Origin of the sequence: Cellulomonas fimi, from assembly GCF_028527925.1 — a bacterium.
Taxonomy (GTDB): Bacteria; Actinomycetota; Actinomycetes; order Actinomycetales; family Cellulomonadaceae; genus Cellulomonas; species Cellulomonas fimi_C.
Genome location: NZ_JAPESW010000004.1, coordinates 1 through 111,812, shown reverse-complemented (window position 1 = coordinate 111,812; position 111,812 = coordinate 1). Strand labels below are relative to the sequence as shown.

General features: G+C 71.7%; 110 protein-coding genes, 1 tRNA gene, 1 pseudogene and 1 riboswitch (1 of these 113 running past the window's edge). Of the genes and pseudogenes, 42 read left to right on the top strand and 70 right to left on the bottom strand.

Annotated features, from left to right (window positions below):
- From OMK64_RS03535 to OMK64_RS03520, 4 genes are all read right to left on the bottom strand, one after another.
- Window positions 1-2,192, bottom strand: the 5' portion of a protein-coding gene (locus OMK64_RS03535) for a heavy metal translocating P-type ATPase (protein ID WP_272726589.1). The gene continues 97 nt to the left of window position 1, outside the view; 2,192 of the gene's 2,289 nt are visible here — the first part of the coding sequence; the start codon lies at window positions 2,190-2,192; its stop codon lies off the left edge, out of view.
- A 14-nt stretch (window positions 2,193-2,206) separates the two neighbouring features.
- Window positions 2,207-2,362, bottom strand: a complete 156-nt coding sequence (locus tag OMK64_RS03530; RefSeq protein ID WP_168676326.1) for a hypothetical protein — start codon at window positions 2,360-2,362, stop codon at window positions 2,207-2,209.
- On the bottom strand, window positions 2,359-2,583 hold the full coding sequence (locus OMK64_RS03525) for a heavy-metal-associated domain-containing protein (protein ID WP_130779772.1): 225 nt from the start codon (window positions 2,581-2,583) through the stop codon (window positions 2,359-2,361). The genes OMK64_RS03530 and OMK64_RS03525 overlap by 4 nt, the downstream gene beginning before the upstream one ends.
- 122 nt (window positions 2,584-2,705) lie before the next feature.
- On the bottom strand, window positions 2,706-5,177 hold the full coding sequence (locus tag OMK64_RS03520) for a heavy metal translocating P-type ATPase (RefSeq protein WP_272726588.1): 2,472 nt from the start codon (window positions 5,175-5,177) through the stop codon (window positions 2,706-2,708).
- Between the two features lie 231 nt (window positions 5,178-5,408).
- Here OMK64_RS03520 and OMK64_RS03515 point away from each other — a divergent pair, with 231 nt between their 5' ends.
- On the top strand, window positions 5,409-5,987 hold the full coding sequence (locus OMK64_RS03515; protein WP_272726587.1) for a M15 family metallopeptidase: 579 nt from the start codon (window positions 5,409-5,411) through the stop codon (window positions 5,985-5,987).
- Window positions 5,988-6,255: 268 nt separating this feature from the next.
- Here the strand turns inward: OMK64_RS03515 and OMK64_RS03510 are convergent, their stop codons facing one another.
- A complete protein-coding gene (locus OMK64_RS03510) occupies window positions 6,256-7,362 on the bottom strand; it encodes a sensor histidine kinase (RefSeq protein ID WP_272726586.1) in 1,107 nt (368 codons plus the stop codon).
- The gene (locus OMK64_RS03505) at window positions 7,359-8,081 is read right to left on the bottom strand and encodes a response regulator (protein ID WP_168676316.1); all 723 of its coding nucleotides are present in this window, start codon (window positions 8,079-8,081) and stop codon (window positions 7,359-7,361) included. The genes OMK64_RS03510 and OMK64_RS03505 overlap by 4 nt, the downstream gene beginning before the upstream one ends.
- 148 nt (window positions 8,082-8,229) lie before the next feature.
- Here OMK64_RS03505 and OMK64_RS03500 point away from each other — a divergent pair, with 148 nt between their 5' ends.
- From OMK64_RS03500 to OMK64_RS03485, 4 genes are all read left to right on the top strand, one after another.
- On the top strand, window positions 8,230-8,502 hold the full coding sequence (locus tag OMK64_RS03500; protein ID WP_272726585.1) for a thioredoxin domain-containing protein: 273 nt from the start codon (window positions 8,230-8,232) through the stop codon (window positions 8,500-8,502).
- Window positions 8,502-9,491, top strand: a complete 990-nt coding sequence (locus OMK64_RS03495) for a cytochrome c biogenesis CcdA family protein (protein WP_168676312.1) — start codon at window positions 8,502-8,504, stop codon at window positions 9,489-9,491. The genes OMK64_RS03500 and OMK64_RS03495 overlap by 1 nt, the downstream gene beginning before the upstream one ends.
- 128 nt (window positions 9,492-9,619) lie before the next feature.
- Window positions 9,620-10,114, top strand: a complete 495-nt coding sequence (locus OMK64_RS03490; protein WP_272726584.1) for a peroxiredoxin family protein — start codon at window positions 9,620-9,622, stop codon at window positions 10,112-10,114.
- Window positions 10,115-10,315: 201 nt separating this feature from the next.
- Window positions 10,316-10,936 (top strand): DUF305 domain-containing protein, encoded by a 621-nt coding sequence (locus OMK64_RS03485; protein WP_272726583.1) that lies wholly within the window; start codon window positions 10,316-10,318, stop codon window positions 10,934-10,936.
- Between the two features lie 116 nt (window positions 10,937-11,052).
- Here the strand turns inward: OMK64_RS03485 and OMK64_RS03480 are convergent, their stop codons facing one another.
- Window positions 11,053-11,844: a C40 family peptidase gene (locus OMK64_RS03480; protein WP_272726582.1), complete on the bottom strand. Its 792-nt coding sequence runs from the start codon at window positions 11,842-11,844 to the stop codon at window positions 11,053-11,055.
- 1 nt (window position 11,845) lies between these two features.
- A riboswitch (cyclic di-AMP (ydaO/yuaA leader) is annotated at window positions 11,846-12,010 on the bottom strand.
- Between the two features lie 268 nt (window positions 12,011-12,278).
- Here OMK64_RS03480 and OMK64_RS03475 point away from each other — a divergent pair.
- Together OMK64_RS03475 and OMK64_RS21180 are read left to right on the top strand one after the other, a co-directional pair.
- Window positions 12,279-13,190 (top strand): F510_1955 family glycosylhydrolase, encoded by a 912-nt coding sequence (locus OMK64_RS03475; protein ID WP_272726581.1) that lies wholly within the window; start codon window positions 12,279-12,281, stop codon window positions 13,188-13,190.
- Window positions 13,191-13,297: 107 nt separating this feature from the next.
- Window positions 13,298-14,467 carry a YVTN family beta-propeller repeat protein gene (locus tag OMK64_RS21180; RefSeq protein WP_306469213.1) on the top strand — a complete coding sequence of 390 codons (1,170 nt, stop codon included), beginning with the start codon at window positions 13,298-13,300 and terminating at the stop codon, window positions 14,465-14,467.
- An 18-nt stretch (window positions 14,468-14,485) separates the two neighbouring features.
- On the opposite strand, the gene OMK64_RS03465 is transcribed toward OMK64_RS21180, so the two are convergent.
- From OMK64_RS03465 to OMK64_RS03455, 3 genes are all read right to left on the bottom strand, one after another.
- Window positions 14,486-15,835, bottom strand: coding sequence for a phenylacetate--CoA ligase family protein (locus OMK64_RS03465; RefSeq protein WP_272726579.1), 1,350 nt, complete (start codon window positions 15,833-15,835; stop codon window positions 14,486-14,488).
- Between the two features lie 96 nt (window positions 15,836-15,931).
- Window positions 15,932-16,909 (bottom strand): electron transfer flavoprotein subunit alpha/FixB family protein, encoded by a 978-nt coding sequence (locus OMK64_RS03460; RefSeq protein WP_272726578.1) that lies wholly within the window; start codon window positions 16,907-16,909, stop codon window positions 15,932-15,934.
- A gap of 11 nt (window positions 16,910-16,920) precedes the next feature.
- Complete coding sequence (locus OMK64_RS03455) at window positions 16,921-17,709, bottom strand: electron transfer flavoprotein subunit beta/FixA family protein (protein ID WP_272726577.1); 789 nt, start codon at window positions 17,707-17,709, stop codon at window positions 16,921-16,923.
- Between the two features lie 237 nt (window positions 17,710-17,946).
- On the opposite strand from OMK64_RS03455, the gene OMK64_RS03450 reads away from it, so the two are divergent.
- Window positions 17,947-18,345 (top strand): hypothetical protein, encoded by a 399-nt coding sequence (locus tag OMK64_RS03450; RefSeq protein ID WP_272726576.1) that lies wholly within the window; start codon window positions 17,947-17,949, stop codon window positions 18,343-18,345.
- A gap of 1,047 nt (window positions 18,346-19,392) precedes the next feature.
- Here OMK64_RS03450 and OMK64_RS03445 read toward each other — a convergent pair.
- Complete coding sequence (locus OMK64_RS03445; RefSeq protein ID WP_272726575.1) at window positions 19,393-20,715, bottom strand: SMODS domain-containing nucleotidyltransferase; 1,323 nt, start codon at window positions 20,713-20,715, stop codon at window positions 19,393-19,395.
- The gene (locus tag OMK64_RS03440) at window positions 20,712-21,872 is read right to left on the bottom strand and encodes an SAVED domain-containing protein (protein ID WP_272726574.1); all 1,161 of its coding nucleotides are present in this window, start codon (window positions 21,870-21,872) and stop codon (window positions 20,712-20,714) included. The genes OMK64_RS03445 and OMK64_RS03440 overlap by 4 nt, the downstream gene beginning before the upstream one ends.
- A 288-nt stretch (window positions 21,873-22,160) precedes the next feature.
- On the opposite strand from OMK64_RS03440, the gene mobF reads away from it, so the two are divergent.
- Window positions 22,161-25,691, top strand: coding sequence for a MobF family relaxase (gene mobF, locus OMK64_RS03435; RefSeq protein ID WP_272726573.1), 3,531 nt, complete (start codon window positions 22,161-22,163; stop codon window positions 25,689-25,691).
- A gap of 5 nt (window positions 25,692-25,696) precedes the next feature.
- Window positions 25,697-26,083 carry a hypothetical protein gene (locus OMK64_RS03430; RefSeq protein ID WP_272726572.1) on the top strand — a complete coding sequence of 129 codons (387 nt, stop codon included), beginning with the start codon at window positions 25,697-25,699 and terminating at the stop codon, window positions 26,081-26,083.
- A 396-nt stretch (window positions 26,084-26,479) separates the two neighbouring features.
- Here the strand turns inward: OMK64_RS03430 and OMK64_RS03425 are convergent, their stop codons facing one another.
- The 8 genes from OMK64_RS03425 to OMK64_RS03390 all read right to left on the bottom strand — a co-directional run bounded on the left by OMK64_RS03425 (window position 26,480) and on the right by OMK64_RS03390 (window position 31,560).
- Complete coding sequence (locus OMK64_RS03425; RefSeq protein ID WP_272726571.1) at window positions 26,480-27,190, bottom strand: SOS response-associated peptidase; 711 nt, start codon at window positions 27,188-27,190, stop codon at window positions 26,480-26,482.
- An 11-nt stretch (window positions 27,191-27,201) separates the two neighbouring features.
- Window positions 27,202-27,426: a DUF2188 domain-containing protein gene (locus OMK64_RS03420; RefSeq protein ID WP_272726570.1), complete on the bottom strand. Its 225-nt coding sequence runs from the start codon at window positions 27,424-27,426 to the stop codon at window positions 27,202-27,204.
- Window positions 27,427-27,498: 72 nt separating this feature from the next.
- Entirely contained in the window at window positions 27,499-27,939 is a 441-nt protein-coding gene (locus tag OMK64_RS03415) for a hypothetical protein (RefSeq protein ID WP_272726569.1), read from the bottom strand.
- A 62-nt stretch (window positions 27,940-28,001) separates the two neighbouring features.
- On the bottom strand, window positions 28,002-28,727 hold the full coding sequence (locus tag OMK64_RS03410) for a hypothetical protein (protein ID WP_272726568.1): 726 nt from the start codon (window positions 28,725-28,727) through the stop codon (window positions 28,002-28,004).
- 203 nt (window positions 28,728-28,930) lie between these two features.
- On the bottom strand, window positions 28,931-29,848 hold the full coding sequence (locus OMK64_RS03405; RefSeq protein WP_272726567.1) for a cation diffusion facilitator family transporter: 918 nt from the start codon (window positions 29,846-29,848) through the stop codon (window positions 28,931-28,933).
- Window positions 29,849-29,882: 34 nt separating this feature from the next.
- Entirely contained in the window at window positions 29,883-30,521 is a 639-nt protein-coding gene (locus tag OMK64_RS03400) for a methyltransferase family protein (RefSeq protein ID WP_272726566.1), read from the bottom strand.
- The gene (locus OMK64_RS03395) at window positions 30,518-31,234 is read right to left on the bottom strand and encodes a cation diffusion facilitator family transporter (RefSeq protein WP_272726565.1); all 717 of its coding nucleotides are present in this window, start codon (window positions 31,232-31,234) and stop codon (window positions 30,518-30,520) included. The genes OMK64_RS03400 and OMK64_RS03395 overlap by 4 nt, the downstream gene beginning before the upstream one ends.
- Window positions 31,231-31,560, bottom strand: a complete 330-nt coding sequence (locus tag OMK64_RS03390) for an ArsR/SmtB family transcription factor (RefSeq protein WP_272726564.1) — start codon at window positions 31,558-31,560, stop codon at window positions 31,231-31,233. Before OMK64_RS03390 ends, OMK64_RS03395 begins: the two co-directional genes overlap by 4 nt.
- 125 nt (window positions 31,561-31,685) lie before the next feature.
- Here OMK64_RS03390 and OMK64_RS03385 point away from each other — a divergent pair, with 125 nt between their 5' ends.
- Entirely contained in the window at window positions 31,686-32,018 is a 333-nt protein-coding gene (locus tag OMK64_RS03385) for a sulfurtransferase TusA family protein (RefSeq protein WP_272726563.1), read from the top strand.
- Here OMK64_RS03385 and OMK64_RS03380 read toward each other — a convergent pair.
- The 4 genes from OMK64_RS03380 to OMK64_RS03365 form a co-directional block, all read right to left on the bottom strand.
- A complete protein-coding gene (locus tag OMK64_RS03380; RefSeq protein ID WP_272726562.1) occupies window positions 32,008-32,595 on the bottom strand; it encodes a class I SAM-dependent methyltransferase in 588 nt (195 codons plus the stop codon). The genes OMK64_RS03385 and OMK64_RS03380 overlap by 11 nt on opposite strands.
- 25 nt (window positions 32,596-32,620) lie before the next feature.
- On the bottom strand, window positions 32,621-33,265 hold the full coding sequence (locus OMK64_RS03375; RefSeq protein ID WP_272726561.1) for a TetR/AcrR family transcriptional regulator: 645 nt from the start codon (window positions 33,263-33,265) through the stop codon (window positions 32,621-32,623).
- Window positions 33,266-33,368: 103 nt separating this feature from the next.
- Window positions 33,369-34,628, bottom strand: a complete 1,260-nt coding sequence (locus OMK64_RS03370; RefSeq protein ID WP_272726560.1) for an MFS transporter — start codon at window positions 34,626-34,628, stop codon at window positions 33,369-33,371.
- On the bottom strand, window positions 34,615-35,310 hold the full coding sequence (locus OMK64_RS03365) for a metalloregulator ArsR/SmtB family transcription factor (protein WP_272726559.1): 696 nt from the start codon (window positions 35,308-35,310) through the stop codon (window positions 34,615-34,617). Before OMK64_RS03365 ends, OMK64_RS03370 begins: the two co-directional genes overlap by 14 nt.
- Window positions 35,311-35,330: 20 nt before the next feature.
- Here OMK64_RS03365 and OMK64_RS03360 point away from each other — a divergent pair, with 20 nt between their 5' ends.
- Entirely contained in the window at window positions 35,331-36,635 is a 1,305-nt protein-coding gene (locus tag OMK64_RS03360; RefSeq protein ID WP_272726558.1) for a cysteine desulfurase family protein, read from the top strand.
- A gap of 234 nt (window positions 36,636-36,869) precedes the next feature.
- On the opposite strand, the gene OMK64_RS03355 is transcribed toward OMK64_RS03360, so the two are convergent.
- The 9 genes from OMK64_RS03355 to OMK64_RS21000 form a co-directional block, all read right to left on the bottom strand.
- Window positions 36,870-37,838, bottom strand: a complete 969-nt coding sequence (locus tag OMK64_RS03355; protein ID WP_272726557.1) for an ArdC-like ssDNA-binding domain-containing protein — start codon at window positions 37,836-37,838, stop codon at window positions 36,870-36,872.
- A complete protein-coding gene (locus OMK64_RS03350; RefSeq protein WP_272726556.1) occupies window positions 37,835-39,055 on the bottom strand; it encodes a transglycosylase SLT domain-containing protein in 1,221 nt (406 codons plus the stop codon). The genes OMK64_RS03355 and OMK64_RS03350 overlap by 4 nt, the downstream gene beginning before the upstream one ends.
- Window positions 39,052-40,479 carry a type IV secretory system conjugative DNA transfer family protein gene (locus OMK64_RS03345; RefSeq protein ID WP_306469212.1) on the bottom strand — a complete coding sequence of 476 codons (1,428 nt, stop codon included), beginning with the start codon at window positions 40,477-40,479 and terminating at the stop codon, window positions 39,052-39,054. The genes OMK64_RS03350 and OMK64_RS03345 overlap by 4 nt, the downstream gene beginning before the upstream one ends.
- A gap of 377 nt (window positions 40,480-40,856) precedes the next feature.
- A complete protein-coding gene (locus tag OMK64_RS03340; protein ID WP_272726555.1) occupies window positions 40,857-41,993 on the bottom strand; it encodes a DnaB-like helicase N-terminal domain-containing protein in 1,137 nt (378 codons plus the stop codon).
- A complete protein-coding gene (locus tag OMK64_RS03335) occupies window positions 41,953-43,149 on the bottom strand; it encodes a putative type IV secretion/conjugal transfer ATPase (protein ID WP_272726554.1) in 1,197 nt (398 codons plus the stop codon). Before OMK64_RS03335 ends, OMK64_RS03340 begins: the two co-directional genes overlap by 41 nt.
- Before the next feature lie 116 nt (window positions 43,150-43,265).
- Window positions 43,266-44,678 (bottom strand): SCO6880 family protein, encoded by a 1,413-nt coding sequence (locus OMK64_RS03330; protein WP_272726553.1) that lies wholly within the window; start codon window positions 44,676-44,678, stop codon window positions 43,266-43,268.
- Complete coding sequence (locus OMK64_RS03325; RefSeq protein WP_272726552.1) at window positions 44,675-45,787, bottom strand: hypothetical protein; 1,113 nt, start codon at window positions 45,785-45,787, stop codon at window positions 44,675-44,677. The genes OMK64_RS03330 and OMK64_RS03325 overlap by 4 nt, the downstream gene beginning before the upstream one ends.
- Window positions 45,788-46,048 (bottom strand): DUF6112 family protein, encoded by a 261-nt coding sequence (locus OMK64_RS03320; RefSeq protein WP_272726551.1) that lies wholly within the window; start codon window positions 46,046-46,048, stop codon window positions 45,788-45,790. It lies immediately after the preceding gene.
- A gap of 158 nt (window positions 46,049-46,206) precedes the next feature.
- On the bottom strand, window positions 46,207-46,512 hold the full coding sequence (locus tag OMK64_RS21000) for a M15 family metallopeptidase (RefSeq protein WP_272726550.1): 306 nt from the start codon (window positions 46,510-46,512) through the stop codon (window positions 46,207-46,209).
- Window positions 46,513-47,846: 1,334 nt separating this feature from the next.
- On the opposite strand from OMK64_RS21000, the gene OMK64_RS03310 reads away from it, so the two are divergent.
- Entirely contained in the window at window positions 47,847-48,650 is an 804-nt protein-coding gene (locus OMK64_RS03310; RefSeq protein ID WP_272726549.1) for a prolipoprotein diacylglyceryl transferase, read from the top strand.
- Window positions 48,651-48,709: 59 nt separating this feature from the next.
- Here the strand turns inward: OMK64_RS03310 and OMK64_RS03305 are convergent, their stop codons facing one another.
- From OMK64_RS03305 to OMK64_RS03240, 14 genes are all read right to left on the bottom strand, one after another.
- Window positions 48,710-51,667, bottom strand: a complete 2,958-nt coding sequence (locus tag OMK64_RS03305; protein ID WP_272726548.1) for an AfsR/SARP family transcriptional regulator — start codon at window positions 51,665-51,667, stop codon at window positions 48,710-48,712.
- A complete protein-coding gene (locus OMK64_RS03300; protein WP_272726547.1) occupies window positions 51,664-52,107 on the bottom strand; it encodes a pilus assembly protein TadG-related protein in 444 nt (147 codons plus the stop codon). The genes OMK64_RS03305 and OMK64_RS03300 overlap by 4 nt, the downstream gene beginning before the upstream one ends.
- A complete protein-coding gene (locus tag OMK64_RS03295) occupies window positions 52,104-52,529 on the bottom strand; it encodes a TadE/TadG family type IV pilus assembly protein (RefSeq protein ID WP_272726546.1) in 426 nt (141 codons plus the stop codon). The genes OMK64_RS03300 and OMK64_RS03295 overlap by 4 nt, the downstream gene beginning before the upstream one ends.
- Window positions 52,526-52,924, bottom strand: a complete 399-nt coding sequence (locus tag OMK64_RS03290) for a TadE/TadG family type IV pilus assembly protein (protein ID WP_272726545.1) — start codon at window positions 52,922-52,924, stop codon at window positions 52,526-52,528. The genes OMK64_RS03295 and OMK64_RS03290 overlap by 4 nt, the downstream gene beginning before the upstream one ends.
- 9 nt (window positions 52,925-52,933) lie before the next feature.
- Window positions 52,934-53,134, bottom strand: a complete 201-nt coding sequence (locus OMK64_RS03285) for a hypothetical protein (RefSeq protein WP_272726544.1) — start codon at window positions 53,132-53,134, stop codon at window positions 52,934-52,936.
- A 12-nt stretch (window positions 53,135-53,146) separates the two neighbouring features.
- Entirely contained in the window at window positions 53,147-53,797 is a 651-nt protein-coding gene (locus OMK64_RS03280) for a type II secretion system F family protein (RefSeq protein ID WP_272726543.1), read from the bottom strand.
- 233 nt (window positions 53,798-54,030) lie between these two features.
- On the bottom strand, window positions 54,031-54,678 hold the full coding sequence (locus OMK64_RS03275; RefSeq protein WP_272726542.1) for a type II secretion system F family protein: 648 nt from the start codon (window positions 54,676-54,678) through the stop codon (window positions 54,031-54,033).
- 206 nt (window positions 54,679-54,884) lie between these two features.
- Window positions 54,885-56,333 carry a TadA family conjugal transfer-associated ATPase gene (locus OMK64_RS03270; RefSeq protein ID WP_272726541.1) on the bottom strand — a complete coding sequence of 483 codons (1,449 nt, stop codon included), beginning with the start codon at window positions 56,331-56,333 and terminating at the stop codon, window positions 54,885-54,887.
- Window positions 56,330-56,908: a hypothetical protein gene (locus OMK64_RS03265; RefSeq protein ID WP_272726540.1), complete on the bottom strand. Its 579-nt coding sequence runs from the start codon at window positions 56,906-56,908 to the stop codon at window positions 56,330-56,332. The genes OMK64_RS03270 and OMK64_RS03265 overlap by 4 nt, the downstream gene beginning before the upstream one ends.
- 188 nt (window positions 56,909-57,096) lie before the next feature.
- Window positions 57,097-57,777, bottom strand: coding sequence for an SAF domain-containing protein (locus OMK64_RS03260; RefSeq protein ID WP_272726539.1), 681 nt, complete (start codon window positions 57,775-57,777; stop codon window positions 57,097-57,099).
- An 18-nt stretch (window positions 57,778-57,795) separates the two neighbouring features.
- Window positions 57,796-58,692, bottom strand: coding sequence for a hypothetical protein (locus OMK64_RS03255; RefSeq protein ID WP_272726538.1), 897 nt, complete (start codon window positions 58,690-58,692; stop codon window positions 57,796-57,798).
- Window positions 58,686-59,045, bottom strand: a complete 360-nt coding sequence (locus OMK64_RS03250; RefSeq protein ID WP_272726537.1) for a hypothetical protein — start codon at window positions 59,043-59,045, stop codon at window positions 58,686-58,688. The genes OMK64_RS03255 and OMK64_RS03250 overlap by 7 nt, the downstream gene beginning before the upstream one ends.
- 428 nt (window positions 59,046-59,473) lie before the next feature.
- Window positions 59,474-60,319 (bottom strand): hypothetical protein, encoded by an 846-nt coding sequence (locus tag OMK64_RS03245; protein ID WP_272726536.1) that lies wholly within the window; start codon window positions 60,317-60,319, stop codon window positions 59,474-59,476.
- A 330-nt stretch (window positions 60,320-60,649) separates the two neighbouring features.
- A complete protein-coding gene (locus OMK64_RS03240; protein WP_272726535.1) occupies window positions 60,650-61,972 on the bottom strand; it encodes an alpha/beta fold hydrolase in 1,323 nt (440 codons plus the stop codon).
- 134 nt (window positions 61,973-62,106) lie between these two features.
- Between OMK64_RS03240 and OMK64_RS03235 the strand changes: the two genes are divergently transcribed.
- Complete coding sequence (locus OMK64_RS03235; RefSeq protein WP_272726534.1) at window positions 62,107-63,165, top strand: GlxA family transcriptional regulator; 1,059 nt, start codon at window positions 62,107-62,109, stop codon at window positions 63,163-63,165.
- Window positions 63,166-63,223: 58 nt separating this feature from the next.
- Here OMK64_RS03235 and OMK64_RS03230 read toward each other — a convergent pair whose 3' ends face one another.
- Window positions 63,224-63,799, bottom strand: coding sequence for a TetR/AcrR family transcriptional regulator (locus OMK64_RS03230; protein WP_272726533.1), 576 nt, complete (start codon window positions 63,797-63,799; stop codon window positions 63,224-63,226).
- An 80-nt stretch (window positions 63,800-63,879) separates the two neighbouring features.
- Between OMK64_RS03230 and OMK64_RS03225 the strand changes: the two genes are divergently transcribed.
- Window positions 63,880-64,200: a hypothetical protein gene (locus OMK64_RS03225; RefSeq protein ID WP_272726532.1), complete on the top strand. Its 321-nt coding sequence runs from the start codon at window positions 63,880-63,882 to the stop codon at window positions 64,198-64,200.
- Between the two features lie 149 nt (window positions 64,201-64,349).
- The gene (locus OMK64_RS03220) at window positions 64,350-64,793 is read left to right on the top strand and encodes a nuclear transport factor 2 family protein (protein WP_272726531.1); all 444 of its coding nucleotides are present in this window, start codon (window positions 64,350-64,352) and stop codon (window positions 64,791-64,793) included.
- Window positions 64,794-64,841: 48 nt separating this feature from the next.
- Here the strand turns inward: OMK64_RS03220 and OMK64_RS03215 are convergent, their stop codons facing one another.
- From OMK64_RS03215 to OMK64_RS03195, 5 genes are all read right to left on the bottom strand, one after another.
- A complete protein-coding gene (locus tag OMK64_RS03215; RefSeq protein WP_272726530.1) occupies window positions 64,842-66,671 on the bottom strand; it encodes a hypothetical protein in 1,830 nt (609 codons plus the stop codon).
- A gap of 211 nt (window positions 66,672-66,882) precedes the next feature.
- Window positions 66,883-67,710, bottom strand: coding sequence for a site-specific integrase (locus tag OMK64_RS03210; protein WP_272726529.1), 828 nt, complete (start codon window positions 67,708-67,710; stop codon window positions 66,883-66,885).
- 382 nt (window positions 67,711-68,092) lie between these two features.
- Window positions 68,093-68,353, bottom strand: coding sequence for a helix-turn-helix transcriptional regulator (locus tag OMK64_RS03205; protein WP_272726528.1), 261 nt, complete (start codon window positions 68,351-68,353; stop codon window positions 68,093-68,095).
- A gap of 182 nt (window positions 68,354-68,535) precedes the next feature.
- Window positions 68,536-68,609: transfer RNA gene (locus OMK64_RS03200), tRNA-Pro, on the bottom strand.
- An 85-nt stretch (window positions 68,610-68,694) separates the two neighbouring features.
- Window positions 68,695-69,108 (bottom strand): YciI family protein, encoded by a 414-nt coding sequence (locus OMK64_RS03195; RefSeq protein ID WP_306469211.1) that lies wholly within the window; start codon window positions 69,106-69,108, stop codon window positions 68,695-68,697.
- Window positions 69,109-69,207: 99 nt separating this feature from the next.
- Here OMK64_RS03195 and OMK64_RS03190 point away from each other — a divergent pair, with 99 nt between their 5' ends.
- A complete protein-coding gene (locus OMK64_RS03190; protein WP_272726527.1) occupies window positions 69,208-69,594 on the top strand; it encodes a VOC family protein in 387 nt (128 codons plus the stop codon).
- Between the two features lie 3 nt (window positions 69,595-69,597).
- Here OMK64_RS03190 and OMK64_RS03185 read toward each other — a convergent pair whose 3' ends face one another.
- Window positions 69,598-70,107: a COG4315 family predicted lipoprotein gene (locus OMK64_RS03185; protein WP_272726526.1), complete on the bottom strand. Its 510-nt coding sequence runs from the start codon at window positions 70,105-70,107 to the stop codon at window positions 69,598-69,600.
- A 156-nt stretch (window positions 70,108-70,263) separates the two neighbouring features.
- Between OMK64_RS03185 and OMK64_RS03180 the strand changes: the two genes are divergently transcribed.
- Window positions 70,264-70,770 carry a sigma-70 family RNA polymerase sigma factor gene (locus tag OMK64_RS03180; RefSeq protein ID WP_272726525.1) on the top strand — a complete coding sequence of 169 codons (507 nt, stop codon included), beginning with the start codon at window positions 70,264-70,266 and terminating at the stop codon, window positions 70,768-70,770.
- Entirely contained in the window at window positions 70,767-71,489 is a 723-nt protein-coding gene (locus OMK64_RS03175) for an anti-sigma factor family protein (RefSeq protein ID WP_272726524.1), read from the top strand. Before OMK64_RS03180 ends, OMK64_RS03175 begins: the two co-directional genes overlap by 4 nt.
- Before the next feature lie 6 nt (window positions 71,490-71,495).
- Here the strand turns inward: OMK64_RS03175 and OMK64_RS03170 are convergent, their stop codons facing one another.
- Both OMK64_RS03170 and OMK64_RS03165 read right to left on the bottom strand, forming a co-directional pair.
- A complete protein-coding gene (locus tag OMK64_RS03170; RefSeq protein WP_272726523.1) occupies window positions 71,496-71,993 on the bottom strand; it encodes a YbaK/EbsC family protein in 498 nt (165 codons plus the stop codon).
- Complete coding sequence (locus tag OMK64_RS03165; RefSeq protein WP_272726522.1) at window positions 71,990-72,967, bottom strand: pirin family protein; 978 nt, start codon at window positions 72,965-72,967, stop codon at window positions 71,990-71,992. Before OMK64_RS03165 ends, OMK64_RS03170 begins: the two co-directional genes overlap by 4 nt.
- A 79-nt stretch (window positions 72,968-73,046) precedes the next feature.
- Here OMK64_RS03165 and OMK64_RS03160 point away from each other — a divergent pair, with 79 nt between their 5' ends.
- Genes OMK64_RS03160 through OMK64_RS03150 form a run of 3 tightly spaced genes read left to right on the top strand, consistent with a single transcriptional unit; the run spans window position 73,047 to window position 74,507 of the window.
- The gene (locus OMK64_RS03160) at window positions 73,047-73,529 is read left to right on the top strand and encodes an RNA polymerase sigma factor (RefSeq protein ID WP_272726521.1); all 483 of its coding nucleotides are present in this window, start codon (window positions 73,047-73,049) and stop codon (window positions 73,527-73,529) included.
- On the top strand, window positions 73,526-74,125 hold the full coding sequence (locus OMK64_RS03155; RefSeq protein WP_272726520.1) for a methylated-DNA--[protein]-cysteine S-methyltransferase: 600 nt from the start codon (window positions 73,526-73,528) through the stop codon (window positions 74,123-74,125). The genes OMK64_RS03160 and OMK64_RS03155 overlap by 4 nt, the downstream gene beginning before the upstream one ends.
- A gap of 10 nt (window positions 74,126-74,135) precedes the next feature.
- Window positions 74,136-74,507 (top strand): DUF2277 domain-containing protein, encoded by a 372-nt coding sequence (locus OMK64_RS03150; RefSeq protein WP_272726519.1) that lies wholly within the window; start codon window positions 74,136-74,138, stop codon window positions 74,505-74,507.
- Between the two features lie 118 nt (window positions 74,508-74,625).
- On the opposite strand, the gene OMK64_RS03145 is transcribed toward OMK64_RS03150, so the two are convergent.
- The 3 genes and pseudogenes from OMK64_RS03145 to OMK64_RS03135 all read right to left on the bottom strand — a co-directional run bounded on the left by OMK64_RS03145 (window position 74,626) and on the right by OMK64_RS03135 (window position 79,369).
- On the bottom strand, window positions 74,626-74,934 hold the full coding sequence (locus OMK64_RS03145) for a hypothetical protein (RefSeq protein ID WP_272726518.1): 309 nt from the start codon (window positions 74,932-74,934) through the stop codon (window positions 74,626-74,628).
- Between the two features lie 8 nt (window positions 74,935-74,942).
- Window positions 74,943-76,430, bottom strand: a pseudogene (mqo, locus tag OMK64_RS03140) (malate dehydrogenase (quinone)); the annotation flags it as partial.
- 173 nt (window positions 76,431-76,603) lie between these two features.
- Window positions 76,604-79,369 carry a cellulose binding domain-containing protein gene (locus OMK64_RS03135; RefSeq protein WP_272726517.1) on the bottom strand — a complete coding sequence of 922 codons (2,766 nt, stop codon included), beginning with the start codon at window positions 79,367-79,369 and terminating at the stop codon, window positions 76,604-76,606.
- A 266-nt stretch (window positions 79,370-79,635) separates the two neighbouring features.
- Between OMK64_RS03135 and OMK64_RS03130 the strand changes: the two genes are divergently transcribed.
- Window positions 79,636-79,836, top strand: coding sequence for a hypothetical protein (locus OMK64_RS03130; protein WP_272726516.1), 201 nt, complete (start codon window positions 79,636-79,638; stop codon window positions 79,834-79,836).
- A 71-nt stretch (window positions 79,837-79,907) separates the two neighbouring features.
- Here OMK64_RS03130 and OMK64_RS03125 read toward each other — a convergent pair whose 3' ends face one another.
- From OMK64_RS03125 to OMK64_RS03110, 4 genes are all read right to left on the bottom strand, one after another.
- Window positions 79,908-81,077, bottom strand: coding sequence for an App1 family protein phosphatidate phosphatase (locus tag OMK64_RS03125; RefSeq protein WP_272726515.1), 1,170 nt, complete (start codon window positions 81,075-81,077; stop codon window positions 79,908-79,910).
- On the bottom strand, window positions 81,074-81,646 hold the full coding sequence (locus OMK64_RS03120) for a Dps family protein (RefSeq protein WP_272726514.1): 573 nt from the start codon (window positions 81,644-81,646) through the stop codon (window positions 81,074-81,076). Before OMK64_RS03120 ends, OMK64_RS03125 begins: the two co-directional genes overlap by 4 nt.
- A 101-nt stretch (window positions 81,647-81,747) precedes the next feature.
- A complete protein-coding gene (gene ligD / locus OMK64_RS03115; RefSeq protein ID WP_272726513.1) occupies window positions 81,748-82,629 on the bottom strand; it encodes a non-homologous end-joining DNA ligase in 882 nt (293 codons plus the stop codon).
- Window positions 82,626-83,552, bottom strand: coding sequence for an ATP-dependent DNA ligase (locus tag OMK64_RS03110; RefSeq protein WP_276595521.1), 927 nt, complete (start codon window positions 83,550-83,552; stop codon window positions 82,626-82,628). The genes ligD and OMK64_RS03110 overlap by 4 nt, the downstream gene beginning before the upstream one ends.
- A 102-nt stretch (window positions 83,553-83,654) precedes the next feature.
- On the opposite strand from OMK64_RS03110, the gene ku reads away from it, so the two are divergent.
- The 4 genes from ku (at window position 83,655) to OMK64_RS03090 (ending at window position 86,760) form a co-directional block, all read left to right on the top strand.
- Window positions 83,655-84,800 (top strand): non-homologous end joining protein Ku, encoded by a 1,146-nt coding sequence (gene ku / locus OMK64_RS03105; RefSeq protein ID WP_272726511.1) that lies wholly within the window; start codon window positions 83,655-83,657, stop codon window positions 84,798-84,800.
- Complete coding sequence (locus OMK64_RS03100) at window positions 84,797-85,831, top strand: PHP domain-containing protein (RefSeq protein ID WP_272726510.1); 1,035 nt, start codon at window positions 84,797-84,799, stop codon at window positions 85,829-85,831. The genes ku and OMK64_RS03100 overlap by 4 nt, the downstream gene beginning before the upstream one ends.
- A gap of 144 nt (window positions 85,832-85,975) precedes the next feature.
- A complete protein-coding gene (locus OMK64_RS03095) occupies window positions 85,976-86,257 on the top strand; it encodes an HU family DNA-binding protein (RefSeq protein ID WP_124341208.1) in 282 nt (93 codons plus the stop codon).
- An 83-nt stretch (window positions 86,258-86,340) separates the two neighbouring features.
- Complete coding sequence (locus OMK64_RS03090) at window positions 86,341-86,760, top strand: Fur family transcriptional regulator (protein ID WP_272726509.1); 420 nt, start codon at window positions 86,341-86,343, stop codon at window positions 86,758-86,760.
- 12 nt (window positions 86,761-86,772) lie between these two features.
- Here OMK64_RS03090 and OMK64_RS03085 read toward each other — a convergent pair whose 3' ends face one another.
- Window positions 86,773-87,258 (bottom strand): DUF6328 family protein, encoded by a 486-nt coding sequence (locus OMK64_RS03085; protein WP_272726508.1) that lies wholly within the window; start codon window positions 87,256-87,258, stop codon window positions 86,773-86,775.
- A gap of 100 nt (window positions 87,259-87,358) precedes the next feature.
- Between OMK64_RS03085 and OMK64_RS03080 the strand changes: the two genes are divergently transcribed.
- Entirely contained in the window at window positions 87,359-88,417 is a 1,059-nt protein-coding gene (locus tag OMK64_RS03080) for a threonine aldolase family protein (RefSeq protein ID WP_272726507.1), read from the top strand.
- Window positions 88,418-88,510: 93 nt separating this feature from the next.
- Here the strand turns inward: OMK64_RS03080 and OMK64_RS03075 are convergent, their stop codons facing one another.
- The 3 genes from OMK64_RS03075 to OMK64_RS03065 all read right to left on the bottom strand — a co-directional run bounded on the left by OMK64_RS03075 (window position 88,511) and on the right by OMK64_RS03065 (window position 94,793).
- Window positions 88,511-90,739 carry a cellulase family glycosylhydrolase gene (locus OMK64_RS03075; RefSeq protein ID WP_272726506.1) on the bottom strand — a complete coding sequence of 743 codons (2,229 nt, stop codon included), beginning with the start codon at window positions 90,737-90,739 and terminating at the stop codon, window positions 88,511-88,513.
- A 151-nt stretch (window positions 90,740-90,890) separates the two neighbouring features.
- The gene (locus OMK64_RS03070; RefSeq protein ID WP_272726505.1) at window positions 90,891-93,494 is read right to left on the bottom strand and encodes a glycoside hydrolase family 6 protein; all 2,604 of its coding nucleotides are present in this window, start codon (window positions 93,492-93,494) and stop codon (window positions 90,891-90,893) included.
- 198 nt (window positions 93,495-93,692) lie between these two features.
- Window positions 93,693-94,793, bottom strand: coding sequence for a LacI family DNA-binding transcriptional regulator (locus OMK64_RS03065; protein ID WP_272726504.1), 1,101 nt, complete (start codon window positions 94,791-94,793; stop codon window positions 93,693-93,695).
- Between the two features lie 127 nt (window positions 94,794-94,920).
- Between OMK64_RS03065 and OMK64_RS03060 the strand changes: the two genes are divergently transcribed.
- Window positions 94,921-97,566 (top strand): substrate-binding domain-containing protein, encoded by a 2,646-nt coding sequence (locus tag OMK64_RS03060; protein ID WP_272726617.1) that lies wholly within the window; start codon window positions 94,921-94,923, stop codon window positions 97,564-97,566.
- A 175-nt stretch (window positions 97,567-97,741) separates the two neighbouring features.
- Here OMK64_RS03060 and OMK64_RS03055 read toward each other — a convergent pair whose 3' ends face one another.
- Window positions 97,742-99,517, bottom strand: a complete 1,776-nt coding sequence (locus OMK64_RS03055) for a DEAD/DEAH box helicase (protein ID WP_272726503.1) — start codon at window positions 99,515-99,517, stop codon at window positions 97,742-97,744.
- A 262-nt stretch (window positions 99,518-99,779) separates the two neighbouring features.
- Window positions 99,780-100,196, bottom strand: coding sequence for a CoA-binding protein (locus tag OMK64_RS03050; protein WP_272726502.1), 417 nt, complete (start codon window positions 100,194-100,196; stop codon window positions 99,780-99,782).
- Between the two features lie 179 nt (window positions 100,197-100,375).
- Here OMK64_RS03050 and clsA point away from each other — a divergent pair, with 179 nt between their 5' ends.
- From clsA to OMK64_RS03010, 8 genes are all read left to right on the top strand, one after another.
- Window positions 100,376-100,960 carry a cardiolipin synthase ClsA gene (clsA, locus tag OMK64_RS03045; protein ID WP_272726501.1) on the top strand — a complete coding sequence of 195 codons (585 nt, stop codon included), beginning with the start codon at window positions 100,376-100,378 and terminating at the stop codon, window positions 100,958-100,960.
- Window positions 100,957-101,946 carry a DUF881 domain-containing protein gene (locus OMK64_RS03040; protein ID WP_272726500.1) on the top strand — a complete coding sequence of 330 codons (990 nt, stop codon included), beginning with the start codon at window positions 100,957-100,959 and terminating at the stop codon, window positions 101,944-101,946. Before clsA ends, OMK64_RS03040 begins: the two co-directional genes overlap by 4 nt.
- Window positions 101,943-102,275: a small basic family protein gene (locus OMK64_RS03035; protein WP_124343430.1), complete on the top strand. Its 333-nt coding sequence runs from the start codon at window positions 101,943-101,945 to the stop codon at window positions 102,273-102,275. Before OMK64_RS03040 ends, OMK64_RS03035 begins: the two co-directional genes overlap by 4 nt.
- Window positions 102,272-104,005: a DUF881 domain-containing protein gene (locus tag OMK64_RS03030; protein ID WP_272726499.1), complete on the top strand. Its 1,734-nt coding sequence runs from the start codon at window positions 102,272-102,274 to the stop codon at window positions 104,003-104,005. Before OMK64_RS03035 ends, OMK64_RS03030 begins: the two co-directional genes overlap by 4 nt.
- A 115-nt stretch (window positions 104,006-104,120) precedes the next feature.
- Window positions 104,121-104,606 (top strand): FHA domain-containing protein, encoded by a 486-nt coding sequence (locus tag OMK64_RS03025; protein ID WP_272726498.1) that lies wholly within the window; start codon window positions 104,121-104,123, stop codon window positions 104,604-104,606.
- Between the two features lie 40 nt (window positions 104,607-104,646).
- On the top strand, window positions 104,647-105,414 hold the full coding sequence (gene ftsR / locus OMK64_RS03020) for a transcriptional regulator FtsR (protein WP_272726497.1): 768 nt from the start codon (window positions 104,647-104,649) through the stop codon (window positions 105,412-105,414).
- A gap of 83 nt (window positions 105,415-105,497) precedes the next feature.
- Entirely contained in the window at window positions 105,498-105,992 is a 495-nt protein-coding gene (locus OMK64_RS03015) for a bifunctional nuclease family protein (protein WP_272726616.1), read from the top strand.
- Window positions 105,993-106,160: 168 nt separating this feature from the next.
- On the top strand, window positions 106,161-106,754 hold the full coding sequence (locus OMK64_RS03010) for a MerR family transcriptional regulator (RefSeq protein ID WP_272726496.1): 594 nt from the start codon (window positions 106,161-106,163) through the stop codon (window positions 106,752-106,754).
- Window positions 106,755-106,844: 90 nt separating this feature from the next.
- Here the strand turns inward: OMK64_RS03010 and OMK64_RS03005 are convergent, their stop codons facing one another.
- Window positions 106,845-107,612, bottom strand: coding sequence for a ParA family protein (locus tag OMK64_RS03005; RefSeq protein ID WP_272726495.1), 768 nt, complete (start codon window positions 107,610-107,612; stop codon window positions 106,845-106,847).
- A 184-nt stretch (window positions 107,613-107,796) separates the two neighbouring features.
- On the opposite strand from OMK64_RS03005, the gene OMK64_RS03000 reads away from it, so the two are divergent.
- The 5 genes from OMK64_RS03000 (at window position 107,797) to OMK64_RS02980 (ending at window position 111,715) form a co-directional block, all read left to right on the top strand.
- Window positions 107,797-108,441 carry an MBL fold metallo-hydrolase gene (locus OMK64_RS03000; RefSeq protein ID WP_272726494.1) on the top strand — a complete coding sequence of 215 codons (645 nt, stop codon included), beginning with the start codon at window positions 107,797-107,799 and terminating at the stop codon, window positions 108,439-108,441.
- 80 nt (window positions 108,442-108,521) lie between these two features.
- Window positions 108,522-108,662, top strand: a complete 141-nt coding sequence (locus OMK64_RS02995) for a hypothetical protein (RefSeq protein WP_272726493.1) — start codon at window positions 108,522-108,524, stop codon at window positions 108,660-108,662.
- A gap of 94 nt (window positions 108,663-108,756) precedes the next feature.
- On the top strand, window positions 108,757-109,257 hold the full coding sequence (locus OMK64_RS02990; RefSeq protein WP_272726492.1) for a GNAT family N-acetyltransferase: 501 nt from the start codon (window positions 108,757-108,759) through the stop codon (window positions 109,255-109,257).
- Window positions 109,258-110,158: 901 nt separating this feature from the next.
- Window positions 110,159-111,181 (top strand): tyrosine-type recombinase/integrase, encoded by a 1,023-nt coding sequence (locus OMK64_RS02985; protein ID WP_272726491.1) that lies wholly within the window; start codon window positions 110,159-110,161, stop codon window positions 111,179-111,181.
- Between the two features lie 60 nt (window positions 111,182-111,241).
- Complete coding sequence (locus OMK64_RS02980; protein ID WP_272726490.1) at window positions 111,242-111,715, top strand: heme-degrading domain-containing protein; 474 nt, start codon at window positions 111,242-111,244, stop codon at window positions 111,713-111,715.
- Window positions 111,716-111,812 lie beyond the last annotated feature (97 nt).

The following is a 111,812-nucleotide window of genomic DNA, read 5'->3' as shown; positions in this document are numbered from 1 at the left end:
ACGACGAAGACCGACGAGAACGCCATGGCCGCGCCCGCGATCAACGGGTCAAGGAAGCCCGCCACGGCCAGCGGGACAGCGGCGACGTTGTAGGCGAATGCCCAGAACAGGTTGCCCTTGATCGTCGACAGCGTCTTGCGCGACAGGCGCACGGCGTCGACAGCGACCCTGAGGTCGCCGCGCACGAGCGTGAGGTCGCTCGCTTCAATGGCGACGTCGGTGCCGGTCCCCATCGCGATGCCGAGGTCCGACTGCGCGAGGGCTGCGGCGTCGTTGACGCCGTCACCGACCATCGCCACGACGCGTCCACGCGCCTGCAGGTCTCGGACGACCCGCACCTTGTCCTCGGGCATGACTTCCGCGACGACCTCGTCGATCCCGACTTCACGCGCGATCGCACGCGCGGCCCGCTCGTTGTCGCCGGTCAGCAGGACCGGCGTCAGGCCGAGCCCTCGCAGTTCCTGGACGGCGCTGGCGGACGTCGGCTTGAGGGTGTCCGCGACGACCAGGAGGCCGCGCAGCTGACCGTCCCAGCCGACGCCGATCACCGTTCGTCCCGCCGACTCGGCAGCATCGACCGCGCGTTGCAGCTCCGCGTCCGCCGGTTGCGCCCACTGGTCCGCCAACCACCCGACGCGCCCTGCGGCGACGGCATGGTCGTCCGCCACGCCGTACACGCCCAGGCCTTGGCTGTTGACGAAGCCGTCGACCGCGGGAAGGTCGCCGAGTCGATTGCGCGCCCCGGCGGCGATGGCCCGGGCGATCGGGTGCTCGGAGGCGTCCTCGAGCGCCCCTGCCAGACGGAGCAGCAACTCCTCGCTCGTACCGGCGGCGGGGACGACTTCCAGCAGCTCCATCCGCCCTGTCGTGACCGTTCCCGTCTTGTCGAGGACGACCGTGTCGACGCGCCGGGTCGACTCGAGCACCTGCGGGCCCTTGATGAGGATCCCGAGCTGTGCCCCCCGCCCCGTACCCACCATGAGGGCGGTCGGAGTGGCGAGCCCCAGCGCGCACGGGCAGGCGATGATCAGGACGGCGACGGCCGCGGTGAACGCCATCTCCGGACCGGCGCCGATCCCCAGCCAGAACCCGAGCGTCGCGACGGCGAGCGCGATGATGACCGGGACGAACACGGACGACACACGGTCGGCCAGGCGCTGGACCGGCGCCTTGCCGGTCTGAGCCTCTTCGACGAGCCGCGCCATCTGTGCCAGCTGCGTGTCCGAGCCGACGCGCGTCGCCTCCACGTAGAGGCGACCACCGGCGTTCACGGTCGCCCCGACGACGGAGTCGCCGGGACCGACCTCCACGGGTACCGGTTCGCCCGTGAGCATCGACGCGTCGACCGCCGACGTCCCGTCGACCACCAGTCCGTCCGTGGCGATCTTCTCGCCGGGGCGGACGACGAAGACGTCTCCGACCTTCAGCTCGCCGATCGGGATGCGGATCTCCGCTCCCTCGCGGCGCACCGCGACGTCCTTCGCGCCCATCTCCAGGAGTGCACGGAGGGCTGCCCCGGACCGTCGCTTGGCGCGTGCCTCGAAGTACCGTCCGAGCAGGATGAAGACGGTCACCGCCGCGGCGACCTCGAGGTAGATCTCGTGCGCCCCTCCGCCGCGGGCGGCCACGAGGCTGAAGCTCATGCGCATGCCAGGCGCGCCGGCCGCGCCGAAGAACAGCGCGTACAGCGACCAGGCGAATGCGGCGAGGACGCCGACGCTGATGAGGGTGTCCATCGTCGCTGCGGCGTGGCGCGCGTTGGTCCAGGCGGCTCGGTGGAACGGCAGCGCACCCCAGACGACCACCGGGGCGGCGAGCGTGAGCGACAACCACTGCCAGTTGTCGAACTGCAACGGCTCGACCATCGCGAGCGCGACGACGGGCACGGTGAGGATCGCGGAGACGAGCAGGCGGCGGCGGAGCGCGGCGGTCTCGTCCGGCTCGGCGTCGGCCTCGCCCTCGGCAGGCGGTGCGGGTTGCGCGACCTTCTGCCGAGCCGAGTACCCGGCTGCCTCGACGACTGCCACGGCGTCCTCGACGGACGTGCCGTCCGGCAGCGACACCTTGGCTTTCTCGGTGGCGTAGTTCACCGACGCCTCGACGCCGGGCATGCGGTTGAGCTTCTTCTCGATGCGAGCTGCGCAGGACGAGCAGGTCATGCCGCCGATCTCGAGCTCGAGGGACTGAGTCATGCGTGAGCCTCCAGTCAGCGGTGCTCGGCCGGCATGTCGCCGGTCGGCTCGACGGTGGGCGCCGTGGCACCGGGCTCGAGCGGTCCGAGGACCGCGCCGAGCCCGAGGCCGAGGCCGAGTGACGCGGCCAGCAGGGCGCCGAACCCAGCGAGCCGACCGGCGGTGCTCACGCCGTCGCGCCGGTCAGGGCGTAGCCGGCCTCGTCGACCGCCGCGCGGACGGCGTCGACGTCGAGCGGCTCGTCGCTGGCGACCGTCAGCTTGGACTCGCCACCGGTGACGAGCTCGATCGTCACGTCCTTGACCCCGGCGAGCTTGCTCACCTCGTCGGTGACCGAGGACACGCAGTGCCCGCACGTCATCCCGGTGACCCCGTAGGTGGTGGTGCTCATCTCGACTCCTTCTGGTGGGACGGTGCGTCGACCGGTCGGACGACGCGGGGCGGCGGGGTGCGCCGCACGATGGGGGAGCCCCTAGAGGACCCTTGACCGGCTTCCATCAACGGCTGGAGCATTCACGTGTCTCCCCGCCCTGCCGATGCCGGCTGCACCGGCACCCGGGCGTCGGGCGCGGACACCTCCGGCACGACGGCCGTGCCCGGCAGGCGCAGGCGCCGCAGGAGCAACGCGTTCACCGCGACGATGACGGATGAGCCGGACATGGAGAGCGCGGCGATCTCCGGGCTCAGAGACAGACCGAGCGAGGGGTAGAACACGCCTGCCGCGATCGGCAGAGCGACAGCGTTGTAGCCGATCGCCCAACCGAGGTTCTGCCGCATCTTGCGCACCGTGCCCCGGCCGAGGCGCAACGCCACCGGGACGTCCAGCGGGTCGGACCGCATGAGGACGACGTCGGCCGTCTCGATGGCCACGTCGGTCCCCGCACCGATCGCGATGCCGAGGTCGGCGGTCGCGAGGGCAGGCGCGTCGTTGACCCCGTCGCCCACCATGGCCACTCTGCGGCCATCGCGCTGGAGCTCGGCGACCTTCTCCGCCTTGTCGCCGGGGAGGACCTCCGCGATGACCGTGTCGATCCCGAGCTCGTCTGCGATACGCCGTGCGGTCGACTCGTTGTCGCCCGTGAGCATCACGACGCGCGCCCCCGCATCGTGCAGCGCGGCGACGGCGGCGGGAGCGGTGGGCCGCGGTTCGTCGGCGAGGGCGAAGACGGCGACGGCCCGGCCGTCGACAGCCACGACGATCGCTGTGCGCCCGGCCGCCGCGAGGCGGTCCCGCTCGGTGTCGAGTGACCCGAGCGTGACGCTCTCGGCGACCATCAGGCGGTCGTTCCCGACGACGACGCGTCGGCCGCCGACCTGCGCGGTCGCACCGTGGCCGGGCACGTTGACGAAGCCCGTCGCGTCCACCGCGGTCGCCCCCTCGGCCTCCCCGTAGCGGGCGATGGCCCGAGCGAGGGGGTGCTCCGACTCCCGCTCGACGGAGTGCACGAGCGCGAGCAGCTCCTCCTTGTCGATGCCGTCGATGACGACGTCGGTGACTTCGGGCTGGCCGACGGTGAGAGTCCCCGTCTTGTCGAGCACCACCGTGTCGATGCTCGCAGCGGCCTCCAGCGCGGACGCGTTCTTGAACAAGATGCCGCGCTTGGCGCCCAGCCCGGTGCCGACCATGATCGCGGTCGGTGTCGCGAGGCCGAGCGCGTCGGGGCAGGTGATGACGACGACTGTGATGGCGAAGAGCATCGCCGTGGGCGCGCTCGCGCCCGCCAGGATCCACACGAGGAAGGTCGCCGCCCCACCGGCCAGCGCGACCAGCACCAGCCAGGACGCGGCCCGGTCGGCCAGCCGCTGCCCGGGCGCCTTGGAGTTCTGCGCCTGCTGCACGAGGGCGACGACCCGAGCCAGCGCGGTGTCGGCCCCGACCTTGGTCGCCCGGGCGCGCATGACGCCGGTCGTGTTGATCGACGCACCGATCAGCTCGTCACCGACCTGCTTCGCCACCGGCAGGCTCTCCCCGGTGACCATCGACTCGTCCACCTCGGACTCGCCGGACTCGACCACGCCGTCGACCGGGATCTTGGAGCCCGGCCGGATCAGCAGCAGGTCTCCGACCTGCACGTCGCTCGTCGGCACCTCGACCTCGACGCCGTCCCGCACGACGACGGCGGTCGCAGGCGCCAGCTCGAGCAGCGTGCGGACCGCGTCGTTCGCCCCGCCTCGGGCGCGCATCTCCACCCAGTGACCCAGCAGGACGAAGGTGGCCAGGACGCTCGCGGCCTCGTAGAAGACCTCTCCGCCGCCGGTGAGCGTCACGCCCAGGCTGTAGAGCCACCCGGTCCCGACGCCCACTGCGACCAGCACCATCATGTCGAGCGTGCGCGCACGCAGAGCTCGGTAGGCGCCGTCGAAGAAGATCCAGGCGGAGTAGAAGATGACCGGCAGCGACAGGAGCAGTGCGAAGACGTCGTCGCGGAGCCCGAACGGAGCAGGCGCCGTGAACCCGATCAGCTCCCGGCCGATCGGTGACCACAGCGTGATCGGGACCGAGAGCACGAGCGCGACGAGGAAGCGGTTCCGCATGTCCCGCGCCATCTCGGCGATCGAGCCGCCGCCATGGTGCCCGCCGTGCCCCATGGCGTCGTGCGGGGACGGCGTCACCTGCGTGCCCTGGCCGTGACCGTGTCCGTGGGAGTGGTCGATCGCAGTCGTTCCGTGGGCCGCACCGTGGTGGTGGTCGGACGTCTGGACGGTCACAGCCTCGGGAGGGGCTCCGGCGGCGCTCGACATCGGCTCGCACACGTGCGCCGGCACGGACTCACCCCTGCAGTGGTACCCGCACTCACGGACCCAGTCGGTCAGCTGCGGCACGGAGGTGCGCCTCGGGTCGAAGGTCACGCTGGCGGTCTGCGCCGCAGCGTTAGCGTCGACCGCGATCACACCGGGCCGGCGCGACAGCGCCCGCTCGACCGATGCTGCCGACGTCGCCCAGTGGAGCCCTCCGACCTCGAGGACGGTCGTCTGGTGGTCCATGGCCGTGTCCCTTCAGTCGTCGATCCGGTCCGCATGCCACGGCGTCCCGTCATCCGGGACACCGAGCGCGGATACCCCCAGGGGGTATGTCGACGTTAACGCGGCGCCCCAGCCGCTTACTCCCGCCCTTCCATGAAGATTCGATTGAGCCTCACGCGCGGTCCGCCTCGGCGGCGACCTTCCTCAGGTAGCGCTGATCCCTGCCGATCGACGAGACCGAGGAGGTGTCTCGTGGACGCGATCGTGGGTATCGCCCAGCGCATGGCGGAGATCCGCAGCAGTCTGCAGGCCGTCACTCCGACTACCGCGGTAGCCAGCCATCGGGCAACCAGCGGCTCCAGCAGCGCGACGGCCTTCGCTGCGGCGCTCGAATCCGCCGTGACGGCGTCGTCGCCTGCCTCGTCCGCACGGAACGCTGACGGGGTTCCCGCCGACCTCGCGCGCTTCGGCAACGGGAGGATCCCCGCGGATGCCCTTGCACCTGTCGGCTCGTCGGGCCACCGTCTCTGGGCCCCTGCAGCGCAGGCGTTCGGCGAGCTGAGTGCTGCGGCGGCACGAGACGGCGTGCGCATCGGCGTCACCGACTCCTATCGCTCCTACGACGCGCAGGTCGACGTCGCCGCGCGCAAGGGCCTGTACTCGCAGGGCGGACTCGCCGCCGCGCCCGGGACGAGCCCGCACGGCTGGGGGCTCGCCCTCGACCTCGACCTCGACGCCCGCGCCCAGGCCTGGATGCGTGCCAACGCCAGCACGTACGGCTTCGAGGAGGACACGCCGCGCGAGCCGTGGCACTGGGTCTACTCACGCTGAGGCGGTCCGCTCGCCTTGAGCGAGTCTTCATCTGTCGTCGCCCGTGCCTTGATCTCGGCCCGGCAGCATCGAGGAGTGCGACCGTCCGGTCGCGGCTCTGGAGGTGCCCACCATGCCCGACGTCGTGTCGTCACTCGGTGTGTGGGTGGTCGTGCCGGTCGTCCTCGTGGCGGTCGCAATCGCGGTGTGGGCGATCGCCCGCCTCTTCCCGACGCGGCCACGGGGGGCCTCCGAGCGCCCGTGGTCGGCACACCGCCGCTGACGTCCGTCAGGCCGCCGGCAGTCTCACGGTGAAGGTGGCGCCGCGACCGGGCCCTGCGCTCGCCGCGCGGATCGAGCCGCCGTGGGCCTCGACGAGCGCCTTGCTGATGGCCAGGCCGATGCCCGAACCGCCGCTCGCACGGTCCCGCGCCGTCCCGACCCGGTAGAAGCGGTCGAAGACGTGCGTGAGGTGCTCAGGCGGGATGCCCTCACCGGTGTCCGTGACGACGACGCGGACACCGTCGCCCTCACGTTCGGCGCGGATGACGATCTCGCCGCCGCTCGGCGTGTGGCGCAGTGCGTTCGTCACAAGGTTGTCCATGACCTGGGACATGCGGTGACGGTCGGCGAGCACCGCCGGCAGTCCGGGCGTCGCAGTGCCGCTGAGCGTGACGCCCCGAGCCGCTGCCCGTTCCTGTGCGGCGTTCACGGCGGCGTCCACCAGATCCCGTGGCGGCGTCGGCTCGGCCTCGAGGACGACGTCACCCGCCTCCGCGTGCGTCACGGCGGCGAGGTCGGCGGCGAGCCGGGTCAGCCGGTCGGCCTGCTCGTGAAGGACGGCGATCGTGGTCGCGTCGAGCGGTTGCACACCGTCCTCGACCGCTTCCAGGTAGCCCTTGATCGTGGCGACCGGCGTCCGTACCTCGTGCGCGAGGTCGGCGAGCAGCCGTCCGCGCAGCCGTTGCGCCTCCTCCAGCCGGTCCGCCAGGCGGTTGAACGACTCGGAGAGGTCGTCGAACTCCGTCCCCAGCCCGGGTGACGGAACGCGGACGTCGTAGTGGCCGGCGCCAAGCGAGGTGGCGGCCGTCGACACCGCCGCCAGCGACCCGCCGATCCGCCTCGTGAGGACGAGGCTCACCGCGGCCGCCGCTGCGCCCGCGGCCACGAGGGCGATGGCGGACGCGACCGTCGTGGCGGACGTGAAGGCCTCCTCGACGTGCATGTCCGCCATCGCGTGGTCGGAGATGCCCGCGCGCATCAGGTGCTCGTGGAACACGGTGGGACCCACCGCCGCGACGACGATCCAGGCCGTCGCGGCAGCTGTCGCCAGGACGATCCCGATCGCCACCAGGAGCCGCGACGCCAGGCCGAACCGGCGCGCCGAGCGCGTCACTCGCCAGTGCCGATCCGGTAGCCGACGCCACGCACAGTGCGGACGAACCGCTGTTCCTTCGCGGTGTCACCGAGCTTCTGCCGGACATGGAGGACGTGCACGTCGACGAGGTGATCGTCGCCGACCCACCCCGCACCCCACACCACGTCGATCAGGGCTCGGCGCGAGAGGACGATGCCGGGCCGCGACGCGAGCGCGGTCAGGATGTCGAACTCGGTCCGCGTCAGCTCGATGCGGCGCCCGTCGAGGTGCGTCTCGCGGGCGTCGACGTCGACGCAGAGCGGGCCGATCTGCAGGGCGAGCGCGGCAGGTGCCGGTGTCGACGTCGACTGCCGCGGGCGCCGCAGGAGCACGTTCACGCGCGCCATCAGCTCACGCGGGCTGAACGGCTTGGTGACGTAGTCGTCGGCACCGACGGAGAGCCCGATCAGAGTGTCCACCTCTTCCGCTCGCGCGGTGAGCATGACGACGTAGCAGTCGGTGAAGGTCCGGAGCTGGCGGCACACCTCGATGCCGTCGACGCCCGGCAGCCCGAGGTCGAGCACCACGACATCCGGATCGACCTGGCGGACGACCTCCACGGCCTGCGCGCCGTCGTGACAGACGGTCACCTCGAACCCGTCGCGCTCGAGGTATCCACCGACGAGCGTGGCGAGGGCGACCTCGTCGTCGACGACGACGGCACGTCGCGCGGCGACGGGTGCGGGTGTGGACGTCATTGCTCCATCTTCGGGGACCGTCGACCGGTGTCCCGGGACTTCACGAAACCTTGATCGAACGGCGAGCGGTCCTTCGAGGCGCCCGGGCGAGGCTGGGTCCGTCAGAACGACCCGAGGAGCCCCTGTGCCGGTCCACGCCCGTCCACCCGTGCGGATCACTGTCGTCCAGGCGCAGGCGTGCCACCTGTGCGACGACGCGAAGGCCGTGCTCGCCGAGCTGGCGAAGGACCATCCGATCGTCGTCGACACCGTCGAGGCCGAGTCCGACGCGGGCCGCGAGCTCGTGGCGCGGCACCGGCCGCCGCTCGCGCCTCTCGTCCTGGTCGACGGGGTGTACTTCTCCGCCGGGCGGCTGCCCCGCCGCAAGCTGGAGCGCACGCTCACCGCACGCCGCCACGCGTTGCAAGGGGCACAGGCCTGATGGGTACCGAGCTCCTCGCGACCGGCAGCATCCTGGCCGCGTTCTTCGCCGGCGGCGTCGCACTCTTCGCGCCGTGCTGCATCGTCTTCCTTGCACCGTCCTACCTCGCAGGGGCGGTCAAGAACGCTCGCTGGCGCCTGCTGCCGCTGACGTTCGTCTTCGCCGCCGGGCTCGCCGTGGTGCTCGTGCCGATCACGCTGGGCGTGAGCGCGCTCGCCGGTGCGATCGCGCGCTACCACGCGCCTTTGTACTGGGCCGGGGGAGTGCTCATGCTGGCGCTGGCGGCGCTCGCCTTGTCCGGGCGCATGTGGTCGTTGCCGTCGTTCGTCCGGGCACCCGACACCGCCCGGGGAGACACGGCCAGCTTCTTCGCCCTGGGGGTCTTCTCGGGCATCGCCTCCTCGTGCTGCGCGCCGGTCCTCGCGGGCGTCATGACGCTGTCCGCCCTCTCCGGCTCGTTGGCCGGTGGGTTCGCGCTCGGCCTCGCGTACGTCTTCGGGATGGTGTTCCCGCTCTTCGTCATGGCGCTCCTGTGGGACCGCGCGCGGCTGGGGGAGCGGCGGCTGCTGCGCGCGCGTGTCGTCCGGCTGCACGCTGGCCGGTTCACGCTCGTGACGAACACGATCAACGTCGCCGTGGCGATCGCCTTCGCGATCATGGGGCTGCTCGTCATCGCGCTCGCTGCGAGCGAGGACATGACTGGTGGGACGTCGGCACAGGACGCCGCCAGCCGCGTCCTGACACGGACGTTCGGCGCCGTGCAGAGCTGGCTCGCTCCCGTCCCCGAGGTCGTGCTCGGCATCGGGCTCCTCGCGCTCGCCGGGGCGTTCGCCTGGGGCGCGTTGGTGGGCCGCCGTACCGGGACTTCGAGCGCGGGTGCGGCGACCCCCAAGGCGGAGCGGTCAACGGCTCCCGACGCGGACACGGTCCTGCACGAGCCGACCTGCCATGAGTCGGCGGCACCTACGACGGAAGGGCCCACACGATGACGTCCGGAACCGCCGCACGACGGCGTGAGGAGCGCGAGCTCGCAGCTGCGCGAGCCCGTGCGGCAGAGCAGCGAGCCGAACGGCGCGCCAGGCTGCGGACCTGGGTGCTGTGGGGCGTGGGAGCGGTCGTGGTCGGTGTCCTGGTCGCGGCCGGGCTGCTGTCGTCCCGGCCGACAGCCTCGAGCGAGGTTCGTGAGGCCCCGCCGTTCACGCTGCCCACGTCCGACGGCTCCGAGGTTTCCCTGGCCGACTACCGTGGCGAGCCCGTGGTGCTGTACTTCAACGAGGGGGCCGGCTGCGACTCGTGCCTGCAGCAGATGGCCGAGATCGAGGAGGACGCCGACTTCGCCGACGCCGGGATCACCGTCCTGCCGATCGTCATGAACACCGCCGACCAGATCAACGCAGACCGCGAGCGTCTGGGGGTGGAGTCACCGTTCCTCCTCGACGACGGCACCGTCTCCGAGGCGTACGGCACGCTCGGCACCGGCATGCACGAGGGCCTTCCGGGGCACGGCTTCGTCCTCGTCGACGCCGAGGGCCAGCAGGTGTGGCAGGGCGACTACCCGTCGATGTGGCTCGCACCCGACGACCTGCTCACCGAGGTCCGACGCCACCTCTGACCCGTTCCGATCCATCACCACCATCAAGGAGAAGCGCATGTCCTGCTGCCAGCAGAACGACCTCACCGAACCGGAGAGCACCACCACCGAGCCTCAGCGGTGCTGCAGCTCGTCCGAAGCCGCCGCGAGCGGATGCTGTTCGCAGACGCCTGCCGCCTAGGTCCGCACCGACCGCACCGTCCCGACGTTCAGGAGATCCCCATGACCACGACCGCACGCCGCCGCCTGGTAGCCGCAGCGGCCGCCACGACCCTCGCCCTCACGCTCGCCGCATGTTCCGGGGGCGACGCGTCCGAGGGCACCGGCGCCGGCGAGTCGCCGACCACCGCCGAGACCTCCCAGACCGAGGCGCACAACGCCGCCGATGCCCAGTTCGCGCAGATGATGATCGTCCACCACGAGGGCGCGATCGAGATGGCGGAGCTCGCCATCGAGCGCGGCGAACGACCCGAGGTCGTCGCCCTCGGGGAGCGGATCTCCGCGGCCCAGGGCCCCGAGATCGAGCAGATGACCGGGTGGCTCGAGACGTGGGGCGAGCCCGGTCCGGACGAGATGGGGCACGGCGGCATGGACCATGGCGGCATCGACATGGACGGCATGGACCAGGAGGGCGCGATGGCGGACCTCGAAGCCCTCTCCGGAGCGGACTTCGACCGGCGCTTCCTCGAGCTCATGATCGAGCACCACAAGGGCGCCATCGAGATGTCCGAGCAGCAGCTCGAGGACGGCGAGAACGCCGACGCACTCGCGCTCGCCCGCACGATCATCGACGCGCAGACTGCGGAGATCACGGAGATGACGAACCTGCTGAGCGACATCTAGTCAGCGCACGAAGAGGGCCGGCTACCGCGGGTGCGGTGGCCGGCCCTCTCGTCGTCTCAGCCGTCCTGGCAGACGGTCGCGCCGGTCGGTGCCGCTGGTCGCCCGCCGGGCGGTCGTCAGCCCAAGCGGATGAAGGTGGGGCTGGACTGCCAAATCTCGCGCAGCTGGATGGTCTTGCCAGGTCGCGGGGAGTCCACCTGCATGTCGCCGCCCGCGTAGATCGCGACGTGCCCCGGAGACCAGATCAGGTCGCCCGGCTGCGCGTCGGCACGGGACACGACCGTCCCTGCGTAGCGCTGCTGGCTCGACGTCCGCGGAAGGTTGATGCCGACCTGCGCATAGACGTACGACGTGAAACCCGAGCAGTCGAAGCCGGCGGGAGTCGTGCCGCCCGACACGTACGGCACGCCGATGTACCGCATGGCGATCTCGACCACCGCACTTCCGGAGGCGCTCGCCGGCACCTCCACGGCAGGGGCCGCGGCCGCCGGTGCGGCAGCGGGGGTGGCGGCGCGGCGCTCCTGGGAACGGCTGGACGCCGTCGCCCGGGTCTCGGCCGGAGCCGGGGCTGGAGGGGGAGGCGGGGCGACCGCGGTGACGACGGGAGCGTCGAACGTCCATGTCGCCTCGGCCGGCGCCGTGACGACCCGCGCACCGATGAGGGCGCGGGCGGCCGCCGTGGCGGCGTCCGTGTCGACTCCGCCGATCGACTGGGCAGACTCGCGCGGGTGGTTGGCGTAGGTCGGTGCGGCAGCGAGCCCGAGGGCGAGGCCGGAGGCGGCAGCGACGGCGACGGAGCGTCGACCGGCTTCGTTCATGCTGTCGGTGGAACGGACCACCAGGTCATCGAGGGCCGTGCGTGGACGACGGGCCGCGCGGTGGCGGGAACTCGCGGAGCGAGCGGGCATGGAAGAACCTCCCGAACGCCTGCGAGGTTAGCTGTCGGGTTCGGGCGGAAGTCTCCCGGCCACGTCGTGGCTTCACCCCGAGGGCACCGTGGTGCCCGCACTCCTGGGTCCCCCGTCCCTGCCTCTCGTGCTCGATGTGCGGCCTCGGGGTCGGCAGGGTTCGGCGCCCACCGAGGACGTGCCGGCGGTGCACCGGCAAGTCGAGGCTAGACGAGCGTCCGCGTTCGCCGACCCCGCCGACACGAAACTCAACGGGATCTTCATAGAAGGAGACCAAGGGCCCAGACGGCGTTCGCTGCGCACGCTGGGGGAGGTGACTTCATCAAACCTTGAGCAAATCGCGGCGCCGCTCGGCACGGCTCGGGTGAGGCTGGTCATGCGCGGGCCGCGACCTCGCCAGCGCACCTCCTCCCGCCATCGATCAGGACGACCTCATGAACCGCATGCCCCGCCGCGCCGTGGCGGCTCTGACCACGCTCGTCGCTGCGGCCCTCCTGACCGCCTGCTCTGACGCCGGCGGTCAGCCGACGCCAGCGGCGCCGGTGACCACGGCGAGCGACGGGCACGCCCATTCACATGACGACGTGAGCTCGGGATCGCCACTGCCCGGTGAGCACGTGCACGGTGTCGCGATCGACCCGGGCGACGGTCGCGTCTACCTCGCGACACACGAAGGACTGTTCCTGCGCGACGGCTCGGGGTGGACCAGCGTCGGCCCGGTCATCGACCTCATGGGCTTCACCGCGGCCGGTCCCGGGCACTTCTACGCTTCCGGCCACCCGGGCGCGGGAGTCGACCTCCCGAACCCGGTGGGGCTCATCGAGTCGACCGACGCAGGGGAGACGTGGCAGCCGCTCTCACGCCAGGGGGTGTCCGACTTCCACGCCATGACCGCGTCGCAAGAGGGCGTGGTCGCGTTCGACGGCTCACGCCTGGAGAGCACGGGAGACGGCACGACGTGGCGTCCGCTCCCCGTCCCGGTCCCGCCCTTCGCGATGGGCGTCTCGCCCGACGGCGCAACCCTCGTGGTCACCAGCGAGTCCGGCCCTGTGCGGTCCACGGACGGCGGGGCACAGTGGGAGAAGATCGCCGACGTGCCGCTGCTGCAGGTGGTCGCGTGGGCCGATGACGACACGGTGGTCGGGGTGACCCCGGACGGGGTCGTAGCGGTGAGCGAGGACCGCGGGGCCACGTGGGAGCAGAAGGCGGAGGTCGAGGGTCCGCCCCAGGCTCTCGCCGCAGTGCGAGCGTGGGACGGCTCGCTCCGCGTCGTCGTGATCACCCAGGGTGGCGCCCTCGAGTCGCGCGACCTCGACGCAGGGTTCGCGCCGCTCAGCGACGGCTGAGCCGTCGAGCGGATATCCACGGATTCTTCATGGGATAACCGGGGTGCGTGCGGGGTCGGTCACCAACAGTGGTGCGGAACCCGACACCCGACCGTGGGAGAGCACTCATGTGGACCTGGACCCGTCGACGCAAGACCGCGCTGCTCGCCGTGAGCCCTCTCCTCCTGGCGGCGTGCGGCGCGGCGACCGCGAGCCCTGCCGGCCTGGACTCACCCTTCCCTACCCTTTCGCGGACAGCGGACGCTGGGGTGTCGGGCACGGTCTGGGTCGCGAACGAGGGTGCCGACAGCCTCTCGGCGATCGACGCTGCGACCGGGAGGGTCCTGACCACGGTCACCGGAATCCCGAGCCCGCACAACGTCCAGGCCAGCCCCGACGGGGCGACCGTGTGGGCGGTCAGCGGTCACAACAACGCGCTCGTCGCACTCGACGGTGTGACCTCGCGGCTCCTGATGACCGCCGCTACAGGCGCGAGCCCTGCACACGTGGTCGTCGGTCCGGACGGATCGTCGGTCTATGTGACCAACTCGGGCGAGGACACTCTCGCTCGGTACGACGCCACCACCGCGAGCTCGATGGGCACGGTCGCCCTCAGTGCGGGACCACACGGTCTGCGGCCGAGTCGTGACGGGGCAGCGCTCGTCGTGGCCGGAACGACGGCGGGCGCGATCGACGTCGTCGACCCGCAGAATCTGACTCGCACGACGAGCATCGCCGTGGGCAGCTCGCCCGTGCAGGTCGCCGTCTCCGACGACGGCAACTTCGCGTACGTCAGTCTCGCGGGCGAGAGCGCTGTGGCGAAGGTCGACCTCGTCCGCCACGAGGTCGTCCAGAAGGTCACCGTCCCGACGCCTCCAGTGCAGCTCTACCTCACGCCGGACGGAGCCCGGCTCCTCTCTGCCGACCAGGGCACCGCCGACGCGCCAGGCGACACGGTGTCGATCATCGACGTGGCGACCATGTCGGTGACCGCGACGGTGACAACGGGAGCCGGGCCGCACGGGGTCGTCGTCGACCCGAGCGGGCGTCTCGCCTGGGTGACCAACCTCTACGCCGACACGGTCTCGGTGCTGGACCTCACGAACCTTGCCGTGACCGCGACGATCACGGTCGGGGACATGCCGAACGGGATCTCGTTCTCCCCGGTGACGGCCACGGGGGCCTCTGCCGACACCGCGGTAGACGTGCCGGACTACTCGACCGACGCGGCGGGCGACGAGGGTGACGGGGGTGACGACGCCGGGCACGGACACGGCGAAGGCGATCACCACGGCTGAGCGGTGCGTGCCAGGCGGTCACCGCCCGGGAGGTGAGCGGCGCAGCGGGGCCTTCCCGAGCGGTGTTCGCGGCAGTGTCGCGACCTCGTCGACCCGAATCCGATGGCCGTGCAGCTCCGGGCGTGCCTCGAGGCGTCGTCGGATCGCGTCGACGGAGAGCGCGTCGCCGCCATGGGGCACGACGAGGACACGGATCTCGTCCGGTGCCGTCTCCGCGAGCTGCCACATGTCGACGGCAAACTGCTCCACCACGTTCCTCAGCAGCGCCGTCAGGTCGCCGGCGTGGGTTCGTCCGGCCGCGCTCAACGTGTCCTCGGCGCGGCCTTCGAGGGTCTCGAGCAGCCGGTACGGCCGCCCGCACGGGCAGTCACCGGAGCCGATCGCCACGCGGTCGGACAGCTCGTACCTGATCAGCGGCACGGTGCGTGAGAAGAGCACCGTCACTAGAAGGCGCGCTCCGGTGGTTCCCACGGGAACCGGCGCCCCTGCGGCATCGACCGGCTCGACGATGACGAGGTCGTCGTACAGGTGGCGCCGGCCGTGCTCGCACGTCGAGGCGATGCCGGCTGTCTCCGTGGCGGCGTAGACGTCGAACGGCGCCGTGTTCCACGCGGTCGTCATGACCCGCGCCGCGCTCTCGCTGAGGACTTCGGAGGCAGACATGACCGCCCGAGGCCGGATGCGCAAGGACCCGTCGATCTGCGCCAATGCAAGCGGCCGCAGCGCTGAGGAATAGCCGACCAGCACCTCGGGTGCAAAGGCGTTGAGAGCGCTGACGGTCTCGCTCAACGGTGCCGTCGCGTCAAGCCGCAGCGAGCGGATCAAGGGCGAGCGGGCCGACGCTGCGACCACCGCGCTCTGGTGGGTGGGGTTGCGCGAGCTCACCACCGCCATGCGAACCGGTCGCATGCCTGTGGGGGTACCCGCCCAGACGGTCGCCCGTGCGTAGGACGCCAGCACAGTCGCCCACTCCTGCTCGTCCCAGACGAGGACTGCGCGCACACCTGTCGTCCCCGCGGTAGCGGCTGTGCGCCAGCGGCGGCGCCAGCGCGCGCCGGGGTCGCCGCTCGAGTCGCTCAGCTGCCGGAGGTGCTCCTCGATGGCTGCGAGCGTCATGTCCCGCGTGGTGAGGACGTCGTCGAACGCGTCCATCAGCACGGGCTTCGTGACGGGAGGCAACGCCGACAGCGGTGCATCGAGGAGCCCTGCGTGGTGGCGCTCGTAGAACCTCGACCGGGTCACCGCCCACCGGCGCAGCTCCGCCAACCGCTCTTGGCGGTAGGCGTGGACCTGCTCACGCGACCACCGATCCCGGTGCGCGAGCCGGCGTCGTTCGGCGAGTGCCCGCACGACGACTTCGACGTCCATGGGGCCTCCTCCGTCGATCCGCCCCGTTCGATCCTGCTCTCGCCGGGTTGAGGACTGATCACGGTGCTCGTGAGGTCGGGTCAAGGCTGCGACGCCTCACGATCGGCGGCGCAGCACCTCCGCCGTCAGCTGCGGGACGACCTCGAACAGGTCGCCCACGACCCCGAAGTCGGCGATCTCGAAGATCGGTGCGTCGGGATCGTTGTTGATGGCGACCACGACGCCCGCCGACTGCATGCCACCGCGGTGGTGGACGGCTCCCGAGACGCCGGCACCGACGTAGAGCGCCGGGCTCACGGTCGCACCGGTCTGCCCGATCTGGGTGTCGGCGGCGATCCACCCTTCATCCGTGGCGACACGAGTCGAGCCCACCGCACCGCCGAGTGCGGCGGCGAGCTCCCGCAGCGGCCCGAAGTCTCCGCCGGTACCACGGCCGCCCGCGACGACGACCCGGGCGCTGGAGAGCTTCGGACCCTCCGCCGCGACGCTCGAGGTCCGAGAGATCAGGCGCAGCCCACGCAGTTCATCGCCCTCGGGCAGCCGATGCCGATGAACCGACGGCTCTGTAGGAGCGTCGTGCGCAAGCACGTGTGACGACTCCGGACGCAGCGTGACGACGCAGCGCTCAGCGATCGACTCCGCGACGACGGACCACATGGACGCGAACGCGAGCTGTCCGGCCACCAGGCGACCGTCGGCGCCGCGGCCAAGGGACCGCGCATCGAGGAGGAGTCCGGCACCGAGCTCACGGGCGGCGAGCGCGGCGATCTCGGCGTTCCGCGGACTCGCCGCCAGTACGACTGCCGTCGCGTCCGCGGATGCGGCGACCCCGGTCAGCGAGCGCGCGACGGTTGGTGCGAGAAGCGCCACGTCAGCTGGCGCCTCGACAAGGTGCGCGGCCGCGACGCCGTAAGCGGCGAGCTCCTCGAGCGCCCCTTCAGGGCCGGCACCGACGAGAACAGCGTGGACCGGCCCGAGGTGACGAGCCACGGCCAGGATCTCCCAGGCAGACGGCGCGACCCCTCTGTGGTCGTGGTCAACGAGAACGAGGACCGGGTCAGGCTGCGTGGTCATGGTCGTGCCCCTCAGATGAGTTGGTTGGCGGCGAGGAAGTCGGCGATGCGCACCCCGGCATCGCCCGTGTCGGTCAGCAGCACGCGGCCGTCCCGCGGCGGGCGGAGCGCGCTGGTCGCAACGCGCGTCCGGGCGCCGGACCGCCCGACCTCGTTCGGAGCGATCGCGAGGTCGGCGAGCGTCCAGAGCTCGACGGACTTCTCTCGCGCGGCCTGGATTCCCTTGAAGTTCGGGTACCTCGGCTCGTTCGCCCGGTCCGTCACGCTGACGACGGCGGGAAGCGGTGCCACCAGCGTCTCCTCGGCGTCCTCGAGGTGACGACGAACCTCGAGGCTCGCGCCTGCGACGTCGATCCGCGCCGCGTGGGGCGCCGTCGGCCAGCCGAGCTCGGCGCCGAGCAGCGCCGGCAGCACGGCCATCTGACCGTCCAACGACGACGTTCCCGTGAGGACGAGGTCGACGGGCGCTCGTTCACCGACGCGGCGTACAGCCGACGCGAGTACGCGTGCGGTCGCGAAGACGTCCGATCCCTCGAGTGCCTCGTCGCGAACATGGACGCCGTGGTCGGCACCGACCTGCAGGCCCCGACGAACCGCGTCCTCGGCCGCAGCTGGTCCCATCGTCAGGACGGTGACCTCTCCGCCGTTCGCCTCGACCAGGACGAGCGCTGCCTCGAGCGCGTACTCGTCGAGCTCGTTCAGCGTGCCGGCATCCTGCTCGCGGTCGACGCGGCCGTCCTCCGTGAACCTCCTGTCCGACTGGACGTCGGGGACGTGCTTGACGCACACCACGATGTGCACCTACTGCTCCTCTCGGTCACCGCTCGCGCGGTCGCGACCTGCTCGACCGCCCGCCCTCCGGATCGAGGTCGGACCCGGGCGCGACGACCGTACGAGGAGCGGTCCTGCCAGGAACCACACCGAAGGTCCCGGATCGGCCCGGCTCAAGCGGATCTCCCGTGGACCTTGATCGAACCTTCACGCGGATCGGACCGCTCACCGATCGAGACCCTCGAGAACGTCGGTACCGTTGATCAAGTGCCCGATCGCTCGACCACTCCTCCGCGCCCTGCAACGCGTCCAGGTCTGACCGCCTGCAGCTTGTGCGCCGGCGAGACCCTGGGTGACGACGACCCGCTGGAAGGTGGGCAGCTCGCGCGGCTCAAGGCGCTGCGCAGTCGCGGGCTTGCCGACCTCACGTTGTCGGAGTGCCTCGACGAGTGCGAGCGCGGCGACGTCGTCGTCGCGCGACCGAGCGTCGTGGGCCGACGCTCTGCGGGCCGGCCGGTGTGGTTCGAGCGTCTTGCAGGCGACGGCCTTACCCGTGAGCTCGAGCGATGGCTCGAGCAGGGCGGTCCGGGCGTCGCCGAGCAACCCGCGGCGCTGCTGGCGTTGCAGATCGACCGATCGCAGCCGGAGTATCCGCCGGCCGAGTGATCCGCCTGTCGGCGGAGTCGCGGCGCTATCCGCATGGCCGGTAGCCGTCAGTCTCGCGTATAGCGATCGACCCACGCCGTGGACGAGCGCCGAACGTCGGGCGCCGGCCAATGAAGCAACCCGGCGCAGCGAGCACCGTGCGCCAGGTCGCGGCCCGCCGCACAGTCGGCGCAAGCTGACCGGCGTTCCTGGCCGGGCGCGGACGAACGTGGAGTGTCAGCCCGACGGCCTAGCCTGCCGTCCATGAGATCTGACGAGAGCGGCGCCACGCTTCATGACTGCCACCGTTGAGACGCCTGCCGGCGCTGCGTCGCCAGCAATCGATGCGGCGGGGCCCGGTCGGGCTTCATCCGACGAAGTCGCCGTGCCGGTGGCCCGAGGTAGGCGTCGGGGCTTGACGAAACTTGGGTTCACGGCTGAGGAGCTCGCCCGCCTCACCGACAACGAGATCGCCCTGCTGGCTCAGTGGCTCAGCCGCGTTGACCTGTTGACGGTCTATTTGTGGGCCGCAGGCCCGACGTGCATCGTTGTCGTACTCAGAGGAGACGCAGCGTTTGTCAATCGCGTGGCGTTCGCAGCTGTGCTGAGTGTCGTCCTGTACTCGGGTCTCGCCCTGACCGCTCTTCTACGTGCCCGCTGGGGTAGCCCCGAGTGGCGCCTCGGACGAACCGCGCGGCGCCTTCTGCGCGCGAGCCAGTCGAGCGCGGGCTACACGAGACGTCGGCGCGAACTCCTAGGCAAGCGAGCCGTGCGTCGCGATCTAGAGAAGTCGACGGGGTACCGCCTGACGATCACCGACGTCTCGGGCGAGGACTTCAAGGCTCGAGTTCGTGACGTCATGCTCAACCAGGTTCAGGGCGCGTACTTGGGCGAAGGACGCGGGGGTGCGGGGCGCGGGAGCATTCCGTGGGCGACCGCGTTGCCTGCGCTAGCCGCAATCGCGACCGCAATCACGACGATCGTGAAGTCTGTCTGGTCATAGCGGGTGGGCGGTGCCGATGCGCCGTCGGACGGCGGGCAGCGCCTGACTGTGTGTGGATGGGCCTGTCAATCGATCACCACGTCGTGGCGGTCTCTGGCGACGACGAGCCCGTTCTTGACCACGTACACCTCGACGTAGTGACGGCCGCGGTAGAGCGTCGTCTCCGTCCGCGACATCGTCCCGTCGTCCGGGATGAGCCCTCCGCGGAGATTGCCAGCGGCCTCGGGCCCTGTGTTGCGGACCTTCCAATAGACGTCGAAAGGGCCCGGCACGTCGGTTCTTGCGGTGAACGTCAACGAGCGCTGCTTGCCGATCGATCGAAACAGGCGCAACGGGCCCGCGCGGAATCCGTTCTTCTTCCCGACGACTGCGTCGATCCGCACTGAGTACCCGGTACGCACCGCTATGAACAGTTCGTCGATGTACTGCTCCTCGGGCGCGCGAGGGATTGCCTCGGCAATGACGGGTGGCGCCGATGCAACGAGCGTCGTGGTCGTGGGTGCCTTGAAGCTCGTACCGAACACGCGCTGCCACGCCGTGATGCTCTTCTGCTTGTCGACCTCTCTATAGGCTTCGGTCACCCAGGCTGAGTACTGCGAGATCCGTTCGCGAAAGTTCTCGTACTTGCCCTGGTCCCAGCGGTGGTTGAAGTAGGTCCCAGGGCAGCTGGGGTCCTCGAGGACCGGCATCGTCTGGTGCACCTGTAGCCAAGCGTCGAGGTCGGCCAGCATGTGCATCAGAGCCGTGGGGACGTCCCCGTACCGTGCGTCGGCGTCCCACGCGCTCACGCGCTCGGCGACGAGGAGGGTGAGGATGACTGAGGGCACGCTGAACGTCTGCTTGTAGTCGCGCAAGTACTTCAGCAGACGGATCACCTTGCGCAGGTTCCCGTGCGCCAGGGTGTCGCGTTCCTTCATCCAGGCGGTGTAGCCGGCGGGGTTGGTGTCCTCAAACTTCGCCTCGGCGTAGTTCACGATCACCTGGCGCCCGTCGGCAAGGTGGATGTACGGCACGACATCGACGTGGCAGTCGTTCGCGTACATGATCCGAACGCACCGGTTCTTCTTTCGGACCTTCTCCTTGTAAGTGGTGGAAGCTCGCAGAGCAGCCCGCACTTCACGGAGGTACTGCTGCTGCGTCCACTCGGGGACTTCCTCCAGACGGACGAGGACGTCGGCGTCGAACTCGTGATCATTGAGGGGCCGGATGATGGTCCTGTGAGCCCAAGATCCTTGCGGTACATGTTCGAGAATCTTCTTCCCGATGGCGGAGTCGCTCTCGAGCACGCTCACGATGGCAGCAACGCGCTCATCAAGGAGATCCAAACGTGACTGATTGAGGTCGACCGTGTCTTCGAGGAACGCCTTGAAGTACTGAGTCAGCTTCACGAGATCTCCAGCACCGGGGTGTACCCCGAGTCGGTGCGGTCGTAGATGAGGAAGGGTGGGTGGACGTGCGGATCGCGAGCGCGTCCAAGCGCGACTCCCGCGGAGAGGGGCATGGCGGCGAAGACATGGAGAACCGACAAGTGCTTGTCCGTGACCTCGAGCCGCGAGAGTAGGGCGCGAACAGTCTCGGTGAACGCGTCCAGGGCGGCCGGGGAACTGATGGTCTCGACCCCTGGAGTCTGACCGACCGGCGTCATGACATGGCGCGGCAGATCGGCAACCTCTTGCGGCAACTCGTCGGGCTGGATGGTCCCGGAAACGTTCAGAACCAGCGCCGCGCCGACCGGCTCGCCCGCATCGGCAGATTCGTCGATCGGGGGCGACTCAACCGCGAACGCTGGAACGGACGTGACCTCGGGCCAGGCCCAGCCGTTGGTGGAGCGGTGCCGCTGGTAGATGGCGACCTCGTAGGTGTCGTCAAGGCGGCTCCCCAGGTAGACCAGAAGAGGGAGCCGGGCGAACGCGAACAGACTCAAGTGGCGAACGTGCTCCCCGCGAACAGCTTGATTGAGTTTGTGCTCGATGACCTCGTCGATGGCTGCCGTCGCAGCGGTCCAGTAGATCTCGGTGCCCTCCGCGGGGAGGTGGCGGAGGTCGATCTCAAAGCCGTACTGCTCGTAGCTGAGCGGGAACTCCGGGAACCGGTCGTCCGAGTGAAGCACCGCAGCAGAGGCGGTCGGCTTGGACAGCTCGACGACGTTCCCACGAACCGCGCCGATCATCCGGACGACCGCGGTGCCCCTACTGCGGTCCAAGCCGGTCATCCGCCGGACCCAGTCCTCGTGGCTGTGCTTGATCTTGCGGAGGCGGTCGACGGTCAGGGTGTCCAGGGCGCCGTTGCGGTCGATCTCGTCATGATCGTCTGCGCACACGAGCATCAGGTTCTCGGCGAGGTCACGTTCGGCCACAGGGAGGTCGTAATCGCCGCGCGGCGAACCCTTGGTGGTCTGCTGACCGACGATGTGGGCAAGCTCGCCGAGCGAGAACTCCTCGTGAGTGAGCTTCCCCTCGAGCAGGTAGCGGCCGCAGACGGCGCAGCGGCCGCCCGAGCGAACCCACACCCGCATCCGTTCGGGGGTAGGGATCTTGCGCCTCACCAACGAGCTCACCGTCCTCGCCCTCTCGTCCGGTCTTCGCCAGGGACGCTATCGGCCGGCACCGACACTTCTGCACGAGGTGGTGTCGCCGAGCCGCGTGCGGACGAGGGGGCGAGGGCTCTCGTCCGCCCCCGATAGTCAGCCGGCATCGCGCCTGGAGAGGGCACTGACTCGTCTGGCACTAGGGCTGGCCGCGTGAGTCCCGTCGGGTGTTCAGCCGCCGACCCGCACTCCCAGGAGTGTGGGCGATCGGATCCGGACCGTGAGCGCGGCGGCGCTGTTGTGGTCATGACGCTGCACCGGCTCACCGCAGGGGCGGGTTACCGCTACCTGCTCCGGCACATTGCCACGGGTGACTGCGAGCGGCGCGGACCGTCGCCCATGACTACGTACTACGCCGCCTCGGGCAACCCACCGGGCCGTTGGCTGGGGCGTGGGCTAGGTGCGCTAGGCCGCCGCACCGGGACCGCCGTGGCCGTCGGGGTGGAGCAGGGCACAGTGGTAGCGGAGGAGGGGATGGCGCGGCTCTTCAGCCATGGTCTGGACCCGTCGACTGGCGTGCCGCTCGGTCGGCGCTACTCTCCGGCGGCACCACCGGCCGATCGCGTCGCGGCCCAGGTGCGCGCTCTTCCCGGCGATCTCATCGCGGAGGCGAGACAGCGGGCGGTCGACGCGATCACGAGGGTTGAGCTGGCGAGGGAGTCGTCGCCCTGCATCGCAGGCTTCGATCTCACGTTCACGGTGATGAAGTCGGTGTCGACTCTCTGGGCCGTCGCTGACGAAAAGACGCAGGCCGCGGTGTACTCGGCGCACCGGCGAGCCGTGGGGGCATCGCTCCGGTTCCTCGAGGACCGTGCGCTCTTTACGAGGACCGGCGCCGCGGGATGCCGGCAGGAGTCGACCGGCGGTGCTGTGGCGGCGGCGTTCGACCACTGGGACTCCCGGGCCGGTGACCCGAACCTCCATACGCACCTGGTAGTGGCCAACAAGGTGCAGGGGCGCGATGGCGCGTGGAGGTCACTCGACTCGCGGGCGCTGCACCACGCGGTCGTCACGATCAGCGAGCTGTACGAAGCCCTACTCGTCGACGAGCTAGCGCGCAGCCTGCCGGTGCGGTGGAGCTGGCGTTCCCGTGGGCCGAGGCGCACGCCCGCGTTCGAGCTCGACGGCGTCGGTGACGAGCTCATGGCGGCGTTCTCGCAGCGTTCGACCCAGATCGACGCGGCGATGACGACGGAGGTCGCGGACTTCACGGCGAGGCATGGGCGAGCGCCGAACCGGATCGAGATCGTCCGACTGCGTCAGCAGGTCGCTCGTGCTACGCGGCCAGCGAAGAAGGTCCGCGCGCTGGGGCGGCTCGTCGAGCGATGGAGGCACCGGGCAGCCACGGTGACGGGGGAGTCGCCCGAGCAGCTCACCTCCCGCGTCATCGGCGCGTCATTGATGCGACCCGTCCAGCGATTCGAGGTCGCCCCGGCTGTGCTGGATGTCCTTGCGGCGCGCGTGCTCGACGGCGTGCGCGAGCGGCGATCGACTTGGACCCGTTGGAACGTGATGGCTGAGGCACTGCGCGTCACCAAGCCGCTCATCGCCGCGAGCGTGGCAGACCGGCTGCGGATTGTCGACGACGTGTGCGACGCCGCCTTGCGACGTTGCGTCAGCCTCGAGGCCGCGCCAGCGTTCCCGTCGTCGGGACGCTACGCGCGTGAGGACGGGTCGAGCGTGTTCGAGCGTCCAGGCGAGCACACCTTCACCGACATCGTCATCCTCGATGCTGAGCACACGCTCCTCGCCGCAGCCGCCGACACGTCGGCGCCGACGTCACGCATGATGCGCGCTGACGACGCCCTCGAGCTGGCGTCAGACCAGCTCGCCGCAGTCGCTTCGATCTCCTCCTCGGGGAGGTTGGTGGACGCCCTGGTCGGGCCGGCGGGTTCGGGCAAGACGACCGCGCTCGCCGCCCTTCGCCACGTGTGGGAACGGCAGCACGGGCACGGATCGGTGATCGGCCTCGCGCCCTCCGCCTCTGCGGCAGCAAACCTCGCGGGAGCGCTCGGCATCGCATGCGAGAACACCGCCAAATGGCGTCACGAGACGAATGGCTTGGGCGGCGAGCAGCGCCGCGCCGTCATCCAGCGACTGATCGACGAGAGGTCGGCGATTGGCGGCGACGTACGCCGGCTACGGCTGCTCGACACTGCACTGATGAGCCTCACGCGCGAGGCGCGACGGTGGCAGATCAGGGATGGTCAGCTGGTCATCGTCGACGAGGCGTCGCTCGCCGGGACGCTCATGCTGCGCGAGCTCGTCGACCAGGTCGCCCGGGCACGCGGCAAGGTGCTGCTTGTCGGCGATCACCAGCAGCTGTCCGCTGTCGATGCCGGTGGTGCCTTTGGACTAATCGTCGACAGGACCGGGGGAGCGCACCTACGCACGCTGTGGCGGTTCGCGGAGGGGTGGGAGGCGCGCGCGACCATCCGGCTGCGAGCCGGCGACGTGCGCGTGCTGGACGAGTACGAGGACGCCGGGCGGCTGCGCGCCGGACCGGCCGAGTCGATGCTCGAGGAGGCGTACGCCGCGTGGTCCGCGGACGTGGCGTCGGGCGCGACGACGATCCTGCTGGCGCCCGACGCGGCGACGGTCGCGGCGCTGAACACGCGCGCCCACAACGACCGGGTGCAGGATGGCCTGGTCGCGCGGGACGGTGTGACCACCAAGAGCGGCACGATGATCTGCGTCGGAGACCGGGTGGTGACTCGCCTCAACGACCGCGGGCTCCGCGCCGCACACGGCCACGTCAGGAACGGCGACCTCTGGGACGTGAAGGGCGTGGGGGCCGACGGCCACCTCGTCGTCGTCGCGGCGAGGACTGCGCTGGCGAGGCGAGGCGTCGTCGGCACGGCGGGCTCCGATGAGGCGCGGTCAGTGACGTTGCCGCCGGCCTACGTGACGGACAGCGTCGACCTCGCCTACGCGACCACGACACATCGCGCGCAGGGGGTCACGGTCGACCTCGCCCACGTCCTCGTCCACCCCGGCATGACGCGCGAGAACCTGTACGTCGCCATGACGCGGGGAAGGCGCAGCAATCGCCTCTACGTCTCGGTCGATCCCGTCAACCCCGAGTGCGACGAGCTGCCGGATCCCCATGCCGCCGGTGACGCTCACGAGATTCTCGAGGGCATCCTCGCGACCAGCGGCGCGGAACTGTCGGCGACGGCCACGATCGCCCGACGTGAGTCGGAGTCGACGTCGGTGCGTCGACTCGAACCGATCATCCGCACCATCTACGCCGACGCCGCGCGCGCCAGGTGGACGGAACGGCTGCACGCCTGCGGCCTCAGCGAGGGAACCGTTCGGCACATCGCGGCGTCGCCCGAGGGCGGCGGGATCTTCATCGCTCTCGACCGCATCGCGGCTCTGACATCGCGCCCGACGGACGTCGTCCGAGGCCTGGTGAAAGGGATCCAGGGCGCTGACGCGTCCACGCGCCTGCTGGCAAGAGCTCGGGCATGGATCGAGCGAGTCGTTGAAGAGCAGGACGCGACGCCGGCTCCCCGATCACGCGCTGGGCTCGACGCAGACGGCATCGAGATTCTCGATCGCGTCGAGGGCCTCATGGCGGAGCACGACGCGGTCCGGAGAACCGCAGACGAGGTGAACGACGAGTCTTGGCTAGGGCTGTGCGCCGATGCAGCCGAACCGGGCATGCCCGACAACGATTGGAGTTTCACTCTTGAGCACCACGTCAACGCCGCGCCGCCAGCCGAGGTTGTGCGCCGTGCCGCCGTTGCGGGGTCGAACGTCATGGGGAGGTGACTCTCGTGAACCGCGATGACGGCCGAGGCGATCTCTTCTACCCGCCGCTACAGATGAACCAGCCGACCGCACTACCCGTGCCGATCGTGTGGTCTGCCCACGCACCGGAGGACCAGGAACTCCTGCTCGAGGAGCTCGATCTCTGGATTGGCTGGCTCGTCGAACGCTTCCAGCTCGACCGCCGCGTCGTCCCGGCATGCTGGCACGACCACACCGAACTCATCGAAGAGTTGTCAGCACTCCACCTCGCGTGGCAAGGGGCTTACGCCACCACCGCCAACGCCGACGCCCCGCTCAGGTGGCTCGAGCAGTTCGCCGCGGCGCGCACGAGGCTGTCAGACTGCGTGGCACGCAGCGGTTGCCGCCCGGCTGAGCACCGGACTCGGGGCTGATTTTCCGCCGCCGCGGGCGTTCTTTCAGGAGCGCACGGCGTGGGGAGGCACTGCCGGGGTCGAGGACCTCGCTGCCCCGCCCCTCGACGGCGACGATGAGCACTCGAGTGACCTTGGCTGCTCGCTCGCTGGCACCAGTCCCAATCAACGCCGCGCTGCTCAGGCCGGGGGCGGTCTGGTCGCTCTTTCCCGAGCGTCCGGCGGTCGACGTACCGCCTGCGCCTACATGGCACGACATGCGCGGGCACCGCTTCACGTGCAGGGTCCAGCCCACGCCCGGTCGAAGGAGACGCTCCTCCGACCGGGCAGGTCAAGTTCGCTGACATCGCCATGAGGGTGAGCATCGCACCCACGCCGCCTGTCGGCCGGGCCGAAGAAGCGTCGAGGTCCGCCGTTCTATGCCACCGGGTCGACCAGGTGGGGGCCGTCGTTGCGGACGTTGCCGACGTCGTATCCCACCTGCCGTGGAACCAGGTGGGGCTCCGGGACCGCCGCGAGCAGGTCGCGCACGGCGTCGAGCTCGGTCACCGTGGGGTTCAGCCACGCGTCAACGAGGTCGGCCGGCAGCAGCAGCGGTGAGCGGTCGTGGATGTGCCCGGTGGAGTCGGTCGCGGTGGTGGTGATGACCGTGAAGGTCCACATCCACCGCTCGGGGTCGTCCTTGTCCTTCGCCGGGTCGGGCCACAACTCGTACAGGCCGGCCGCCGCCAGCGGCGCCTCGTCGGGGGAGTGCAGGTAGTACGGCGTCTTGCGCTTGGAGCCGGCCAGCGGGGCGCCCCACTCGTAGTAGCCGTCCATCGGCACCACCGCCCGCCGGGCGAGGGCGGCGCGGCGGAAGCTCGGCTTGTCGGTGATCGTCTCGGCGCGCGCGTTGATGAGCCTGCTGCCGATGGCGGGGTCCTTCGCCCAGGACGGCACCAGGCCCCAGCGCACCGCCCGCAGCTGGCGCACGATCTCGTCGTCCTCGACGCGCTCGAGCACGACCGGGACGACGTTGGTGGGGGCGACGTTCCACGACGGCCCGCCGGCCTCGACGAGCATCTGCTCGACGTCGAGGTCACGGGCGATCTCGTCTGCCGCCCGGGTCTGGGCGTACCTGCCGCACATCGCGCGGCCCGCTAGCCGGGGATGTTCCGCGGGTCGTTGCCGTAGGAGTTCTTCTCGCCGATCGTGCCGTCGAGGTTGTGGATGTGGTGCTCGGTTTGCCGACGCTTGGCTTCCTCGCGCCCGGCCTTCACGGCCTCGTCTTTGCTCGCGTACGCCGCGCCGACCTTGGTGCCGTCGACCTCGTTGACCCAGCCGGAGCCACCCGCCGGCACCGTGTGCACGCCGTTCCCTGCCATCAGTTCCTCCCAACGTCGCGGACGCCCGTCATCGTTGCCTGAGCGGCGGGGAGCCGCCACCCCGCGCGGCCGTCATTCCAACTCTGAGTTCGTCGTCAGCAGGGTGAGCGTCTTGGCGAGGTCGGCGGCAATGCTCTGAGACATCTCGAGATGAAGATCCTGGGTGTGAGCGCCATCGGCGCCCCCGACCTCGACATACAGGTGGATCGGGCGGCTGCCCAGCGTCGTGTCGGTCTCGAAGGTGCGGACCTCGAACCGATATCCCGACACCATGTGAGCGCCGCTGGCGACGCGGTCCGCGCCCATCAGAAAAACGTTCTGTTCATCGTCCCAGCGCCAAGCTTCACCGGCGCGAACTGCGTCGACGTGAGCAGCGCACATCAGCCGCTCAATCCGACGGCCAGTCCCCTCGGCCTCGTACCGGACGACGAATGCGCCCTGGGCGTCGCACCGCAGCACGCTGCACAGCGGGAGGTCGCTGCCAGGAATCGGTCCATCAAACGTCAAGGTCATGTGCGCAGTCTGCCGGGTGGTGGTGACAGCGAGTAGTGCGATCGATTCGGGGGGCGCCGGTGTCAGACCCCGAACGAGCCTGTCGGCCGGTCGTCCCGAGGCAGCGTGACCACGGGCCAGCGCTCCCGCACCAGGTCATTGAGAGCTTGCACAAGGCGCTCGAGTTTGGCGCCCACCTCCTCGAGCGCGCGGAGGTCCACGTTGGTGATGTAACCCTCGGATCTTCGTGGCCACCGGGATACTCGCCCGGCCATGCCGTCGAATGGCCACCACGCACCGTGGACTGCGTCGTTGCGGCGCTCCCTCAAGCGGTTGCGCGCAGCCAGGTCAAGCAGGCGCACAACGCGACGGCCAAGGACGGACTCGGCGGAGTCGACAGCCTCACGTATCGCCGCTTCGAGGCGAAACCACTCCAAGTCGACGTCCACGAACGCGGCACCACGCTCAGGGGAGAGAAGGATCAAGCTCCGCTTGAGCGAGGCCTCAACCTGTCCGCCGGCGACCGTGATGCGACCCACGGCTGCGTAGAGCCGCTCGCGATATTGAGCGTCGGCAGCGCTCGCTCCGCCCTGGCGCTCGACGATCGGTGCGGTCAGCTCCACCGCTGCCTTCCCCGGTGGAAGGGTCAGCTCATAGACCAGGCGGGGTCCGTCGCCAATACGCTCTTCCGCGGAGTACGTGATCGATTCGTCCGTCGGCACCGGGAGGTCAAGCGTGATGCGGCCACGCTCGTCGAGCGTGGCCAAGAAGGTGTCTCCGGGCCTCGGCTCTGGGTTCGACATCGGCACGTTCCCATCATTCCGTTGAGCAGGTCGTAACTCACCGGAAACGATCGGTTTCGGCGGGCTCAGTGGCGGCCGACGTAGACGTCCCCGGAAACGGCGGCCGGTTGCTGCGGGGTATCGGCTGGTTTCGGTTCCGGTGCTGGGTTTCGGTGAAGCCGGCACCTCTGTCGAGACCAGCAACTCGCGATGCGTGTCGGACTGTGGGGTCAGACGTGGCTGGGGTGCTCGTGGCGGCGGTGGCTCGCGGACTCGATCTGGAAGGTGGAGTGCTCGACGGAGACGGGGAAGTGTTCGGCTACGCACTGCTGCAGGTCGTCGAGGATGCGGGCGGCGTGCCCGTCGTTGAAGCAGGTGTCGGTGACGACGACGTGTGCGCTCAGGACCGGCAGGCCGGTCGAGATGAGCGAGGCATGCAGGTCGTGGACTTCCTTGACGTGCTCGAGCTCGAGCAGGTGTCGTCGCACGTCGTCGAGGTCGAGGCCGGCCGGGGCCGACTCGAGTAGGACGCCGCTGGTCTCGCGCAGGAGCTTGAACGCTCGGGGCACGATGAGCACGCCGATGAAGAGACCGGCGACGGCGTCGGCCTGCTGCCACCCTGTGGTGGCGATGACGATGGCGGCGACGATGACGGCGACCGAGCCGAGTGCGTCGTTGAGGACTTCGAGGAACGCGGCGCGCAGGTTGAAGTTCGCGGTGCGGTGCCCGGCGAGCACCAGAAGCGAGGCGATGTTCCCGACGAGTCCGATGACACCGAAGATGACCAGCTCGGTGGAGGGGATCTCGGGTGGGGTGAGCAGGCGCTGGACGCCTTCAATGAGGACGTAGATGCCGACGGCGAGCAGGATCGCGGATTGAGCGAGTGCTGCCAGGACCTCGGCTCGGCGGAAGCCCCAGGTCCGCTGCGGGGTAGGAGGCCGCAGCGAGAGCGACGCGGCGAACAGGGCGAGCAGGAGGCCGCCAGCGTCGGTGAGCATGTGTGCGGTGTCGACGAGCAGCGCGAGGCTTCCGGTCAGCCATGCACCGACGGCCTGGGCGAGCAGAATCGATGTGGTGATGCCGAACGCGATCGCGAGGCGGCCGCGGTGGTCGGGTGCGCCGGCGGTGTGGGCGTGGTCGTGTCCCATCAGATGCCTTCCTTCTGGGCGCTGCCGGTGCCGCTCACGCCGCGCGCACCTTGAGGCGGTGCGGGCGAAGTCGTCCGACGGCGGGGATGAAGCGTCCGACGCGGGCGGCGTAGTCGGCGTAGGTCGGCCCGTGCACGGTGAGCAGGTAGGGCTCCTCGACCACACGGACCTGCAGCTGGACGGCCGCGATCAACGCGGCGAGCGCGAGAGCAGACATCAGTGAGGGCACCATCAGCGTGAGCCCGACCACGGCGGTGACCATCGCGGTGAAGATCGGGTTGCGCACGAGCGCGAACACTCCCGCGGTCACGAGGTCGGTCCGTTCGGCCGCGTCGACGCCGATCCGCCACGACCGGCCCATCGCGACCTGCGCGAGCAGGACGCCAGCGAAGCCGGCGACGGCGACGGCGACGCCGACGAGTGCGACCCACCTCGGCACGGTCACCGTCACATCACCGACGAGCGCGAGGACCGGCGCGAGTGCTACGAGCACGAGCGCGACCACGAACAGCACCCCGCCCCACCAACCGGCGGAGCCCGGCGCGCCGCTGATCCCGCGGAACCCGGCAGAGCCGGTGTCGAGTCGCTGGCGCCAACTGCGCCAGCCGAAGATCACGGCGCAGCCCACGACATAGAGGCCGATCGCGGCGAACGCTCCGGTGTCGGCGGTCATCGGGTGCCCCCGTCGGTCACGTCCGGTTTGCAGCAATCGTCGGCGCAGCGCTCGTCGTCGTCGCCGACGAGCTGGGCGACCGGTGTGCAGCAGGCGTCGCCCTTCCATGCCTCCAGGCCCTCGCACACGGCGAAGCCGGCGATCACGACGGCAGCGAGCGGGTCGGCCCACCACCAGCCGAGTGTGCTGTTCAGGACGAGCCCCACGAGAAGGACGCCGGAGAGGTAGGAGCAGATCAGGGTCTGCTTGGAGTCCGCGATCGCGGAGGCTGATCCGAGCTCGCGGCCCGTGCGACGCTCGAACCACGACAGCGCCGGCATGACCGCCAGGCTCACGGCGGCGAGCACGATGCCGACCGTCGAGTGGTCGGGCTCGGCACCGCCCACGACGGTGCGGACGGCGTCGAGCGTGACGAACAGCGCGAGGCCGAAGAATGAGACCGCGATCGCGAGCATCGCGACCTTCTCCCGGGCCTCGGGGTCGGGTGCGGCGAACTGCCAGGCGACGGCGGCCGCGGAGAGGACCTCGACGACGGAGTCCAGGCCGAAGCCGATCAGCGCCGAGGAGGAGGCCGCACGGCCCGCGGCGATCGCGATGACTGCCTCGACGACGTTGTAGGAGATGGTCGCGGTGACCACCCAGCGGATGCGGCGTTGCAGCACGGCCCGGCGCGCGGCGTCCAGGGGCCGGGGCCCGATCGACAGGGTGCTCATGCGCAGGTGCAGTCCGGGCCGCAGCACTCGGGGTCGACGGCGAGCACCAGGGCGAGCAGGTCACCGAGCGCCGGCGCGAGGTGGGTGTCCGCCAGCCGGTACCAGGTCCGTCGACCGTCCGGGATCGACTCGACCAGCCCGCAGCCGCGCAAGCACGCGAGCTGGTTCGACATCACTTGCCGGGACACGCCCAACGAGTCCGCGAGGTCCGACGGGTAGGCCGGGGCCTCACGCAGCGCGAGCAGGATGCGCGTGCGTGTCTCGTCCGAGAGCGCGTGGCCGAGCCGGGCGAGCGCGGCCGTGTGCGTCAGGGTCACCGTCTCCATGAGCGCGACAGTACACGCCGCGCTGAATTCAGCACGAGTGCAACCGTCCCGGGAACACCTCATCGGATTGGGCCGGCGCCCGCACCTCCGTAGACAGCGGGTGCGAGCCAACTACGGTCTGCACTGTGATCGCGGAGGAGCGCATTGGACGCCCGCCCGGCGGGGTCTCGGATGAGCCGGTCGTCGTTGACGGCGGGGATCTTCGGTGTGCGCGGTTGCTGGTGCTGCTCCGTAACCGGGTAGCGGGCCTTCCTGTGGGAACGGTGGTGCATCTCGTGACGAGCGACCCCGTCGCGCCGATTGACCTGCCTGCGTGGTGTCACATGACCGGCCACGAGTATGTCGGTCGGGTCCGCGGGCAGGAGGTGCCGACGTTCGCCGTGCGAGTGGCCGCCACCGGTGTGCGGACGATGCCGGGGCGGCCGTGGCACGTGGAGGGCGGCTCCGTCAGGGCTTGATGGCGCGGAGCCGCTCGACGGTCCCCGCCTTGAGTCGGTCGGCCTCGGCGATGGTGAAGCCGGTGGCTTCGACGAGCGGGCGTTGCCGGCGCGTCTGGAACTCGCCGGCGAGGCGGCGGGTCGCCTGCTCGACGACCCACTGGGCGCCGTGCAGCGGAGGCCAGGTGCTCGCGACGTGGTCGAGCAGGAGCAGGGTGCCGCCGGGCACGAGCACGCGATGCATCTCTGAGATCGCGCGTTGCGGGTCCGGGATGCTGCACAGCGAGAGCGCGCAGACGGCGGTGTCGAAGGTGGCGCCGTCGAAGGGCAGGTGCGCGGCGTCGCCTTCGTGCAGGTCGATGACACGCCCGAGCTCGCTGGCCCTGCGTGCGGCCAGGGCGAGCATCGCAGGGCTCAGGTCCAGACCGGTGATCGTGGTCTCGCGCGGGTAGAACGACAGGTTGCGGCCTGTCCCGACGGCGACCTCGAGGACCCGTCCGCGCGAGCGGGCGCCGATCCACTGGCGGCCGCCGGTGAACCAGATCCGCTCGTAGAACGCGATCTGCTTGTCGTAGGCGGGCGCCGCCTTGTCCCACACGCGTCGTTGGCGTGCGGTCGGTGTCTCACATGCTTGTGCAGCCGTTCCAGTCATGGTCAGGTCCCTCGTGCGGTGCAGGGAAGGAGGCGGCCGGGTGCAGGGAGGCTGCTGCCTCGACGACTCCCATGGTCGCTTGGCGGATCCTCGCGGATGCGTGTGCCGGATCCGGTTGCCCGGCGTCGAGCCAGGCGATGGTCGCCTCGATGGCGACGGTGGGTGCCAGCTGTGCGGCCCAGCGGGCCAGCGCGGGGTCGGGGATGAGGCGTGAGGTCTGCACCAGAGCTGCTTGGCTGATGGCGGCGCGGAACTGCTCTATCCGCTGCTTGAACTCGACCTCGCGCATTGCGTGCTGGAACAGGAGTCGGAAGCCGGAGGGCGACTCGGTGGCGGCGGCGATCAGGCCGTCGATGCTGGCGTCGGTGAACCCGTGGGCGGGCTCCTCGACATGCGCCTCCAGGCGCGCGCACATCCGGTCGAGGACCGCCTGGTACAGGTCGGCCTTGGACTCGAAGTGCCGGTAGAGGATGACGCGCGTCACCCCGGCGGCGGCGGCGGCGTCGTCCAGGCTCGTCGCGGCGAACCCAGTAGCCGCGAACGCCTCCGTGGCGGCGGCGAGGATCTGCTCGCGGCGCGCTGCGCGTCCCAGTCTCGCGACAGGCGGAGGGTTCACGAGGTCACTTCCGGCGCATGTCAACTTTCGGATGTATCTCTCAAAGTAGACATGCGACGTCGACCCGTCAACACCGCGGTGCCACGACGCGTCGGGGTGGGCCTCAGCCGCGGGAGCGGCGCGTCCAGACCAGGACGGGCAGGAGCAGCAGCGACAGGGCGCCGCCGAGCAGCGACAAGGTGGCGTAGCTGGTCGCCGCCATGACGACTCCCGACATCGCGCCGCCACCGGCGCCGCCGAGCGCGATCAGGACGTCGATTGAGCCCTGGGTCCGCGCACGGTTGGCCGGGACGGTCGCGTCCACGACCAGCGCCGTCCCGGAGATGAGCCCGAAGTTCCAGCCCAGGCCGAGCAGGGCGAGTGCGACGATCAGCCACGGCATGGAGTCGGCGGGGGCGAGCGCGGCGGTCGCGCCGGCGAGAAGCAGCGTGATCGCGGCGGCCACCGCCATGGGGACGCGCCCGACCCGGTCGACCAACCGGCCTGTGACCAGCGACGGCAGGTACATCGCGCCGACGTGGATGCCGATGACGAGCCCGATGGCGCTCATGCCGTGGTGGTGGGCGCGCATGTGGACCGGCGTCATCGTCATGACCGCGATCATCGCGACCTGCGTGAGGACCATGACGACGGCACCGACGGTGGCGCCGATCCCGGGTCGCTGCGGTGGAGCTGCCTCTGCCGCATCCGGCATGGGCTGGTCGGCGAGGTCGCGTGCGACGAGGAAGGGGTCAGGGCGCAGCAGGGCGAGCAGCACACCGCCCGCGGCGACATAGGCCACGCCCGCCAGAAGGAACGGCCCGGCCAGGGCAGGCAGGCCGAGCGCGGTCGCCGTCGCCCCGAGGGGGGTGACGAGGTTGGGTCCGGCGACCGCGCCGACCGTCGTGGAGACCATCGCGACGGACACGGCGGTTCCCCGCCGGTGCGCGGGCGCCAGGTCGGTGCCGGCGTAGCGGGCCTGGAGGTTTGTCGCAGTGCCCGCCCCGTAGACGAACAGCGCCACGAACAGCAGCGGCACGTTGCCGAGCGCGGCAGCGAGGACCACGGCGAGCGCACCGACACCTCCGGCCCCGAAGCCCAGTGCGAGCCCGATGCGGCGGCCACGACGCTGCGTCACGCGCCCGACGAGGAACGCCGCCACTGCCGCACCGAGCGTGAACAGCGCCGCCGGCAGCCCCGACATGCTTTGCGCACCGAGCATCTGCTCTGCGAGCAGCGCGCCGACGGTGATCCCCGCAGCCAAGCCGGCACCGCCGAGGACCTGGCTGGCGACCACGACCCACAGGGTGCGGCGCTGGAGGGCCTCGCGGGCAGTCGCGTCGCGGTAGCCGGGGGCGACCTCGGTCAGCTCAGGCGACACCATCGAGGGCCACCGCCTTGCTCGCGCGCCACTCGACGACTCCTTCGTCCATGGCGACCGCGTCGAGGCCGTGCTCGCGCATGAGATGCGCGGCCTCGCGGGCGAGGCGGCAGAACTCGCCGCGGCAGTAGACGACGACGGACCGGTCGGCGGGCAGCTCGTGCACCCGGGCCGGCAGGTCGGCCAGCGGGATGGAGATGGCGCCGGGGAAGTGACCGGTGTCGAACTCCGAGCGCGGGCGCACGTCGACGACCGTCATGGACTCGGTCACGGCACCGGGGTCGATGGTTCCGCCGGCGGCGCTCGGCGCGCCGAGGTAGTCGTCGAGCGTGTCGCGCAGCGCTGGCGAACGGCGCAGGGCGACTCGCTTGGCGGCCACGTAGAGCTCGGCGACGTCGTCGCCAGCGAGCTGGTAATAGATGGTGGTGCGCTCACGTCGGGTCCGCACGAGGCCGGCCTGCTTCAGGTTCTGCAGGTGGGCCGACGTCGTGGTCACGGCCATGCCGGACATGCGGGCGAGTTCCTCGACCGAGTGCTCGCCCTGGGCCATCAGCTCGACGAGCTCGAGACGGTGGCCGTTGGCGATGGCCTTGACGACCACGGCGAGCGCGTCGAAGACGTCACCCTTCGCAGTGTTCCTGAAATCCATGGAATAGAAGATACAGTGTTGGGAGAGGTGGGGCATCAAGCGTGGGGAGGCGTCGGATGAGGCAGGTGCCGAGGGTCGAGGGCGAGGCCGAGGCCGAGGCCGAACACGTCGTGCAGCGCCGGTCCGCTGAGCGGGGACCAGGTGTCGGCGTTCTGATGCGCGACCTGGAACCGCTTAGTGCCCGTCCGGCGGCTCTCGTGGGGGCACCGGTATACGCGGATTACAACGCCACCACACCGGTCGACCCCGCCGTCCTCGAGGCGATGCTGCCGTTCCTGTCCGTGGGATTCGGCAACCCCTCGAGCACCCACTCCTTTGGACGCGCTGCGCGCGATGCGCTGACCGGCGCGCGCAGCCAGATCGCCGCCCTGCTCGATGCTGACGACCCCAGCACGATCGTCCTGACCGGCAGCGGGTCCGAGGCCGACGCCCTCGCCATCCGCGGTGCGGTGCTCGCCTCGCCACGCCTCCACACCGGTGCACACGTCATCACCCAGGCCACGGAGCACCCCGCCGTCCTGGCCGCGGTCGACTACCTGCGCGAGCTGCACGACGTCCGCGTGACCGTCATACCCGTCGACGAGACCGGTCGCGTCGAACCCGAGGCAGTCGCGTCCGCCATCACCGAGCAGACCGTCCTGGTCTCCGTCATGCATGCCAACAACGAGACCGGCACGGTGCAACCCATCGCCCAGATCGCCGAGATCGCGCACCGCCACGGCGCACTGATGCACACTGACGCCGCCCAGTCCGTCGGCAAGCTCCCCGTCAGCGTCAAGGAGCTCGGGGTCGACCTGCTCACGGTGGTCGGGCACAAGATGTACGCGCCCAAGGGGGTCGGCGCCCTGTACGTCGCGCCGGGAACGCCCCTGCGACCCGTCGTCGACGGCGGTGGCCAGGAAGCAGGACGGCGCGCCGGCACCGAGAACGTCGCCTACGCAGTCGGTCTCGGCGTCGCGGCCGACCTTGCCGCGCAGGCCCTGGCCGCCGGGGAGAGCGAGCGGCTTCGCCGCCTCCGCGACCGCCTGCACCAGCTTCTCGAGGCGTCTCTACCCGGGCGGGTCCACCTCAACGGGCACCCCGAGCACCGGCTGCCGAACACGTTGAACGTCAGCATCACCGACGCCCGCGCCCTCACCGTGCTGAACGACCTACACGACGTGGCCGCCTCGGCGGGCTCCGCATGCCACGCCGGAACAGACCGGCCCTCGGACGTACTCACCGCCATGGGCATGTCACGCGAGCGCGCCCTCTCGGCGCTGCGGCTATCGCTGGGCCGATGGACGAGCCCTGCCGACGTTGCGTGCGTTGCCGACCGCATCGCAGCGGAAGCCAGACCGGTCGAGAGGTTGCCCCGTTGACGGATGGCGCCCGACTACGGGAGTTGTCGATACCCACAACTCGCCGAATCTGATCGTTTCCGGTGTGGCTGTGGTCACCGCAGTCGCCGGTCGCGGACAGGCCTCGAACGGCCCGACCGAAACTCAGAACCGTAACCACAGCCACCGAAACGCCCTAACGGACCGTTTGGGGGTGGCCCCAGCGGGCCGTCGGTGCTTCATCTGACGGGCCGGCTAGCAGTCGCCACCGTCAGTTCACGATCGACCGAGCCATGGCGGTTCCGCGCCCGCCGTCGAATGCGGCATCAACGCGCTCCCTGGTCCCACTTCGGGTGACGGCCGCTCATCCACTGCTCCGCCGAGCAGCAGCCGTCGGGCCGTGGTCACCACCGTGGCGACGGAAGCCTTCGCCGCGTCGGGCTCTCCAAAGGACCAGCCGGCGACATACGCCGCGGAGTACGCCTCGGCGGGGACGCCTGCGTGAGTCATGACGATGTAGGCGATCGACTCGGCCTCGATCTCAGCCTGACCTCTGCAGGCTAAGTCGGTGGCGTAGGCGGGGAACCGAGTGGGGTGATCGGCGCGAATGTGGCCGAGCTCATGAGCGAGTGTCTTTGCGGCGTGCGCCCGGTCGAGATCGGCGCGCACCCTGATGCGGTGGCCTTCTGGGTCTGTGAACCCGTTGACCCCGAGCGGGCAGGGACCGCGTTCGAGGGCGTAGCCGTCGTCCGCAGCGAGCCGTGCGAGGTGGTCCCACAACCCCGCCGGAGCCTCACCGCGCAGGAGGGTCGGCTCGGTGTCGGGCAGGTCGTCGCCGGTGGTCTGTGCGACGTCGAAGACGTGGACGACCTTGAACCCGTGCAGCACCCTCGTAGGTTCGTCCGCTTCGGGCGAGGGTGATGCGCTGGGCAGCGCCTGGGCACTGTCATCCCGCTGCCGATACAAGCACGGCGCCAGGATCGCAATGCCGTGCTCACCCTTCACGACGCGCCTTCCCAACGCGTTCCACGTGCGGATGCCGGCGACCTGAGTCGCGTCGGGCCGCTGAGCGGCGATGAGCAGGATGTTCGACGGAGAGTAGGTCGTGAACCGAGCGGCGACGCGAAGCATGGCAATCCACGCGTCGGAGCTCATGAGGTCCTCGACCGCCTGCACGAGCTGGGCGTGGATGGCGAGCAACTTGTCGTCGCTCGACGGGGCCTGTCGTGAACGCATCATGCTCATCGCCCGGGTGGTGCCGGGTGGGACGTACCGGTTGGGAGCAGGGCACCGCGGCACACAGGATCCGACCAACCGAGGTAGCCACTGCCACGGAGGTAGAAGCTGTTGAGGCGGCCGAGGCTCAGCAGGTAGACGCCGCCGTGGTTGCCTGTCGCCGCGTCGAAGGCGCTGTTCGACGTCACGAGGATCTGCTCGGGGTCGCACCGCCCGGGATCCGCTCGCACGACGATCGAGACGTGTCCGAACGGGCGGCCGGTCTCGAAGAAGACGAAGGAGCCGAGCGGCGGGCAGCGGTCGCCTGGATGCGCGTGCCCATCGGCGACCATCGTCTGCCAGTGCACCTTCGCCGAGGTGAATCCAGAACCGACGTACCCGTACGCGCGACACGCGAGCCTGTCGCAGAGCTGGTCCCACCCTGACTTCACACCGACGTAGGCGAGCGCGTTGCTCACGGCGGTCGCGACGTCGTCGGAGGTGCCGGGTGGAACGTTCACGGTTCCGTCGCCGAGCTCGGGCACGCATCCATCGCTGGTCGGGGGATCGGACGACGTCGCCGCCGGCTCGGCCGCGCTCGGCGAGGGGTTCTCCTCGCGGCTGTCCGGCGGGTCGCTCCCCGACCAGGCGCGAACGCGCTCGTCGACGTTCGAGATGAACCTCGCCGTGACGGTCGGGATCGCGGGGTAGCTGCGCAGCCTCGACTCGCCGGCGTTGTGCGCGACGATCAGTGCGTCAAGCTCCGGGATCGACGCCGACGGCCAGTCCGGGTGCTCGGTGCGGATGCCCCGGACGCCTGCGAGGCGGGCGCAGAGGTAACGGCCGGCGACGGAGGCGTGGATCTCCGGCTGGGTGACGTCCCAGCGACCGTCGTGGTCGAGATCCGCAGACCACGGGTGGCCGTAGTGCGCGCGCCAGATGCTCTGGTTGAGCTGAAAGAGGCCCCAGGTGCCGCCGTTGCTGTCGTCGGCGTACGCGTCCGGCCGGAATCCGGACTCCTGCGCCATGACGGCCGCGATCCACACCTCCGGGAGGTCCGGGCACCCTGCGCGCACCTCGCGGATCCATGGCCGCGCCTCCGGCGGGACGGGGGCGCGGTCATTGAGTGGCCCCAGTGCGGACGTGCTGATGCATGCGCCTGCCTGGAGGCCGACTCCGATGGCCGTCACGACGGCGAGCGCAGGGACGGCCACGACACCGAGGGCGCCGAGGAGCTTGCCGATCACGCTCGCACCGCCGTCCCGGTCGCCGTCGCGTGCTCGACCGCACGTTGGTCGACTCGAAGTGCGGTCGCGTCGGGTCGGGCGGTCCACGGGGAGAGGTCGATGACCGTGGGCGCCGTCTGTCGCAGGAGGAGGATCGCGGTCCCGAACGGCAGTGTGCGCAGCACCGACGCCGGCATCACCGGCACGGTACGCACGGATGTCGATGAGGACCGCTCGCCGCCGCGGCCGGACGACCGGGTCTCGGTGAGCTCGTCGATCTCGCCGAGGAGGCGCGCGACGTCGTCGAGGTCGCGGTACTTCGCGAGCCCGCCCAGGACGACCTTGACCGTGGCGGCGTCCCAGATCGCATCCGCAGCGTGCTCGCCCCAGCGCGCCCGAGCCTGTGCGAGCGACTGCAGGACGGCCAGGGTCGTGATCCCTGATCCGCCGCCCTCCGCCATGAGCGAAGGAAGAGAGGGGAGCGGTGTGAGGTTCGCGATCTCGTCCAGCGCCAGCAGGAGCGGGGGGTCGAGGCGCGCGCCGGAGGAGCGGGCGGCGACGGCTCGCGCGGTCTCGGTGATGTCCTCGACGAACGCCGCGATCAGCGGGGCACACGATCCGGACGTGACGGCCGACGCCAGCATGTACAGCGTTCCGGCCTCCGCCAGGAACGTGTGCGGGTCGAACTCTGCGCCGGCCGCCGGGTCGACGGCCTCGAGGACGTCGGGGTCGGCGAGCGCTGCGAGCGACTGCCGGACGCCGAGCCAGATCGAGTCCCGCGTCCGCGGGTCGGAGTGGATCGCCGCGTCCAGTGCGTCTGCCCAGCCGTCGGCGGACGACGTTCGATTGAGGATGGTGACGGCGTCCTCGGCGAGCGCTGGGTTCAGCGACCAGCGGTAGAGGTCCACCGCTCGGCGCCCGTCGAGTGCTGCGGCATGCAGCAGGCACCGGAGCGCGGTCTCCGTCTGGCCCGCCCAGAAGTCGGAGTCCGACACGGTGTGACCGAAGCCCGCGCCCGCCGCGAGTCCGCGCGCGCGGACCAGCGCGGTCCGTGGCGTCTCGCACCCGCGCACGGGCGACCACGCGAGGCCCCCAGGAAGTCCTGCGAGTCGCTGCGGGTCGAAGACGGCGACTGGACCGTTCCGACGCCGGTGGCGCAGCGTCACGGCGAGGGTGTCAGGGCGTGTCGACGTCGCGACCACCGCGCCCGGTGCGTCGAGGACCCACGGCACGACGACGTGCAGTCCCTTCCCCATGCGAGGCGGGCCGACCACGAGCGACGAGTCCTCGACCGAGCACCACAGGTCGTGCCCCCGGAGCGAGCCGAGCCGGTACCCGACCTGGTCGGCCGGTACCAGACCGGCGAGCGATGGGCGGACGACGCTTGCCTGTCGACGCACAGCCCGCGCGCCGGCGACCGCGATGACCTGGCCGGGTGCGGCCATGCCGGGGAGTGTGCGGAGCGCCTGGACGGCTCCGGACGTGCTGATGATGCGGCGCCTCCAGCGCGACACCGCGACGCCGCCGGCCGCGAGTGAGACGACGACCAGCGCTGTCCCGAGCCAGTAGGGGCCGGCGCCCGGCAGGTCGGCCGGAAACGGCCACGCGGTCGACGGCGAGGAGGCGTGCCGCAGGGCGACCAGCGGCGGTACCAGCCCGCCACGTGGGAGACCACGCCCCGTGAGGAAGCATCCGACAGCAGCTCCCACCCACAGGACACTGGCGACGACCAGAACTCCGCTGAGAGCAGCAGTCGCCAATGACGTCAGGTCTGGTCCGCCGGAGCGTGCTGGGCCGGGGCGAACAGGCGGCCGCGGCGACATCATCGTGCGGCGCCGTGCGCCGCGATCGACGGCGGTTCGACGATGCGAACCGTGGTCGGCTCGGTCGCCGGGCGGGGCTCGAGCGCGCGCGCGATCGTCCGGAGCGTCGTGGTCACCGCCCGTCCCGCGTCGACGAGGTCGCCGATCTCCAGCGAGACGTTCGAGGCGGCGGCCTGCAGATGCTCGGCTCCGACGTCGGCGATCTGGCGCGCCTGGTCCGCGGCGACGAGTCGCACGATCTCCCGCGGGTGCACATACCAGGAGTCGTCGACGGTCTGCCGCAGCAACGCCAGGCTCGGCAGCTCTGGGCCGTGACGTGCGTGGGCGGTGGCGGCCCAGGCGACGGTCACCACGTCGACGTGACGCCCGAGCTCCGCGAGCTCGAGCGTCGTGCCGTACAGCACGCGCCACCCAACGTCCTCGATCCGCGTCGGGGGCAGCCAGCGCGAGACGTCGGAGATGCGCCCCGGGTGTGCGATCAACGACCCGACGAGGAGTGCGACATGCAGGCGCTCCGACTCGCGGTCGCGCGGCGGGTGCGCCGTCAGGTACTTGTCGGCCGCAAGACGAGCAGCTCGTCCGGTGTTCCGTGCCGCCGCGCGGAGCTGGAGCGGGACAACGACGTCGTCGTGCGGTGTACCGGTCGCGAGCGACCACCTGACGTCGACTCGGTCGAGGCCGGCGTCGACGAGCGAGCACGTCGCGATGAGGGGACCGGCGCTGAGGTCGTTGGCGCTGGCGAGAGCCGCCGCCTGGAGCAGGACGCCCAGGCCGGCAACTTCTCTGCGAAGTCCGTTGCCGGCGACCATGCGCGCGTACTCGGACGGTTCGGGCGCCGGGGGAGTCACGTGGATGAGCTCGGCGAACCGCGGGAGGTTCGCTCGTCGAGTCCCCAGCCTGTCCACCAGCACTGCGGCCATCGAGTGTGGATCGCGGCCGCCGACCGGCTCACGCTCGAGGAGCGAGGTGTAGACCTGGCCGTGCCACATGTCGGCGAAGTCGTCGGCTCGCAGCCACGGCCGGACCGAGCCGAGGGTTTCCGGTCGCAGCATCAGGCCGCCGAGCGTCGCCTGCTCGGCGAGGCGCACGAGCTCGTCATGCCGCATCGCGATCATCTCCAGCGGTGGGTTCGTCACGCATCGCTCGGTCCGTGTCGATGAGGTCGAGCTCCACGGGATGAAGTACGTGGTGCACGACCGTGGCTCGGCTTGGTGTCCGCCAGAGGCCGGTCCCGCGAGGAAGCAGCGGAAGAAGGTCCCGCTCCGACCGGGTGAGGGCGAGCGCGGTTTGTGTCGCGGCGAGCTGGTCCGACTCCTGGCGGTAGACGATCCGGGTCGAGCAGTCGGCGAGCAGTCCTTTCGCGAGCGCGCGGGCCTCAGAGCCGCGCTTCCCGACGGCGTCGAGATCGGTGAGGCGGTGCAGAACGAGCAGGTTCGCGATCCCGTGGGCCCGCGACAGCTTGCAGTGGGCCTGGAGGCGGCGGACCAGCGCCACGTCGCGCATCAGGCGCCACGCCTCGTCGTAGATGACCCAGCGCCTGGCGGAGGTGCCCTCGAACGTCGACTCGAGCCATGCCGCCGAGCACGTCATCGCGATCGCGATCGCGTCGTCGTCCGTGCCCAGCGCCGACAGGTCGAGCACGACCATGGGACAGGTGGGGGAGATGCGCGCGGTCGACGGTCCGTCGAACATGCCGGCTAGGTCGCCCCGGACGAGGCGGCGCAGCGCGTGGGCGACGTCGCGGCCGTCGAGCGTCCTGTCGGCGACGGCGATGCCGTCCTGCTGAGCTACCGTGCGATCGGGCGTCATCAGGCTTTCGACGACGTCGGCAACAGTCGGGCACCCCGCCCGCGCAGCGGCGGTCTTCAGGGCGGCGTCGAGCGCGCCGCGTTCGCTCGCCGACACGTCGCGTCGCAGGCTGCTCCCGGCGCAGGCCGCGAGCAGCCGACCCCGTGCGCCGTCATCGCCTGCGACGGACACGTCAAGCGGGTTGATCCTCGAGGGCTGCCCGGGCCCCAGGCGGATCACCGTCCCGCCGACGGCTTCGGCGACCGCTGCCCACTCGCCCTTCGGGTCACCCGGGACGTAAACCCGACGGCCGGCAGCGATGGACCGGAGGGCGAGCGACTTCGCGAGGGCTGACTTCCCTTGCCCGATCACCCCCGCCAGGTCGACGTTCGGGTTGGTCAGCTCGTCGCGGGCGTAGAGCGCCCACGGGTCGAAGCAGTAGAGCGAGCCCGTGAAGGCGTCGACGCCGACGGGGACGCCGACGTCGCTCGGGACGGTGCCCAAGAAGGGGTAGGCGCCGGCAAGGACAGCCGTCGACGCGCGGTGCGGCGGCAGTCGAAGGGTCCCAGGGCGGTACCGCCTCGGCGTCGTGCGGAACATCCGGCGACGCGGCTGCCCGGTCACAGGACACCTCGCGCGAGCGGTAGGCACGCGGCGAGATGAGCCGCGCCCTGCTGGCCCACGAGTCGTCGCACATCGCACAGCGACTGCGCCGCAGCTGTCTCGAGCGCTGCGCACCGTCGGGCCAGCTCGGGCTCGTCGTCCGCGGAGACCGAGACGAGCCCCGTGAACCGGACGTCGCCGTGGCCGGCGACGAGCTCCGCCTCTCGTCGTGCCAGCTCCGCGACCTCTGCGCGCGTCACCTCGCTCTCAACCTGACCGAGTCGCGCCCGCTGCACGGCGTCAGCGGCGTGCTCTGCCTTGGCGCGCCGGATCTCCCTGAGCGCCTTCGCGATCGGCAGCGGCTCTGCGGTCAGGGAGAACGTCCGCCGAGCAGCGCTCTCGAGCAGCATCGGCTGGAGGAAGCACGGATGCACGTCGCTCCGCGGCCACTCGGCGATCCAGTACGTCGCGTGCACGGCCTCACCGGTCACGAGGTGCGTCCAGTGCTCGTCGACGCCCGTCGCTACCGACGTCGTCACGACGCCCTCAGCCCGGCCGCTGGGTCCGGGTTCGTAGGACGCTCGGATCGCGTCCAGCAGGTGCTCACGGTCGAGCCACCCTGACGACCTGACTTCAGCGGCCTCCAGGGCGGCTTCGACGTTGCTGAGGGTCGTGGCAGTCGCCTCGACGTCGGTGGAGGACATGCCACGCTGCCTCCCTCTAGCCAGCTTCATCGAGACGGCGACGAAAGCCTCGTGCACCCACGGGTCGACGAACGAGGTGTCGAGAAGCCGTACGAGCTCCGTTGTGACGGTGTCGCCGCGCTGGACGCAGTGCTCCGCCCACCAGGCGCGCGGCCGTGACATCCCACCCGGGCGCGTCCGGACGAGCACCTGGACGCGCACGACCTCCCGCTGCTGGCAGAGCGCCGCCAGGACGCGCCCCCACGCGCTCACCCGGTGGTCCTGGGTGGCGCCGTCCGCGAGCAGGAATCCGGTGCCGTCGACACGCAGTGCGGCGCAGACGGTGCCCGCTGCTCGATCGATCGCGAGCACCGCGCCGGCCGACGAGCAGTCGACGAGGTCGATGCGGCGAGCCAGCCCCGGAACGAAAACACCGTCCGAGTCGCGGCCACGCGTCGACAGCGCCGCGGTCGTGCGCCCGAGCGCCTTCCGGATGCACCACTCGGCGGCGACAGGCGTCCAGTCCACCAGGGGTCGGTCGCTGACGCTGACGGTGCCGACCGCGAGCAGGAGCCCCCAGGCTGGTGATGCCGATACGAGTCCGGCAGCGCCCGACGAGTAGACCGCCCCCACGGCGACGGCGAGCGCAACTGTCACGACGCCGAGCTGAGCCGCGGTGAGCCCGAGCAGGATGCCTCGACTTTCCCGGCGCCCGAAGCGCGTCGGCGCCGCGGTGCTCGAGGTCATGGTTGCTCACCGGCTGACGAGGGAGTGGGGTGCGGGGGAGGGCTCGGCCGCTGCGGCACCGCGACTCGTGCCCCGTTCCCTGCAGCGCGTGCACCGCGAGCGGCGGCGTTGACGCCAGACGTCGCAGCGCTCATCGCCAGCTGCTGCGTCACGTGCCGGCTCGTCGTCGCTGCGGACCGCGCCGCCCGACTGATCGGGTTGGCGGCGACGGCGCTGTGCATGACACCCGCCGCTTCCATCCCCGACCAGTGCACGAAACGCCACGTCAGCCATGGCGCCCAGACGGCGATGGCCAGCAGGAGGATGCCGACGAGCATGTCCGAGAGCCCGGTTGCACCGACGTCGGTGACGCGGATCGGCGCGCCGGCGCCGGCATCGCCGGCGAGTGCCGACGAGCCGACGACGAACGTCACGACGATGACGATCTTCGAGAACACCAGTGCGGCGACGACCTCGATCCACCGTCGCGTCCAGGCGCGCGTCTGGTCCCAGACGGAACCAGCGAAGGCGATCGGAGCGAAGACGGCGACGAGCACGAGCGCCGCCTTGCGGAACAGCAGGACTCCCCACAGGAGGAAGAAGCCCACGATCAGCGCGAATCCGAGGAGCAGCTGCAGCCCAGGTGCGAACGTGAGCATCGCCGCGAAGTCGAAGAACCGCGCCGCCGCCTCTGCCACTGTCGTCCCCGCGCTACGGGCGATGTACTCGCAGACACCGTCCACCGCCGTCAGCGCGAGCTGCGTCACCGCCAGCGCCAGCACTGACCCGACGAGCGCCTTCGCGACACCGACGACCGCGCGCACGAGCCCGCCGGGCTCGCGCCGCACCACCGACGCCATGACCTGGACGACGAACAAACCGACGATCATGGGGAGGGCGACCGCCGAGATGACCACGACGTTGTCCCGGAACCACGACACCCCGAGGTCGATGGACGTGGTGGAGTCGAGCGCGGCGACAGCCAGCTCACCGACCTGTGCGGCACTCTCGACGAAGCCGGCGCCGAGGCTGCCCAGCACGTAGTCGGCCGCCGCCTCTTGGGTCGCGTTGGCGACGTCGCAGACGAAGGCGATGGGGCCGACGCACGGATCGACAGTCGCGAGGGACATCTAGATCTGCCCGCCCAGCCCAGAGAAGAAAGCGACGATCGCGTTCGCGCCGCCGATCAGCAGCGCCCCCGCCGCGCACACGAGTACACCGGTCTTGCCGCCCGACGCGTACGAGTAGTTGCCGTTGCCTCTCGCGACCGCCCACACGATCACCGACACGATGACGCCCGCGACGCACGCGACGAGGCCCCACGTCATGAGCGCGCCGACGACCTCCCGTGCCACCCCGAGCCCGGGAAGTCCGCTCTCGTTCGGCGTCACGCCGGGGTCTCCCAGGCGGCAGCAGACGGATTGCGCGCTCATTCGACTGACCTCCACATCGCCTCAGCCGTGGGCACGGCCTCTGTCGGGAGGTGCGCGGCCGGTCACCCAACGTGCGACGCAGCCGGGTCCATCGCGTGCGCGACCTTCCCGCCAAGTCAGCGCTGGGCGACTTCTATGGCGTCTCGTCCGGGCACGTACTCCCAGTGCCACGGCTCGTAGAAGCCGGAACCGCCCTTCCGGGCCCACGCGGGGTTCTCCCAGCCGAAGGCCCCGGCGTTCTTCGCGAGCCAGCGACCACGCGCACCCGCGTACGCATCGCTGCAGAGGTCCACGGCGAGCCCCCAGCCGTGGTTGGACAGGCCCGCCGGAGCCGCGACGGCCCCCTTCGTGCGACGCAGGGCGGCCTGCTCTTCATACGTCCGGTAGCCCGACGAGAGACAGATCGGCTCGCCGAACACCACGGCGTATTCGTCGTTGAGCGCGAACAGGGCAACGACAGCATCCGCCCTGTCCTCGAACGGACGCTGCCATAGCGCGCACAGCTCCGACCGAGGTACCCGACCGTTCGTGCCAGGGTCGGTCACGACGCCGTCACACGCGTCGGGACCGTCGTCGGCCTCCGGTTCCGGCCGAGCCGAGGAGCGGGACGCTCGTCCCACTGCGAGACGCCTCGTGTCCCCGCTGCTGCTCGCTACAAGCGATGCAGGAGGTACGAGGTCGGGAAGCTCGGAGGTGAGCGCCTCGACCGTGCTGGGGCCGGCCGAGGACGTGGACGGGCGAGCGGACGCCCCAGTGCCCGCGAGCGCCGACGCGGTTGCGCCTAGCGACGTCGCCAGAGTGACCGCCACGGCGACCTTGGCCGGCGCTACGAGGCGGGACGGTGTTCTGCGTCGTGGCGTGCTGTGCCGCTCGTCTAGTCCGTCCCGCCCGTGCACCGCCGTCGGCCGTCCTGCGCTGTGTCGTCCCATTCCGTGTCTCGGGCTTCGCGGGGACCGGGGGCAACGAACGCCCGCATCTGACCGGCCTGCCGCGGTGCCGAATGCTCCTTCGCTCGTGCTTTCTGCTCGGACACGGGCGCCAGCGGGCGAGACCCTGCCGATCGGACGCGGCTCGGGGACTCGATGCGCCGTTCTCCGCTTGCGGCCACCGCTAGTGATGCTGGGCGTGCTCCGCGGGGGTTGTGGGAGCCGACGGCTGTTCGCTGATCAGCGGCCCTATCACCACGGTCGACAGAGCGAAGGCGATTCCGGACACGGCCAGAGCGACTCCGGGAGCCCACCAGGAGCGGAAGCGCCGACGTAGGCGGAGCAGGGAGGGGATGCACGCGGCCAGCCCGATGACGGCGAACACCACGGTTCCTCCAGCACCCGCGACGAGAGCCGTACCGATCAGTGGCCCGACGTGGTGGAGGACGTGCGGAGCCAGACCCGCGACGAAGCCCATGGCTCCCGAGACTGCGGTCCACACCGCGCGCAGCCGGCCGGCCGTCGCTGGCGGGCGCTCGGGGGCCGAGTCGGCTCGAACGCGGGCTTCGACATCGGTCATGGCGCCCATCGTGGAGCGGTTCCACATCTCGCTCGGTCGAGGCTTGGTGAAGTTCCGACTAAGCCGTCAACGACCCGGCGGCCTGTGAAGCGCTGTTTGGTCGCGTCAACGCGTCCGGTCCTCCCGTTGACCAAATCTTGACGGCAAGAAGATCGGGACGGCGGTGCTGCAGCTCGAGGATCGGCAGTGCTCACGGACGCCGTGGGCGTCGCGCGGAGCCCTCCTCTGCCGACGACGAAAGGACTCTGAGGTGCAGCCAGTTCTCTTCTCGATCTTCGGCGTCGACGTCCAGTCGTACGGGGTGAGCAAGGCGGTCGCGGCGCTCCTCGCCGCGTATGTGCTCGGCCGGGCTTTCACCCAACGCGGGCTTCGTCGGGACGATGCTCACGCGCTCGTGACGTGGGCGACGATCTGGGGTTTCGTCGGTGCGAAGGTCTACTTCCTGCTCGAGCACGCCGACGAGGTGACGTGGCACCATCTCGGGGGCTCTGGCTTCACGTGGTACGGCGGACTGGTGGGTGGGGTCGCATCCTTCTTGGTCGTCGCCCGCCGCAGGCACCTGCCGACCGCGGTAGTCGTCGATGCCGCGGTGATACCGCTGACGCTTGCATACGGCGTCGGCCGTGTGGGGTGCTGGCTGTCGGGGGACGGCACCTACGGCAAGCCGACGACGCTGCCGTGGGGCGCTGCGCTGCCTGACGCGACCGTGGCAACCGACGTGCCAGTGCATCCCACACCGCTCTACGAGGCGCTCGCCGCGGTGGCGATCGCCGCAGTGCTCTGGGCGCTCCAGCGACGATGGCGGCCAGAGCTCGAGCTCCTCGGTGCGTACCTGGTCCTGTCGGGTGTCGCGCGGTTCCTGGTTGAGCTTCTGCGCCTCAACGAGCACGTCCTGCTCGGGCTGACGCAGCCCCAGATCTGGGCCGCCTTCAGCATCCTGGCGGGCGTCGCTGTCATCAGCCACGGCCGCGCACGGACGCGCGCACGATCACCTCTGCAGCGGCCCGCGATCGACGAAGCGATGGCCGGCCGTGAGCCCGCTCGACGCCGCTGACGTGCCGCTCGAGGAGGTACAGCTCGCCCGCAAGAGGTGAGGCGAACGCCGCCGGTCCGCTAGAGCTGTTCAGGATCGAGGTCCGAGTTCCGAGCCACGAACTGCCTCTGGCGCGCCCGGGCTTGCTCCACGCCGCTCGTCGCGGCGGTCGTCTGCACCACGAGATCCTGCAGGGGGCGCGAAAACGGCTCGGCCATGAGTCCTCGCAACGCGACGTCGAGGGCCTCGCGGTCCCGGTGCTCGCCCGTGAGCGCCTGAGCAAGGGCGAGCGATGCGTCGGCAATCGTGCTCGACATCCGTTCGATGTCCGGGTCAGCCCAGGCGAACTGTGTTCCGGCGACGCCCTTGAATGGCGTGTCGCGGACGAGGTCGAGCGCACCGCGCAAGAGGTCGACGCGGGCATCGCCCGAAGCGCCGGCGGCTTCGTTGGCGAAGCGTTGGAACCTCCGCCAATCACTGTCCACCTCGTGGCCCAGCCGGTACATCCCGTCCGGTCCCACGAGCGGGAGCACTTCTTCGCCGACCTTCTGCCTCGTCCTGTAGACGAGTGCGTTTCGAGTTCCGGCGCTGATCCTCGCGCCGTCCCACAGCACGTCGTCCAGCTCGGCGCCGGTCGCAGGTCCGTGAAGGGCGAGGTAGACGATGAGTTCGGTCATCCTCGGGCTGAGACTGTCTGTTGGCCTCCGCAGGCCTTCGATCTCCACGTGGCCGAGCACGCGGACGAGTACCGGATCGGCGTTCTCATCAGAGCTCCGGGCGACCGCCGTTTCTGGCGGCTCCCTCAGGAGGTCGAGCGGGTCCCCGCCCGGACCTGGTGCTACCTCCGCCGGTGCCGGCGGTACGGACGTCAGAAGCAGTTCATGGAGGCGCTCGGTCGTGGCAGCGTCGAGTCGCTGAGGGCGGAACCGGATCTCCCAGGGCACGAGTGTTGCCTCGCCCTCAGGCGAGATGTCGAGCCGCCATCCGGCGGCTGCGCTGTCTGTCGTGACCAGCGCGGTACCGCTCCACGGCGCGCACTCCGTGCCCACTGCCTCGTGCTCCGCAAACACGATCGGCATGCTGGAGTCGCCCGCATGGCGATCTCCCCGTGCTTGGAGGACGTCGTCGACGCCGGTCGCCGTGAGGTGGTGCGCGACGCGTCGCGCGAGGGTCTGCCGTTCGGCGTCGTCGTGTCGCCCGCGCATCCGATGTGCCTCGAAGACCTCGGCCAGCCGCGACCACTCGGAGTCCACGACGACGGTCACGTCGCTGGAGAGCGGAGACGTCGCAAGCTCGACGAGCAGCGCTCGCACGACGTCCTGGACGTGAGTCTGCCCGGTGACGACGAGCGTGCCCGCTGCCTCGAGGTTCACGAGCAGCGTCTGCGACTCCGTATGACCAAGGACGACGACGAGAGGGTGCGGGACGGACTGCTCGCTGTCCTCCATCGGACGCTCCGCGGCGATGTCCGCGGTCGCCGCCCGCCACGTGCGGCTGTCGACCGCGACGAACGGGGTAACGGGCTGCACGAAGTCTTCCGTCAGGAGCACGGTCAGGGAGTGCTCGTCGAGGAGCATCGCGCCGATCCGTGGGAGGTCGAGTCCGGCGTCGAAGCACCGACATCCGAGGTTCGCGAGCGCGACCTTGAGGGCTGCCGGGCTCACCGGCGCCGGTGCCGCCCGGAGCGAGCGCTCGGCGGCAGCCGCTCCGGAATCCGGAGTCGGCATCGGGATGAGCTCACCTGGCCGGCGCGCACGGTGCTGGAGGCGGCGGCGCCGGACGATCTCTGCCACGACACCGGCTGCACCGAGCGCGGTCAGCCCGAGGTACCAGAGCTGCTGGTTCGCCTCTCCAGGTTGGTCAGTGGTGCCCTGATCCCGACCTGCGCCTGCCGCGAGGTCCGCCAGAGCGGGTGCTGTTGCGGCATCGCTCAGCTCGGCGTGTGGCGTGGCAGTCTCCTCGAGAGGCGACCCAACGGCCGGCGTCTGACTCCCAGTGGCCGCGCTCGGGCGCACCGGTTCTGACGTCGCGGCCGGCGAGGTGATCTCGGCTTCGGCTGCCGGGAGGGCAGCGTCCATGCCGGGCATCTGCAGGACCCACCCGGGCGTGATCAGGTCGGGGTCCGTCAACGTGGTGCCGTCGCGCTGAGTGGTCCCGCGGTTCGCGTCGAGGATCTCGCCGTAGCGCCCACCGTCGCCAAGGTGCTCGGCCGCGAGGTCCCAGAGAGTGTCGCCCTGTTCGACGGTGACGGTCGCTGCCGCCTCGTGTGCGGGAGCCCCGGGTGCGGGCTGCACGCCCACCGCATCGCTCGGGAGCTCAAGCGTCCAGCCGGGCAGGATCCAGTCAGCGTCCTCGAACGTCCGACCATCGGCCTGCAGGCGGCCTGCGTTGAGGTCCCGGATCTCGACGTACCGCGCACCGTTGCCCAGGTGGCGTTCGGCCAGGCTCCACAGGGTGTCGCCCCTCTCGACGCGGACGATCGGTCCGGTGGTGGGCGTGACCACAGCGTCGACCGCGGGCTCAGGCACAGACTCAGCCTCGGGACTCAGCGGCGGTCGCTCACCATCGGCTGGCCCGTGCGGTACCACCGGCGCGGACGCCAGCGTCGCCGGCGACGCGAGGGCCGGCGTTCCAAGCGCGGCCACTCCGGAGCCGACCGAGCCCAGCAGCCACACCGACGCGACGAGCCTCGCGGCCACGCGTTGCACCCCTGGCAGGCCGGGCAACCGCGGTGATGCCGCCCGCTTGAGGCTCGCGACGACCTCGACGACGACCGATGCAGTGAAGGCGAGCCACGCGAGCCACGCCGCGGCGGCGAGCACGAGCAGGAGGAGCGCGCCGTCGTCCGGACGCGTGACGAGGTCGGCCGGGCTCGCGGACGCTGCGAAGGCCCCGCCCGGTACGTAGGAGGGGGCCAGGACGACGAGCGCAAACGGCACTCCGAAGACGAACGCCGCCAGGGTCGCTACGGCAGCGAGCGCGTGGACGACGTCGTGGCTGTCCCGAGCCGTCTCCGATCGCGCAGATGACGCGGTCATGGCGCACCTCCTCCTGTGCTGTCGACCAGCGTGGCCGAGGCGCTCCCTGTCACCGTGAGCTGCTCGATCCCGAGGAGGCCGAGGAAGGCGGTGGGCGCGGTGTCGGTGACGGTGACCTCGACGTGCGTCCGGTCGCCGCTGACCGTGACGGAACCGGTCGCGCCCACGGTTGCCAGGTACGCCTCCGCAGCACGCACGGCGACCGCTCGGTCGACCCGGTCGTGCTGGCCGGTGACGGCGGCGGGGAGGTCGAGTGCCTGGCCGCCGGCACGAGCCGCCTCTGCGGCCACAGCATCGGCGCGCTGCGTCGCCCGCAGCTTCGCTCCGCCGTCGGCGACAAGCCCGACCAGCACGAGCAGTCCGAGCATGCTGATGGCGACGAACACCGAGACCGATCCCCGGTCGGAGTCCGCGACGAGAGCCTGCAGGCGGGCGTTCATCGCGACCGGTACCTGTCGAGCGGTGACGTCGACGACGCGGTGATCGAGCGGGAACCGGGGATCCCGGGCGCCACGAGGTCGCCGAAGGTGACCAGGCAGACGATGGAGACCGAGACGCTGCCGTCGCTGCCCAGTCGCGCGGCAAAGCCGCTGGTGTCAACGCTGATGCTCGAAGAGGTGCAGCGCGCTTCGTCGAGGCCCGCCCGGGCTGCAGCTGTCGCCGCGTCTCGGGCACCCTCCGGAGACCGAGCGAGCGACGCCTCCCGAGCGGCCGCGCGCGCTGCCTGCTCGACAGCAGCTGCCGCGGTGGTGACCCGTCCGGCCACGACGACGAGGGCCAGGAGCAGCAGCAGCGCAGGCGCGATGATCGCGAGCTCGAGAGTGACCGAGCCGCGGTCGTCGTGAGGTGGCAGGCGCATCATCCGGCGTCCTCCCTGACGAAGCGCTCGACGGGCGCGTGCGCGGAGGCCTGGACTGCCAGGCCTCCGACGCCGGGAACGACTGACAACGAGCGGCCCGCCACCACCACCGTGATCTCTCCGACGCGCCCTGCCGAGGTGGCAGTGGCATCGACGAGCGTGTCGGACCCGTGGGCAGCGATGAAGGACAGTGCGCTCGCCTGTGCGACGCCCGGCCCAGCGTCGAGCGCGCGGCCGGCGGCGACGCCCTCCTGCGCGGCCGCGGTCGCGACCGACTGCGCGTGGAACCACAGCCCGTACTGGATGAGCGCGGTCACGATCAGTAGCAGGGCGGGGAATAGGATGACCAGCTCGACGCTGGCCGACCCCTCGTCCCGCGGGCGCTTGGCCGACGACATCAGTCGCCGTCACGTGATCTGGTCGACCCGCCGCTGGACGGCGGCGGTGATGGCGACGACGAGCACGCCGGCCACGGCGATCAGGCCGAGGATGATGATCACGAGCTCGAGGGTCGAGGCGCCGGCGTCCGACCCCGCTCGCGAGCGCACCCTCGCTTGAGCGGACGTCATGAGGCTGTCGAGGTAGGCGAGGGCAAGGAGCGGGAGCATGAGGTCCTCCGGTCAGGCGAGCAGGATGCGCACGAACGCGGGATAGCCCAGGAGGGCCATGAAGCACAGGCCGAGCAGGGAGACCGGCACGACCATGTGCTCGGAGGCGGCGTTTGCCTTGGCGACGGACGTCGCGAGCAGCTGGGTTCGGAGGGAGGCGGCGCGGGCGCGGAGCGTCGCGTAGACGGCGGCGCCGTCGCGCCCGGCGAGTCGCATGATGTCGGCGACGTCGGCGAGCTCGGGGACGCGTGTCGCTGCCGCGAGCTCGGTGAGGCCGTGCCACGACGGCAGGCCCGCGAGCTCGGCTCGGAGGAGGGCGTCCCGGATGCGCGCGAACTCGCGCGACCCTCCGACGCCCGCCGCGCGGTCCAGCGCCTCCGTAGGTCCTGCGTCGCCGAGCCGCTCCATCGCGACCAGCTCGAGGAACACGCATGTCGCCGCCCGCATCGATGCTCGCGCGGTGACCGCCTGCTGGCGGACGTTCACGTCGGGAAGCAGGAAGAAGACCGCGCCCAGCGCGACGCTTGCCCCGACCGGCACACCAGCGGGAAGGCTGACCCCCGCGACGAGCATCAGCCCGGACATCACCGGGGGAGCGGCGACACCGACGAGGCCGTACAGGATCTTCCGCGCTGCGAGGTCCTCCGGCGACATCTCGACCATCCGCAGGTCGCTGGCGTACCGCGTCAGTCTGAAGACATGAGCGGCCGGAGGGAGCGCGCGGTCCTGCAGCGCGCCCCATCGCGTCGTCCTCGGCGCACGGCGCGATGGGGACGACTCCGTGAGCGAGCGGACAGCTTGGACCACGTCGGGCCGCGCTGGTCTGAGGCCCGCCGTGACGACGACCATCCCGGCGCCCAAGAGCCCGCCGGCGATCAGGATGACGAGGTTCGCCGTCATCGTGCACCGTCCGGGGCCGCCAGGAAGCGAGGGGAGGGCGGGCTGAGAGTCAGCGCACGCACCCACAGCAGGCAACCCGTGAACGCGCCGGCGATCGCCAGCAGCACCAGCTGCCCGAGTCCATCGCCGTACGGCGCCAGGTAGGAACCGTTCAGCATGAGCACCGCGGAGACACCGAGCGTGATGAGCGTGACGAGGCGAGCGGTCGACCGAGGCCGGGCTCGCTCGGCCTCCACCTTGCGGCGAGAGGCCACCTCGTCGGCGACCGAACCGGCAGCGGCGGTGAGCACGGAGGAGAGCCCAGGCCCGCGCCGCCGTGACGCGAGCAGGAGGGATGCCACGACGAAGTCGCCGGCCGCGTCGTCCAGGTCGTCGGCGAACGATCGCAGCGCCTGTTCCGTCGTCCAACGCGCCGAGAGTAGCGCGGAGAGCGCGCCGACCTCGCGCGAGATCGGCGCAGGGGACGTCGCCACTGACGCCTGTAGCGACTGCTCGAGGCCGACACCCGTGGCGAGCACGTCAGCAAGACGGCGGGTCCACTCCTCGATGGCCTCGACGCGCAAGATCGCCCGTGCCGCGACCTTCTCGGACCCGAGCAAGTAGGGAAGGCCGACGACCGCGGCGGCGACGATGACACCGGCCACCGGCCACGACGACGCCGCCCACGCCGCGACCCCGCTGGCGCCGGCGGCGAGCCATCGCCAGCGGTGCCAGCCCGCCGCAGAAGCCCGTCGCCGCAGGATCCGTCGTGCGCGGGGCGCGTCCGCACCTGGACGTCGCAGCAGCCCGATGCCGACGAGCACGAGCCCACCCGCCAGCGTTGCGCCCGCTACGGAGGCCAGGACGCCGGTCATGAGCCCGCCCCCGCCTCGTGCACTGCCCAGGTGCCCATGGGGTGGTCGAGCAGTCGCTCGTCGAAGCCCGCCCGGACGAGGTCCGCCAGGCACGCGGGTCGGTGGAGCGGGACGGCACGTCCGTCCGGACCGGGCCCGAAGACCGTTGTCATCGTAGGCCGGTTGCGCTCGCCGAGTCCGTCGATCTCCACGACCTGGGAGACGAAGCGCTCACGTTTCGCGGGCGGTGGCTCGTCGACGAGCTCGATGTGCACGAGAAAGTCGACCGACCCGGCGAGGAGGCGGTACGCGAACGTGTCGGTCATGTGCACGCCCGCCGAGAGGCACAGCGTGACGATCCGGTCGACCGCGTGATGCGCCGACCGCGCGTGCAGGGTGCACAGCGAACCGTCACCGGTCGACATCGCCTCGAGCATCGGCAGGATCTCGGCCCCCCGAACCTCGCCCACGATGATCCGGCGCAGGTTCAGCCGCAGGGCCGTGGTGACGAGCTCGGTCAAGGTCACCTCGCCTGCACGACGGCCGAGCGCATCGAGCTCGGCCGAGCCCTCGCGGGCCTCCATCGCGACGACGCGTGGATGCCGGTCTGGGAGATCGTGCAGGTGCAGCTCGTACTCCTTCTCGATCGTGGCAAACCGCTCCATCGGGTCGAACTCGTTCGCCAGCGCCCGGACCAGCGTCGTCTTGCCCGCGTTCTGGAGACCTGTAACGACGACGTTCTTGCCGGCTCGGACGGCAGCCCGCAGGAAGGCTGCGAGGACGGTGTCGAGCGAGCCGAGCGTCACCATGTCGTCGAGGTCGACGTCACGGACCCGGTGCCGGCGGATGACGACGTGCGGCCGCGGCGTCGTCCATGCGACCGCGGCGAGACGTGAGCCGTCGTCGAGCCGGAGGTGGAGCGCCGGGTGCGCGGACGAAAACGTGCGCTCTGCGGTGCCGGTGCGCGCCGCGAGCAGCTGCAGCACCTCGATCAGCTCGTCGTTCGAGTCGGCCACCGGGGCATGGCGGACGATGCGACCGTCCGCGTACGACACCCAGACGCGGTCGTGCCCATCCACCTCGATGTTCTCGACCGCCGGGTCGTCGATCAGGGGCTGGAGGCGCCCGAGGCCGAACAGCGCGGCCATGACAGCCCGCCCGGTCGCCAGCTCGGTCTCGAGCGGCCACGGGTCCTCGCCACGGCGGACGCGGTCTCGCGCTCGTTCGCCGAGCTCAGCGGCGACCAGCGACCGCGCGAGCTCCCGACGAGCCTCTGGGGAGTCGATCCGCTGGGTCTGCAAGCGCTCGGCGAGCCGTGCCGCGACAACCGCTCGCACGTCTCGGACCAGCGAAAGGTCGGCGGCGACCGAGCCCGCGGGGGACTGGATGGCGACCGACGTCGCGGCGAAGGGCGACCCTGCGGCGTGGCCGTTCCTGTGGTCCATGCCCACGTCACGCCCGGTCATGGCGCCACCGCCATGGGGTCCGGCGCGAGCTCAGTGAGCCGCTCCACGACGGCGCGAGACGACCGCACGAGTCGCGAGGCGGCGAGACGGTGCGAGTCGAGCGACGTCGGCGCGGAGAGCGTCGTTGCCGCCGAGCGGTCGTACGCCAGGGCAAAGACATCGGTTGTGCCGATCGCGTCTGCCATCTCGGGTGGTCTGTATCCACCGGCGTCCACGACGATGCCGAGCGGCGGGGTGCGACCGTCGCGGTCCGCTGCGATCGCCCTGATCGCGCTTGCGGCTCGAACGGCTGACCCGACCGTGGGCCGGACCACGAGAGCAACGACGTCGGAACCGGAGATCCAGGGCGTCGGCTCCCACCGATGGCCGATCCGACCGACGTCCACCACGACGTCGATCCCGTCGTCGGAGAGATCTCGTGCGACGTCGAGGAGCGCGGGCCAGAGCGTGAGGAGCGGGCGTGCCTGTCGGGGTTCGCTGACGCCCGGCAGCACCATCCGGCTCGCCTCGAGGTCGAGCGCGGCCGTCCGCTCGATGACCGAGCTGGGCGACACCGACCCCCGGTCCGCCGCCACCAGCGAGACCCCGACCGACTCCGTCGGCGTCCCCAGGAGCGCGCCTGCCAGAACTCCGGAACCTGCCGGGTCCGCGTCGACGAGGAGAACCCGCCGCCCCGGCCGTCCGGACGGCCACGCGGCGAGGAAAGCGAGCGCGGTCGTCGTGACGCCCGGCGCACCTCCTGCAGAGCACAGCGCGACGACCGTCATGGCGAGACCTCAGCCGGGAGGACCACGATCGCGAAGCGACCCGTCGCGGCTCGTGTCGCGAGGTCGGGTCCATCGTCCGTTCTCGTCACGACGTCGACGACGACCGTTCCGTTGACGTCGGGGGAACCGACTCGGACGACGCGAGCCTCATGCGTCGAGGGAGCGCCGGCGACGGGGTCCGCGCCGGGTGGTGGAGCGTCGACCACGAGGAGTCGGTCGCCCGCAGTGAGTCCGCCCGCCGGAACGCGCTCCGGCACGAGGAGAAGAGGTACGAGCGCCTCGTCGGCTCCGACGATGCCGCCCGTCACGACATCGTCCGGGGAGACGAGGCTGCCCCGCGTGAGCTCGGTCGAGGCGACGAGACCGACAAGGTCGTCGGCGTCGCCCGCCGGCACCGCCCGCACGGTGGGATCAAGCGAGGCCGCGGTCGTCGTGAGGTCGGCCGCCGTGATCGTCGCGCCGTACGGCACGTCGCGGGCCATGACGACGACCTCCTCGCGGTCTCCGGCCGAGGACACCAGCCACGCCACCGCCAGGGCGCCGACAGCAACCATGGCAACGCCGGCGATGACCAGCGACGGTCGCCGCCGCCCTCGTGGCGCGATGGTCAGCGGTGGCCGAAGGTCCGGCCGAGCCGGGGATCCGTCATGCGTCTGCTTCTCGCTGGTGGCCGTCATGGCCCCTCCTGCTTGAGCTCACTGCTGGGTGACGAGCACCTGCACCTCGTCGATGCGGACACTGGCCGTGGATTGGCGCGTGACGGTGAGGGAGCCCGACGCGCCGCCTCCGCTCCAGGTCACGTCCCACGTCGTGATGGCGCTGATCGGGAAGACGCCGTTCGCTTCGGCCGTCGACGGACGGTCGTAGATGTGCTGGCAGGTCGGGGAGGTGACTCCGCCCTCGACGTACGGGGTGCCGGGCGAGGCACAGGTCTCGGATCTCCCGTCACCCATCGACCAGACGATCTGTCGCGCCTGGGCGGTGGCCGTCACCGAGAGCCCGGGCACGCTTGCCGTCGCCGAAGCGGGCCCCCACGTCGACGGTGTGACGTCTGTCCACAGCCAGACAGGGACACCGACGACACCCGTCTCGTCCGAGCCGATGGTCAGCCGGATCGTTGGCCCGGCGAGCTCGAGCAGGGACACCGCACGCTGGGCGAGCTGCTGCGGCGTGATCGACGTCCCGCCGTAGCCGGGTGGCTCGGCCGCCGACCAGACCCAGCCCTGGCGCCCCCCGGGCTGGGTACCGACGCACGACACGGAGTAGATCGCACCCTCGGGGTGGTGGCCGGCCCAGATCACGTCGGTGGCAGGTGGCTGGACCTCGAGCTTGCGCCAGTAGCAGTCGTCGCGATCGTTGAACCACCCGAGCGGGCTCTGGCACGGGACCTCGACGCCGGTGGCGGAGACGATGCACCGACGCTCCGCGCCGCTCCCGCTGTCCCCACCCGCGGGCGGTGCGGGCTGGGCGGGCGTGCCCGGGGTGCCGACGTCGATGACGCAGAACGTCGAGTGCGGCGAGCAGACGACCTCGCCGCTCGTACCGATGACAGAGCCGAGCGCGAGTGCCACTGCGACAACAGCGATCAGCATGGCGCTTCGTGGTCGACGACTGACGACCGGATGGTCCAACGGTCGACGTAGTAGTACGCGGTGCTCGTCGTCGTCAGCTTCGGCGCCTGGCCCGGCTGCGCCGCGGACTCTCCGGTCGCGGCGTACACCGGCGTCCAGTTGGTGCCGTCGACGCAGTCGACGATCGTGGCCGTGCCCTGCTCGCCCACGACGATGTCCGAGACGTGGGGGGAGAGCGTCGGTTCGCCGAGGACCTTGATGCCGTTGCGGCGGAACGTGTAGACGCCAGAGATGACCTCCGCGAACGCCGTGTCGACGGCGAACCGCTCGAGCTCCGCACCCGGCTCTACGGTGGGGTCGCTGAACGCCGTCACCTTCGCCGCCCAGTAGCCACGGTAGGCATCGAGGATCGCGGCCTCTGCCGAGGCGGTGGCGGGGTCCTGCGTCGGCGTCGGGCTCGCCGACGGTGTCGGAGATGCCGGCGAGGCAGTCGTCGTAGCGGTCGCGTCCGGTCCTGGCTGAGTGCAGCCAGCGAGGAGGACCGCGCCGGCGACGAGAAGCCCGCCCAACGCGGAGCGCGTGGAGATGTGTCGATGCCTCATCGGACACCCGCCCCCTGCGCGGTCCGCGCGCGCCCGCGAACCGGCTCGACGACTGCGTCGGAGCGCCCATTGCACACCCTTCGGCGCGACGCGCGCATCTTGGGCGCGTGTCCCAGAGCATCGTGGACGTCGTCATAGGTGCAGGTGTGCCACGAGTCTGCCAAGGTGCGCCGCTGGTCGGCTCGGATCTGTGGACAGCCTTACCGCGAAGGCAGTTGTGGACCGTCGACCGCCGCGGTGCTGCGCTCCGCAGCGAGCACGGGAGACCGATGCCGGCGCACCCGCGTCGAACGAAGGGCGGCACGCATCGGAGGAGTGGTGGCTGCCGCTGGACCATCACGCAGGATCCTCGCGATCAGACCGGACCAGGTCGCCGTCCCGCGCAAGGCCACGCACAGACGACGCGCCTGCCACGGCGGGAGATCGAGGTCGCGAGCCATGTGCCGCCAGCCGAGCGCTCCAGAGCGTGGATCGTCCGAGGCGTCGGGAAGGTCGACGACCGCGCGGACGATCCGCCGGGCCTCCTCGTCGGGCCACCCGTTCTCGACGAGCGCCAAGACGACGCAGTCGATCGCCGGGAGGAGCTCGCCGGCCGCGGGCTCGGGCGCCGCAGCCTCCCAGCCGTTCTCAAGGAGGACGTCGAGGCTGAGTGGTAGCCGGACGGGCGCCGAGCCGTCCGCCGGGGGCAGCAGCTCCCATGCTCGACGCTCGACCTTGCCGTACCGGGCCGCGATCACCTCACCCAGCGCTGCTCTCTTAGCCGCGCGCCAGACGACGCCCCACGGCGACTCGGCCCGCCGGAGCGCCGGCTTCGTCATCGCGACCCACGCCGCCTGCCACGCCGACGCCTCTGCCTGCGACGCGGCGAGCCCGCGCAGACCCACGTCGATAGCGAGCGGGCGAGCGATCTGGACACGGACGAACGTCAGCAGCTCCGTCGCGCTCGGCCCCTCCCAGCCCTCGACGTCGACGCGTTCGAGCGCCTCCAGCAGCGACGCGTTGTCTCTCGTGATGTGCGGCCGCTGGCCGCGCAGGCTCGTGCTCATTGTCGCCTCCGAACTGTCGTCGGCAGCGACCCTCCTCACGCTCACTAGACACAGCGGTGACGGCATGCGCGCATCCGTCAGCGTTTGAGCCCGTCATCGACGCGTCATCGGGACGTCTACGAAGCTCCGCGGCGTCACCCTCAGGGCCAAGGCGTTGCGATGAACGTGCCGTGCTACCTGCTCGAGTGCGTCATCCGCGGCGGAGCGATGACTTGACGGCGACGCCGACTCGCCCGAGGTTCCGCGCCGACGCGCCCCACGCCCTGCGATCGCGCAAGACGGTCCGTGCGTCGACTTCTGGTCGGACGGTCCGGCGTCCGGCTGCCCGGACTAGCCGACCAGGCGCTGCGAGGTCTGCACCGAGGACACGACGTCGAGGATCGCTCGGCTCGTGGCGGATGCACCGTCCTGGTCGAGAATCATCCCGGGGTGGTCGACGCGGTCGACCACGCGATGGACGCTGTTGGTGGACAGGGTGGCCAGTGCGTCTTGAGCCGCCGACTTGTCGGCGTCGTGACCGATGCCCGCCGTCAGGACGATCAGCGGCTTTTCGGCGAAGTCGCTCATCTCGGCCGCTTGCCGGGCGGACGCGCCGCCCAAGGAGTACTCCTCGATGGTGCTGCGGACATCGCTCGGCGTCGGCTGATCGATCAGACGCGTCAGGCCGAGCCGCGCTGAGGTCGACACGAGGATGGCAACACGGTCCATGAGGCCCGACGAGCGCTCGTCTCCCCTCTCTGCCGCACCTTCGTCCAGCGGGGAGGCCGGGGCCGTGGAGTCGATCAGGACCATTCCAGCGACGTCATCCGGGTAGCGATCGGCGAACGTGAGCACGTAGAGCCCGCCGAAGGAGTGCCCGGCCAACACGTACGGTCCAGGGACCCCGCCGCGCTCGAGCAGCGCGTGCAGGTCGGTCGCGATCTGCGCGGCGTCCTGATTGGTCGGGGCGGGGTCGCTCCAGCCGCGCCCTGCACGGTCGTACCCGCAGACCCTGGCGCCGTCGGCCACGGTGGGCGTGATCAGGTTCAGCTGAGCGGACACCATGCCGGCTCCGGGTTCAACGACGACCGTCGGGCTGCCCGAGCCCGTGCAGCTCAGGTGCAGACGATGCGAACCGATGTCGACGAGCTGACCAGGCATGGAATCAGCCCGCGTCGCCGCTTCGCGCACCGTCTGCAAGCCGCCGCCGAGCGAGGCGAGCGCCAGCAGGGCGAGCACGGGGGAGAGGAGCCACCGCCGGATCGGGTGGTGCAGGTCGCGACGGGCGCGAACGATCGCCCAGACCGCCAGCACCAGCATGACAGGCGGCCACACCCAACTGAGCGGCTCGAGCACCGACGCATCGAACGCCACGAGGAGAACGCCGCTTACCCCCATGACCGCGGCCGGAGCAAAGGCCCATTGCTGAGGCTGAGCGGTGAACCGCGCGGAGAGCATGCCGAGCATCGCCCAGCCCAGCGCCAGTCCGCACAGGACCGCCCCGGTGATCCCTGCTTCTGTCGGGGGGACGAACGGAGCGGCCGCGAGCAGCACAGCCGCGAGGAGCCCTCCGGCGAGCGCGCCGAGCACGACCCACCCGATGGGCCCTCCCGAGGCCACGGGCATCGGCGACAGAGAAGGTGGGGGATCGGCCAGGGTGGCGGTGCGGTTCATGACTGCCTTCTGCGAACGCGGGCGGTGACGGGGACGACTCCAGCGTGGAGGGCACGGCCGCACGGCCGCCAGGACACGTCGTTGACGATTCCGGCCATCGCCTCGGCGGCGTACGGTCACTCCATGAGGTCGCGATGACCGAGTCACGGGACATCGACTCGAGCGGGTCGACGTCGGCCCCGGTGGTCGAGCACGGCGTCGTGATCGTCACCTTCGACGGAGCCCAGATCCTCGACGTCACCGGACCGCTCGAGGTCTTCTCGACCGCGTCCCGCATCGTGCCGACCGTGCGGTACGTCACCCAGGTCGTGACCCCGCTCGGTGGACCGGTGCGTCCCAGCTGCGGGCTGGAGTTCGCGTCCACCGCGGTCGCTGACGTCGGCGGTCCGGTCGACACCCTCGTCGTCGCCGGCGGTTCCGACATGGACACCGCTGTCGCCGACACCGAACTCCTCGACGCCGTTCGGCACCTCGCCACCGACGCCCGCCGGATCACCTCGGTCTGCTCCGGCGCCTTCGTCCTCGCGGCCGCCGGACTGCTGACCGGACGCCGTGCGACCACGCACTGGGCAGAGTGCGCAGCCCTCAGCGACACCTACCCCGACGTTACGGTCGAGCCCGACGCCATCTACGTCAACGACGGCAACGTGTGGACGTCCGCGGGTGTCACGGCCGGCATCGACCTCGCGCTCGCGCTCGTCGGTGACGACCACGGTCACCAGGCCGCCGCCGCCGTCGCACGCCAGTTGGTCGTCTACCTGCAGCGCGCCGGCGGGCAGACCCAGTTCTCGGCACTGCTCGCCGGGCAGGCAGCCGACAGCGAACCGATCCGCGACCTCCTGTCGTGGATCCGCGACCATCTGACCGACGACCTGTCCGTGCCCGCGCTCGCCCAGCAGGTCAACCTCTCTGAGCGACAGTTCACGCGCGTCTTCAAGGCGGAGGTGGGCACCACCGCCGGAGCGCACGTCGAGGGCGTCCGTCTCGATGCCGCGTGCCGGCTACTGGAGACGACGAACCGGACGGTCGCGCAGGTCGCTAAGGCGTGCGGCTTCGGCACACCCGAGTCCATGAACCGGGCGTTCCAGCGGCGGCTCGGAACGACGCCCGGGGCGCACCGCCAGCACTTCCGCGAGAGGCCTTCTCAGCAGCAGGGCGGCGCGGACGCGACTCCCCATCTCTCGGCGTCGTGAATGCGGGCGGAGTGAAGGCTCGACGCACACCTGCATGTCGGCCCTGAACCGCGTGAGGCTACGGCGCGAGCGCGGCGCACGTCGTGTCGACGAGGCGGAGGGCCGCTGCCTTCGAGGCTGCGCGCGGAGATCCCGACACCGCACTGACCGCGAACAGGGCGAGCTCGTCCGCATCGAGGTCGTCACGCAACTGATGGTCGGCCTGAGCAGTCCTGATCAGACCGGCCACCAGACGCTGCAGGGCAACTCCGTGCTCCTCGAACCGGTCGCCCGTGTGCAGCGATGCGACCGCGTCCGCCGCACCGGCGTGGATGCGTGACTCGAACAGGTTTGTCCCATGCGCGCGGAGCACACGACGGAGGCGCTCGACGACGCCGCCGTCGTCGGCTGCAATCGCGTGCAGTTGCTCCAGATGCGTGTGGACCTGCTCGGCGTGCCACTCCTGGAGTACGGACTCCACGTCAGGAAAGTACTTGTACAGCGTGGCCCGCCCGATGCCGGCCTCCTTCGCGATCCCCGTCATCGTGACCCCCAGCAGCCCGCGCTCCGACACCACGGTTGACGTGGCGCGCAGAACGGCGGCCCTCACCTCGTGGCGGTGCGACTCGATCGTGCTGTCCCAGAGCTTCGGCATCGTGCCTCAGACGATACAGGGTGATACGCCCGCGACAGCGCGTATCGACATCGACACCCTGTCTCGATAAATTGGCGTTCATGACCGAACAGCAACCAACCGGCCCGCTCAAGGCGTCCCAGTCGTCACGCCTCGAGGCGGCCGGAGACCTCGCCCGCGACCAGCTCGAGAAGTTGCGCTCTGACGACTCCACCGCTCAACGGGAGGTGCTCTTGAGCGTCCGCGCCCAGCACGTCCAAGAACGCCTCCTCCCGGCGAGGCAGGCCGGCTTGATCAGCGAGGAGGAGGCGACCGAGCTCGTGCGACGCGTCGAGTCCGGCGACCACGACCCGGCCCTCCGGCACTACATCAACGAGCTCGCACGGCGCGCGCGTAAGGGGGAAGACACGACGACGGCGTAGGCCCGGTGCGAAGCGCATGCTCGTTCCGCGAAGATTCCGCGAGCTGCCTCGCTCATGCCGCTTGATCGACTTGGTCTCGGGGATCGTCGCGACGACCTCGATCCCGCCAGTCTCGTGAGCCGTCGTGCATGGCGCGGCACCATGGCCCCATGGCTTTCGACATCGAAGGACTGCTCGATCTCTGGAGCACGCCGCATCAGGACCGCGCCGCGGCCGAGGCCGCGTTCGGCGCCTGGTACGCCGACCCAGTCGTCATCAACGGCACGCCGATGACCGTCGCCGACCTGGTCTCGCGCGCCGAACAGGTGCGCAACACCTTCACCGACCTCGAGCGCGAGGTGCTCGACGTGTGCGAGCAGGCAAACGAGCGAGGCTCGAAGGTCGCCGTCGCCTTCCGGATGTCGGGCCGACAGACCGGCGCGCTCGGCACGGCGGCCGGGGTGCTGCCACCCACCGAGCGTGAGCTGCAGATCCGGGTGATCGACGTGCTCACCATCGAGGGAGGCTTGATCGCGAGCCTGTGGATGACAGCCGACGAGCTCGGCGCCCTCGCGGCGATCGGCGCCGCCAGGCTCACGGTGCCGCCTGGCTAACGTTCATGGGTGGCACACCGCTGGACAGCCATTTGACACTTGTCGGTCCTAGACGCTGCTCCAGACTTCCAGATCCGCGCCGATGCCTACCGCCGAAGCTCGTGCCGAGTGGAGTAGCGAGTCGAGAAGCCTAACCTTGTGCTTGTTGGCCACATCCGCGTAGGCGGCCTGCGTCACTTGTGGCTGGAGCACTACGACTCGAACTGGCGCCGTGAGATTGCGGGCGCGAAGGTAATCCAGAAAGTCAGTTCGGTCACGTTCCCGATTGCCATCTAGCCATGTAGCACTGTTCTTACGCGTCTCGGCGCCAAGGGCGTTCACGAGACGTCCGCCGGTGAGATGAGAAAGGTTCTTTACGGCTTGACCCACGACGCCCTCGTAGCGCTGGACCGCAACTCCTCGTGTGGGCCGTCGCTGACTGGCGGACTTGACGTGGATGAGAGTGAGCTCGTCCTTATGCGACAGGTGCACAAAGTCTCCGACCTCGCCCGCTCCATCATCGCAAGTCAAATAGCCCGAGGATAGGCGAGTGACGACCCAGCCAAACAGCGAGTCGTCTCCCGCCACGCCGATTAGATCATGGACCCTCGACCCCTCCGGCACGCGCGGCTTCTCTTTCGAGATGTCGCAATTTAGGAATGCTTCCCACTTCCAGTGCTTGAACGGTTCAATGTCGGTGTTGCTAAACCAAATACCCTTGTGATCGACAGCGTGCCCCGATGCATAGTGCACGCGGACGTGGCGCTGTGCGGTCGTAAGCGCATTCAAGACGGTCCTGGCGCTCACGGGATCCGTCGGCGCCCCTTCCCAGCCGAACACCATCCGGGGCTGGGACCTAGATGCAGTCACGGCGACGGCCAGTTTGCCGCCAATTGTGCCGTTCAGACCCACCTCGAGGGTCAACGATGCACCAGACGCCGCATGGACATTCAGCTCCGCGTCTTCGAGCAGGTTCAACGCATCGATCAAGTCGGGGTCAAGTTCGTCGGAAGGCACGTCGGAGACAGTCGGGAGTGTGACGTGGAATGCACCAGACACTTGGTCGAGACTATTTTCACGAGTCGCGAGCCATGGAAAGACGGAACTTGGTGCGTCAGGCTCTGATTCGATCGCGGCGATCGCGCTCTTGAGTACCCACACCGTCGACCTTATGAAGTCACCGATATTTTTCGACGAGTGAAACCACACCGTTGAGTTCTTTGGTGTGACGCCGAACTTCGCGGTGGAGGCACCGTTCAATCCCAAAGTCGGTATTTCGGCCCGCGCAGCGCTCAGCGAGAACGTCGGATCATCGAACGGATTAAGTGCCTGCTGCAGTTGGGGGCCGCTCAGGTGCTTTGAACTTGCCTTCGTCGATCTCGGTGCATGTACGCCATCTAACCAAAGCGACTTCGCGTCGCCAGTTAAAAATGCCCTTTCCAATGCCGCTGACTCAAGCCGACGGTAAGGCGGTGTGGGGGTCTTGTCAAGCCAGGACTGGAAGCTCTCTAGGCCGTGATCGCAGACAATCGCGACGTATTTATTGAACGATATGAAGGCCGTGAGACTGTGTTTGACATCGACGTAGGGGCCGTCGATTTGCCATGGTGGACTACTGGTAAATCGTGAGATGTACGCGCCGACCGTGACGGCGCCTCGGTCGTCGGCGCTCAGACCGGCGGCTTCAAGCGCGCGGTCCAGGTTATCAACCGCGGCGGCCACGATCGTTCGCTCGGAGCCCGACCGCGTGCGATACACGTTCTGCAAACGAGTAAGCAGGCGAGGAATCTCCACGGCGTGGTCCGTGGCGGTGCACTCCAGGAGCAGGAGGGAGATGTACGGCTTGAGCATTAGTAGGTCGATGGGTGTTGTCGAGGTGTCCTGCACCTGGACCTCCATCGGTCACCTAAGTGGGAGCGCACGGCTCAGTGCCGAGCACGGACCTTTGCGAATTCAACCTAATGACTAGCGGGCGCCTCGAGCGCCACACAAGTGGCGTAGCCCGTCTCCGGAGGAGTTCACCCGGGTGAGAGGCAGTGACATCGCCAAGGCACGACAGTGGAGGAGTCCACATGTTCGCTCTCCGCGTGTCCGGTGCGGGCTGGTGTCATCAGGTTGCGGCTCCATCTGCACGACCACTCCCCGGCGCCAGGTGCTCGAGAATCTCGGCAGTTCTTGCGTCTACCTGCTCGTCAGGCTGGATGTAGTGGAGCCGGGTGATCGCGGTCGACGTGTGTCCGAGGAGTTCAGCGGCGAGGTCGAGCCCGCCATGCCTGTCAACGACCGTTGCGGCCGTGCGACGAAATGCGTGCGGCGTCACCGCTGCAACTCCCGCGGACTGCAGAGCATCGCGGAGTCGACGTCGAACGTTCGCAGTCGTGAGGGGCGTGCCGTTGCGGCTGAAGAAGACGAGGTGGTCCTGCGGCAGTTGGCCCGTGACAGACAGGCGCTTGCGCAAAGCCTCGAAGGTGAAAGACGGAACGGCGACCCGGCGCACAGACTTCGCGGACTTCGGGTGGTCCTGTCGGTACGTTGGCCTGCTCTTGGCGGAGACGATCGTGCCCTCGATCCGGATTGTCGGCGGCTCGGCGTCGAGGTCGAGGTCACACACGCGAAGAGCGAGTGCCTCCCCGATGCGCGCGGAGGTGCCCACCATGACCTCGATGATGGCCTCGAGCTGACCATCCGGTCTGGGGCCCATCGACGTTCCGTTCCGTCGCCATGACGCGACGGCGTCGCGGATGACGTCGAGCTCGACCGCTTCGAGGGCCATGGGAGGGCGGGCAGGCCGCTTGAGACGTCGCGTGCCCTGGACAGGGTTGCGGTCGACCGCCTCGAGCCGCACCGCGAGGCCCATCACCAGGCTGAGGATCTTCTTCGAGTGCACGGCACGGGCGTAGCTGAACGCGCGCTGCTGCGTGAGCCACGCGTTCCACACGGGCCACGGTGATCTCGCGGACGGTGAAGTCCCGGAACGCCGGCAGCAGGAGGTGCTCGGCCTCCCACGCGTAGCGTTCACGCGTACTGATCGCCAACTCGCCTTCGGCCTCCAGGGTCCCGAGCCAATACGCCACGAGGTCCGCGAACGAAGTGCCGCCCGTGATCTCGCTCGTCGGCGCGAGCTCGTCGGATACCGTCGTCATCTTGAGCTGCAACCGCCGCCGCGCGTCGGCCCGGCTGCCACCGGTCGACTCGAGCTGGCGGTAGCGGCCATGAACGTCCCGGTAGCGCACCCGCGCTCGGAACCGGCCGCTGGGTGTTTGCTGCATCGAGATCTCGCCAAACGCGCCCACGCCCAGCCGTGACCTAGGCACGTCCGCTCACCGCTCGGTGCGATACGTCCCCGGCGTGGTTTCCCGCACGGTGTCGAGCCAGGACTGCACAGACGACAAGGGGAACTTCAGGTGCCGGCCGATACGCAGGGCGCACGGCCCCTTGCCCTCCGTGCGCCAGCGGTAGATCGTGACCACCGGCACGCCGACGTACTCGGCCAGTGCATCGATGCTCAGCAGCGGTTCGAGGCCTGGGAGCTTCGAGCTCGGGCCGGCGACGTCGTCCGGGAGATGGGTCTGCGTGGTCATGCGGCCAGGTGTGCGCAGGGCGCTCAGATGTCGCGACGCAGTGCGAGGCGCTGCTCGCCCTGCTCGACGTTGACGCTCCCGCGACGCTGCTCGTGAGTCGAAAACGCGGGATAAACGCGGGATGGACCATGTCCAGAAACTCCTCAGGCCTGGTGAGACACCGTCTCACCAGGCCTGATGCGTCGGGCTGACAGGATTTGAACCTGCGACCCCTTGACCCCCAGTCAAGTGCGCTACCAAGCTGCGCCACAGCCCGATGGCCCCCGCAGGGGCCTCGGAAACTCTACCTCACCGGGGCGGGGTGCCCGTCCACCCGTTTCAGGTCTGTGCGTCGGCGCGCCTCAGTCCTCGAATGGCCAGAACGGCCGCACCTCGACGCGCCCGAAGCGGGCCATCGGGTGCCCGGCGGCGATCCGCAGCGCGTCGTCCAGCGACTCGCACTCGACGACGTCGTACCCGGCGATGTGCTCGGCGGTCTCGGCGAAGGGCCCGTCGGAGACGAGCGTCTCGGAGCCGCGCACCCGGACGGTGCGGGCGTCGGACACGGGCCGCAGGCGGTCCCCGTGCAGACGGGCGGAGCCGGTCTCGGCGACCCAGGTCTCGATGTGGTCGCCCTCGGGGGTGTAAGGCTCGCCGGTCGGGTCGGTGCAGATGAGCAGCATGTAGCGCATGGTCTTCTCCGTCGCTCGCAGGTACCGGGCGGCGGTGGCCCGGCGGACGACCTCGTGACGGGCGAGCCGTGCCGGGATCGACAACGTGCACGTCCGTGCACGGCGATTGACCCTGCCACGGCCCGGTCCTAGCGTCGAGCCGCCGGCCAGCCGAGGGTCGTCTGGCCCGCGCAGGAGGCCGTCATGCTCTCCGACTTCGACGCCATCCCCGTCCTCGCGGTCACGGACCTCGAGAAGGCGCGCGCGTTCTACGAGTCCACGCTGGGGTTCGCCAGCGTCGGGGACGCCGCCGAGGGCGTGATGTACCGGTCGGGCAGCGGTGAGTTCCTCGTGTACCCGTCGTCGTTCGCGGGGACGAACCAGGCGACCGCGATCTCCTTCCAGATCTCGGCGGACCGGTTCGACGCCGAGGTCGCGGACCTGCGCGACCGGGGCGTCGACTTCCAGACCTTCGACGTGCCCGAGGGCACGTGGCAGGACGGCGTGCTGGTCGCGGGGGAGATGAAGGCGGCCTGGTTCGCGGACCCGGACGGCAACATCCTCAACGTCGAGACCGGCGCAGAGGGGTGAGCGTCACGGGCCGACCTGCGACCCGTCCGGCGCGACCGCGTACCAGACCTCGTTCACGCCCTGACCCTTGACGTCCCCGGGCGCCATGTCCTGCGCGAACAGGTAGACGGGACGTCCGTCGATCGTCACCTGGTACTCGCCGTCGGGCGTCTCGATCGTCCCGAGCTCGCCGGTGACGCCGTCGGCCACGACGTTCTCGGACGCCGCGTAGACGGGCGGCCAGGCCGTGAGGCAGTCGCCCGTGCACGCGCTCGTGCCGGAGCCCGGCGTGTCCTTGAGGAAGTAGTAGACGGTCATTCCGTCCTTGTCGACGACGACCGACCCGAGGCTCGTGTCGGCCGTCATGAGGTCGGCTGCGCCCGCCGAGGCGTCGTCGGACGGTGTCGACTCGGTCATCTCGTCGGTGGTCGCCTCGGTCTGCGCGCCGGCGTCGTCGTCGCCGGAGCCCGAGCAGCCGACCAGCGTGGCGGTCGCGACGAGGCCGAGCGTCGTGAGCAGGATGGAGCGTCGCACGGTGGTCCCCTCTCCCCGGGGGAGCGGGTCCGCGCCGGGCGGTGCGGTGTCGCGGGCTCCCCGTGGAGTCCACGGGCGGGTGACGTCTGCGGTTCACCTGAACCCGGAGCCGGTGCGGTCCGTGGTGTGGATGACTGGACGGGAGGTGGGACGCGCGTGGACGACGACGCGGACGAGCTGCTGCGCGCCCTGCACGCGACCTACGCCCGCCCGCTGCACCACTACGTCGTGCGGCTCACGGGTGATCACGAGCTCGCGCAGGACGTCGTGCAGGAGGCGATGGTGCGCGCGTGGCGGCACCCCGAGGTCATGGCGCGCGACGACGACGCCGCCCGGGCCTGGCTGTACCGGGTGACGCGGAACCTCGTGATCGACGACCGGCGCAGCGCCCGGCACGTGCGCGAGCACGTCACGGAGCAGACGCCCGACGTCCCGACGCCCGACGGGACGCAGGCCGTGCTCGACGCGTGGCTCGTCGCCGACGCCCTCACGGGCCTGTCGGCGGAGCACCGGGCCGTGGTGGTCGGGGCGTACTACGGGGGGCGGTCGGTCGCGGAGCTCGCCCGCGAGAACCAGATCCCGGAGGGCACCGTGAAGTCGCGGCTGCACTACGGGCTGCGCGCGCTGCGGCTCGCGCTGCAGGAGAGAGGGGTGACGTCATGACCGGCCGCGACAGCGCCGACCGGCCGGACCTGCCCGCGGACGACCCGTTCCGCGAGTGGGACGCGGCGTACGTGCTGGGGGCGCTCGGACCGTCGGACCGTCGACGGTTCGAGGAGCACCTCGCGGGCTGCGACGCGTGCCAGGACCGTGTCGCCGAGCTCGCGGGGATGCCCGGCATCCTGCGCGCCCTGCCGCCCGACCAGGCCGCGGTGCTCCTGAGCGCGGAGCCGTCCGACGTCCCGGAGGCGGAGGTCGTCGACCTCGCGGCCGTCGCCGGACGTGCTCGGGCGACGCGCCGTCGTCGCCGGCTCGGGACCATCGCCGTGGCCGCCGCGGTGGCCCTCGTCGCGGCCGTCGGAGGTGCGTGGATCGCCCGGACCGTCGCCCCCGCGCCGGTCACGGCGCAGGCGTCGCACCTCGCGCTGCGACCGGTCGGCAGCGTCGACGTGACCGCGAACCTCACGATGCAGCAGAAGAACTGGGGCACGCGCCTCGACTGGTCGTGCGAGTACCCGGCACCGCCGGCGGACTACACGCTCGTGTACGAGCTCGTGCTCGTCCAGGCCGACGGGACGGCGACCGTCGTGGCGACGTGGTCGTCGCACAGCGGCCAGGCGCGCGGGCTGGGCGCGTCGTCGAGCATCCCGGCGGACGACATCGCGCGCGTCGAGATCCGGCTGCAGGGCGCGGAGGACCCGCTGGCCGCCGCGATGACCTGACGAGGCTCAGCCTGCGGCGACCTCGTCGTCGGCGACGACCAGCGGCGTGCCGCCGGTGATCGCGACGAGCTCGTCGAACGTCGTGGGGAAGATCGAGTGCGGCGTCCCACCGGCGGCCCACACCTGGGCGTGCTCGTCGAGCGCTACGTCGACGACCGTCTCGAGCAGTGCGGGGTGCCCGACGGGCGCGACGCCGCCGATCGCCTGACCTGTCGCGGCGCGCACCTGGTCGGGTGTCGCACGCACGATCCGCTCGCGCCCGAGCCGGCGCGCCAGCCCGAGGGTGTCGACGCGGTGCCGACCGCTGGTCAGCACCAGCAGCGGCACACCGTCGGCGAGGAACACGAGGCTGTTCGCGATCGCGCCGACCGGGCAGCCGAGCGCGGCGGCGGCCTCGGCGGCCGTGCGTGCCGAGTCGGGCAGCACGGTCACCTGCCCGGCGACGCCGGCGTCGCGGAGGGCGTCGGCGACCCGGCGGGCGGACGGGGGCAGGGTCTCGGTCACGGGCTCTCCGGTCGGGGACGGCGGCGGCGCGGCTGGAGCCGCACGTTGGGCAGGGCGGGCGCGGGGATGCGTTCGGGCCCGTGGCCGACGACCGACCCGAACCGGTCGGCGGCGTCGGGCGACTCCCAGGCGGCGCGGGCGGCGGCGATGTCGGCGTGCGACCGGCCGACGAAGTTCCACCACATGACGAGGTCGTGGTCGAACGGCTCGCCGCCGAGCAGCATGAGGCGGGCCCCATCAGCCCCGGCGCGCACGACGACCTGGTCGCGGCCGTCCCCGAGGTAGAGCAGCGGCCCGGGCGCGACCTCGACGTCCGCGACCGTCGCCCGGCCGGCCAGCACCAGGACGGCGTGCTCGAACCCGCGCTCGAGCGGCAGCACGACGTCGTGGCCGGGGCCGACGACCACGTCGGCCCCCAGCAGCGGGGTGTGCACGCGCGCCGGCGACCGGGCGTCGTCGATCCCGCCGATGAACACCGACGCGCGCGCTCCGCGCGCCTCCCACACCGGCACGTCCGTGACCTGCTCGAAGGACCGCGCGCCGTCCGCGACGTCGTCGGGCAGCGCGACCCACAGCTGGACCCCGTGCAGCGGCGCGGCGTCGCCGAGCGTGAACTCGGAGTGCGCGACGCCGTGCCCGGCGGTCATGAGGTTGAGCTGTCCCGGCCGGACGACGACCTCGGACCCCACGGAGTCGCGGTGCAGGATCTCGCCGACGAGCGGCCATGTCACCGTCTGCAGCGCGGTGTGCGGGTGGGGGAGCACGCGCATGTCGACGGACTGCGGGCCCATCTCGTCGAGGAAGCACCACGCGCCGACCAGGGGGAGCGCGCGCTGCGGCAGCGTCCGGCGCACCTGCATCGCGCGCACGCCCCCGAGCGGGACCTCGCGCGCCTCGTGCAGCTCGGCGACGGGGCCACGCATCCCGAGCGCCTCGCACAGCGCCTCCTCCGGGCGCACGTCCAGGTTCGTCATGGCTCCACTGTGCCTGACACGCCGACCTGTCGGGGACACCTCACACCCGGCGCGGCTCGGGCGTCTGCACACTGTGGGCGTGAAGCAACCGTTCGAGCGGGTCGTCGTCGAGCACGGCGCGACGGTGCTACGCGTCTGCCGGTCGGTCCTGGGACCGATCGACGCCGACGACGCGTGGTCCGAGACGTTCCTGTCGGCGCTGCGTGCCTACCCGGACCTGCCGGCGGACGCGAACGTCGAGGCGTGGCTCGTCACCATCGCCCGGCGGCGCGCGGTCGACGTCACCCGGCGCGCCGCCCGCCAGGCGGTCCCGGTCGCCGAGCTGCCCGAACGCACCGCGCCGACCGACGGGCGCGACCTGGACCTATGGGCGGCGCTGGCGGCGCTGCCCGACAAGCAGCGCCGTTCCGTCACGTACCACCACCTCGGCGGGCTGCCGTACGAGGAGGTCGCGGCGGTGCTGGGCGGGACGGTGGCCGCGGCACGACGGGCGGCCGCCGATGGCATCGCCGTCCTGCGCCGGACGTACCCGCGCTTCGCGGAGGAGGGAGAGTCACGATGACGACCACACCGGCCCCGGTGACGGGGGAGCAGCTCACGCGGCTGCACGCCGACCTCGTCGCGCGCGCGACCGCGGACGGGCTGCTCGACGTCGCGTACCGCACGGTCGACAGCCCGGTCGGTCCGTTGCTGCTCGCCCGCACGCCCGCGGGTGTCGTCCGCGTGGCGTTCGCCGTCCAGGACCACGAGCGGGTGCTGCAGGACCTCGCGGAGCGGGTCAGCCCGCGCGTCCTCGAGGCCCCGCGCGCGCTCGACGACGTGGCACGCGAGCTCGACGAGTACTTCGCCGGGGCCCGGCTGACGTTCGACGTCCCGGTCGACCTGCGCCTGACCGCGGGCTTCCGGCGGTCCGTCGTCGAGCACCTGCCGGACATCCCGTACGGACGCACCGCGTCCTACGCGCAGGTCGCCGCGTCGGCGGGCAGCCCCCGTGCCGTGCGGGCGGTCGGGACCGCGTGCGCGCTCAACCCCGTGCCGCTCGTCGTGCCGTGCCACCGGGTGGTCCGTTCCGACGGGACCCCCGGCCGGTACGCGGGTGGCGACGCGGCGAAGCAGGCGCTGCTCGAGCTGGAGGCGCGCGTCGGACGCGCGGCGTAGCGTCGGCCGCATGTGCCGGAACATCACGACGCTGCGCGGGCTCGAGCCGCCCGCGACGACCGAGGAGATCGAGGCGGCCGCCCGCCAGTACGTGCGGAAGGTGACGGGCGTCCAGTCGCTCAGCGACTCGACGCGCGAACCCTTCGAGGCCGCGGTGGCCGAGATCGCGGCGATCACCGCGCGGCTGCTGGACGAGCTGCCCGCGCGCCGCCAGCCGCCCACGACGGTGCCGCCCCTGCGCCGCCCCGAGGTGCAGGCGCGCATCGCCGCACGGATCGCGGCACGCGAGGAGCACGAGCGCGCCCACGAGCTGGGGCTGCCGCACACGCACGAGGACGACGACCTGCACGACGACCTCGACGAGGTCGCGGCCGCGCGCTGAGCCCCGCACGAGCCGTCCCCGACGGGGTCGGGGCGCTGACGGTTGGTCGGGCCGTGCGGCACGGCCCTTGCGCACGACAGGCGGCGCGCGCGAGGAGCGTCGCCCGCGACGGGGACGGTCAGGCCAGGGGGTCGGTCGCGTCGCCCGCGACGACGTGCGTGCTCACGAGTCGCGGGATGCCCGGGGGCGCGACGGCCGACAGCGCGAGGAAGCGCGCCTCGGCGCGGTGCAGCCGGATGTGCTCGTCGAGCGTCCAGGTGGGGCCGTTGGTGAGCTGCATGCCGCACGCGCACGCGATGGTGACGTGCCCGTCGGGCGTGGTGTCGACGAGCCCGACGGTGGTGTGGTCGGTCGCGGCGCGCACCTTGGCGCGGCGCATCTCGGCGCTCACCGGCACGACCGGCGTCGCCGCGTCGTGGACGGTCATGGCGTTCCTCAGTGGTCGGTGGCGACCCGCTCGTCGACGAGCTGGTCGAGCTCGAACGACTCGTCCCAGTGCGCGCCGCCGAGCGACGGCATCATCGCACGCAGCTGCGGGCGCCAGCCCTCGACGCGCTCGGGGAAGCAGCGGTCCAGCAGGTCGAGCATCGTCGCGACGGCCGTCGACGCGCCGGGGGAGGCGCCGAGCAGGCCGGCGATCGAGCCGTCCGCGGAGGTGACGAGCTCGGTGCCGAACTCGAGCACCCCGCCCTTCTTCCGGTCGCGCTTGATGACCTGCACGCGCTGGCCCGCGGTGATGAGCTCCCAGTCGCGCGGGTGCGCGGTGGGCATGAACGCACGCAGCGTGCGCAGCCGGTCGGTGTCCGTCGCGGTGACCTCGCTGATGAGGTACTTCAGCAGGTCGAGGTTCCGGACGCCCACCGCGAGCATGGGGATGAGGTTGTCCGGGCGGATCGACTTCAGCAGGTCGAGCCACGATCCGTGCTTGAGGAACTTCATGCTCCAGCCGGCGTACGGGCCGAAGAGCAGCGCGGTGCCGCCGTCGACGACGCGGGTGTCGAGGTGCGGGACGGACATCGGCGGCGCGCCGATGTCGGCCTTGCCGTACACCTTCGCCTGGTGCCGGGCGACGATCTCGGGGTTCGTGGTGCGCAGGAACTGCCCGCTGATCGGGAAGCCCGCGAAGCCCTTCGCCTCGGGGATGCCCGACTTCTGCAGCAGGGGCAGCGCACCGCCGCCGGCACCGATGAACACGAAGCGGGCCCGCACCCGGCGGGTCTTGCGGTTGCCGTTCCAGCGGCGGTCCTTGATGCGCAGCGTCCAGGCGCCGTCGCGGCCCTGACGCAGGCGCGTGACCTCGCTCTCGACGTGCAGGCGCGCGCCGCGGCTCTGGGCGTCGTCGAGCATCGAGCGCGTGAGGGCGCCGAAGTCGACGTCCGTGCCGGAGCTCGCGCGCGTCGCGGCGACGGGCTCGGCCGGGTCGCGGTCGTCGATGAGCAGCGGCGCCCACGCGGCGATCGTCGTGGGGTCGTCGCTGAACTCGAGGTCCGAGAAGAGCGGGTGCGCGCGCAGGGTCTCCCACCGGCGGCGCAGGTAGTCGACGTTCGCCTCGCCGCGCACGAAGGTCATGTGCGGGGTCGAGGAGAGGAACCCGGTCCCGCCGGGGAGGCGGCCGTTCGTCGCGAGGTGGTTCCAGAGCTCGCGCGAGAGCTCGAACTGCTCGTTGATCGTGACGGCCTTGGCGATGTCGATCGTGCCGTCGGCGCGCTGCGGCGTGTAGTTGAGCTCGCAGAGCGCGGCGTGGCCGGTGCCCGCGTTGTTCCACGGGTTCGACGACTCCGTCGCGACCTCCGCGCGGCGCTCGTGGATCTCGACGGTCCACGTCGGCTCGAGCGTCGTGATGAGGGCGGCCAGGGTCGCGCTCATGATCCCGCCGCCGACGAGGACGACGTCCACTGTCTCTTCGCGATGCGCCACGATTCGAGCGTATGTCGACGTCGAGAATCTCTACAGCGAGGGACGTGTGACGTTCGTCTCTCTCGTCCCATGACTTCGGACGGGTCGTGGGACGACCGACCGGGGTGGCGAGCCGCGCGTGTCGCGCGGCCCGCCACCCCGTCACGCGGTGCGTCGGACGTCGGTGCTGGGCGCGGGCGTCAGCCCGCGGCGCACGCCGTCCCGTTGAGCGTGAACGTGGACGGCTTCGGGTTGCTGCCCGCGTGCGAGCCGTTGAACCCGATGTCGACGCTGCCCTTCGCGGGGATCGCGCCGTTCCAGGGCGCGTTCGTCACGACGACGGACTGCCCGGTCTGCGCGAAGCTGCCCGACCACCCGTTCGTCACCTGCTGCGACGACGGGAAGGTGAACGCGAGCGTCCAGCCGTTCATCGTCGCGGACCCGGTGTTGGTGATCCGGACCGACGCGGTGAAGCCCGTGTTCCAGTCGTTCGTCGTGTAGCGCACGGAGCAGCCGGTGGGCTGGACCGTGGGCGTGACGGTGGGTGTCGGGGTCACCGTCGGCGTCGGTGTCACCGTCGGCGTGGGCGTGACGGTGGGCGTCCCGGTCGGGGTGACCGTGGGCGTGGGTGTGACCGTCGGCTCGCTGCCCGAGGTGTTCCCGACGACGATCCCACGCCCGTTGGTCCCGACGTAGACCCGCCCGAACACGTCCGGGTCGCCCGTGATCGCGGCGCCCGTCCACGCGTACTGGTGCTCGTCGTCGTTGATCCGCACCCACGTCGCGCCCGCGTCCGTCGAGCGGAAGAACCCGCGCACGCCGTCCAGCTTCGACGTCGTGTAGATCGCGGGGTACGTCGCGCCCGGGGCCGCCTTGCCGAAGCCGACCGCGCCGCCGTCCTCGAACCCGGGAACCTTCGTGAACGTCGCCCCGGAGTCGGTCGACCGCCACAGACCCGTCTCGCCGGCGAGCCAGACGTGGCCCTGGTGACCGGGAACGGCCCCGAACCGGACGTTGCCCGTGGTCGGGAAGCCCGTCGCGGCCGAGGCCGTGAACGTCGCCCCGCCGTCGGTGGACCGGTAGAACGTCCCGTCGGCGAACGCGTAGAACGTCGAGGCGTTCACGCGGTCGGCCTCGACGCGGGCACCCGCGGGCACCCCCGTCGACGGGGTCCACGACGAGCCGAGCGTCGTCGAGCGGTGCACGCCGGTCCCGGCGGGGCTCCACACGATCGTGCCGCCGTCGGCGGACATCGCGACGGTCCCGCCGCCCGTCACGCCGGCCGGCTGCTGACTCGCCCACCACGACGACCCGGACGAGGTCGAGACGCCGATGTGCGACTCGACGGTCCCGTCGACGGCCTGCCCGACGCGGACCATCGTCGCGGGCTTCGCCTCGGCGAAGTCCACGCCCGTGACCGAGCCGTGGGTCGGCTGCGTGTACATCTGCGACGGGACCTTCGTGATGTCGGTGTGCACGAACCCGCCGACGTCGCCGAGCCCGGAGACCAGCTCGACGGCTCCGGGGGGAGCCGCCAGGTCGAGCACCGCGGTCTCCTCGATGCCCTGCGCCTTCACGCCGATCTTGACCGTGCCGCCGGTGTCCCACGCGGTGAGGTTGCTGCCGCCGTAGACCGTCGCGCCGGTGCCGTAGAGGAACCTGTCGGAGTCGAACGGGTCGATCTCGAAGGACTCCGTCATCCAGCCGAGCTTGACGAGCGGTTCCGGCGGCGTCGCCGACGTCTTGCCGAACGTGAGCCACGGTGCGCCGGAGTGGTCGAGCTCGTACCGCAGCGAGCGGTCCGGGTAGCCGGCCCAGTCCCAGATCCGGCTCCACGTCGCGCCGCGGTCGGTCGACCGGAACACCACGATGTCCGGCCACCAGGAGATCTGCGTCACGACCATGAGCGTGTCGGGGTCCTGCCGGTCGATCGTGAGGCCGGAGTACCCGAAGTACTGGTCGCTGCTCGACGAGGGGACGGGGGAGACGTTCGTCCACGTGCCGGTCGCGGCGTCGAGTCGCCACACGTCGCCGTGGCCGCCGTCGTACGGGCCCCCCGTGTCGCTGGTCGCGAGGTAGAGCTGCTTGCCCTTCGCGTCGTAGACGCCCTTGTGCGCGATGTACCCGGTCGGCTGGCCGGGGATCCGCTGCCACGTCGCGCCCGCGTCGGTGGACCGGTAGACGGTGTTCTCCTTGTCCGCGACGCCGACGTAGATCGTCCTCGAGGGGGAGCCCTTGGTGCCGCTCGCCGGGTCGAACGTCACCCACACGACGCCCTGGATGCTCGTCAGGTAGTCGTTGGTCGACGTCGGGTCCTGCACGTAGTTCCCGGGGTTGGTGAACGAGCTGACCTTGGCCCACGTGACGCCCGCGTCGGTGCTCCGCCACAGCCCGTTGCCGCTCTCGGTGCCGAGGTAGAGGACCCGGTTGTCGTTCGGGTCGACCTGCAGCCGCTCACCCATGCCGCGCCCCGGCATGTTGCCGCCGACCTTGAACGGCAGCATCGTCTTCCGCCAGGTCTCGCCGCGGTCGCTGGAGCGCAGGACCGCGCCGTTCTGCGGGTCCCAGCTGTTCGTGTACGTGCCGACGGCCGCGTAGACGTTGTCGGGGTCCACCGGGTCGGTCGCCAGGCTGAGGACGCCCGTGTGGCTCCACTCGTCCCAGCCGACGTGGTCGAGCAGCGGGACCCAGCGCTGCGTGCGCTGGTCGAGGCGGTAGGCGCCGCCGATGTCGGTGCGGGCGTAGACGAGGCCCTTCTCCGACTGGTTGTAGACGATGCCGGGGACGAAGCCGCCCCCGACGATCTCGACGTTGCCCCACGTGTATGCGGGGTCGGCGGCGGTCGCGGGGGAGCCGAGGGCGACGGCCGTCCCGGCGCCGGCGACGAGGGCGGCCGCGAGGACGGCGCCCGCGAGGCGCCGAGGCCGGCCAGGCCGGTCGGGAGAGCTCTGAGCAGGGACGCGCATCCGCTGCACTCCTTCGTGAAGGCGGTGGTGTGCCCGCCGGGCGTGGGTCGCCCGGCCGGTCGTCCCCGTCGCCGGACGGGCTCACGGCGAGCCTCGGGCGACGGGTGGCGGCACGGTATCGAAGCGCTTCGAGAGCAGGTCAGGGGCCGAAACCTTTCGCCGGTATGCCGGGGTCAGGGCGCAGCCGGCGTCCGACCCGCGACGACTCGCCGGCCATCCCGTGGTCCGCGGGTGCGACCGGGCAGGACCAGGGGTAGAAACCTCCCATGAGCCGCGACCTGACCTCCGACCCCGCCGCCGAGCACCTCGCCGAGCCGCCGCTCCCCGAGGCGGAGCTGGCCGCCGCCGACGCACGCTCGGGCGGCGACCCGACCCGCGCGCCGCGGTCGCTGCACGCCGTCGAGATCGAGGCCGACGACGAGGCCATCGCGAGCGGCGAGGACTGGGACGACCCGCAGCGCCTCTGACCGAGCCGGGACGACGCAGCGGCCCGCGCCACCGGGGAGGGTGACGCGGGCCGCTGCGTGCGTGCGCGCGGTCAGTCCGTCAGGCGCTCCTCGGCCTGGACCGCCCGGCGCAGCGCGAAGCCGTCGGGCCCCTGGAGCACGGGGATGCCCTCGTCCTGCGCACCCTGCTCCGCGTCCAGGGACTCGGGCGTGGGGGTGGGCAGGCCGTGCGCCAGGACGTGCTCGCTGAACGTCAGCTGCCGGAGCAGGATCGCCTCGACGTGGTCGGGGTGGTGCTTGGCCGCCCCGGCGTAGATCTCGGGGTCCCGCTGGCCGTCGTCGCCGACGAGCACCCAGCGGACGTCGGGCAGCTCGTGGAACAGACGCCGCAGCTGCGCGACCTTGTGGGCCCGGCCGGAGCGGAACCAGCCCGTGTTCGTCGGGCCCCAGTCCGTCAGGAGCAGGGGGCCGGCCGGATAACCGTGGCGACGCAGGAACCGCGCGATGGCCGGGGCCGCGTTCCACGCGCCCGTGGACAGGTACACGACCGGCATCCCGGGGTGGCGTCGCCGCAGGTCGGCGTACAGGTCGTTCATGCCCGGCACGGGCTCGCGGGCGTTCTCGTGGCGGACCAGCACGTTCCACGCCGCCACCAGCGGACGCGGCAGGCGCGTCACCATGACGGTGTCGTCGATGTCGCTCACCAGACCGACACGCGTCTGCGGGTCGACGATCATCACGGGCGCCTGGGCGGTCGCGCCGTCCTCGCTCGTGAGCGTCACGTGGTGCCAGCCGGGGGAGAGGTCCGCGTCGAGCACGACGTCGAGGTAGCCGCCGCGGTCCGTGACGACCTCGTGCTCGAGGTCGCCGACCTGCACGCGCAGCGGCGCGCCCGCGACCTCGGCGGTCGCGAACGAGCGCCATCCGCGCACGGGTGCCGCGGGACTCGCCTCGACGTGCGCCTCCGCGCCCGCACCCGGCAGGTCATCGGCACCGACCTGCGGCGGTGCGAGCAGCGAGCGTGCCATCACGCGCACCCAGCCGGGCGCCCCGTACCCCGCGAACGCCTCGATGCGGACGGTCCACCCGCGGCGCTCGAGGACGCCGGCGACGGCGCGGTCGAACGAGTCCTCGAGCCGCGCCGCGACGTGCAGACGCCGCGTGGGGCTCGGCGGCTGCGACGAGCCGGAGGTGCGACTTCCCGGGCGTGCGGCACGGAGCACCGCGCGGGTGACCGCCCGGTGCTCCGTGCCGGTGCTCACGCCGATGCCTTGTCCTTCGCCCGGGCGGCGTCCGCGGAGGCCTTCTCGCCGTCCGCCGAGCCGGTGCTCAGCGCGCCGCCCGCCGACTCGAGGTGCGCGCGCACGAACCAGTGGAACAGCTCGAGCTCGTGCAGGTGGCCGATGAGCAGGTCGTTGGTGACGTCGTCGAGCTCCTCGGTGTCCTTCGCCGCCTGGCGGTGGTCGGTGATGACGCCGACGTAGACCTCGTCGAGCGCGCCGAGGTGGGCGATCGCGCTGTCCCGGCCGATCGAGTAGTCGTCCCAGGTGCGGGCCTTGACGAGCGCGCCCGGCGTCCCGACCGGCGCGACGCCGAGGGTCGCGATGCGCTCGGCGATCGCGTCGACCATGAGGCGGACGGCGTCGACCTGCGGGTCGATCATCTCGTGCACCGCGATGAAGTGCGGGCCCACCACGTTCCAGTGGATGTGCTTGAGCGTCAGGGCGAGGTCGTTGAGCGCGTTGAGCCGCTGCTGGAGGATCTCGGCGAGCTTCGCGCCCTCCTCGGGCGAGAGCGACGGGACGGTGTACTTCGGCAGCGAACGTGCCATGAGGGGACTCCTCCTTCAGCTCGTGGGCACCGGGCGAGGCCTTGCCCGGGCGTCCTTCCACGCTGCCGCAGGACCGGTCCGCCCGCCAGCGGAGCGCGAGGTCAGTCGAACGGGTCCCCGTCACGCTCGAGCCGGTCGGCGACCTCGTCGGGACCGAGCTGCGTGAGCCCGGGACCGATCTCGTCCCACCACCGCGGCGCCGCGACCCGCGGCTCGTCGCGGCCCCGCAACGAGTACGGGGTGATCGTCGTCTTGGCCGGGTGGTTCTGCGACCAGTCGATGAGCACCTTGCCGCCGCGCACGTCCTTGCGCATGACGGCGACGACGAGCGTCGGGTGCTGCTTCGCCACCGCGAACGCGAGGTCGCGCGCGTACTGCCGGACCTCGGGCGCGGTCCGCCGCCCGGGCAGGCGCGCGTACAGCTGCATCCCCTTGCTCCCCGACGTCACCGGCACCGTCTCGTCCAGCCCGTCGTCGCGCAGCCGGTCCGCGACGAGGTGGGCGACCTGCGCGCACTCGTCCAGGCCCGCCGGCGCGCCCGGGTCGAGGTCGATGACGAGCCGGTCGGGGTTCCGCACGCCGCCGCGCGGCCCGACCGTCCACTGCGGCGTGTGCAGCTCGAGCGCGCCCTGGTTCGCGCACCACACGAGCCCGGCGAGGTCGTCGACGAACGGCAGGTCGAGCATCGTGCCCTCGTCGTCGTCGTTGTTCGGTGCCGCGGGGAGCGTCTGGCGGCGCAGCCAGTCGGGCGCGCCACGCGGCACGTTCTTCTCGAAGAACTTCTCGCCCGCCACGCCGTCGGGCCAGCGGATCCGGGTCACGGGCCGCTCGTGGAGCTGCGGGAGCAGCGCGGGTGCGACGCGCACGAGGTAGTTCATGACCTCGGCCTTGGTCGTGCCCGTCTCGGGGTACATCACCTTCTCGAGGTGGGTGACGCGGACCTGGCGCCCGTCCACCTCGACCATCTGCCGCTCCGGCGTCACTGCTGCTCCCAGGGGTCGGGGTCGGTGTCCGTCCGCACGCCCCGGACGACGGGCTGGCGCAGCCGGCCGGTCGGGGTGCGGTTGAGGTAGCGCGTGTCGACGACCACCACGGGAGCGCACCAGCGCGTGCCACGCACGTCGAGCGGTGGCACGTCGTCGTCGAACGGGCACGCGTCGAGGGGCTGCGCCTGGACCGCCCGCTGGAGCGTGGTCGCGAGCGCGCCCGTGAGCCCGCTCCCGGCGCGGCCCAGGTACCGCAGTCGCCCGTCCGCGTCGTGCGCGCCCAGCAGCACCGCACCGAGCCGTCCGCTCCCGGACGTCTCCTCGCGCCAGCCGACGACGAGCGCCGTGCGGTGGTGCTGGTGCGCCGACTTCACCCAGTCGGCCGAGCGCACGCCCGGCCGGTACACCGACGACCGCCGCTTCGCGACGACGCCCTCGAGCCCGTGCTCGGCGGTCACGGCCCACAGCTCGTCGCCGTCCGGGTACACCGGGGACGTCTGGACGCGGTCGGGCAGCGCGAGCGCGTCGAGCAGCGCCCGGCGCTCGTCGTAGGGCTGTGCCGTGACGTCGGCGCCTGCGACGCGGAGCACGTCGAACACGAGGTACGTGACAGGCCTCGACCGCGCGAGCGCCGCGGCACGGCGAGCGTCCCGCACGTGCATGCGCTCCGCGAGCGCCGCGAACGACGGCCGCCCGCCGTCGAGCAGGACGACCTCGCCGTCCAGCACCGTGCCCGGCAGGTCGGCGAGCCCGCCGAGCTCGGGGTACGCCGGGGTGACCTCCCGACCGCCACGGCTCCACAGCCGCAGGACGCCCGTGGTGGTGTCCGCGAGCGCCCGCACGCCGTCCCACTTGACCTCGTAGGCCCACTGCGGCCCGCGCGGCAGTGCGCCCGTCCGGGCTGCTGGGGTGGCGAGCATGGGCTCCACGGGTCCATCCTGCCCAGGTGGTCCGCGTCCGTCGCGGGCTCGCCGGGGCGTGCCCGGACCTGCGGTGCCCCCACACCACGGAGGTGGCTGACGATGCGAGCGATCTGGAAGGGCGCGGTCGCCTTCGGGCTGGTCAACGTGCCCGTGCGGCTGTACGCGGCCACGGGCGAGCACGAGGTGACGCTGCACCAGGTGCACAAGGCCGACGGCGGCCGGATCCGGTACCGGAAGGTGTGCAGCATCGACGGCGAGGAGGTCGAGTACCGGGAGATCGCCAAGGGGTTCGAGACCGACGACGGCGAGCTCGTGGTGCTGACGGACGAGGACTTCTCGCGGCTGCCGCTGTCGACGGAGCGCGAGATCGAGGTCATGGAGTTCGTCCCGGCGGAGCAGGTCGACCCGATCCTGCTGGGCAAGACGTACTACCTGGAGCCGGAGAAGACGGCGGCGAAGCCGTACGCGCTGCTGCGCGGGGCCCTCGAGCAGGCGGATCGGATGGCGGTCGTGAAGGTCGCGATCCGGCAGCGGGAGTCGATGGCGGTCCTGCGGGTGCGGGACAAGGTGATCTGCATGCAGATCTTGCTGTGGCCGGACGAGGTGCGGGCGGCGGACTTCCCGATCCTCGACTCGGACGTGTCGGTGCGTCCGCAGGAGCTCGCGATGGCGTCGTCCCTGGTCGACTCGCTCGCGGCGGACTTCGACCCGTCGCAGTACGAGGACCGGTACTCGGCGGCGCTGGAGTCGCTGATCGAGACGAAGATCCAGACGGGCGACACGCGTGCGGTGCCGGCGCCGGCGGGCGAGGAGGGCGAGACCGGGGGCGGCGAGGTCGTCGACCTGCTCGCGGCGCTGCAGCGCAGCGTCGAGAAGGCGCGGGGCTCGCGGGGCGGTGCCGAGGAGCCGGCGGCGGAGGAGAAGCCCCGGTCCCGGGCGCGCACGGGGACGGACGACGTCGACGAGGGTGACGAGGACGCGTCGGGCGGTGGGGCGAAGCGGTCGAGCGGGTCGCGGTCGTCGAGCAGCGCGGGCTCGTCGAGGGCCTCCGGCACGAAGGCGTCGACGTCGAAGACATCGAGCGGGACGAAGGCGTCGAGCGGGTCGAAGGCGTCCAGCAGCACGAAGTCGTCGAGCAGCACCAAGGCGTCGACGAGCAAGGCGAAGCCGGCGGCGAAGTCGTCGTCGGCGAAGGCCGAGGACGACGCGCCGACGCCGCGACGGACGCGCCGCAAGGCGTCGTGACGGCTGCGGGGCTGCGGGACGACGCGGTCGCGGCGCTGCGCCGGATCGCGTTCCTGCTGGAGCGGGCGCAGGCGAGCGGGTACCGCAGCGAGGCGTTCCGCGCGGCGGCGACGTCGGTCGAGCGGACGGAGCCCGACCGGGTGGTGGCGCTCGCGAAGGCGGGTGCCCTCACGGACCTGCCGTCGGTGGGTGCGCGCACGGCGGAGGTCGTGTCGCTGGTCGTGCGCGGCGAGCCGGTCGAGTACCTGGAGCGGCTGGAGGCGGAGGCGGCGGCTGCCCAGGCACCGGAGCCCGCGGTCGCGGCGCTGCGCGCACGGCTGCGCGGCGACCTGCACTCGCACAGCGAGGCGAGCGACGGGAAGACGCCGATCCAGGAGATGGTCCTCGCGGCGCTCGACCTCGGGCACGAGTACCTGGCGATCACGGACCACTCGCCGCGGCTGACGGTCGCGAACGGTCTGTCGGCGCCCCGCCTGCGGGCGCAGCTGCAGCAGGTCGCGGCGCTCAACAGGGCCGTCGCGCCGTTCACGGTCCTCACGGGCATCGAGTGCGACATCCTCGACGACGGCGCGCTCGACCAGGACCCGGACCTGCTCGACGAGCTCGACGTGGTGGTCGCGTCGGTGCACTCGAAGCTGCGGATGGACTCGCGGTCGATGACGGAGCGGATGGTCGCGGCGGTGCGCAACCCGCGCACGGACGTCCTCGGGCACTGCACGGGGCGCCGGCTGACGGGCCGGCAGCGCCCGCAGAGCGAGTTCGACGCGCGCCGGGTGTTCGAGGAGTGCGCGGAGCACGGTGTGGCGGTGGAGATCAACTGTCGGCCCGACCGGCTGGACCCGCCGCACGACCTGCTGGCGGTGGCGGTCGAGGTCGGGTGCCTGTTCAGCATCGACACCGACGCGCACGCCCCGGGTCAGCTCGACTGGCTGACGGCGGGCTGCGAGCGCGCCGCGCAGCACGCGATCGACCCCGACCGCGTGGTGACGACGTGGCCCGTCGAGCGCCTGCGTGAGCGGTCGCACCGCTGACACGCCCGGTCGGACGTGCGGAACCGCACGGGTGGACGCGTTAGGGTCTGCGCAGCCCCCGGTCACGCGGTGTCGCCGCGCGCCCGACGGGTCCAGGCCCGTCCAGGGTCCGCAGGAACCGAGTCAACAAGGAGCACACATCTCGTGAGCGTCAACCGCACCGAGCTCGTCCAGGCCGTGGCCGCGAAGGCGGGCACCGCCAACGCCGAGGCCGACAAGGTCCTCAAGGCCTTCCAGGAGGTCCTCGTGGAGCAGCTCGCCGCTGGGGAGTCCGTGACGATCCCCGGCTTCCTCGCCGTCGCGCGCGCCGAGCGCTCGGCCCGCACGGGCATCAACCCGCAGACGGGCGAGAAGCTCGAGATCCCCGCGGGCTACCGCGTGAAGCTCACGGCGGGCAGCGCCCTCAAGCGCGCCGTCCAGGGCTGACACCCGACTCAGGGCCGGGTCCGACCGTCGAGGTCGGGCCCGGCCCTGTCTCGTGCGCGTCGACTATGATGCGAACGAGTCTCATGAAGGAGCGGCACGTGATGGCGGTGGTACGGCAGACGCGGCAGCGTGCGGAGATCCTCGACCTGCTCGCGGGGCTGGACGAGTTCCGCAGCGCCCAGCAGCTGCACGAGCTCCTGCGCTCGCGCGGCTCGTCGGTCGGGCTCGCGACGGTCTACCGGGCGGTGCAGAGCCTCACCGAGACGGGCGAGGTCGACGTGCTGCGCACCGAGGACGGCGAGTCGGTGTACCGCCGCTGCGCGCAGCGCACGCACCACCATCACCTGGTGTGCCGGTCGTGCGGCCGGACGGTCGAGATCGACGCAGCCCAGGCCGAGGCGTGGGCCGCGCAGGTCGCCACCGCGCACGGCTTCGACGACGTCGACCACACGATCGAGCTCGTCGGCACGTGCGCCGCGTGCCGCGCGGCCGCCGCGTCCTGACCCCGCCGGGCGTCAGCCCGCCGCGCGCCGCATGAGGTGCGGCACGAGCCACCACGCCGCGCTGAGCACCGCGAGCGAGACGCCGCCGACCACCCACCCCGCCTCGCGCCCGACGACGACGTCGAACAGCAGCATCGCCGCGCCCGCGAGCACGAGCGCCAGGACGACGAGCCCGAGGCGGGCGAAGATGTTCGCGGCCGCGACGAGCTCGGGCTTGAGCCGCTTGCGGAACAGCACCCGGTGCAGGCTCACCGGTGCCACGAGGAGCGCCGTCGCGAGGACCGCGAGCACGACCAGCACGAGGTAGAGGTCCTTCTGGTACGCGTCGAGGTCCGCGAACCGCTGCTGGAAGGGGATCGTGAAGAGGAACCCCGTGAGGATCTGCGTGCCGGTCTGGGTCACGCGCAGCTCCTGCAGGAGCTCGTTCCAGTTCCGGTCCATCCGCTCGGTGTACGTCTCGTTGCGGTCCTCGTCGTGCAGCTGGTCCTGCGCGGGCACGGTGCCTCCTTCGGTCGTGTCGCACGGATCATGCCGCAGCGGCGCCCGGGCCGCGCGACAGGTGTCCCGGGCACTCGTCGGCCCGGGGGAGACTGGGGGAGTGACACGACTCCACGACGCCGACCACCGTGACTTCGCCTCCGACAACTACGCGGGCGCGCACCCCGAGGTGCTCGCGGCGCTCGTCGACGCGAACGGCGGCCACCAGACCGCGTACGGCGCCGACGCGTACACCGCACGGCTCCAGGAGGTCGTCGCGGCGCACTTCGGGGACGGCGCGACGACGTACCCCGTGTTCAACGGGACGGGCGCGAACGTCCTGTCGCTCCAGGCGCTGCTGCCCCGCTGGGGCGCGGTGGTGTGCGCCGAGTCGGCGCACATCCAGACCGACGAGAACGGCGCTCCCGAGCGCGTCGGCGGGCTCAAGCTCCTCACCGTCCCGACGCCCGACGGCAAGCTCACGCCCGAGCTCGTCGCCCGGCAGGCGTGGGGCTTCGGGGACGAGCACCGCGCGCAGCCCGGCGTCGTGTCGATCACGCAGAGCACCGAGCTCGGGACGCTGTACACGCCCGACGAGATCCGCGCCCTCGCGGACCAGGCGCACGACCTGGGTCTGCGGCTGCACGTCGACGGCGCGCGGATCGCCAACGCGGCCGCCGCGCTCGACCTGCCGCTGCGCGCGTTCACGACCGACGTCGGCGTCGACGTCGTGTCGCTCGGCGGGACGAAGAACGGGCTCCTGTTCGGCGAGGCGGTCGTCGTGCTCGACGAGGCGGCCGCGCCCGGCCTGGCGTACCTCCGCAAGATGAACATGCAGCTCGCGTCGAAGATGCGGTTCGTGTCCGCGCAGCTCGTGGCGCTGTTCGAGGACGACCTGTGGCTGCGGTCCGCCCGGCACGCCAACGCGATGGCGGCACGCCTGCGCGCGGGTCTCGACGCGCTCGGCGACCGCGTGCACGTGACGCTGCCGACCCAGGCCAACGGCATCTTCGTGACGCTCCCGCGCGCGGTGTCCGCGGAGCTGCGCCGCACGTGGAAGTTCTACGACTGGCACCCCGAGAGCGGTGAGGTGCGGCTCATGTGCGCGTTCGACACGACCGAGGCCGACGTCGACGCGTTCCTCGCCGAGCTGCGCCGGCTGCTCGACGCGCAGGGCTGACACGACGGCGCCGGTGGCACAGGGCTGAGCCCGTCCCACCGGCGCCGGGGGTGGGTGCGCCGGCCTCCACGTCCGACGCACCCACCGGAGAGGTCAGCGGGTGCAGCTCGCCCCGTTGACCGTGAAGGCGGTCGGCGCGGTGTTCGTGCCGGTGTGCGTCCCGCTGAACCCGATCTCGACGCTCGCACCGGGCGCGAGCACGCGGTTCCAGTCCGCGTTGGTCGCCGTGACCTTGGCACCGGACTGCGCCCACGTCGCACTCCAGCCCTGCGTCAGCGTCTGGCCGGTGGGGAAGTCGAACGCCAGCGTCCAGCCGTTGAGCGCGGTCGTCCCGGTGTTCGTGACCTTGACCGCAGCCGTGAACCCGTTGGACCAGCCGTTGGCCGTGTACGCCACGGAGCACGACCCGGTCGCGACGTCCGGAGCGGTCGACGCCGTGAGCGCCGCCGACGCGGCCGACACGTTGCCCGCCGAGTCCTTCGCCCGGACGGTGAAGGAGTACGACGTGCCCGCCGTCAGGCCCGTCACGGTGTACGACGGCGTGGTCGTCGTCCCGACGAGGGTCGTGCCGCGGTAGACGTCGTAGCCCGCGACGCCCGAGCCGCCGGTGTCGGTCGACGCGGTCCACGTCAGCGGGATCGACGTCTTCGTGACCGTGCCCGCCGTGAGGCCGGTCGGCACGCTGGGCGCGGTCGTGTCACCCGTGCCGGCCGCCGTGCGCACCGACACCGCGGTGGACGCCGCCGACACGTTGCCCGCGCCGTCCTTGGCGCGCACCGAGAACGAGTACGCCGTGTCGGCCGTCAGGCCCGTGACGGTGTACGACGTCGAGGTCGTCGTGCCGACGAGCGTCGACCCGCGGTAGACCTCGTACCCCGCGACGCCCGAGCCGCCGGTGTCGGTCGACGCGGTCCACGACAGCGGGACCGACGACGCCGTGGGCGTGCCCGCCCTCACGCCGCTCGGGACGCTCGGCGCGGTCGAGTCGGACGTGCCGCCGCCCACCTGCGAGATCGAGATGCCGGTCGTCGAGCCCACGCCGCCGAGCGGCACCTCGTGGTCCAGGCCGACGAACTTGCCGCCGTGCTGGAACAGCGTCGGCTTGAGCATCGTCGAGTACTTGACCTCGTCCCACGTCTTCCAGTCGTCGAGCAGCAGACCGCCCGTGTCACCGGAGTTGGGGTTGAGCACCCAGAACGTCTGGCTGAGCTTCCGCTCGGCGATCAGGTCGCGCAGCGCGGCCATCCACTTGTCCTGCCGCGGGTCCTGACCGAGCCGGCCGCCCCACTCGCCGATGAGCAGCGGCGCGATGTCCTCGTCGTGGATGAACAGCCAGTTCGGACCCCAGACGTCGGCGGTCAGCGACGCCTTGTCGAAGTCCTTCTGGAACCACTTCTGGTCGAAGACGAGCGGCCCGTAGTCGTGCGGCGAGTACACCAGCTGGTCCTGGTTCGCCCCGAGGTCGATCGGGAAGTCACGCACGCCCCGCAGGTTCCCGCCCCACCACGTGCCGTAGTAGTCGGTGAGCCCCGTCGAGGTCCACGGGACGCCCTCCTTCGGGTAGATCTCGATCCCCTCGACGAACACGAGCCAGTTCGGGTTGATCGCGAGGATCTTCTTCGACGCCGTCTCGGCGAAGTGCTTGAAGTTGTCCTTGTCGGTCGTGCCGTCCCACTTCGCGCGCTCGGTCGAGCCCTGGGTGCCGTGCGGCTCGTTCTTGATGTCGGCGCCGATGATCGTGTCGTCGTTCTTCCAGCGCGCCGCCGCCCACTCCCACCCGGCGTAGACGTCCTCGGTGGTGATCGAGCCCTTCCACCACACGTTGTAGACGTGCCCGGAGTTGTCGGCCTCGGCGGAGTGCACGTCGAGGAACACCTTGATGCCGTACTTCTGGCACAGCGTGAGGAAGTACTCGAAGATCTGCAGGCTGTTCTTGCCCTCGAGCTCGGGGTTCGCGTACGTGTTCACGTTCGGCTTGAGGAAGGTGCCGGCCTTCCACTCGAGCAGCAGCTGCGTCGAGATCGGCACGCGGACCGTGTTGATGCCCCGGTCGGCCATCTGCTTCGTGATCTCGGTGATGTTGCCGGACCACAGGCCGTGGAAGACGCGCTCGCTCGCGTTGAAGCCGAACCAGTTGACGCCGGAGAGCACGACCTCCTTCCCGGACGCGTCGACGATCGTGTTGCCCTGGACGTGCAGCCAGTCGTCACCGGCGGCGGCCTGCGCGGGTGCGGCGACCAGGGTCAGCGGCGCGGTCAGCGCGGTCGCGGCCAGCAGGCCCGTGACCGCCGCGCGCACGCGGGTTCGGAGGGGGGAGTGCACGTGGTTCTCCTCGGGTCGATCCGGTCCGGCCGGTGGGTCCCGGCCGGACGAGCCCGGTGGTGCAGCCGGGTGGGCACGCGGAGCGGGGGTCCTCCGGGACGTTCCGGAGGACCCCCGCCCGTCATGCGGTCAGTGCGGTGAGCACGTCAGGTCACGCGACGGTGCAGGCCACGCCGTTGAGCGTGAAGGCCGTCGGCGCGTTGTTCGTGCCCGAGTGCGAGCCGTTGAAGCCGATGTCGACCGAGGACTTCGCGGCGAGCGTGGTGTTCCACGCCGCGTTCTTGGCCGTCACGGCCGTGCCCGACTGCGACCAGTCGGCGCTCCAGCCCTGCGTCACCCGCTGGCCGTTCGCGAACGAGAACCCGAGCGTCCAGCCGTTGAGGGCACTGGTGCTGTCGTTCGTCACGCGGACGGAGGCGGTGAAGCCGTTGTTCCACGAGCTGGCCGTGTACTTCACGGTGCAGCCGCCGGTCGGGTTGCTCGGCAGCGTCGAGGCCGACAGCGCCGACGACGCGGTCGAGACGTTGCCCGCGGCGTCCTTCGCCCGGACCGTGAACGAGTACGTGGTACCGGCGGTGAGGCCGGTCGCCGTGTAGCTCGTCGTGGCGCTCGAGCCGATGAGCGTCGTGCCGCGGTACACGTCGTAGCCCGTCACGGCGACGTTGTCGGTCGAGGCGTTCCACGACAGCGGGATCGCCGTGCTCGTCGCGGTCCCCGCGGCCAGACCCGTCGGCGCGGTGGGCGCCTGCGTGTCGACCACGGTGTCCGTCTTCGTCGTCGCGGAGACGGCGGTGGAAGCGGCGGACGTGTTGCCCGCGGCGTCCTTGGCGCGCACCGAGAACGAGTACGTCGTGCCGGCGGACAGGCCGGTGACCGTGAAGCTCGTCGTGGTGGACGTGCCGACCACGGTCGTGCCGCGCAGGATCTCGTAGCCCGCGACGCCGACGTTGTCGGTCGAGGCGGTCCACGACAGCGGGACCGACGTGGTGGTCGTCGTGCCGGCGGTCAGGCCCGACGGCACCGACGGCGCCTGCGTGTCCGTGACGGTGCCCGACTGCGTGGTCGCGGAGACCGCGGTCGAGGCGGTCGAGACGTTGCCCGCCGCGTCCTTGGCGCGGACCGTGAACGAGTACGCCGTGGCGGGCGTGAGGCCCGTGACCGTGTAGCTCGTCGTGGTCGAGGTGCCCACCAGCGTCGTGCCGCGGTACACGTCGTAGCCGGTGACGCCGACGTTGTCGGTCGACGCGGTCCACGACAGCGGGACGGAGGTCGACGTCGTCGTGCCGGCGGTGAGGCCCGTCGGCGCCGTCGGCGCCTGCGTGTCGTTGCCCGGGTCCGTCTGGCCGATGACCGGGTAGGCGTTCTTCACCAGGGTGACGAACTGCTCCTCGAACCACTGGCCGGCGAGCGGCGCGTTCGGCGTGGCACCCGTGAGCTGGTTGTTCAGCTTGGGTGAGACGAACGTCGGGTCGCACATGCGGTCGAACCGCTTGCCCTGGTCGTTCGGGATCTCCGACGACGCACCGTCGGACTCACCCGGGGGCTTGATCCAGACGAACGCGTCGAGGTGCGACGAGGCGTAGCCCGACGGCGAGGCCTCCGGGAAGCGGCCGATGCCCGCGCCGAGCGGGTTGCACCACGCGCCGCGGTGCACACGACGGTCCACGCGGTTCGCGTCGACGTAGGTGTTCACGTCCGTGCTGGCCGTGATGGACGTCGGGCGGTTCGGGCCGCCCCAGCCGTTGCGCGAGGTGTCGATCAGCATGCCGATCGTCGACGGGAAGCCCGCCGCGACCAGGAGCCGGTGCATGTGCGCGGTGTAGTCGATCTCGTCGAAGTCGAAGTTCCACTCGTAGAACTTCGACGACCGGATCGGGTTGTTGTTGATCGTCAGCGACGAGTCCGTGAGCAGCGGCTCCTCGAGCGGCGTCGTGTTGGCGACGTCGGAGACGAAGCCGTCGATCGACGCGAAGCCCGCGGTCGTCGTCTTGGCGACCTCGGCGAACAGCGTCGCGGACGGGCCCGCGTTGCTGTCCCAGCCGAGCCAGCCGGAGTGGCCGATGTCGATGTAGTTGTAGACGTTCGGGATGGCGTGGAGCTTGTCGAGCGCGTACTTCACGCCCTGGCGGTAGTACGGCGCCGACTGCTGGCAGGCGGGCTCGGAGATGTTCGTCACCAGGTTCGGCAGCGAGTCGGGCTCGATCGTCGCGGCGATCCGGATGTTCTCGTACTCCGGGTTGTCGAGCAGGTCCGCGATCGGGTCGATGTACTCGGTCTTGTACCGCGCGAGACCCGCGTCGCTCGCGGGCAGCTCGCCGTTGGACGCCAGCGCGAAGCAGTCGCGTCCCGGCAGGTTGTAGATGACGAGGTTGAAGACGAGCGGCTTGCCCGCGGCCTTCTGCTGCGCGACCGCGTTGTCGAGGTGGAACTTCAGCCCGTTGCCGTCGGCGTTGCCGGTGATCGCGGAGATCCGGTCCATCCAGACGGCGGTGGGCTGCGTCGCGACCGTCCGCATCTTCGCGGCGAGGGTCGGGTCTGCGCTCTGCCGGCCGGCGGCAGCTGTGACCGAGGCGGACCACGTGGGGTTCACGTACTGGACCGCGCCCGAGTAGGGGTTGTCGACATGGGTCGGCGCGGCGCTCGCGCTCGTCGCCAGGGTGGTGAGAGGGACGGCGGCGAGTGCCGTCGCCGTGGCGACGGTCGCCGCGGCGCGTAGCCGCCGCCTCACCGTCGCTCGCTTGCCGTGTGTGGACACGTGGTCCTCCGGGTGTCGATCGGCACACCCGAGCGGACCGTCCCGGTCGGGCGCGAGTCGCCCGGGGGGAGTCCACGGCGACTGGCGGCTACCTCAACACGCAGGCCGATCCGGGCGGCATGGGGCAAATCGTTTAAGCCCCGCGCGTTACCCATTCGTTACCGGTCGACCGCGCGCCGACGGGGGCGAACGTCCTGGTCAGCGGCTCCGCGGACCGGTGCTCCCGCGTACCGCCAGCCCGCCGACCTGGAGCTCGCGACGGACCCGGGTGTCGCCGTCGAGCACCGCGAGCACCGCCTCGCCGGTCGCAAGGCCGAGGTCCCGCTCGGCCGACGGCAGCGTCGTGACCGACGGCGTCGCGAGCCGGCACAGCGCGGAGTCCGAGCCCGCGACCACCGACAGGTCCCACGGCACGGCCAGGCCCGTCCGGCGCGCCACGTCGAGCGCCGCGATGGCCATCTGGTCCGAGTCGAACACGATCGCCGTCGGCGGCCGGCCCGCGGTCAGCAGCCGACGGGTCGCGACCGCCGCCTCCTCGGCCGTGCCGGCGGTGGCCTCGTGCTGCAGGTGCCCGCCCGCCGGGTCGAGGACCCGAGCCAGCGCGCCGACGCGCGATCGCGTGCGCGCGAGCCCCGCGGGTGCGGTGACGGCGGCGACGTTCCGGTGGCCCAGCTCGAGCAGGTAGCGGGCGACGCGCGCGTACGCGTCCGCCTCGTCGACCCGCACGCTCGCGAGGTCGTGGTCCTCGGGCGAGCCGCCCACGACGACCGTGGGGGCACGCAACCGGCGCAGCGCGTCGATCCGGGGGTCCTCGACCAGGACGTCGGTGACGACCATGACGTCGAAGCGCCGCTCGGCCCACCACTCGCCGTACAGGGCGACCGCGGCCTCAGGGCCGTCCACGATCTGCAGCACGAGCGCGAGGTTCCGCGTCGCGAGGACCTCCTGGATCGCGGTGACGAACTCGAGCACGCCGGTCGCTTGCGCCGCGGGGCCGGCGCCCGCACGGTCCACGACGAGACCGACCGCACGCGGGCCCGTGCGCATCGACCGGGCGGCGGCGCTCGGTCGCCAGTTGAACTCGTCGGCGACTCGCAGCACACGCTCACGGGTCGCCGCCGAGACGCCGGGGCGACCGTTCAGGGCGTAGGAGACGACCGCGATCGAGACGCCTGCCGCACGGGCGACGTCGGTGATCGTCGGACGCCTCGGCGCCGGGGTGGACGGTGGAAGCGGTCCCGGTCCCGGAGGGGTCGGAGTGCTTCCATCGGTGGACGAGTCATATGCAGGTGTGACCACGATCACCTAGTGTGTCGCCCGATGCGGCACAATTGCACCATCTCGACTCCGACGACGTAGGCGAGGAGCAACCATGGGGACTGTCCGGCGCGGTCCGGTGTCGCCGACGGCGCGACGCACCATCGGTGTGTTGTCGCCGGTCGTCGGGGGTTTCTACTTCGGTGCGCTCATCGCCGGCGTGGCCCGCGCAGCCCGCGCGGCGGGGCACCGCGTGGTCGCCGTCCAGACGTATCCCGCGGGCCTGGACCGGGAGCGCTACCCGGACGAGTCGATCCTCGACGCCCCTGTGGCGCTCGGCGCGGTCGACGGTCTCGTGGTCGTCGGCAAGGCGCTGCGCGCCGACCGGCTCGCGGCCGTGCAGCAGTGGGGCGTCCCGCTCGTGCTCGTGTCGGAGGAGCCGACGACGCCGGACGACCCGGTCGTCGTCCCCGACAACACCGCAGGCGTCCGGGCGGCCGTCGACCACCTCGTGGGGCACGGCCACACCCGGATCGGGTTCGTAGGGTGCCTCACGCAGCGCGACATGCGCGAGCGGTTCGCGGCGTACCGCGCGACGCTCGCCGACCACGGCATCGAGCCCGCCGAGGCGTGGTGGTACGACGCCACCGACAACCACGAGCAGGGCGGCGCGGACGCGGCGGCGCGGATGCTCGCGCTCGGCCGCCAGACGACGGCGGTCGTCGCCGCGACCGACCGCAACGCGATCGGCTTCCAGCGTGCGCTGCGCGCCGCGGGCCTCGTGCTGCCGCGCGACCAGGCGGTCATCGGGTTCGACCACGCCGACTCCGGCGCGCGGGTGACGCCCCGGCTGTCGACCGTGGACGCGCACTACGACCGTGTGGGCGAGACGGCGGTCTCGCTGCTCCTGGCGCGCATGCGCGGCGAGGAGATCGTGGGCGGCGAGTACCGGACGCCGTCGACGCTCGTGCTGCGCGAGTCGTGCGGCTGCACCGAGGTCGGCCCCACGTCGACGAGCGAGCAGCCGACCGGGGTCGCGGGCGGCCACCAGCTGCTGCGGGCGCTCGCCGAGACGGCGTTCGTCGGTCCGGTCGGCGCGGGCGCCGGCCGGCGTGCCGGGAGCGCTCCCCGGGACACCTGGTGGCACGCCGTCGTCGAGCCGCTCGAGGCCGCGGCCGAGCGCGGCACGGTCCCGGCTCCGGCGACGCTCGCGCGCCTCGCCGACCTCACGGCGGCGATGCAGCCCCATCCCGAGGCCCTCGAGCAGCTCGTCACGTGCCTGCGCGGCATCGAGAACGCGACCCTCGAGGCGCTCCCGCGGCCCGAGCACGAGGCCGTGGTCCGGCGCGCGGTCACCGAGGTGCTGCTCGCGCTGACCAAGGGCTGCACGCGCGCGATGCTCGCCCGCAGCGGCCAGCTCGAGCGCACGATCGTCGACCAGTACGAGGTCGACATGGACCTGCTGCGCGGCGACGGCGCGAGCCCCCGTGCGCTCGGCTGGCTCCCTCGCGGTGTGCGCGGGCACGCCTGCCTCGGGCTCTGGCTCGGTGCCGACCGGGGACCTGGCGACCGCGAGATGGAGATCGTCGGCGTGCACGACACGTCGGGCACGCTGTCGCGCCTGGTCGGCATGCGCACGACCGCGAGCCAGTTCCCGCCGGCGGCGCTCACGCGGGCCGGGACGGTCGGCAGCAACGAGCTCACGTTCGTCGTCCCGGTGACGTTCGGCGGGAGCGACTGGGGCCTGCTCGCGATCGACGGCACCGCCGAGACGCGGGCCACGAGCGCGCGCGACCGGTTCAACCACTGGGCGGCGCTGCTCGCGGTCGCGCTCGACCAGGAGCGCCTGCTCACGTCGCTGCGCGAGCAGCGACGGGCGCTCGAGCAGGCCGCTGCGCGGGAACGCTCCCTCGCCGACACCGTGCGCGCGAGCGAGGAGCGCTACGCGCTCGCGTCGATGGCCGCGCACGACGGCACCTGGGACTGGGACGTCTCCGCGGGCACGGTGTACTACTCGCCGCGCTGGAAGCAGACGCTCGGCTACGACGACGAGGTCATCGGCGACTCGCCCGCGGAGTGGCTCGAGCGCGTGCACCCCGCCGACCGCGACGACCTGTCGGCCGCCATCGCGTCGCAGCTCGCCGGCGCGGGCACGCCGCTCGAGCTCGAGCACCGCGTGCGCACGTCGTCGGGCGACTACCGCTGGATGCTGTGCCGCGCGGTGACCGTCCTCGACGACGCGGGGTGCCCGGCGCGGCTCGTCGGCGCGCTGGTCGACGTGACGGAACGCAAGGAGGCCGAGCTCGCGCTCCAGCGCGACGCCCTGCACGACCCTGAGACGGGCCTCGTCAACCGCCTGCTCTTCCTCGACCGGCTCGCGTCGGCGCTGCTGCGGACGCGGCGCTCGCCGTCCTACGACTGCGCGGTCGTCCTGGTGCGCGTCGCCGACGACCACGCGATCCCCACGCAGGGACGCCACGAGGACGGCGACGTGCAGCTCGACCTGCACCGCGAGCTCGTGCGGCGCCTGCGCCGGCCGCTGCGCGAGGGAGACACCCCGGCGCGCATCGCCGAGGACGACTTCGCGGTGCTGCTCGACGACGTGGGCCCGGGCGGCGTCCCGGGCCGGGTCGGGCAGCTGCTCGACCAGCTCCGGCACGAGCTGGGGTCGCGCATCCGCGTCGGGGCGCTCGGGAGCATCCGCGGGTTCCGGGACGTGTCGGAGGTGCTGCGCGAGGTCGACATCGCGCTCCTGCGCGGCGGGTCGACCACGACGTGGCGGAACGAGGCGCGGCCGGGCTCCGTCCTGCGCTGACGGGCTCCCCGCCGCGTCCGCGAGACCGGCGACACCGGGACCCGTGGCCGGTGCGCGCGGTAGCGCGGCCAGGACGGCCGCCCCGAGGTCCGGAGAGACGACGACGCCCCGCGGCTGCATGAGCCGCGGGGCGTCGTGCTGTGCGCCGTCCGGTCAGGACCGGTCGGCGGACGTGTCAGGAGCGGCCGCGGTGCGGGCCGTGCGACGGCCGCGAGGCGCCGTGACCCGGGCGCGGACCCGTGTCCAGGCGGATCCGCAGTGGTCGCCCGGCGACACGCGTGCGCGTGAGGCGGTCGACCACGTCGGGCGTGAGCCCACCGGGGATGTCGACGAGCGCGAAGCTGCCGAAGATGTCGATCTTGCCGACGTCCTTGCCGCTCAGGCCGCCCTCGCCGGTGAGCGCGCCCACCAGGGCGCCCGGCTGGAGACCGTCGCGGTGGCCGACCGCCACACGCCAGCGCGGCGGACCACCCGCGATGTGGGTGTCGCTGCGGCGACGCTCACGCGGGGGACGCTCGTCGTGGCCCACGGTGCGCTCGTGCTTGCCCGGGACCAGGCGCGCGCGCTCGAGCGCGTCGTCGAGGTCGTCGCCCGTGCGGGCCGCCGGACCCTCGTCGCCGACCGCGAGCGCCGCGACCGCGGCGAGCAGCTCGACCGGGTCGGTCTCGGGGTGCGCGGCGAGGTGCGCGGTGATCGCGTCGCGGTAGACGTCGAGGCGGCCGAGCGCGGCACGCTCCGGGGCCCGGTCGAGCAGACGCGTCACGCGGTGCGCGCTGACCTCGGCGGGCGAGGGGATCGTGACCTGCTCGAGCGGCACGCGGGTCGTGCGCTCGATGCCGCGCAGGCGGGACTGCTCGGACGGCGTGACGAACGAGAGCGCCTCGCCCTCACGGCCGGCGCGGCCCGTGCGGCCGATGCGGTGGACGTAGGTCTCGGCTTCGCGCGGCACGTCGAAGTTCACGACGAGGCCGATGCGCTCGACGTCGAGGCCGCGCGCCGCGACGTCGGTCGCGACGAGCACGTCGAGCGCGCCGGTGCGCAGGCGGTCGACGATCTTCTCGCGGTCGCTCTGCGCGACGTCGCCCGAGATGTGCGCGGCGGAGATCCCGCGCTCGACGAGCGCGCTGCCGACCTCCTCGGCCGCGCCGCGCGTGCGGACGAAGACGATGGTCGCGTCGGCGTCCGTGACGGACAGGACGCGGCCGAGCGCGCCGATCTTGTGCCGGTGCGGGACGACGGCGTAGGTCTGCCGGACGGTCGTCACGGTCGACGACTGGCGCGCGACCGTGATCTCGACGGGCTCGTGCAGGTGCTGCTCGGCGACGCGGCGGATCGGCGGCGGCATGGTGGCCGAGAAGAGGGCGACCTGACGGCGGTCGGGGGTGGAGGACAGGACGCGGTCGACGTCCTCGGCGAAGCCCATGCGGAGCATCTCGTCCGCCTCGTCGAGCACCAGGTAGCGCACCTGGTCCATGACGAGCGTGCCGCGGTCGAGGTGGTCGAGGACGCGGCCGGGGGTGCCGACGACGACCTGCGCGCCGCGTGCGAGGGCGCGCTGCTGGGGGAGGAACGGCGCACCGCCGTAGACGGCGACGACGCCGAGACCGTGCAGGTGCGTCGCGAACGACGAGATCGCGTCGGCGACCTGCATCGCGAGCTCACGCGTCGGGGTGAGGACGACGGCCTGGACGCCGGCGGTGCCCGCGTCGACCGACGCGAGGAGCGGGAGACCGAACGCGGCGGTCTTGCCGGTGCCCGTCTGGGCGACGCCGACGATGTCGCGGCCGGCGAGCAGCGCGGGGATGGCCTGGGCCTGGATGGCGGAGGGGGTGACGAAGCCGAGGTCGACGACCGCGCGCTCGAGCGCCGCGGGCAGGCCGAGGTCGTCGAAGCGGGGCGTCGGGGTCTCGGTCTCGTCGGTCGTGGGGGCAGGGGGCACGAGGGTGCTCATGGGGAACCGTTCGGTGGAGCGGGGGAGCCCTGAACCGTGCGCCGGGACGGCGGACGGCGGGTCGCTGCTGCCCCGCACACCCACGGCACCAGGACGGTGCCCAGACTTCACGACACGAGCCCGCACACGTGTGCAGGCTCGACGGGGGACGCGACGAACTCCGGTAGTCGCCGACAAGTCTACGGGCGCGCGGCCGCGGATGGTCGTGGTGCGGCAGGTGAGTTCGGGCACACGCCGCACGGCGCGCGGACGTGCTGCGGTGTCAGTCGAGCCCGAGCCGTCGGGCCTCGATGATCGGGCAGGTGTCCATGACCACGTCGAGCCCGGCGTCGGCGGCGCGCGCGGCCGCGTCCTCGTCGACGACGCCCAGCTGCAGCCACACCGCGCGGGCGCCGATCGCGATCGCGTCGTCGACGACAGCCCCCGCGAGGTCGCTGTTGACGAACACGTCGACCACGTCCACGTCGCCCGGCACCTCGCCGAGCGTCGCGTACCCGGCGGCGCCGTGCACGGTCGGCGCGCTCGGGTGCACGGGCACGATCTCGTGGCCGCGGCCCTGCACGAACTCGGCGACGCCGTAGGCGGCGCGCGCGGTGTTGGTCGACAGGCCGACGACGGCCCACCGGCCGGGCGTCGTGAGCAGACGGCGGATCACGTCGGGGTCGTTGCGGTGCGTCACGCTCGCAGCGTCGCACGCGACGAGGCGCGACCGCTCGTCGGACGCGCCGGCAGCACGGGACCGGACGAACCACGCACCCTCGCGGTCGTGCGACGCGCGGGTGCGGACGGCGGGGCAGGTCGGCGTGGGGGAGCGCCGTAGGATCGTCGCCGCAAGCACCGAGAGCGACGGGGGAGGCAGTGAGCCAGAACGACCTCGTCACGCCCCGTGTGCTGACCGTGCCCAACCTCGTGAGCTTCGTCCGGCTGCTGCTGGTGCCGGTGTTCGGCTGGCTCATCGCGACCGGGCACGACGGCTGGGCCGTCGTCGTGCTGGCGGTGTCCGGCGCGTCCGACTGGCTCGACGGCGTGCTCGCCCGCCGGCTCCACCAGGTGTCGCGGCTGGGCCAGCTGCTGGACCCGGCCGCCGACCGCCTCTTCATCCTCGTGACGCTGGTCGGGCTCGTCTGGCGCGGTGCGGTGCCGTGGTGGCTCCTCGCCGTCCTCGTCGCGCGCGACCTGCTCCTCGCGGGCGTCCTGGTCCGGCTCGCGCGGGCCGGCTGGGGTCCGCTGCCCGTCCACATGGCCGGCAAGGCCGGCACGTTCGCGCTGCTCTACGCCTTCCCGCTGCTGCTGCTCGGCCAGTGGGCGGCACCGCTCGGGCCGGTCGCCTCCGTGCTGGGCTGGGCGTGCGCGCTGTGGGGCGTGGGCCTGTACTGGTTCGCCGGCGCGCTGTACCTCGTGCAGGCGCGCGGCCTGCTCCACGGCGGGGCGGCGACGGCATGACGTCCCGGCACGGCGACGCGGTGCAGCGGCCCGCCCCCGACGCGTCGATGACGCTCCTGAACGAGGTGTACCGGCGGCCGCTCGACCCCGGCTACGCCGCTGCGGCCGAGGGCCGTCGTGCGGGGACGCGGCCGCCGCGCACGCGCAGCGGCGCCGCGCTGCTCCTGGTCCTCGGTCTCCTGCTGGGGCTCGGGACGGTCACGGCGGCCGTGTCGCTGCGCACGCCTCCGCCGTCGGTCGTCGCCGCGCGCAACCTGCTGCAGAACCAGATCGAGCAGCACGACGCCGAGGCCGAGGCGCTCGAGGGCGACATCGCGTCGCTCAGCGACGAGGTCCGCGCGCTGCAGGAGGCCGCGCTCGACGACGTGGACCCTGCCCTGGCCGCGGAGCTCGAGGCGAGCCAGATCGCCGCCGGGGTCGTGCCCGTCACCGGCCCCGGGCTGCGCATCGTGCTCACCGACGCCCCGGTCGACCCGGAGGCGGAGGAGGACGACCCGTCGTCCCGCGTGCAGGACTTCGACCTGCAGGTGCTCGTCAACGGGCTGTGGGCGTCGGGCGCCGAGGCGGTCGCCATCAACGGCGAGCGGCTCACGGCCACGTCGGCGATCCGGAGCTCGGGACCCGTGGTGCGCGTGGACCTCGTGCCGCTCATCAGCCCGTACGTCGTCGAGGCCGTCGGCGACCCGGTCACGCTCCAGACGGAGCTGGCCCGCAGCTCCGCCGGACAGCTGCTCGCGACCCTGCGCAGCACCTACGACATCGGCGTCGACACCTCGTCGCAGACCGCGCTCGAGCTGCCCGGCACGGGCCAGCTGAAGCTGCACGACGCGACCGTGCCGGAGGACGCGCGGCTCACCCCGCCGACACCGTCGTCGACGACCGAGGAGTCGTCGAGCACGCAGGACCCGGGCGCGTCGACGGAGGGTGCGGACGAGGCGGCCGGTGTGGCAGGGTCGGCACGTCATCCGGGGAGGGAACGTTCGTGATCGCAGTGATCGGGCTCGTCGTCGGGGTCGTCGTGGGCCTCGTGCTGCAGCCCACCGTCCCCCCTGAGCTGCAGCCGTACCTGCCGATCGCGGTCGTCGCAGCGCTCGACGCGCTGTTCGGCGGCCTGCGGGCGATGCTCGACGGCATCTTCGACGACCGCGTCTTCCTCACGTCGTTCCTCTCGAACGTCGTGGTCGCCGCCCTCATCGTCTTCCTGGGCGACCAGCTCGGCGTCGGCTCGCAGCTGTCGACCGCGGTCGTCGTCGTCCTGGGCATCCGGATCTTCTCGAACGCCGCCTCCATCCGGCGGCACCTGTTCAAGGCATGAGCGACCAGCACCCGGACCGCCCCGACGACGCGCCCGCCGACGCGCCGAGCGTCGACCTGCCCGGCGTCGACCTGCCCAGTGGCGACCTGACGGGTGCTGATCGGTCGGACGCCGACCAGACGGGCACCGACCTGACGAGCGTCGACGCCCCGGGCCCGGACGAGCCGGTCGTCGTCCCGACCGCCGCCGCCGAGGACGTCGTGCCGCCGGCCGACGACGACCCCTCGGATCTCGCCCCGGCGGGTGCGACGCCCGACGACCTCCGTCCGCTTCCGCCTGATGACGAGGACGCCGCGGAGCCGACCGGCACCAACCGCGACGCCCTGACGAGCGAGGACCACGTCCTGACGCGCGAGGACGACGTCCTGGCGAGCGACCAGGTCGACGACGTCGCCGACGCGGCCCTCGACGTCCCGGCTGCCGAGCCGCACGCCGCGGTGACCGGCGACCTCGACGGTCCGGACGGCGGGCTTCCGCAGGACGTCGTGCACGTCGACGACGACGCGCTCGTCCGCCCGCTCGACGCGCCCCTCGCGCACGTGCTCGGCAAGGACGCGGACGACCTGTCCGTGCTCACGGCGCCGGCGGAGCCGTCCGACCCCGACCTGCCCGTCGGCGCGCCGGACCACGACCTGCCGGCCGACGCACCGGTCGCGGACCCGTCGGACCCGTCGTGGGAGCAGCACGCGCCCGCCGGCGAGAACGCCCCCGACCACGTCGACGAGGGCCTCCCGGCCGCCGCGTGGGACGAGCACGCGCTCACGGACGCGGACGCCGCCCGATACTTCGACGGTGGTGTCGGGGACACCACGCGGGACGAGGACGCACGCGCGGACGCCCCCGTCGCGGGCCACGGCGACGAGCGATCCCCTGACGCCGCGCTCGCCGACGAGCCTGGCGCCGCCGGCATCGACGAGGCCATGGCCGCGCCCGTGGTGCCCGCGGCCTCCGCCGCCGCACCCGTCCCGCCGGCCGTGGTGCGGACGACGCCGGACGCCGCGGCTCCGGGCAGCGGCTGGGCGGTGCTGGGCCGTGCGCTGCGCCCGCGCGTCACCCGTGCGCAGGTGCTCGCGGGCGTCCTGTGCGCGCTGCTCGGCTTCGCGCTCGCCGTGCAGATCCGGCAGACCAGCGACCTGAGCCTGTCGGGCATGCGGCAGGCCGACCTCGTGCGGATCCTCGACGAGGCGACGACGCGCGGCGACGCTCTCGAGCGTGAGCGCGCCGACCTCGTCGACGAGCGGGACGAGCTGCTCTCGGGCTCCGACACCCGCCAGGCCGCGCTCGACGCGCTGCGCCGCAGCGCCGAGACGCAGGGCATCCTCGCGGGCAGGCTGCCCGCGGAGGGGCGAGGCGTGGTCGTCACGGTGAGCGACGGCGGCTCGCAGGTGAAGCCCGTCACGATGCTCAACATGCTCGAGGAGCTCCGCAACGCGGGCGCCGAGGCGATGCAGCTCAACGACCAGCGGATCACGGCGAGCAGCGCGTTCACGGGGACCGCTGGCGCGATCCAGCTGGACGGCACGACGCTGTCCGCACCGTACGTCTGGAAGGTCATCGGCGACCCCGACACGATCGCGACCGCGCTCCAGATGCCGGGCGGCGCCTTCGCCGAGGTGCGCAACAACGGCGCCAACGCGTCGGTCGAGCCGCAGGACCTCGTCGAGGTCAGCGCGGTCCGCGTCCTGCCGGACCCCGTGCACGCGACCCCGGTGCCCCCGACGACCGACTGACCCGCGCGTCCAGGCGATCCGTGCTGCGACGACGCGCCGGCTCCGCATAGGGTGTGCCTACCCCACCGACGACGGTGCCGGGGTGATCGGATCAGCTGGGCGTGCGGGAGGCGGAATGAGCGGCGACGAGCAGGCCCCTGGGGTCCCCGGACCGCAGACGGGTCGGCCCGCGTACGGTCCGGACACGACGATGTCGTTCGGCGCGCTCGAGCCCGTCGAGATCGAGGCGGCGGCGCCGGTCGGCCTGACGCCCGACGAGGTGGCCGCGGTCAACGCGCTGCCCCCGACGTCGGCGCTCCTCGTGATGCAGCGCGGCCCGAGCGCCGGGGCGCGGTTCCTGCTCGACGCCGACCGCACGGTCGCCGGGCGGTCGACCGAGGCCGACATCTTCCTCGACGACGTGACGGTGTCCCGCAAGCACGCGGAGTTCGTGCGGGACGGGCAGCACTTCGTCGTGCGCGACATCGGTTCGCTCAACGGCACGTACGTCAACCGGAACCGCATCGACCAGGCGGTGCTGCGTCCTGGCGACGAGGTGCAGATCGGCAAGTACCGCATGACGTTCCACCCGAGCCCGCACCGCGAGGTCGCTCGCGGGTGAGCGCCGTCCTGGTCATCACGGGTCCGCGGGGGAGGGACGCATGAGCGGCGCGCGGGCGCAGCGCAGGCAGCAGGACGACACGGAGGCCGCACGACCGGGTGCCGTCGAGCCGTGGCCGCGGGGCATCTCCCGTCGCGCGTCCATGCGCATCTCGGACGTCCTCGCGGCGCTGCGGATCGAGTTCCCCGCCGTCACGACGTCGAAGCTGCGCTTCCTCGAGGAGCAGGGTCTCGTCGAGCCCGTCCGCACGCCCGCGGGGTACCGCCAGTACTCGCCCGCCGACATCGAGCGCCTGCGGTTCGTGCTGCGCCTCCAGCGCGACAAGTACATGCCTCTCAAGGTCATCGGCGAGCGTCTGGCGGCGCTCGACGCGGGCGACGAGGAGGAGTCGGCGCCGCGCGCCCGCCTGGCCACGCGCGACGGCGTCGTGCAGTCGGGTGAGGTCCGCTGGACGGTCGACGCGCTCGCGTCGGAGGCGGGCGTCGACGTCGCGTTCGTCGAGGAGCTCGTCGCGGCGGGCGTCCTGCGGCCGCGCGGCCGGTCCTCGTTCGACCCGTGGGCGCGCGACGTGGTCGTGGCTGCGGCCGCACTGGCCGAGCACGGCATCGACGCGCGTCATCTGCGCCAGTTCCGCACTGCGGCGGACCGTCAGGCCGACCTCGTCGAGCAGGTCGTCGCGCCGTGGCGGGGTCGTCGGGGCGCCTCCGCGGCGGCACGCGCCGGGACCGTGGCGGCCGAGGTCGGCGAGCTGTGCACGCAGATGCACACCGCGCTCGTGCGCGCCGCGGTGGCCGACCTCACCCCCTGAGAACCGGCCCGACCGTCTGCCCGACGGGGCGCGCCGATCCGCCGAGGACGTCGTACGTTGGACGCGTGGGCGAGGACGGCGGGATGGTGCAGGTGGAGGTCGTCGGGGTGCGCCAGCACCTGGCTGACGACGAGATCGTCGTGCTGCTGCTCGACCCCGAGTCGGAGCTGCTCGTCCCGATCCTCATCGGGCCCACGGAGGCGAGCGCCATCGCGTCGGCGCAGGCCGGGATCGTGCCGCCGCGTCCCATGACCCACGACCTCCTGCGGGACGTGATCGTGGCGACGGGGTCGAGCCTGGCCCACGTCGAGATCACGCGCCTGGAGGAGGGCGTCTTCCACGCCGAGCTCGTGCTCGCGACGGGGCCGCGTGTGGACTCGCGCGCGTCGGACGCGATCGCGCTCGCGCTGCGGTTCGGCTGCCCGGTGATGTGCGCGGCCGAGGTCGTCGCGGTGGCGGGCGTGGAGGTGCGGACGACGAGCACCGAGCAGGACCTCGAGCGGTTCCGCCGCTTCCTCGACGTCGTCACCCCGGACGACTTCTCGACGGGCGAGGAGCCGGGGGAGAACGGCCCGTGAGGGCCATGACGTGCGCGAACGGGTGAACCTTCGACCTCAGGTAGAAGGTGAGACTCGCCGGGAGCGACACGCCAGGGCGGGGCGTCGTTGCATCGGGGTCACGCCAGGCCTAGCGTTGCAGGCAGTCGAGGACCAGCGCGCCGTCGGGCGGGCGAAAGTGGAGGACCCGTGAGCAGCAACGAAGGCGCCGAGCAGCACACCACCGCGGTGCCGCAGCGCGCGCAGGGTCTGCTGTTCGACGACGACCTCCCCGACCTCGACACGTACTCGGGCTACCGAGGGCCGACGGCCTGCCGCGCGGCGGGGATCACCTACCGGCAGCTGGACTACTGGGCGCGCACCGGTCTCGTCGAGCCGTCGATCCGCCCGGCCACCGGCTCGGGCACCCAGCGGCTGTACAGCTTCCGCGACATCCTGGTCCTCAAGGTCGTCAAGCGCCTGCTCGACACCGGCGTCTCGCTGCAGCAGATCCGCACCGCGGTCGGCCACCTGCGCGAGCGCGGCGTCGACGACCTCGCGCAGATCACGCTCATGTCCGACGGTGCGTCGGTGTACGAGTGCACGTCGGCCGACGAGGTCATCGACCTCGTCCAGGGTGGCCAGGGTGTCTTCGGCATCGCGGTGGGTCGGGTGTGGCGTGAGGTCGAGGGGTCGCTCGCCGAGCTCCCGACCGAGCGTGCGGAGGACGAGTCGACCGACGAGGTCGCGCCCGCCCCGCAGGACGAGCTCGCGCTGCGTCGTCAGGCGCGTTCCGCGGGCTGACCGCCCGCAGTCGTCCCCCGTCACCGGGGGGGCGCGCGTCGTGTGCCTGCGCGGCGGCTGGGCTCGTGTCGAGAGCCAGCCGGTCTCCGCTCAGCGGCGCGGCGCCCGCATCGCGCGGTCCAGCAGCGACTCGAACGTCGTCGCCAGCTCGGCGGCCGCGGCGCCGGGCCAGGCGTGCACGGGCTGCGCGGCGCCCTGCGCCTGCTGCAGCGCGGCACGCTCGGGGACGAACGGTGACAGGACGAGGGGCCCGTACAGCGTGCGCAGCTCCTCCATGCGGAACGCCTGCTCGACGGAGCGCGCCCGCACGCGGTTGACCACGATGCCGAGTGGCTGCAGCTGCGCGGCAGGGCCTCGACGGAGCTCGTCGATGGTCCGCATCGCACGACCGACGGCCATCACCGCGAACAGGCCCGGCTCGGTGACGACGATCGCGCGGTCGCACGCGGTCAGACCGGTCCGCGTGAGCGCGCCGAGCGACGGCGGGCAGTCGACGAGGACGAGGTCGTAGCCCGACACCCACGACAGCGTGTACCGCAGCCGGTCGACGTCGTCCACGTCGAGCCGGTCGTGTACCGCGGAGCGCTCGGAGCCGGCGAGCACGTCCAGGCCGTCGTCGGCCCACGTGCTCAGCACGGTCGCGGCGGCCACCGACTCGGCACCCGGCTCGCTCAGCACACCGGCGACGTCACCTGTGCCGGCCGCGCGGGCGCCGAGCGCCATCGTCGCGTCGCCCTGCGGGTCGAGGTCGATCACGAGCGTGCGCACCCCACGTTCGAGCGCCGCCGACGCGAGGCCGAGCGTGACCGACGTCTTGCCCACGCCACCCTTGAGACTGCACACCCCGAGCACCAGCACGGCGCCCACGGTACGGGCACGGCGGGCCTGCGAGGAAACCGGCGAGCCGCACGGACACGTCGACCGCAGGGCAGGCGGCACCCGGGCGCGCGCGGGTCGAGCCGCCGTGCGCAACGGTGGTGACGCGACGACGCGGGCGGCGGCCTGACCTGCGGCGACGGACCGGCCCGGGCAGACTGGGGCCATGACCACCCGACTCACCCGATGGGGACACTCCTGCGTGCGGCTCGAGCGGGACGGGACGAGCCTCGTCATCGACCCTGGCACCTTCTCCGACCTCGACGGCGCCCTGAGCGGGACGTCGGCGATCCTGGTCACGCACGAGCACGTCGACCACCTCGACGCCGAGCGCGTCGCCGCGGCTGCGCGCGACGGCGTGGACGTCTGGGGCCCGCAGGACGCGCTCGACGCCGTCGCGGGCGCGGGCGCGCCGCAGGAGCGGCTGCACGCCGTCCGGCACGGCGACACGGTGACCGTGGGGCCGTTCGACGTGGCCGTGCTGGGGGAGTGGCACGCGCTCATCCACGCCGACATCCCGCGCGTCGCGAACGTCGCGTACCTCGTCGACGGTGTCCTGCACCCGGGCGACGCGCTCGTCGACCCGGCCGGCAACGCCGTCGACGTGCTGCTCACGCCGCTCGGCGCGCCGTGGGTCAAGCTCGCCGAGGTCGTCGACTGGGTCCGCGCCGTGCAGCCGCGCCGCATCGCGGTCATCCACGACGTCCAGCTCAGCGACGCGGGCCGGGGGCTGTCGCGCACCCTCCTCGGCCGGCTCGCCGGCGCGGGTGAGGCGCTCGACCTCGGGCCCGGCGACGCGCTGGACGTCTGACGACCTTCCCGCACCGCCGACGCCCGCCGTACGGTGGGCGTCCACCTCGACCGGCCCGCCCGGACCACGAAGGAGGCAGCATGACGCAGCCCACCGGACACGACGTGCCCGAGCTCGAGTTCGACGAGACCGTCCCGCCCCGGCCCGAGGAGGAGATCGCCGACGTCGCCCGGTCGGTCCCCGACCCGGAAGGTCACGGCGGCACCCTGCCGGCGCCCTGACACCGAGGCCCGCCGTGGACACGCCCGGCGGGTGACCGGCCGCCGCGCGGTTCGCCTGACGTGCGCGTGTGCCCGTGTGAGGCATGCTGGTCGCGTGCAGATCCACCGCGCCACCGAAGACGACTGGGCCCTCGTGCGGGACGTGCGTCTGCGGGCGTTGCGGGAGAGCCCCGAGGTGTTCGGCTCGTCGCTGGCGCGTGAGGAGTCGTTCCGCGAGTCGCACTGGCGCATGCGGATCCGGACCGGCCCGACGTGGGTCGCGGTCGACGAGCAGCAGGTGGGCCGCGGGCTCGTGTCGATGATCCAGGAGCCCGGGTCGCCCGTGGACGACCGGCACGTCGTCGCGCTGTGGGTCGCCCCGGAGGCGCGCCGGCAGGGGATCGCCTGGTCGCTGCTCGACGCGGTCCGCGCCGCTGCCGTGGCCGACGGTGCCCGCACCCTCTCGCTGTGGATCCTCGACGGCAACAACGCGGCGGGGGACCTGTACGTGCGCGCCGGCTTCGCGCGGACGGGGGAGCGGCAGCCGCTGCCGCGGGACCCGTCGCTCGTGGAGGAGCGGTGGGTGCGCGAGCTCGAGGAGCCGCAGCTGCGCTGACCGGATCGGCGCCGAGCTCGGCCGGCCGGCGCGCCGACGGTAGGGCGGCGTGGCGGGAGAGCGATGGGGGCCACGTGGACACTTTCTGCCATAGTTCCCGCACGGGGCTGGCGGCAGGGGCTGAGGGGACCCCGTCAGAGCCGGTGGCAGACCGTTGCCTCGAGTGGCATGACGTTCCTCGCGGCCGGGGTCCGGGTGTCGCCGACTCGGTCATGTCCGTCGTCGCGCCGGTGCTGGCCTGGCTCATCTGGTGGCGCCCGTGCACGGTGCTGACCGACGAGCAGGCGGTCCTGCAGATCCCGCTGTCGGCCTTCGAGGTGCCGCTCCCGCGGGTCCGGCACGCCGAGGCCGACGCCCGGGGCGCAGTCGTGCACGTCGACGGCGGGCGACGCCCGTCGCGGCCATGGCGGTCGTCAGGGCGAACGTCTCGTTCCGCACGGGACGGACGGTGCGTGATCGCAGGGTCGCTGTGATGATCACGCAGGCGGCGGGACCGTGCGGAGACGCCTGATGGCTCGCCGGGTCGCCGCCCGCCCCTCACGAGCCCTGTCCCAGGCGTTTTCGAACATAGCCGGAACTTTGGCAGAACTGGGGAGCGGTGCAGGTCACGCCTCCACGCCGTCCTGCCGTCCCTGCCGCGAGCCGCCCGTCGGACCTGTACTCACGTGTCCGTCGCTCCCACGCCGCTCCAGCCACCCGTCGGCCCTGTGCCGGCACCGGCAGTCCCACGCGGTCCGACGCGTCCGGCGCCCTCGCGACGCACAGAGACTGTCCCGCCCGGCGTCTGCGCCATCCATCTGCACGCCCCTCTCCGCTCGCTCTCCCCAGCCACGCTCGGAACTTTGGCAGAACTCCGGCGCGCCCCCCGTCGCCTCGCCACCTCGGCCCGTACGGTCGGCGCATGGCCGTGCCCCTCGCCTCCGTCGTCGAGCCGTTCCTGACCGACCGCGCGACGCTCACGCGGCGCGGCCTGACCGACGGCTCGCGTGCGGGCTACCGCCAGGACGTCGCGACGTGGGCGCGGCAGATCGCGCAGGACGTCGGCCGGCTCACGGGCGACGACGGCGAGGACCCGCTCGCGCTGCTCACGTCCGACGACCTGACCGAGCTGAACGTCAAGAACGCGTACCGGTCGATCCGCGGGCGTGAGGCCGCGTCGACCGTCCAGCGCCGGGTGGGCACGCTGCGCCTGTTCGTCCGGTGGCTGCAGATGGAAGGGCACCTCGCGGTGGACCCGACGCTGCGCATCGAGGCCCCCGAACGGCCGGTGCGCCTGCCGGCGGGGTGGGACGACGCGGAGCTGCTGCGGCTCGCGAAGGTCGCGTGGGACGTCTCCCCCGGTGACAGCCGCCGCTGGCCGGCCCGCGACCGCGCGGCGTTCGCGCTGCTGTCGACCACCGGCGTGCGTGCGTCGGAGCTGTGCAGTCTGACGGACCGGTCCCTGCGCGTCGAGGAGGACGGCGAGGCGGTGCTCACGGTCATCGGCAAGGGCAACCGGCAGCGCAACGTCCCTGTCCCGCCGGAGGCGCTGCGCATCGTGCAGGAGTACGTCGCGGAGCGGGACGACCGGTTCGGCGCGCCGGAGCACGGCGCTCCCCTGCTGCGCCTGTCGTCGGGCCGGCCGCTGCAGCGCGGTGCGCTCAACCACCTCGTCGACGGCTGGATCCGCCGGTCGGGCGTCTCGAAGCAGGAGGGCGAGGCGGCGCACGGCTTCCGGCACACGTTCGCGAAGGGGCTCATCCGCTCGGGCGTGCCTGCTCCGGCCGTCCAGGCGCTCCTCGGTCACGAGGACCTCAAGACCACCGGCATCTACGTCAAGGCCACCGCCGCCGACGTCCGGGACGCCGTGCTCGTCTCTCCGTCGCGGCGTGTGCTGCGCGAGGTCGGCCACGCGGAGTCGGCGACCGCGGCCGTGCCGTCCTGATCGCCGGTGCGCGCTGCGTGCCGTCGCGTGGGTGGACCGGGTGTGCGGGACGATGTCGGCATGACCACCGATGACGTCCGGACCACGATCGCCCAGGTCGAGCAGCAGGAACGCGAGCTCGTCCTCTCCTCGTTCACGAACGACGAGGCATGGCGCCTCGGCTGCCTGCTCGTCGAGCTCGCCGAGGAGCGCGACCTGGCGGTGACGATCGACATCCGCCGCGGGACGCAGCAGCTCTTCCACGCGGCCCGCGAGGGCACGACCCCGGACAACGACTCCTGGGTCGAGCGGAAGGTGCGCGTCGTCGAGCGGTTCGGCGCGTCGTCCTACCTGGTGGGCCTGCGGGCGAAGGATCGCGGGACGACGTTCACCGAGCAGCACGACCTGCCGCTCCAGCAGTACGCCGCCCACGGGGGCGCGTTCCCGGTGCGGGTGCACGGTGTGGGCGCGGTCGGCGTCGTCACGGTGTCAGGGCTGCCGCAGGCGGACGACCATGCGCTCGTCGTGGAGGCGCTGCGCGCGTTCCTCGCCTGACGAGCCGTCCACAGCCCGCGTCCGGCGTCGGGACGTCGTCGCTCGTCTCGCGGTCAGGGTCGTGGCGGTCAGGGGCGTCGCGGTCGGGGTTCCAGAC

What these genes read in the sequence shown, in the direction of transcription:
- OMK64_RS03525 (WP_130779772.1), bottom strand. Translation starts at nt 2,583, where the DNA reads ATGAGCACCACCACCTACGGGGTCACCGGGATGACGTGCGGGCACTGC.
- OMK64_RS03520 (WP_272726588.1), bottom strand. Translation starts at nt 5,177, where the DNA reads ATGGACCACCAGACGACCGTCCTCGAGGTCGGAGGGCTCCACTGGGCG.
- OMK64_RS03505 (WP_168676316.1), bottom strand. Translation starts at nt 8,081, where the DNA reads ATGACGTCCACACCCGCACCCGTCGCCGCGCGACGTGCCGTCGTCGTC.
- OMK64_RS03495 (WP_168676312.1), top strand. Translation starts at nt 8,502, where the DNA reads ATGGGTACCGAGCTCCTCGCGACCGGCAGCATCCTGGCCGCGTTCTTC.
- OMK64_RS03485 (WP_272726583.1), top strand. Translation starts at nt 10,316, where the DNA reads ATGACCACGACCGCACGCCGCCGCCTGGTAGCCGCAGCGGCCGCCACG.
- OMK64_RS03480 (WP_272726582.1), bottom strand. Translation starts at nt 11,844, where the DNA reads ATGCCCGCTCGCTCCGCGAGTTCCCGCCACCGCGCGGCCCGTCGTCCA.
- OMK64_RS03475 (WP_272726581.1), top strand. Translation starts at nt 12,279, where the DNA reads ATGAACCGCATGCCCCGCCGCGCCGTGGCGGCTCTGACCACGCTCGTC.
- OMK64_RS21180 (WP_306469213.1), top strand. Translation starts at nt 13,298, where the DNA reads ATGTGGACCTGGACCCGTCGACGCAAGACCGCGCTGCTCGCCGTGAGC.
- OMK64_RS03465 (WP_272726579.1), bottom strand. Translation starts at nt 15,835, where the DNA reads ATGGACGTCGAAGTCGTCGTGCGGGCACTCGCCGAACGACGCCGGCTC.
- OMK64_RS03460 (WP_272726578.1), bottom strand. Translation starts at nt 16,909, where the DNA reads ATGACCACGCAGCCTGACCCGGTCCTCGTTCTCGTTGACCACGACCAC.
- mobF (WP_272726573.1), top strand. Translation starts at nt 22,161, where the DNA reads ATGACGCTGCACCGGCTCACCGCAGGGGCGGGTTACCGCTACCTGCTC.
- OMK64_RS03425 (WP_272726571.1), bottom strand. Translation starts at nt 27,190, where the DNA reads ATGTGCGGCAGGTACGCCCAGACCCGGGCGGCAGACGAGATCGCCCGT.
- OMK64_RS03420 (WP_272726570.1), bottom strand. Translation starts at nt 27,426, where the DNA reads ATGGCAGGGAACGGCGTGCACACGGTGCCGGCGGGTGGCTCCGGCTGG.
- OMK64_RS03415 (WP_272726569.1), bottom strand. Translation starts at nt 27,939, where the DNA reads ATGACCTTGACGTTTGATGGACCGATTCCTGGCAGCGACCTCCCGCTG.
- OMK64_RS03405 (WP_272726567.1), bottom strand. Translation starts at nt 29,848, where the DNA reads ATGGGACACGACCACGCCCACACCGCCGGCGCACCCGACCACCGCGGC.
- OMK64_RS03400 (WP_272726566.1), bottom strand. Translation starts at nt 30,521, where the DNA reads ATGACCGCCGACACCGGAGCGTTCGCCGCGATCGGCCTCTATGTCGTG.
- OMK64_RS03395 (WP_272726565.1), bottom strand. Translation starts at nt 31,234, where the DNA reads ATGAGCACCCTGTCGATCGGGCCCCGGCCCCTGGACGCCGCGCGCCGG.
- OMK64_RS03390 (WP_272726564.1), bottom strand. Translation starts at nt 31,560, where the DNA reads ATGGAGACGGTGACCCTGACGCACACGGCCGCGCTCGCCCGGCTCGGC.
- OMK64_RS03370 (WP_272726560.1), bottom strand. Translation starts at nt 34,628, where the DNA reads ATGGTGTCGCCTGAGCTGACCGAGGTCGCCCCCGGCTACCGCGACGCG.
- OMK64_RS03365 (WP_272726559.1), bottom strand. Translation starts at nt 35,310, where the DNA reads ATGCCCCACCTCTCCCAACACTGTATCTTCTATTCCATGGATTTCAGG.
- OMK64_RS03360 (WP_272726558.1), top strand. Translation starts at nt 35,331, where the DNA reads ATGAGGCAGGTGCCGAGGGTCGAGGGCGAGGCCGAGGCCGAGGCCGAA.
- OMK64_RS03355 (WP_272726557.1), bottom strand. Translation starts at nt 37,838, where the DNA reads ATGAGCATGATGCGTTCACGACAGGCCCCGTCGAGCGACGACAAGTTG.
- OMK64_RS03345 (WP_306469212.1), bottom strand. Translation starts at nt 40,479, where the DNA reads ATGGCCGCACCCGGCCAGGTCATCGCGGTCGCCGGCGCGCGGGCTGTG.
- OMK64_RS03330 (WP_272726553.1), bottom strand. Translation starts at nt 44,678, where the DNA reads ATGACCTCGAGCACCGCGGCGCCGACGCGCTTCGGGCGCCGGGAAAGT.
- OMK64_RS03325 (WP_272726552.1), bottom strand. Translation starts at nt 45,787, where the DNA reads ATGTCCCTCGCGACTGTCGATCCGTGCGTCGGCCCCATCGCCTTCGTC.
- OMK64_RS03305 (WP_272726548.1), bottom strand. Translation starts at nt 51,667, where the DNA reads ATGACCGCGTCATCTGCGCGATCGGAGACGGCTCGGGACAGCCACGAC.
- OMK64_RS03300 (WP_272726547.1), bottom strand. Translation starts at nt 52,107, where the DNA reads ATGAACGCCCGCCTGCAGGCTCTCGTCGCGGACTCCGACCGGGGATCG.
- OMK64_RS03295 (WP_272726546.1), bottom strand. Translation starts at nt 52,529, where the DNA reads ATGATGCGCCTGCCACCTCACGACGACCGCGGCTCGGTCACTCTCGAG.
- OMK64_RS03290 (WP_272726545.1), bottom strand. Translation starts at nt 52,924, where the DNA reads ATGTCGTCGGCCAAGCGCCCGCGGGACGAGGGGTCGGCCAGCGTCGAG.
- OMK64_RS03285 (WP_272726544.1), bottom strand. Translation starts at nt 53,134, where the DNA reads ATGCTCCCGCTCCTTGCCCTCGCCTACCTCGACAGCCTCATGACGTCC.
- OMK64_RS03280 (WP_272726543.1), bottom strand. Translation starts at nt 53,797, where the DNA reads ATGGTCGAGATGTCGCCGGAGGACCTCGCAGCGCGGAAGATCCTGTAC.
- OMK64_RS03270 (WP_272726541.1), bottom strand. Translation starts at nt 56,333, where the DNA reads ATGACCGGGCGTGACGTGGGCATGGACCACAGGAACGGCCACGCCGCA.
- OMK64_RS03260 (WP_272726539.1), bottom strand. Translation starts at nt 57,777, where the DNA reads ATGACGGCCACCAGCGAGAAGCAGACGCATGACGGATCCCCGGCTCGG.
- OMK64_RS03255 (WP_272726538.1), bottom strand. Translation starts at nt 58,692, where the DNA reads ATGCTGATCGCTGTTGTCGCAGTGGCACTCGCGCTCGGCTCTGTCATC.
- OMK64_RS03245 (WP_272726536.1), bottom strand. Translation starts at nt 60,319, where the DNA reads ATGAGCACGAGCCTGCGCGGCCAGCGGCCGCACATCACGAGAGACAAC.
- OMK64_RS03240 (WP_272726535.1), bottom strand. Translation starts at nt 61,972, where the DNA reads ATGAACCGCACCGCCACCCTGGCCGATCCCCCACCTTCTCTGTCGCCG.
- OMK64_RS03235 (WP_272726534.1), top strand. Translation starts at nt 62,107, where the DNA reads ATGACCGAGTCACGGGACATCGACTCGAGCGGGTCGACGTCGGCCCCG.
- OMK64_RS03230 (WP_272726533.1), bottom strand. Translation starts at nt 63,799, where the DNA reads ATGCCGAAGCTCTGGGACAGCACGATCGAGTCGCACCGCCACGAGGTG.
- OMK64_RS03225 (WP_272726532.1), top strand. Translation starts at nt 63,880, where the DNA reads ATGACCGAACAGCAACCAACCGGCCCGCTCAAGGCGTCCCAGTCGTCA.
- OMK64_RS03220 (WP_272726531.1), top strand. Translation starts at nt 64,350, where the DNA reads ATGGCTTTCGACATCGAAGGACTGCTCGATCTCTGGAGCACGCCGCAT.
- OMK64_RS03215 (WP_272726530.1), bottom strand. Translation starts at nt 66,671, where the DNA reads ATGGAGGTCCAGGTGCAGGACACCTCGACAACACCCATCGACCTACTA.
- OMK64_RS03205 (WP_272726528.1), bottom strand. Translation starts at nt 68,353, where the DNA reads ATGACCACGCAGACCCATCTCCCGGACGACGTCGCCGGCCCGAGCTCG.
- OMK64_RS03190 (WP_272726527.1), top strand. Translation starts at nt 69,208, where the DNA reads ATGCTCTCCGACTTCGACGCCATCCCCGTCCTCGCGGTCACGGACCTC.
- OMK64_RS03175 (WP_272726524.1), top strand. Translation starts at nt 70,767, where the DNA reads ATGACCGGCCGCGACAGCGCCGACCGGCCGGACCTGCCCGCGGACGAC.
- OMK64_RS03165 (WP_272726522.1), bottom strand. Translation starts at nt 72,967, where the DNA reads ATGACGAACCTGGACGTGCGCCCGGAGGAGGCGCTGTGCGAGGCGCTC.
- OMK64_RS03155 (WP_272726520.1), top strand. Translation starts at nt 73,526, where the DNA reads ATGACGACCACACCGGCCCCGGTGACGGGGGAGCAGCTCACGCGGCTG.
- OMK64_RS03150 (WP_272726519.1), top strand. Translation starts at nt 74,136, where the DNA reads ATGTGCCGGAACATCACGACGCTGCGCGGGCTCGAGCCGCCCGCGACG.
- OMK64_RS03145 (WP_272726518.1), bottom strand. Translation starts at nt 74,934, where the DNA reads ATGACCGTCCACGACGCGGCGACGCCGGTCGTGCCGGTGAGCGCCGAG.
- OMK64_RS03135 (WP_272726517.1), bottom strand. Translation starts at nt 79,369, where the DNA reads ATGCGCGTCCCTGCTCAGAGCTCTCCCGACCGGCCTGGCCGGCCTCGG.
- OMK64_RS03130 (WP_272726516.1), top strand. Translation starts at nt 79,636, where the DNA reads ATGAGCCGCGACCTGACCTCCGACCCCGCCGCCGAGCACCTCGCCGAG.
- OMK64_RS03120 (WP_272726514.1), bottom strand. Translation starts at nt 81,646, where the DNA reads ATGGCACGTTCGCTGCCGAAGTACACCGTCCCGTCGCTCTCGCCCGAG.
- OMK64_RS03110 (WP_276595521.1), bottom strand. Translation starts at nt 83,552, where the DNA reads ATGCTCGCCACCCCAGCAGCCCGGACGGGCGCACTGCCGCGCGGGCCG.
- ku (WP_272726511.1), top strand. Translation starts at nt 83,655, where the DNA reads ATGCGAGCGATCTGGAAGGGCGCGGTCGCCTTCGGGCTGGTCAACGTG.
- OMK64_RS03090 (WP_272726509.1), top strand. Translation starts at nt 86,341, where the DNA reads ATGAAGGAGCGGCACGTGATGGCGGTGGTACGGCAGACGCGGCAGCGT.
- OMK64_RS03055 (WP_272726503.1), bottom strand. Translation starts at nt 99,517, where the DNA reads ATGAGCACCCTCGTGCCCCCTGCCCCCACGACCGACGAGACCGAGACC.
- OMK64_RS03040 (WP_272726500.1), top strand. Translation starts at nt 100,957, where the DNA reads ATGACGTCCCGGCACGGCGACGCGGTGCAGCGGCCCGCCCCCGACGCG.
- OMK64_RS03030 (WP_272726499.1), top strand. Translation starts at nt 102,272, where the DNA reads ATGAGCGACCAGCACCCGGACCGCCCCGACGACGCGCCCGCCGACGCG.
- OMK64_RS03025 (WP_272726498.1), top strand. Translation starts at nt 104,121, where the DNA reads ATGAGCGGCGACGAGCAGGCCCCTGGGGTCCCCGGACCGCAGACGGGT.
- ftsR (WP_272726497.1), top strand. Translation starts at nt 104,647, where the DNA reads ATGAGCGGCGCGCGGGCGCAGCGCAGGCAGCAGGACGACACGGAGGCC.
- OMK64_RS03015 (WP_272726616.1), top strand. Translation starts at nt 105,498, where the DNA reads ATGGTGCAGGTGGAGGTCGTCGGGGTGCGCCAGCACCTGGCTGACGAC.
- OMK64_RS03000 (WP_272726494.1), top strand. Translation starts at nt 107,797, where the DNA reads ATGACCACCCGACTCACCCGATGGGGACACTCCTGCGTGCGGCTCGAG.
- OMK64_RS02995 (WP_272726493.1), top strand. Translation starts at nt 108,522, where the DNA reads ATGACGCAGCCCACCGGACACGACGTGCCCGAGCTCGAGTTCGACGAG.
- OMK64_RS02985 (WP_272726491.1), top strand. Translation starts at nt 110,159, where the DNA reads ATGGCCGTGCCCCTCGCCTCCGTCGTCGAGCCGTTCCTGACCGACCGC.
- OMK64_RS02980 (WP_272726490.1), top strand. Translation starts at nt 111,242, where the DNA reads ATGACCACCGATGACGTCCGGACCACGATCGCCCAGGTCGAGCAGCAG.